At 73.9% G+C, this 115,343-nt stretch carries 100 protein-coding genes and 1 pseudogene (1 of these 101 running past the window's edge); 69 read left to right on the forward strand and 32 right to left on the reverse strand.

What is annotated here, in order from left to right; all coding sequences use genetic code 11:
- Positions 1–477, forward strand: a pseudogene (locus tag ABD332_RS24620) (hypothetical protein); the annotation flags it as partial.
- A 94-nt stretch (positions 478–571) separates the two neighbouring features.
- Here ABD332_RS24620 and ABD332_RS24625 read toward each other — a convergent pair.
- A complete protein-coding gene (locus ABD332_RS24625; protein ID WP_344504448.1) occupies positions 572–1,441 on the reverse strand; it encodes an LLM class F420-dependent oxidoreductase in 870 nt (289 codons plus the stop codon).
- A 204-nt stretch (positions 1,442–1,645) separates the two neighbouring features.
- Between ABD332_RS24625 and ABD332_RS24630 the strand changes: the two genes are divergently transcribed.
- The 16 genes from ABD332_RS24630 to ABD332_RS24705 all read left to right on the forward strand — a co-directional run bounded on the left by ABD332_RS24630 (position 1,646) and on the right by ABD332_RS24705 (position 21,601).
- Complete coding sequence (locus ABD332_RS24630; protein WP_344504449.1) at positions 1,646–4,333, forward strand: PEP/pyruvate-binding domain-containing protein; 2,688 nt, start codon at positions 1,646–1,648, stop codon at positions 4,331–4,333.
- Positions 4,330–5,223 carry a UbiA prenyltransferase family protein gene (locus ABD332_RS24635; RefSeq protein WP_344504450.1) on the forward strand — a complete coding sequence of 298 codons (894 nt, stop codon included), beginning with the start codon at positions 4,330–4,332 and terminating at the stop codon, positions 5,221–5,223. The genes ABD332_RS24630 and ABD332_RS24635 overlap by 4 nt, the downstream gene beginning before the upstream one ends.
- Complete coding sequence (locus tag ABD332_RS24640; RefSeq protein ID WP_344504451.1) at positions 5,223–5,852, forward strand: hypothetical protein; 630 nt, start codon at positions 5,223–5,225, stop codon at positions 5,850–5,852. The genes ABD332_RS24635 and ABD332_RS24640 overlap by 1 nt, the downstream gene beginning before the upstream one ends.
- On the forward strand, positions 5,846–6,490 hold the full coding sequence (locus ABD332_RS24645; RefSeq protein WP_344504452.1) for a DUF6182 family protein: 645 nt from the start codon (positions 5,846–5,848) through the stop codon (positions 6,488–6,490). The genes ABD332_RS24640 and ABD332_RS24645 overlap by 7 nt, the downstream gene beginning before the upstream one ends.
- Complete coding sequence (locus tag ABD332_RS24650) at positions 6,487–7,365, forward strand: hypothetical protein (RefSeq protein ID WP_344504453.1); 879 nt, start codon at positions 6,487–6,489, stop codon at positions 7,363–7,365. The genes ABD332_RS24645 and ABD332_RS24650 overlap by 4 nt, the downstream gene beginning before the upstream one ends.
- Positions 7,362–8,486 carry a hypothetical protein gene (locus ABD332_RS24655; RefSeq protein ID WP_344504454.1) on the forward strand — a complete coding sequence of 375 codons (1,125 nt, stop codon included), beginning with the start codon at positions 7,362–7,364 and terminating at the stop codon, positions 8,484–8,486. The genes ABD332_RS24650 and ABD332_RS24655 overlap by 4 nt, the downstream gene beginning before the upstream one ends.
- Before the next feature lie 14 nt (positions 8,487–8,500).
- The gene (locus ABD332_RS24660; RefSeq protein ID WP_344504455.1) at positions 8,501–9,463 is read left to right on the forward strand and encodes a ScbA/BarX family gamma-butyrolactone biosynthesis protein; all 963 of its coding nucleotides are present in this window, start codon (positions 8,501–8,503) and stop codon (positions 9,461–9,463) included.
- Positions 9,460–10,581 (forward strand): beta-ketoacyl-ACP synthase 3, encoded by a 1,122-nt coding sequence (locus ABD332_RS24665; protein WP_344504456.1) that lies wholly within the window; start codon positions 9,460–9,462, stop codon positions 10,579–10,581. Before ABD332_RS24660 ends, ABD332_RS24665 begins: the two co-directional genes overlap by 4 nt.
- The gene (locus ABD332_RS24670) at positions 10,578–10,820 is read left to right on the forward strand and encodes an acyl carrier protein (protein ID WP_344504457.1); all 243 of its coding nucleotides are present in this window, start codon (positions 10,578–10,580) and stop codon (positions 10,818–10,820) included. Before ABD332_RS24665 ends, ABD332_RS24670 begins: the two co-directional genes overlap by 4 nt.
- Complete coding sequence (locus ABD332_RS24675; RefSeq protein ID WP_344504458.1) at positions 10,820–12,058, forward strand: beta-ketoacyl-[acyl-carrier-protein] synthase family protein; 1,239 nt, start codon at positions 10,820–10,822, stop codon at positions 12,056–12,058. Before ABD332_RS24670 ends, ABD332_RS24675 begins: the two co-directional genes overlap by 1 nt.
- Positions 12,059–12,139: 81 nt before the next feature.
- Positions 12,140–12,847 carry an HAD family hydrolase gene (locus ABD332_RS24680; protein ID WP_344504459.1) on the forward strand — a complete coding sequence of 236 codons (708 nt, stop codon included), beginning with the start codon at positions 12,140–12,142 and terminating at the stop codon, positions 12,845–12,847.
- A 26-nt stretch (positions 12,848–12,873) separates the two neighbouring features.
- Positions 12,874–14,730 (forward strand): PEP-utilizing enzyme, encoded by a 1,857-nt coding sequence (locus ABD332_RS24685; protein WP_344504460.1) that lies wholly within the window; start codon positions 12,874–12,876, stop codon positions 14,728–14,730.
- A complete protein-coding gene (locus ABD332_RS24690; RefSeq protein ID WP_344504461.1) occupies positions 14,727–15,638 on the forward strand; it encodes a PEP/pyruvate-binding domain-containing protein in 912 nt (303 codons plus the stop codon). Before ABD332_RS24685 ends, ABD332_RS24690 begins: the two co-directional genes overlap by 4 nt.
- Positions 15,635–19,456, forward strand: a complete 3,822-nt coding sequence (locus tag ABD332_RS24695; protein ID WP_344504462.1) for a type I polyketide synthase — start codon at positions 15,635–15,637, stop codon at positions 19,454–19,456. Before ABD332_RS24690 ends, ABD332_RS24695 begins: the two co-directional genes overlap by 4 nt.
- A complete protein-coding gene (locus ABD332_RS24700) occupies positions 19,453–20,526 on the forward strand; it encodes a methyltransferase (protein WP_344504463.1) in 1,074 nt (357 codons plus the stop codon). Before ABD332_RS24695 ends, ABD332_RS24700 begins: the two co-directional genes overlap by 4 nt.
- Positions 20,527–20,611: 85 nt before the next feature.
- Entirely contained in the window at positions 20,612–21,601 is a 990-nt protein-coding gene (locus ABD332_RS24705) for an amidohydrolase family protein (protein ID WP_344504464.1), read from the forward strand.
- Positions 21,602–21,686: 85 nt separating this feature from the next.
- Here ABD332_RS24705 and ABD332_RS24710 read toward each other — a convergent pair whose 3' ends face one another.
- Positions 21,687–23,018 (reverse strand): ricin-type beta-trefoil lectin domain protein, encoded by a 1,332-nt coding sequence (locus tag ABD332_RS24710; protein ID WP_344504466.1) that lies wholly within the window; start codon positions 23,016–23,018, stop codon positions 21,687–21,689.
- Between the two features lie 224 nt (positions 23,019–23,242).
- Here ABD332_RS24710 and ABD332_RS24715 point away from each other — a divergent pair, with 224 nt between their 5' ends.
- The gene (locus tag ABD332_RS24715) at positions 23,243–24,337 is read left to right on the forward strand and encodes a hypothetical protein (protein WP_344504467.1); all 1,095 of its coding nucleotides are present in this window, start codon (positions 23,243–23,245) and stop codon (positions 24,335–24,337) included.
- 10 nt (positions 24,338–24,347) lie between these two features.
- Here ABD332_RS24715 and ABD332_RS24720 read toward each other — a convergent pair whose 3' ends face one another.
- Positions 24,348–24,851 (reverse strand): PASTA domain-containing protein, encoded by a 504-nt coding sequence (locus tag ABD332_RS24720; protein WP_344504468.1) that lies wholly within the window; start codon positions 24,849–24,851, stop codon positions 24,348–24,350.
- 26 nt (positions 24,852–24,877) lie between these two features.
- Entirely contained in the window at positions 24,878–27,046 is a 2,169-nt protein-coding gene (locus ABD332_RS24725; protein ID WP_344504469.1) for an Hsp70 family protein, read from the reverse strand.
- A gap of 70 nt (positions 27,047–27,116) precedes the next feature.
- Here ABD332_RS24725 and ABD332_RS24730 point away from each other — a divergent pair, with 70 nt between their 5' ends.
- The 8 genes from ABD332_RS24730 to ABD332_RS24765 all read left to right on the forward strand — a co-directional run bounded on the left by ABD332_RS24730 (position 27,117) and on the right by ABD332_RS24765 (position 31,845).
- Positions 27,117–27,995, forward strand: a complete 879-nt coding sequence (locus tag ABD332_RS24730) for a DUF72 domain-containing protein (RefSeq protein ID WP_344504470.1) — start codon at positions 27,117–27,119, stop codon at positions 27,993–27,995.
- A gap of 17 nt (positions 27,996–28,012) precedes the next feature.
- Positions 28,013–28,699 carry a histidine phosphatase family protein gene (locus ABD332_RS24735; RefSeq protein ID WP_344504471.1) on the forward strand — a complete coding sequence of 229 codons (687 nt, stop codon included), beginning with the start codon at positions 28,013–28,015 and terminating at the stop codon, positions 28,697–28,699.
- Between the two features lie 42 nt (positions 28,700–28,741).
- A complete protein-coding gene (locus ABD332_RS24740; RefSeq protein WP_344504472.1) occupies positions 28,742–29,566 on the forward strand; it encodes a YbaB/EbfC family nucleoid-associated protein in 825 nt (274 codons plus the stop codon).
- 4 nt (positions 29,567–29,570) lie between these two features.
- The gene (locus tag ABD332_RS24745; RefSeq protein WP_344504473.1) at positions 29,571–29,903 is read left to right on the forward strand and encodes a hypothetical protein; all 333 of its coding nucleotides are present in this window, start codon (positions 29,571–29,573) and stop codon (positions 29,901–29,903) included.
- A gap of 2 nt (positions 29,904–29,905) precedes the next feature.
- The gene (locus tag ABD332_RS24750; RefSeq protein WP_344504474.1) at positions 29,906–30,400 is read left to right on the forward strand and encodes a WXG100-like domain-containing protein; all 495 of its coding nucleotides are present in this window, start codon (positions 29,906–29,908) and stop codon (positions 30,398–30,400) included.
- Entirely contained in the window at positions 30,393–30,890 is a 498-nt protein-coding gene (locus ABD332_RS24755) for an EndoU domain-containing protein (RefSeq protein ID WP_344504475.1), read from the forward strand. Before ABD332_RS24750 ends, ABD332_RS24755 begins: the two co-directional genes overlap by 8 nt.
- Positions 30,891–30,908: 18 nt before the next feature.
- Positions 30,909–31,322 carry a hypothetical protein gene (locus tag ABD332_RS24760; protein WP_344504476.1) on the forward strand — a complete coding sequence of 138 codons (414 nt, stop codon included), beginning with the start codon at positions 30,909–30,911 and terminating at the stop codon, positions 31,320–31,322.
- 274 nt (positions 31,323–31,596) lie between these two features.
- Entirely contained in the window at positions 31,597–31,845 is a 249-nt protein-coding gene (locus tag ABD332_RS24765; RefSeq protein ID WP_344504477.1) for a hypothetical protein, read from the forward strand.
- On the opposite strand, the gene ABD332_RS24770 is transcribed toward ABD332_RS24765, so the two are convergent.
- Together ABD332_RS24770 and ABD332_RS24775 are read right to left on the reverse strand one after the other, a co-directional pair.
- Positions 31,834–33,795: an ABC transporter ATP-binding protein gene (locus ABD332_RS24770; protein WP_344504478.1), complete on the reverse strand. Its 1,962-nt coding sequence runs from the start codon at positions 33,793–33,795 to the stop codon at positions 31,834–31,836. The two genes, ABD332_RS24765 and ABD332_RS24770, sit on opposite strands and share 12 nt — an antisense overlap.
- A 326-nt stretch (positions 33,796–34,121) precedes the next feature.
- A complete protein-coding gene (locus ABD332_RS24775; protein ID WP_344504479.1) occupies positions 34,122–34,622 on the reverse strand; it encodes a YcxB family protein in 501 nt (166 codons plus the stop codon).
- A gap of 202 nt (positions 34,623–34,824) precedes the next feature.
- On the opposite strand from ABD332_RS24775, the gene ABD332_RS24780 reads away from it, so the two are divergent.
- The 4 genes from ABD332_RS24780 to ABD332_RS24795 all read left to right on the forward strand — a co-directional run bounded on the left by ABD332_RS24780 (position 34,825) and on the right by ABD332_RS24795 (position 39,904).
- Positions 34,825–35,922 carry a glycoside hydrolase family 26 protein gene (locus tag ABD332_RS24780; protein ID WP_344504480.1) on the forward strand — a complete coding sequence of 366 codons (1,098 nt, stop codon included), beginning with the start codon at positions 34,825–34,827 and terminating at the stop codon, positions 35,920–35,922.
- 80 nt (positions 35,923–36,002) lie between these two features.
- Entirely contained in the window at positions 36,003–37,460 is a 1,458-nt protein-coding gene (locus ABD332_RS24785) for a hypothetical protein (protein WP_344504481.1), read from the forward strand.
- Between the two features lie 109 nt (positions 37,461–37,569).
- Entirely contained in the window at positions 37,570–38,730 is a 1,161-nt protein-coding gene (locus tag ABD332_RS24790; protein ID WP_344504482.1) for a PucR family transcriptional regulator, read from the forward strand.
- 136 nt (positions 38,731–38,866) lie between these two features.
- Positions 38,867–39,904: a TerC family protein gene (locus ABD332_RS24795; RefSeq protein WP_344504483.1), complete on the forward strand. Its 1,038-nt coding sequence runs from the start codon at positions 38,867–38,869 to the stop codon at positions 39,902–39,904.
- On the opposite strand, the gene ABD332_RS24800 is transcribed toward ABD332_RS24795, so the two are convergent.
- Positions 39,787–40,398: a GNAT family N-acetyltransferase gene (locus ABD332_RS24800; protein WP_344504484.1), complete on the reverse strand. Its 612-nt coding sequence runs from the start codon at positions 40,396–40,398 to the stop codon at positions 39,787–39,789. The two genes, ABD332_RS24795 and ABD332_RS24800, sit on opposite strands and share 118 nt — an antisense overlap.
- Before the next feature lie 72 nt (positions 40,399–40,470).
- On the opposite strand from ABD332_RS24800, the gene ABD332_RS24805 reads away from it, so the two are divergent.
- Both ABD332_RS24805 and ABD332_RS24810 read left to right on the forward strand, forming a co-directional pair.
- Entirely contained in the window at positions 40,471–43,905 is a 3,435-nt protein-coding gene (locus tag ABD332_RS24805) for a DUF4132 domain-containing protein (protein WP_344504485.1), read from the forward strand.
- Between the two features lie 114 nt (positions 43,906–44,019).
- The gene (locus tag ABD332_RS24810) at positions 44,020–45,078 is read left to right on the forward strand and encodes a Gfo/Idh/MocA family oxidoreductase (protein ID WP_344504486.1); all 1,059 of its coding nucleotides are present in this window, start codon (positions 44,020–44,022) and stop codon (positions 45,076–45,078) included.
- Between the two features lie 197 nt (positions 45,079–45,275).
- On the opposite strand, the gene ABD332_RS24815 is transcribed toward ABD332_RS24810, so the two are convergent.
- The 3 genes from ABD332_RS24815 to ABD332_RS24825 form a co-directional block, all read right to left on the reverse strand.
- On the reverse strand, positions 45,276–46,040 hold the full coding sequence (locus ABD332_RS24815; RefSeq protein ID WP_344504487.1) for a phosphatase PAP2 family protein: 765 nt from the start codon (positions 46,038–46,040) through the stop codon (positions 45,276–45,278).
- Positions 46,041–46,070: 30 nt separating this feature from the next.
- On the reverse strand, positions 46,071–46,493 hold the full coding sequence (locus tag ABD332_RS24820) for a DUF3592 domain-containing protein (protein ID WP_344504488.1): 423 nt from the start codon (positions 46,491–46,493) through the stop codon (positions 46,071–46,073).
- Positions 46,494–46,570: 77 nt separating this feature from the next.
- The gene (locus ABD332_RS24825; protein ID WP_344504489.1) at positions 46,571–47,236 is read right to left on the reverse strand and encodes a macro domain-containing protein; all 666 of its coding nucleotides are present in this window, start codon (positions 47,234–47,236) and stop codon (positions 46,571–46,573) included.
- Between the two features lie 145 nt (positions 47,237–47,381).
- On the opposite strand from ABD332_RS24825, the gene ABD332_RS24830 reads away from it, so the two are divergent.
- From ABD332_RS24830 to ABD332_RS24840, 3 genes are all read left to right on the forward strand, one after another.
- Positions 47,382–48,938, forward strand: a complete 1,557-nt coding sequence (locus ABD332_RS24830) for an ADP-ribosyltransferase domain-containing protein (protein WP_344504490.1) — start codon at positions 47,382–47,384, stop codon at positions 48,936–48,938.
- Between the two features lie 448 nt (positions 48,939–49,386).
- Positions 49,387–50,223 (forward strand): GIY-YIG nuclease family protein, encoded by an 837-nt coding sequence (locus ABD332_RS24835; RefSeq protein ID WP_344504491.1) that lies wholly within the window; start codon positions 49,387–49,389, stop codon positions 50,221–50,223.
- 111 nt (positions 50,224–50,334) lie between these two features.
- The gene (locus tag ABD332_RS24840) at positions 50,335–51,933 is read left to right on the forward strand and encodes an alkaline phosphatase D family protein (protein WP_344504492.1); all 1,599 of its coding nucleotides are present in this window, start codon (positions 50,335–50,337) and stop codon (positions 51,931–51,933) included.
- Positions 51,934–52,054: 121 nt separating this feature from the next.
- On the opposite strand, the gene ABD332_RS24845 is transcribed toward ABD332_RS24840, so the two are convergent.
- From ABD332_RS24845 to ABD332_RS24860, 4 genes are all read right to left on the reverse strand, one after another.
- Positions 52,055–52,684, reverse strand: a complete 630-nt coding sequence (locus ABD332_RS24845) for a CPBP family glutamic-type intramembrane protease (RefSeq protein WP_344504493.1) — start codon at positions 52,682–52,684, stop codon at positions 52,055–52,057.
- Positions 52,684–53,151: a PaaI family thioesterase gene (locus tag ABD332_RS24850; RefSeq protein WP_344504494.1), complete on the reverse strand. Its 468-nt coding sequence runs from the start codon at positions 53,149–53,151 to the stop codon at positions 52,684–52,686. Before ABD332_RS24850 ends, ABD332_RS24845 begins: the two co-directional genes overlap by 1 nt.
- Positions 53,152–53,213: 62 nt before the next feature.
- The gene (locus ABD332_RS24855; protein WP_344504496.1) at positions 53,214–53,651 is read right to left on the reverse strand and encodes a hypothetical protein; all 438 of its coding nucleotides are present in this window, start codon (positions 53,649–53,651) and stop codon (positions 53,214–53,216) included.
- On the reverse strand, positions 53,636–54,226 hold the full coding sequence (locus tag ABD332_RS24860) for a DUF4232 domain-containing protein (protein WP_344504497.1): 591 nt from the start codon (positions 54,224–54,226) through the stop codon (positions 53,636–53,638). Before ABD332_RS24860 ends, ABD332_RS24855 begins: the two co-directional genes overlap by 16 nt.
- A gap of 113 nt (positions 54,227–54,339) precedes the next feature.
- Between ABD332_RS24860 and ABD332_RS24865 the strand changes: the two genes are divergently transcribed.
- Positions 54,340–54,921: a hypothetical protein gene (locus ABD332_RS24865; RefSeq protein ID WP_344504498.1), complete on the forward strand. Its 582-nt coding sequence runs from the start codon at positions 54,340–54,342 to the stop codon at positions 54,919–54,921.
- On the opposite strand, the gene ABD332_RS24870 is transcribed toward ABD332_RS24865, so the two are convergent.
- A complete protein-coding gene (locus tag ABD332_RS24870; protein WP_344504499.1) occupies positions 54,922–55,665 on the reverse strand; it encodes a LysR family substrate-binding domain-containing protein in 744 nt (247 codons plus the stop codon).
- On the opposite strand from ABD332_RS24870, the gene ABD332_RS24875 reads away from it, so the two are divergent.
- A complete protein-coding gene (locus ABD332_RS24875) occupies positions 55,616–56,005 on the forward strand; it encodes an NmrA family NAD(P)-binding protein (RefSeq protein WP_344504500.1) in 390 nt (129 codons plus the stop codon). The genes ABD332_RS24870 and ABD332_RS24875 overlap by 50 nt on opposite strands.
- A 15-nt stretch (positions 56,006–56,020) precedes the next feature.
- Here ABD332_RS24875 and ABD332_RS24880 read toward each other — a convergent pair whose 3' ends face one another.
- From ABD332_RS24880 to ABD332_RS24895, 4 genes are all read right to left on the reverse strand, one after another.
- The gene (locus ABD332_RS24880) at positions 56,021–56,806 is read right to left on the reverse strand and encodes a hypothetical protein (RefSeq protein WP_344504501.1); all 786 of its coding nucleotides are present in this window, start codon (positions 56,804–56,806) and stop codon (positions 56,021–56,023) included.
- Positions 56,803–59,844 (reverse strand): phosphatidylglycerol lysyltransferase domain-containing protein, encoded by a 3,042-nt coding sequence (locus ABD332_RS24885; protein WP_344504502.1) that lies wholly within the window; start codon positions 59,842–59,844, stop codon positions 56,803–56,805. The genes ABD332_RS24880 and ABD332_RS24885 overlap by 4 nt, the downstream gene beginning before the upstream one ends.
- Entirely contained in the window at positions 59,841–60,500 is a 660-nt protein-coding gene (locus tag ABD332_RS24890) for a superoxide dismutase (RefSeq protein ID WP_344504503.1), read from the reverse strand. The genes ABD332_RS24885 and ABD332_RS24890 overlap by 4 nt, the downstream gene beginning before the upstream one ends.
- A gap of 193 nt (positions 60,501–60,693) precedes the next feature.
- Positions 60,694–61,506, reverse strand: coding sequence for an SAM-dependent methyltransferase (locus tag ABD332_RS24895; protein ID WP_344504504.1), 813 nt, complete (start codon positions 61,504–61,506; stop codon positions 60,694–60,696).
- Between the two features lie 112 nt (positions 61,507–61,618).
- Here ABD332_RS24895 and ABD332_RS24900 point away from each other — a divergent pair, with 112 nt between their 5' ends.
- The 3 genes from ABD332_RS24900 to ABD332_RS24910 all read left to right on the forward strand — a co-directional run bounded on the left by ABD332_RS24900 (position 61,619) and on the right by ABD332_RS24910 (position 63,828).
- Entirely contained in the window at positions 61,619–62,224 is a 606-nt protein-coding gene (locus ABD332_RS24900; RefSeq protein ID WP_344504505.1) for a DUF2975 domain-containing protein, read from the forward strand.
- Positions 62,224–62,460: a helix-turn-helix domain-containing protein gene (locus ABD332_RS24905; RefSeq protein ID WP_344504506.1), complete on the forward strand. Its 237-nt coding sequence runs from the start codon at positions 62,224–62,226 to the stop codon at positions 62,458–62,460. The genes ABD332_RS24900 and ABD332_RS24905 overlap by 1 nt, the downstream gene beginning before the upstream one ends.
- A gap of 102 nt (positions 62,461–62,562) precedes the next feature.
- On the forward strand, positions 62,563–63,828 hold the full coding sequence (locus ABD332_RS24910; protein WP_344504507.1) for a family 16 glycosylhydrolase: 1,266 nt from the start codon (positions 62,563–62,565) through the stop codon (positions 63,826–63,828).
- Between the two features lie 29 nt (positions 63,829–63,857).
- On the opposite strand, the gene ABD332_RS24915 is transcribed toward ABD332_RS24910, so the two are convergent.
- From ABD332_RS24915 to ABD332_RS24925, 3 genes are read right to left on the reverse strand one after another with little or no spacing between them, the layout of a single operon-like run.
- Positions 63,858–64,496 carry a hypothetical protein gene (locus ABD332_RS24915; protein WP_344504508.1) on the reverse strand — a complete coding sequence of 213 codons (639 nt, stop codon included), beginning with the start codon at positions 64,494–64,496 and terminating at the stop codon, positions 63,858–63,860.
- Complete coding sequence (locus ABD332_RS24920; protein ID WP_344504509.1) at positions 64,496–65,224, reverse strand: MerR family transcriptional regulator; 729 nt, start codon at positions 65,222–65,224, stop codon at positions 64,496–64,498. The genes ABD332_RS24915 and ABD332_RS24920 overlap by 1 nt, the downstream gene beginning before the upstream one ends.
- Before the next feature lie 43 nt (positions 65,225–65,267).
- Complete coding sequence (locus tag ABD332_RS24925) at positions 65,268–66,347, reverse strand: PucR family transcriptional regulator (RefSeq protein ID WP_344504510.1); 1,080 nt, start codon at positions 66,345–66,347, stop codon at positions 65,268–65,270.
- 136 nt (positions 66,348–66,483) lie between these two features.
- On the opposite strand from ABD332_RS24925, the gene ABD332_RS24930 reads away from it, so the two are divergent.
- The 9 genes from ABD332_RS24930 (at position 66,484) to ABD332_RS24970 (ending at position 78,127) form a co-directional block, all read left to right on the forward strand.
- Entirely contained in the window at positions 66,484–67,737 is a 1,254-nt protein-coding gene (locus tag ABD332_RS24930; RefSeq protein ID WP_344504511.1) for a YncE family protein, read from the forward strand.
- A 35-nt stretch (positions 67,738–67,772) separates the two neighbouring features.
- Entirely contained in the window at positions 67,773–68,666 is an 894-nt protein-coding gene (locus ABD332_RS24935) for an adenosine kinase (protein WP_344504512.1), read from the forward strand.
- A 126-nt stretch (positions 68,667–68,792) separates the two neighbouring features.
- Complete coding sequence (locus tag ABD332_RS24940; RefSeq protein ID WP_344504513.1) at positions 68,793–70,913, forward strand: Hsp70 family protein; 2,121 nt, start codon at positions 68,793–68,795, stop codon at positions 70,911–70,913.
- A gap of 100 nt (positions 70,914–71,013) precedes the next feature.
- Positions 71,014–71,625, forward strand: a complete 612-nt coding sequence (locus ABD332_RS24945; protein WP_344504514.1) for a polysaccharide deacetylase family protein — start codon at positions 71,014–71,016, stop codon at positions 71,623–71,625.
- Between the two features lie 12 nt (positions 71,626–71,637).
- The gene (locus ABD332_RS24950) at positions 71,638–72,870 is read left to right on the forward strand and encodes an endo-1,4-beta-xylanase (RefSeq protein WP_344504515.1); all 1,233 of its coding nucleotides are present in this window, start codon (positions 71,638–71,640) and stop codon (positions 72,868–72,870) included.
- A gap of 158 nt (positions 72,871–73,028) precedes the next feature.
- Entirely contained in the window at positions 73,029–74,309 is a 1,281-nt protein-coding gene (locus ABD332_RS24955; protein WP_344504516.1) for a glycoside hydrolase family protein, read from the forward strand.
- 547 nt (positions 74,310–74,856) lie between these two features.
- A complete protein-coding gene (locus ABD332_RS24960; protein ID WP_344504805.1) occupies positions 74,857–75,117 on the forward strand; it encodes a helix-turn-helix domain-containing protein in 261 nt (86 codons plus the stop codon).
- Between the two features lie 10 nt (positions 75,118–75,127).
- Positions 75,128–76,363: a glycosyltransferase gene (locus ABD332_RS24965; protein ID WP_344504517.1), complete on the forward strand. Its 1,236-nt coding sequence runs from the start codon at positions 75,128–75,130 to the stop codon at positions 76,361–76,363.
- Between the two features lie 147 nt (positions 76,364–76,510).
- A complete protein-coding gene (locus tag ABD332_RS24970) occupies positions 76,511–78,127 on the forward strand; it encodes an Hsp70 family protein (RefSeq protein ID WP_344504518.1) in 1,617 nt (538 codons plus the stop codon).
- A 36-nt stretch (positions 78,128–78,163) separates the two neighbouring features.
- On the opposite strand, the gene ABD332_RS24975 is transcribed toward ABD332_RS24970, so the two are convergent.
- Together ABD332_RS24975 and ABD332_RS24980 are read right to left on the reverse strand one after the other, a co-directional pair.
- Complete coding sequence (locus ABD332_RS24975) at positions 78,164–80,569, reverse strand: GTPase-associated protein 1-related protein (RefSeq protein WP_344504519.1); 2,406 nt, start codon at positions 80,567–80,569, stop codon at positions 78,164–78,166.
- 79 nt (positions 80,570–80,648) lie between these two features.
- On the reverse strand, positions 80,649–81,650 hold the full coding sequence (locus ABD332_RS24980; RefSeq protein WP_344504520.1) for a hypothetical protein: 1,002 nt from the start codon (positions 81,648–81,650) through the stop codon (positions 80,649–80,651).
- 544 nt (positions 81,651–82,194) lie between these two features.
- Here ABD332_RS24980 and ABD332_RS24985 point away from each other — a divergent pair.
- The 11 genes from ABD332_RS24985 to ABD332_RS25035 all read left to right on the forward strand — a co-directional run bounded on the left by ABD332_RS24985 (position 82,195) and on the right by ABD332_RS25035 (position 94,460).
- Positions 82,195–82,434 carry a hypothetical protein gene (locus tag ABD332_RS24985; RefSeq protein WP_344504521.1) on the forward strand — a complete coding sequence of 80 codons (240 nt, stop codon included), beginning with the start codon at positions 82,195–82,197 and terminating at the stop codon, positions 82,432–82,434.
- Between the two features lie 363 nt (positions 82,435–82,797).
- Positions 82,798–83,373, forward strand: coding sequence for a TerD family protein (locus tag ABD332_RS24990; protein WP_344504522.1), 576 nt, complete (start codon positions 82,798–82,800; stop codon positions 83,371–83,373).
- Between the two features lie 237 nt (positions 83,374–83,610).
- Entirely contained in the window at positions 83,611–84,834 is a 1,224-nt protein-coding gene (locus tag ABD332_RS24995) for an HpcH/HpaI aldolase/citrate lyase family protein (RefSeq protein WP_344504523.1), read from the forward strand.
- Entirely contained in the window at positions 84,831–86,171 is a 1,341-nt protein-coding gene (locus tag ABD332_RS25000; protein WP_344504524.1) for a phosphoribosyltransferase family protein, read from the forward strand. Before ABD332_RS24995 ends, ABD332_RS25000 begins: the two co-directional genes overlap by 4 nt.
- Positions 86,168–87,298: a cysteine protease StiP family protein gene (locus tag ABD332_RS25005; protein ID WP_344504525.1), complete on the forward strand. Its 1,131-nt coding sequence runs from the start codon at positions 86,168–86,170 to the stop codon at positions 87,296–87,298. Before ABD332_RS25000 ends, ABD332_RS25005 begins: the two co-directional genes overlap by 4 nt.
- Positions 87,295–88,113 (forward strand): Cof-type HAD-IIB family hydrolase, encoded by an 819-nt coding sequence (locus ABD332_RS25010; protein WP_344504526.1) that lies wholly within the window; start codon positions 87,295–87,297, stop codon positions 88,111–88,113. The genes ABD332_RS25005 and ABD332_RS25010 overlap by 4 nt, the downstream gene beginning before the upstream one ends.
- A gap of 28 nt (positions 88,114–88,141) precedes the next feature.
- Positions 88,142–89,608 (forward strand): TerD family protein, encoded by a 1,467-nt coding sequence (locus ABD332_RS25015; protein ID WP_344504527.1) that lies wholly within the window; start codon positions 88,142–88,144, stop codon positions 89,606–89,608.
- Between the two features lie 49 nt (positions 89,609–89,657).
- Positions 89,658–91,376, forward strand: coding sequence for a TerD family protein (locus tag ABD332_RS25020; RefSeq protein ID WP_344504528.1), 1,719 nt, complete (start codon positions 89,658–89,660; stop codon positions 91,374–91,376).
- Positions 91,377–91,457: 81 nt separating this feature from the next.
- On the forward strand, positions 91,458–92,993 hold the full coding sequence (locus ABD332_RS25025) for a TerD family protein (RefSeq protein WP_344504529.1): 1,536 nt from the start codon (positions 91,458–91,460) through the stop codon (positions 92,991–92,993).
- A 62-nt stretch (positions 92,994–93,055) separates the two neighbouring features.
- Positions 93,056–93,682: an AIM24 family protein gene (locus ABD332_RS25030; protein ID WP_344504530.1), complete on the forward strand. Its 627-nt coding sequence runs from the start codon at positions 93,056–93,058 to the stop codon at positions 93,680–93,682.
- A gap of 10 nt (positions 93,683–93,692) precedes the next feature.
- A complete protein-coding gene (locus ABD332_RS25035; protein ID WP_344504531.1) occupies positions 93,693–94,460 on the forward strand; it encodes an AIM24 family protein in 768 nt (255 codons plus the stop codon).
- Positions 94,461–94,515: 55 nt separating this feature from the next.
- On the opposite strand, the gene ABD332_RS25040 is transcribed toward ABD332_RS25035, so the two are convergent.
- Positions 94,516–95,547, reverse strand: a complete 1,032-nt coding sequence (locus ABD332_RS25040; RefSeq protein WP_344504532.1) for a LacI family DNA-binding transcriptional regulator — start codon at positions 95,545–95,547, stop codon at positions 94,516–94,518.
- Positions 95,548–95,743: 196 nt separating this feature from the next.
- Between ABD332_RS25040 and ABD332_RS25045 the strand changes: the two genes are divergently transcribed.
- From ABD332_RS25045 to ABD332_RS25060, 4 genes are all read left to right on the forward strand, one after another.
- A complete protein-coding gene (locus tag ABD332_RS25045) occupies positions 95,744–96,808 on the forward strand; it encodes a substrate-binding domain-containing protein (RefSeq protein ID WP_344504533.1) in 1,065 nt (354 codons plus the stop codon).
- 150 nt (positions 96,809–96,958) lie between these two features.
- Positions 96,959–97,981 (forward strand): ABC transporter permease, encoded by a 1,023-nt coding sequence (locus tag ABD332_RS25050; protein WP_344504534.1) that lies wholly within the window; start codon positions 96,959–96,961, stop codon positions 97,979–97,981.
- Positions 97,978–98,781 (forward strand): ATP-binding cassette domain-containing protein, encoded by an 804-nt coding sequence (locus ABD332_RS25055; protein WP_344504535.1) that lies wholly within the window; start codon positions 97,978–97,980, stop codon positions 98,779–98,781. Before ABD332_RS25050 ends, ABD332_RS25055 begins: the two co-directional genes overlap by 4 nt.
- A gap of 233 nt (positions 98,782–99,014) precedes the next feature.
- Positions 99,015–99,155, forward strand: a complete 141-nt coding sequence (locus ABD332_RS25060) for a hypothetical protein (protein WP_344504536.1) — start codon at positions 99,015–99,017, stop codon at positions 99,153–99,155.
- 428 nt (positions 99,156–99,583) lie between these two features.
- On the opposite strand, the gene ABD332_RS25065 is transcribed toward ABD332_RS25060, so the two are convergent.
- Positions 99,584–100,267 (reverse strand): hypothetical protein, encoded by a 684-nt coding sequence (locus ABD332_RS25065; RefSeq protein WP_344504537.1) that lies wholly within the window; start codon positions 100,265–100,267, stop codon positions 99,584–99,586.
- 289 nt (positions 100,268–100,556) lie between these two features.
- On the opposite strand from ABD332_RS25065, the gene ABD332_RS25070 reads away from it, so the two are divergent.
- On the forward strand, positions 100,557–102,557 hold the full coding sequence (locus tag ABD332_RS25070; protein ID WP_344504538.1) for an endo-1,4-beta-xylanase: 2,001 nt from the start codon (positions 100,557–100,559) through the stop codon (positions 102,555–102,557).
- Here the strand turns inward: ABD332_RS25070 and ABD332_RS25075 are convergent.
- Positions 102,549–103,250 carry a polyamine aminopropyltransferase gene (locus ABD332_RS25075; RefSeq protein WP_344504539.1) on the reverse strand — a complete coding sequence of 234 codons (702 nt, stop codon included), beginning with the start codon at positions 103,248–103,250 and terminating at the stop codon, positions 102,549–102,551. The genes ABD332_RS25070 and ABD332_RS25075 overlap by 9 nt on opposite strands.
- 50 nt (positions 103,251–103,300) lie before the next feature.
- Between ABD332_RS25075 and ABD332_RS25080 the strand changes: the two genes are divergently transcribed.
- On the forward strand, positions 103,301–103,531 hold the full coding sequence (locus tag ABD332_RS25080; protein ID WP_344504540.1) for a DivIVA domain-containing protein: 231 nt from the start codon (positions 103,301–103,303) through the stop codon (positions 103,529–103,531).
- Between the two features lie 31 nt (positions 103,532–103,562).
- On the opposite strand, the gene ABD332_RS25085 is transcribed toward ABD332_RS25080, so the two are convergent.
- Positions 103,563–104,708 (reverse strand): fatty acid desaturase family protein, encoded by a 1,146-nt coding sequence (locus ABD332_RS25085; RefSeq protein WP_344504541.1) that lies wholly within the window; start codon positions 104,706–104,708, stop codon positions 103,563–103,565.
- Between the two features lie 129 nt (positions 104,709–104,837).
- Positions 104,838–105,893 carry a ferredoxin reductase gene (locus ABD332_RS25090; RefSeq protein WP_344504542.1) on the reverse strand — a complete coding sequence of 352 codons (1,056 nt, stop codon included), beginning with the start codon at positions 105,891–105,893 and terminating at the stop codon, positions 104,838–104,840.
- Between the two features lie 66 nt (positions 105,894–105,959).
- Between ABD332_RS25090 and ABD332_RS25095 the strand changes: the two genes are divergently transcribed.
- The gene (locus ABD332_RS25095) at positions 105,960–107,159 is read left to right on the forward strand and encodes a PucR family transcriptional regulator (RefSeq protein WP_344504544.1); all 1,200 of its coding nucleotides are present in this window, start codon (positions 105,960–105,962) and stop codon (positions 107,157–107,159) included.
- 772 nt (positions 107,160–107,931) lie between these two features.
- Here the strand turns inward: ABD332_RS25095 and ABD332_RS25100 are convergent.
- Entirely contained in the window at positions 107,932–108,981 is a 1,050-nt protein-coding gene (locus ABD332_RS25100) for a pectinesterase family protein (RefSeq protein WP_344504545.1), read from the reverse strand.
- A 194-nt stretch (positions 108,982–109,175) separates the two neighbouring features.
- Between ABD332_RS25100 and bdeA the strand changes: the two genes are divergently transcribed.
- Positions 109,176–110,045: a bis(hydroxyethyl) terephthalate hydrolase gene (bdeA, locus tag ABD332_RS25105; protein ID WP_344504546.1), complete on the forward strand. Its 870-nt coding sequence runs from the start codon at positions 109,176–109,178 to the stop codon at positions 110,043–110,045.
- Between the two features lie 82 nt (positions 110,046–110,127).
- Here bdeA and ABD332_RS25110 read toward each other — a convergent pair whose 3' ends face one another.
- Together ABD332_RS25110 and ABD332_RS25115 are read right to left on the reverse strand one after the other, a co-directional pair.
- The gene (locus tag ABD332_RS25110; RefSeq protein WP_344504547.1) at positions 110,128–111,549 is read right to left on the reverse strand and encodes a ricin-type beta-trefoil lectin domain protein; all 1,422 of its coding nucleotides are present in this window, start codon (positions 111,547–111,549) and stop codon (positions 110,128–110,130) included.
- Positions 111,550–111,665: 116 nt separating this feature from the next.
- Positions 111,666–113,093, reverse strand: a complete 1,428-nt coding sequence (locus tag ABD332_RS25115; RefSeq protein WP_344504548.1) for a diguanylate cyclase domain-containing protein — start codon at positions 113,091–113,093, stop codon at positions 111,666–111,668.
- 150 nt (positions 113,094–113,243) lie between these two features.
- Between ABD332_RS25115 and ABD332_RS25120 the strand changes: the two genes are divergently transcribed.
- Positions 113,244–115,343, forward strand: the 5' portion of a protein-coding gene (locus tag ABD332_RS25120) for a diguanylate cyclase domain-containing protein (protein WP_344504549.1). It continues 273 nt past the right edge of the window; 2,100 of the gene's 2,373 nt are visible here — the first part of the coding sequence; it begins with the start codon at positions 113,244–113,246; its stop codon lies off the right edge, out of view.

Genomic DNA, 115,343 nt, shown 5'->3' on the forward strand with positions numbered 1-115,343 from the left:
ACCGCCGCCGCGCCGGGTGAGGTGCTGCAGGCCCCCCCCACCCCGGCGGCCCCCACCGCGGCGCCCTCCGGCGCCCCCGCCCGGGCGCGCGGCGCCCGCCCGCCGGCGACCGAGACGCCCACGCCCGCGACCGCGCCCGCCGAGGTCGACGCGCTGCTGGACCGCTGCGGCTGGCAGGTCAAGCCGGACGGGCCCGAGCGTGAACTGCTCGCCCACGCCGTCGCCCTGCTCGACGGCGCCGACCTGGCCGTGCTGGCCGACACCGCCGAGCGGCTGGTCGCCCGGCAGCTCGAGCTGCTGCCGGCCGAGCCGGGCCGGGCGACGCTGATGGCCCGCCTGGTGACCCTCGACGCGGCATTCGACGCCCTGCGCCGCCTCGCCGTCGAGCACCACCTCTCCACCCGCGCCGAGCGGGCCACACCGCGGGAACCGGCGCCGGTGCCAGTGCCCGCCCCGGCACCGGCCGCGGCCGCGTAGCGGCCGGTCTGCCTCCGCGCCCCGGCAGTGCACCCGTTTCGGCGCAGGGCCGCCCCGGCCCGCCAGTCAGCGTTGGGCCGGGGCGGGCATCCGTTCAGTGCAGGGCCGCGGCGGCGGGGACGAGCTCGCGGCCCAGCAGCGCCAGGCGCTCGGTCTGCCACATCCGGGGCAGCCAGCAGTGCGCCTCGGCGAAGCCGAGCGCGGCGAAGCCCTCCAGCTGGGCGCGCAGCGCGTCGATGTGCTCGCCGCGGTCGCCGGGGTCCAGCTGGACCAGGACGGTCTTCTCGATGTCGTCGTAGTCGCGGCCCTCGGCGGCGCAGTGCCCGCGCAGCACGTCGAGCTTGTGCGCCAGGTCGGTGCCGGCGAACAGGTTGCACGCCTGGGCGTGCCGGGCGACCAGGCGCAGGGTGCGGCGCTCACCGCCGCCGCCGATGAGGATCGGCGGGCGGCGCAGCGGCTGCGGCGCGTTCAGCGTGCGCGCGAGCGTGTAGTGGCGGCCCTCGAACGGCGCCTCGGAGCCGCTCCACATCTGCCGGCAGATCCGCAGGGTCTCGTCGAGCCGCTCGAAGCGCTCGCCCAGCGGCGGGAACGGCAGCCCGAGCCCGGCCGCCTCCTCACCGTTCCAGGCGGCGCCGATGCCGAGCCACGCGCGGCCCTTCGACAGCACGTCCAGGGTGCTGACGAGCTTCGCGAGCATGCCCGGGTGCCGGTACGTGACCGCGCTGACCCAGGCGAGAAGCTCCACAGTGGACGTTCGCGCGGCGATGAACCCCAGCGTCGTGTAGGCCTCCAGCATGTCGTGGTGCACGGGCCCGACGGCCGGGATCTGCCACACGTGGTCCATGACGCTGACCCGGGCGAAGCCGGCCTCCTCGGCGGCGACGACGATGCGGGTGAGGTCGTCGGCGAGACCCGCGGGACCGGCCGGATAGGTGAAGTCCGCGATGTGCAGGCCAATCTTCATGCCGCCGAACCTACGGCGCGCCGTCGCGGCGGCGGAAGTGCACGGAGGTCGATTGAGCACTGCACGAGAAGTTGCCGCACGGCCCCTCGTGATTGACTTTCCTCATCGCGTTCACGTCGCGTTCATCCGCAGATTCCCGCCGCAGAACCGCGGCGCACGCGTGATCTGCCGGCACCAGCACACAGCGACTTCGGGGGGATCGCCTTGGACAACCATGACCTGGCCCAGCTCGACTGGCTCGCCGAGGACGCCGCCACGCTCGCGGACCCCGCGCTGTGCGGCAACAAGTTCGCCCGGCAGGCCGAGCTCGCGGCCGCGGGGTTCACCATCCCGCCGCTGCTGTGCGTGCCGGCCCCGGTGTTCGACGCCGTCGTCGGGCCGGTGCTGGCCGCCGCCGGTGAGGCCGCCGGCACCGGCGGCGCGACCGTCGACCGGGCGCGGGAGCTGCGCGAGACCGTCCGCCGCGCCTGCGTCCCGGACACGCTGCGCCGGCTGCTGGACGAGCGCTTCGACGCGATCGCCGGCCCCGGCGGGCTGGTCGCGGTCCGCGCCTGCGTGGTGCCCGCGGCCGGCGGCGTCGGGGAGGACTCGGCCGCCGACCCGTTCGCCGGTCTCAGCGACAGCTTCCTGTACGTACGCCGCGCCGACGTCGCCGACCGGGTCGCGGACTGCTGGGCGTCGGCGTTCAACCCCGAGGCGGTGCTCTACCGGCTGCACAAGGGCATGGACCCGCTCGCCGCCCGGGTGGCGGTCGGCGTGCAGCGCATGGTGCTCGGCGAGCGGTCGTTCGTCGCGTTCACCCGCGACCCGCGCGACGGCGCCGACCGGTGCGTCATCGCCGCCGCGTACGGCATCGGCGAGGGCGTCGTGCAGGAGAAGGCCGACGTCGACCACTTCTTCGTCGACCGCGGCACCCGCGCGGTCGAGGCGCGGGTCGAGACGAAGACCCGCGCCGTCGGGCGCGACCCGCTGCGCCCGGAGGCCGGCGTCGTGGACATCCCCGTCGACCCGGACCGCGCGGCGCTGCCGGTGCTCAGCGACGCCGAGGTGCTCGACCTGGCCGCGCTGGCGCTGCGGGTGGAGGCGCACTTCGGCGGCCCGCAGGACATCGAGGGCACCATCACCGCCGACGGGCGGGTCCACCTCGTCCAGGCCCGGCCGGTGGTGAGCGCCGCGGCGGCGCCGACCCTGCTGTGGGACAACAACAACGCGACCGAGACGTTCCCCGGCGTCAGCTGCGCGCTGACCTACTCGATGGGCCGGGCGCTCATCGAGGCCGGGTTCACCGACCTGTACCGCAGGATGGGCGTGCCCGCCAAGACGCTGCGCGCGCACCGGCCGCTGCTGGGGCAGATGATCGGGTACCTCGACGGGCACATCTACTACGCCATCGACAACTGGTACCGGCTGCACCGCATGATGCGCTGCTTCCGCCCGCTCTTCCCGACGTGGGAGCAGGGCCTCGGGCTGGCCGGGCGGGACCCGGGGCGCCGTCGCGTGGGCCCGGTGACGAAGGCGCTGAGCCTGGCCGAGATCGGCTGGCGGCTGGCCGGCCACCCGCGCCGCATCCGGGAGTTCCTGGGCTGGTGGGACGAGCGGCACGCGAACCTGGACGTGGCCCGGATGAGCCCGTCGGAGGTGGTGGCCGCCTACCGGACACTGTGGACGGAGGTCGGTGAGCGCTGGGGCCTGACCCTGATCAACGGGCTGGCGCTCTTCGCGTCCACGTGGGCGGCGAACGGCGCGCTGCGCCGGTGGGCGCCGGACGCGGACCGCAGCGTCCTCAACGGCATGCTCAGCGGCGGCGCCGTCAACCGCTCCGCGCTCGCCGTGCACTCGCTGGTCGCGATCGCCGAGCACGTGGCGGACGTGCCGCCGCTGCGGGACGCGCTGCTGGCGGCGGGGGACGACACCGAGCGGCTCTGGGCGCGGCTGAGCGGCGGCGCCTACGGCGACACCGTCGCGGTCCTGCTGCGCGAGCACGTCGAACGCTACGGCGACCGCGCCATCCAGGACAACAAGCTCGAGTCTCTGACGCCCCGGCAGGCGCCGTGGACGGTGCTGCCGGCCGTCCGGGCGTACCTGCGCCAGGGTCGGACCGTCGCCGCCAGTGTCGCCACGGGGGAGCGGGTGCGCGCCGAGGCGTGGCAGGAGCTGCGCCGGCACTGCCGCAACCCGGTCAAGCGGGCCGTGCTGCGGTTCCTGTTCGACGCCATGCGCACGTTCCTGCGCAACCGGGAGGACACCAGGTTCTGCCGCAGCCAGCTCATCGGCGACCTGCGGGCGCTGCTGCTGCGCCAGGGCGAGCACCTGGTCGCCGCGGGCCGCCTCGACCGGCCCCGCGACGTGCTCGACCTGACCGTCGAGGAGGTCCTCGGCGCGTTCGACGGCACCGTGGCCGGCGCCGACCTGCGCGGGCTCGCGGCGGTCCGGGCGGCGGAGCGGGAGCGGTGGACGGCCGAGGACCGGCAGCTGCCGGCCCGGCTGGAGACCGTCGCGGACCGGCCGTTGACGCTCGCCCTCACCGACGTCGCGCCGCCGGCGTCCGATGTGGACGACAGCAACGTGCTGACCGGCCTGGCGTCCAGCGCCGGCACCGTCCGCGGCCGGGCCATGGTCGTGCTCGACCCGTCGGTCACCGCGGAGCAGACCGGCGACCGCATCCTCGTCGCCCGCGAGACCGACCCGGGCTGGCTGTTCCTGATGATGTCGGCGAAGGCGCTCGTCGTCGAGCGCGGCACCCTGCTGTCGCACACCGCCGTCACCGGGCGGCTGCTGGGCATCCCGACCGTCGTGGCCGTCGCCGGCGCCACCACCCGCATCCCCGACGGGGCGCTGCTGGAGGTCGACGGCGCCGCCGGCGTCGTGCGGATCCTGGACGGCACGCCGTGATCGGCCGGTGGGGCCGCTACGTCGCGGCCGCCTACCGCCCGTCGGTGCAGCTGCCGTACACGCTGTCGTGGGCGCTCGGCCTGACCGCCCTGTTCGCCTGCCTGAGCGCGCCGGTGAGCGTGTGGCGGCCCGACCGGGAGCTGGCCGTCACCAGCGTGACGCTGGTCGTCACGATGCTGCTGATCCGGGCGCTGGACGACATCCGCGACGCCGACTACGACCGCCGGGTCAACCCGGGTCGCCCGCTGCCCAGCGGCCTCGTCGCGGAGCGGGACCTGGTGCTGCTCGTCGCCGCCGGCAGCGTGGCCCTGCTCGCGCTGAACGCCGGCCGGGGCGCCGCGCTGGCGGTCCTCGCCGGGCAGATGGCCTACACGACGCTCGTCGTGACGCTCGAACGGCGGGCCGGGTGGCCGCGGCGCGGGCAGCTCGTCCTGCAGCTCGCGGTGAACCTGCCGATCCTGTCGATGCTCAGCCTGTACGTGTACGTGGGCTTCCTGCGCGCCGAAGGCGTGCGGGCCGACGGGTCCGGGCCGGTCGTGATCCTGGCGGTGACCGTCGCGGCGCTGTGCATGGAGCTGGGGCGCAAGGCGACCCGGGCGCCCAGCGGCGGCGAACGCAGCTACGTCACCGTTCTCGGCCCCGACGGCACGTCCCTCGCCGCGTTCGGGGCCGCCCTCGCCGCGACCGTCATCGTGCTCGTGGCGCTGCGGCCGTGGCACGGCGACGGGTGGGGCTGGCTGATCCTCGCCCCGCTGCTGCTGCCGGGGCTCGCCGCGGCCCGGTTCGCCGCCGGCGCGCCCCGCTGGCCGCTGCTGCCGACGCTGGCCTACGTGCCGGCGATGTACACCAGTTTCCTGCTCGTCGGCTGGCTCACGAAAGGGCACCTCTGATGACGGACTTCTGGGTGCTGCTCGGCCCCGACTTCGCCGGCAAGTCCTCGGCCCTCGCCCGGGTGCGCGACGAGGTCGGCTGGCAGGTCGTGTCGCACGACGACGCCTTCCTCGACGCGCATCCCCTGGTACGGACGCTGCGCGGCTGCTGGGTCGACGAGGCGCTGCGCCACGCCGGCACCCGGTACTCCGCCGAGCTGGTCCTGACGGTGCTGCACGCCGTGATCCTGCACCAGCGCGACGAGCTGCTGCGCCGCGCCGGGACGGCGGGCCCGGTCGTGATGGACTCGTACTACTACAAGGTGCTCGCCGCGTGCACGCTGCTGGGCGTCACGCACGAGCCGACGTTCGCCGCGTGGCGGGCCATGCCGCAGCCGGCCGGCGTGGTCTACCTCGACGTCCCGCCCGAGGTCACCTGGCAGCGGTCCGGGGAGGGCGCGCGGGCCACGGCGTTCGAGCACTACGGCCCGGCCGCCACCCGCGACGGGTTCGTCCGCATGCAGCGCGACCTGCGCACCGCCATGCTGGCCGAGATCCGCGACCTGCCGGTCACCGTGCTCGACGCGACCGCCGGCCCCGACGCCGTCCTCGCCAAGGTGGCCGCCGCGATCGGGGCGCCGCGATGCTGACCGGCGCCCCGCGCGGGGTCGCCCTACCGGACCCGCAGCCGGAATTACTGGCGGACCTGCTGGCCGCACGGGTCAACTGGGTCACCGGCGGCGCGACGGCGGAGCCCGCCGACACGACCGTGCTGGTGGTGCTGCGCGAGCTCGACCCGGCCGGCCTGGTCGCCGGCGCGGCCCGCTTCGCCGGCGGGCTCGGCACGGCGGAGGCGGACCGGTGGCGGCGCTCCTGGACGCGGGCGGTGTTCCTGTTCGGCGACCCGGTGAACCTGCGCCCCGGCGACGTGCGTCGCAGCGCCGGCGGCGCCGCCTGGCTCGGGCCGTTCACCGGCGCGCACCGGCCGGGGCCGGTCCGGCTGCTCAGGCCCGTCACCGGCCGGCTGCCGAAGCTGGCCGACGGAACCAACGGCCGTCCACTGTGGATCGCCACCGCCGGTCTGTCCCTTGTGGACTATCTGGTGCACCTGCACCACACGGTCGCCGAGGCGGTGCTGCTGGACCGGCTCGACCCGGACGAGCCGCTGCGGCTGCTGCACCGGCCCGACCTGGACCCGGCCGGCCTCGGTGCCGCCGCGTACGCGCGCGTGCTGCCCGGCCCGGGCGGGGCGCTGCGGCCGTACACCTGGCTGAGTGAGACCTCATGACGAGCGGAGGCACCACCGTGGACGTCACCAACTTCACCGACGCCGACCTGGCCCGGCTCGCGCTCTCCACGCGGCTGCGGGACCTCGCCGAGGAGTTCCGCGTCGCCGTCGCCGCGCCGGACCCCGACGTCCCGCAACGGCTGTGGGCGCTGCTCTCCGGTGAGCTGCCGCTGCTGCGCGACGCCATCGTCCACCACGTCCGCGCCGGCGGCGGCTCGTGGGAGGACGTCGCCCGGCTGGAGGGCGTCGACGCCGAGCAGGCCCGCGGGCGCTGGGAGGCGGTGCAGGCGCAGCGGGTCGCGGACCCGGCCGGCGCCGCCGCGGCCCTGGACGACTGGTACATGCGGCACGCGCAGCTGGAGCCGCTCGCCCAGTTCCGCGACCCGTTCAGCCGGCTGCTGAGCCACCACGCGCCGATCCCGCACGAGTGCCTCATCTGCGTCAAGTACAAGGGCGGCACCCTCCCGGCGTACGGCGGCACGACCGCGCCGCCGGGCGGCTACCTCGTCGCCGACGGCATGTTCCGCGTCGGGCACGGCCCCACCGCCTACTGGCCCGCCGGCACGCTGCTCATCGAGTCCTACCGGCACTTCCTGGACTTCGCGGAGATGGACGACGCGGAGGCGGCCGCGATCGGCCCGCTCATCCGCCGGTTCGTCGGGCCGCTGAAGGAGGCGACCGGCGCGCCGCGGGTCCACGTGTTCTCCTGCATGGAGGGCGCCGAGCACTTCCACACGTGGCTGGTGCCGCGGGTCGGTGACGTGCCCAGCGGCCGCGGCTTCATCGCCAGCCCCGGATACTGCACGGTGCCGGAGGCCGAGGCGACGATCGCCCGCCTGCGGGCCGCGCTCGCCGACCGCGGGGATGTCCGGTGACCGGGCGGGTGCTGGTGGCGCCGGTGACCGCCAGCCCGACGAAGCCGCTCACCCCGTCGCACCTGAAGCTGCTGCTCTCCGCGGACGTGCTGCACCGGGCGACGTCGGCGTTCACGGACGTCACGCTGCTCTACCACCCCCTCGCGCACGCCGGCAGCCGGCAGGTCGCCGGTTTCTGGGAGTACCTGGACCGCCGGTACCCGGACGTCGCGTTCGACGCGCTCGGCGAGGCCGGGATCGGTGAGCTGTACGTGCAGTTCCAGCGCTCGCCCCGGGCGCCGGCCGCGGCCATCGCGCCGTACGTGCGCCGCGCCGCCGGCGGCTGGGCGCACCCGGCGAGCCTGCGGGTGCTGGAGATCTGGCGGCGGCACTACCGCGACCTCGGCATGACCGACGCCGGCCTGGCCGACCTCCGGCCGCCCGTGCTGCCGGTCGGCGACCTCGTGCGCCTGCTGACGCGGCATCACGTCTGCGTCGACGGCCGGCCGTTCGGCGCGCCGGTGTTCCTCGACGCGACCGCCGCCGGCCTGCCGCTGCGCACCGCCGTCACCGCCGACGGGCACGCCAACTACCTGATGTCGACGCTCGGCGAGCTGGTGCCGCGGCTGCCCGGCCACGACCACGTGGTCCTGCTGCACGACGTGGAGCTGCGCACCGACTACCGCATCATCGCCCACGTGCTGGGCGTGCTCGGGGCGCGGGTGACCCGCCTGGAGTTCCCGCGCGTCCCGATCGGCGGGATCGCCCGGGCGGCCCGGCACGGCGACTGGCGCGGGTACACCCTCGATGACTACGCCGGGCCGCTGCGGGCCGAGCACGGCGCCGCCGCGGTCGCGCTCGGGCTGCGCTGCTACCTCGTGGCCGGGCTGAGCCGGACCACGCCGGACTCGTTCTCGCGGCGGCACCTGCACCGCTGGGTGCGGCGGGCCGGCCGGCTGCTCGACGAGCTCGGCGGCCCGCCACCGGTCGCGGGCGAGGTCGCCGCCGCGGCCCGGCGGCTGGCCGGCCCGGCGCCGTACGCCGACCCGCACCGGTGCCTCACCACCCTGTTCGCCCGCGATCCGGTGAGCCCGGCCGCCGCTGTGCTCGCGGCCGTGGTCGGCGACCCGGTCCTGGTCTGAGGAGAGGAGCTTCGATGTCGACGCCGCTCCGGTACGCCACGACGGTGGACCGCACGTTGCTGCACCGCCGGCACGCCGGCGAGACGTTCCTCGCCGACCTGGTGCCCACCGGCGACGGCGGGTTCGTCGCCGCGGCGCTGCTCCCGCCGGCGCACCCGCACTACGGCGGGCACACCGGCCCGAGCCGCGACCTGGACCCGATGCTGCTGCTGGAGTGCGCCCGGCAGGCCGAGACGTACGCCGCGCACGTGCTGTTCGGCGTCCCCGCCGGCGACCGGTTCGTGCTGCGGGAGTGGTCCGCGCGGTTCCCCGTCACGGCGCCCGGCGACGACCCGACCGAGCTGGAGCTGACCGCCGGTACCGGCGGCGAGACCCGCATCGGAGGACGGCTCAGCGGCCTGAGCTACGACTTCGGGCTGTGGGCGCGGCACGCGTGGGTCGGGCAGGTCCGGATGGACGTGCGCTACGTGACCGCCGCCGCCTACGCCTCCGTGCGCCGCCGCGCCCGCCCCGGCGGCGACCCGCCGCCGAGCTCCGACGGGCTGCCGCCGACCCCGGGTGTGCCCGTGGACCCGCGGCGGGTCGGCCGGCTGCGGGCCACCGACGCGGTGCTGCTGGACGTCGGCGCGGCGGGCGGGCCGGTCACCGCGCGACTGCGGGTGCCGGTGGAGAACCCGAGCCTGTTCGACCACGCCCAGGACCACGTGCCGGCGATGGTGCTCACCGAGGCGGCCCGCCAGCTCGCCGTCCTCGCCACCCACGCGTGGGGCGGCGCCGGGCCCGACCGCACGAGCCTCGTCGCCCTCGACGCCACCTTCGCCCGGTACGCCGAGCTCGACCTGCCCCTCACGTTGACCGCCGAGCCGGTCGGCGCGGGCCCGGCCGGCTGGACCGTCGACGTGCGCTGCACCCAGTCCGGCGCCGACGTGGCCACCGCCCGGATCACGGTCGCCGCCGCGCACCGGAGCCCACGATGACGCCCGGCGCGCCGGCCGCGGTGGTGGCCGGGATCGGGGCCTGCCTGCCGGCGGTCGTGGTGCCCAACGAGGAGCTCGTCGCGTGGTGGGAGGCGGACGCCGAGTGGATCCGGGCCCGCACCGGCATCGAGCGGCGGCACGTGGTGAGCCCCGGCGAGGCGACCGGCGACCTCGCCGTCGCCGCCGGCCGGCGGGCGCTCGCCAGCGCCGGCCTCGGCGGGGTCGACGCGGTCGTCGTGGCGACCGGCACGCCCGACCAGCTCAGCCCGGCGGTCGCCCCGCAGGTCGCGGTGCGGCTCGGGCTCGGGCCGGTGGCCGCGTTCGACGTCGGGGCGGTGTGCACCGGCTTCCTGTACGCGCTGGGCGCCGCGGCCGGACTCCTCGCCGCCGGCACCGCGCGCAGCGCCCTGGTGATCGGGGCCGACGCCTTCACCACGGTGCTCGACCCCGACGACCTCACCACCCGGGCGGTCTTCGGCGACGGCGCGGGCGCGGTCGTGCTGCGCGCCGGCACCGCGGGCGAACCCGGCGCGCTGGCGGGCGTCCGGCTCGGCAGCGACGGCGCACGGCACCGGCTGATCGAGATCCCCGGCGGCGGGTCCCGCCAGCGGGCCACCGGGCAGCCGGTCAAGGAGAGCGACCTGTACTTCCGCATGCAGGGCCGGGCCGTGTTCAGCCAGGCCGTCACGCGGATGGCGGCCACCGCCCGGGACAGCGCCGCCGACGCGGGCTGGGCGCCCGGCGACGTCGACCGCTGGGTGCTGCACCAGGCCAACGCCCGCATCCTCGCCGCCGTCGCCCGCGAGCTGCGGGTGCCGGCCGAGCGGTTCGTCAGCAACATCGCCACCGTCGGCAACACGGTCGCCGCGTCGGTGCCCCTCGCGCTCGCGGACGGCATGGCCGGTGGGCACCTGCGGCCCGGGCACCGGGTGGTCCTGGCGGCGTTCGGCGGCGGCCTCACCTGGGGCTCCGCCGCGACCGTCTGGCCCGACCTGCCCACACCCCCGCCCCCCGCCGTCCCCGAGACCACCCCGGTGGAGGGGCCGGACCTGACCGAGCCGCCAGCCGCCGTGCGCCGCCGGTCCGGCGGCGGGACCGACCAGCCGAGAGGACGATGATGCAGGCCATCGAGGCACGGATCGCCGAGATCCTGGTGGAGGACTTCAAGGTCGACGCGGGTGCGCTGCGCCCCGACGCGACCTTCGCCGACCTGAACTTCGACTCGCTCGTGCTCGTCGAGCTGATCCTGGTGCTGGGCAACCAGTTCCGGGTGCCGCTCGACGACGGGGCGCTGCACGACACGATGACCGTCACCGACGCCGCCGGGGTGCTCGCCGCCAGGGGAGCGGTGGCCTGATGCCGCCCGCGACCCGGCCCGGCTTCGGCGCGGCGATCACCGGCCTCGGCCTGGTGACGCCGGCCGGGATCGGCGTCGCCGCCAACCGCGAGCGGGTCTGGTCCGGCGTCTCCTGCGCCGCGCCGGACCCCGGCCTCGCCGGCGGCCCGGTCGACTTCAGCTGCCGGGTCCCGGGCTTCGACCCCGGCGCGCTGCTCGGCGGGTTCACCGCACGGCAGCTGGAGCGCTTCGTGCAGTTCGCGATCGTCGCCGCCCGGCAGGCCCTCGCCGGGGCCGGCCGCGACCCGCGCACCTGGGACGGTGCCCGCGTCGGCGTGGTGATCGGCAACTCCCTCGGCGGCATCCCCGCGCTGCTCGCCGCGCAGGCCGCCCTGCTCGACGGCGGGCCGCGGCAGGTCTCGCCGCTGACGGTGCCGATGTACATGGTGAACATGGTCGCCGGGCAGGTCGCGATCGACGTCGGCGCGAAGGGCCCGAGCTGGGTGACCGCGACCGCGTGCGCGTCCGGGGCGACCGCCATCGGCGCGGCCCGCGAGCTGCTGCGCAGCGGCGACTGCGACGTCGTGCTCGCCGGCGGCACCGAGGCGGCGCTGACCCCGCTCGCCGTCGCCGGGCTCGGCCGGATGGGCGCGCTGTCCGGGCGGTCCGCGGACCCGGCCCGGGCGTCGCGGCCGTTCGACGCCGACCGGGACGGGTTCGTGCCCGCCGAGGGCGCCGCCGTGCTGGTCCTGGAGCGGGAGGAGGACGCCCGCGCCCGCACCGCCCCGATCCACGCCGTCGTCCGCGGGTACGGCGCCAGCACCGACGCCCACCACCCGACCGCGCCCGAGCCCGGCGGCGAGGGCATCGAACGGGCGCTGCGGGCCGCGCTGCGCGACGCCGGTGTCGGCGACTGCGACGTCGACCACGTCAACGCGCACGGCCCGTCCACCCCGATCGGTGACCTGGTGGAGGGCCGGACGCTGCGCCGGGTCCTCGGCGACCGCCCGCTGGTGACGTCCACGAAGGGGGTCACCGGCCACCCGCTCGCCGCGGCCGGCGCGATCGAGGCCGCGTACACGGCCCTGGCCCTCGCCGATCGCAGCGTGCCGCCGACCGCGAACCTGACCCGCCTCGCCCCCGAGCTCGACCTCGACGTCGTCCACGGCGCGCCGCGCGCCGCCGCGCTCGACGTCGCGGTCAGCACGTCGATGGGCTTCGGCGGCCACAACGCGGCGCTGGTGCTGACCAGGGCCTGAAGCACGGCCTGAAACACGGCCTGAAACACGGCCTGAGACACGGCCTGACCGCAACGCCTGACCGACACTTCTGGAGGGACGATGACCGCACTGCGCACGATCCGGCTGATCGCGATCGACAGCGACGGGGTCCTGCTCAACGACACGTACAGCCCCGTCATCGAACGGTTCGTCACCAAGCACGGCGGCACGTACACCGCCGAGGTCGAACGCGGCGTGTGGGGCTCGCCGCAGCTCGCCGCCGGGCAGAACATGGCCCTGGCGTGCCGGCTGCCGTGGTCGGCGAAGGACACCATCGCCGCGTTCTTCCGCGAGCGCGAGGAGTACCTGAAGGACCACCCGGTCGAGGTGTCGCCCGGCGCCGAGGAGATGCTGGCCGCGCTGCACGCCACCGGCGCCCGGCTGACCTGCTACGGCGGGCGGCACCGCGAGTACACGTTCGACACCCACCTCGGGCACCTCGCGCGCTACTTCGACGCCGAGATCCCCTACGTCGACGTCAACGACGTCCGCCCCGGCGTCAAGGAGATCGTCCGGGACGTCTTCGGCCTGCAGTACCACCAGGCGCTGTTCATCGACGACATCAACCGGGTCGCCGAGGTGTGCAAGGCGCTCGGCGCCGGGTTCGCCGGGGTGCCGGCCAGCCTGCCGCACAACTTCCAGCGCGCCGAGATGGAGCGCACCGGCGTGCGGCACACCGTGCAGGACATCCGCCGGATCGACCAGAACCTCGTGCAGAAGATCGACGAGGAGCTGGCGTCCGGCACCCATTGGCAGGGTCTGGACTGACCCGCGACAGCGAACGGAGGTCAGTCATGGCCGAGCGACGGTTCCCGTCCTTCCACGAGATCGCGCCACCGCCCGGCGGTGAGGGCTGGGCGGCGATGTACCCGTACTACCTGGTGCCCGACGCCGAGACCCGCCAGGCCGAGGACGGCCGGCTGTGGTTCGCCGACACGATGCACTGGTCCCGCGGCTGCTACCCGCTGGGCAGCGTCGTGGCCGAGGCCGCGTACCTCGGCGCGGGGCAGAACAGCACCCGCATCTTCGCCCTGCCGTCGTCGCTCGGCCTGGACCTGCGGGTGCAGCACGGCTACGTGTACATCGCCCCCGTCCCGGTCACCGACCCCGACGAGATCGCCCGCCGCGCCGAACACTTCCAGGCCCGCGCCGGCTACTACTACCAGCACTGGGACGAGCTGTACGACCGGTGGAAGGCGAAGGTCGGCGCCGTCGTCGACGACATGCGGCAGGTGTCCTTCCCGCCGCTGCCGGAGCTGGAGCCGATGGAGGTCGTCACCGAGGCGCGGGGCCGCTCCACCGGCTGGGACGTCGTCGCCGCGTACCGGCGGCTGATCGACGACCTGTTCCTGGTGTGGCAGCACCACTTCGAGTTCCTCAACCTCGGGTACGGCGGCTACATCGCGTTCTTCCAGTTCTGCAAGCAGGCGTTCCCGGAGATCGGCGAGCAGCGGATCGCCCGGATGGTCGCCGGGATCGACGTGCTGGCCTTCCGCCCCGACGACGAGCTGCGCGACCTCGCCGCGCTCGCCGTGCAGCTCGGCGTCGACGACGCGCTCGTCGCCGACGCGCCGCAGAAGGTGTTCGACGCGCTCGGCGGCACCGAGGCCGGGCGCCGTTGGCTGGCCGCCTACGACGCGGCGAAGGACCCCTGGTTCCACTACTTTGCCGAGTACGGCTTCGGCCACGACCAGGACACCTGGATCGGCAACCCGGCGATCCCCCTGGCCGGCATCGCGGGCTATGCCGAGCGGCTGCGCGCCGGGCAGGACATCCGCCGGCCGGTGGCGAGGCTGCGGGCCGAGCGCGACGCGATCGTCGCGGAGCACCGGGCGCTGCTCACCCCCGACGAGGCGGCCCAGTTCGACGAGCTGCTCGCCCTGGCCCGCCGGGTCTTCCCGTACATCGAGGAACATAACATCCACGTCGAGCACTGGGCGCACGCGGTGCTGTGGCGCAAGCTGTGGGAGCTCGGCGACTTCCTCGTCGCCGCCGGCTTCGCCCGCGAACGCGACGACCTGTTCTTCCTCAACCGCTTCGAGCTCGAGGCCGTCCTGCACGACGTCGTGCAGTCGTGGGCGATCGGGGTGCCGCCGCGCGGCGCCGGGCGGTGGGCGGCGGAGGTCGGGCGCCGCCGCGGCATCGTCGCCGCGCTGCGAGCCGCGCCGCCGCAGCCGGCCTACGGGCTGCCGCCGGACGAGGTCACCGACCCGTTCGCCATCATGAACTACGGCATCACCACCGAACGGGTCGAGGCGTGGCTCGGCGGCACCGGCGGCGACGACGCCGCGGCCGTCAGCGGGATCGGCGGGTCGCCCGGCGTCGCGCAGGGCACCGTGCGGCTGCTGCGCGACGAGCGCGAGCTCGGCGACGTGCGCCCCGGCGAGATCCTCGTCTGCCCGATCACCGCGCCGTCGTGGGGTCCCGCACTGTCCACAGTGGCTGGTGTGATCACCGACATCGGCGGGATGATGAGCCACGCCGCGATCGTCTGCCGCGAGTACGGGCTGCCGGCCGTCGTCGGCACCGGCTTCGCCACGGTCCGGCTGCGCACCGGCGACGAGGTCCGCCTCGACGGCACCACCGGCGAGGTCACGGTGCTCCGCGCCGCGGTGCCCGGGCCCGGCGCCGGCTCGGCACCGGCGGCGTGACCGTGTTCACCCGAGCGCTCGACGACCCGGCCTGCGCCGACCCGGCCGAGGCCGGCGGGAAGGCGGCCGGGCTCGCCGGGCTGGCCAGGGCCGGGCTGCCGGTCTCCGCGGGGTTCGTCGTCACCGTGCCGGCGCACCGGGCGTTCGTCGCCGCCCGCGGCACCGTGCCCGCGGCGGTCGCGGACGCCGTGCGCCAGTCGTACGAGCGACTCGGCGGCGGCAAGGACGTCGCCGTCGCGGTGCGCTCCAGCGGCACCACCGAGGACGGCACCACGGCCAGCCTCGCCGGCAGGTTCGACACCTGGCTGGACGTCACCGGCGCCGAGGCGGTCCTCGACCACGTCCGGCGGTGCTGGACCGGCACCGCGCGCTCCCCGGGCACCGGGATGGGGGTCGTGGTGCAGCGGATGGTCCGGGCCCGCGCCGCCGGCGTCATGTTCACCGTCAGCCCCGTCACCGGCGACCGGTCCCGCATCGTGGTGGAGGCCGGCTGGGGGCTCGGCCTCGCCGTCGTCGGCGGCGAGATCACCCCGGACCGGTGGACGGTCGACAAGGTCGGCCTCACCGTCCTCGAACGGGTCGCCGGCGACAAACGCATCGAATACCGCCGCGGACACCTCGCCGTCGCGGTCACCGGCGCGCGGCGGGAGCGGCTGTGCCTCAGCGACGACGAGGTCCTCGAGCTGGCCGCGCTCGGCAAGCGCGTCGAACGTGAGGAGGGCCGCGCCCAGGACGTCGAGTTCGCGTTCGGCGACGACGGGCTCGTGCTGCTGCAGCGGCGCCCGGAGACGGTCTGGTCCAACCGCGCCCGCCCGCCGCGCTTCGCCGCCGGGCAGGGCGTCACCGCGTGGATCGGCGCGGCGGTCACCGCCGGCCCCACCCAGCAGAGTCCAGGAGGGCTGACATGAACACCAGCGCCGAACCGATCGCCATCATCGGCATGGGCTGCCGGCTGCCCGGCGGCATCGACGCGCCGGAAGCGCTGTGGCGGCTGCTGGACGAGGGCGGCGACGCGATCGGCGCCGTGCCCGACGGGCGGTGGGACGCGTACGCCGCCCGGGGCCCCGCCTACGCGGCCGCCGTAGCCCGGGCCGTGCGCGCCGGCGGCTACCTGAGCGACATCGCCGGCTTCGACGCCGAGTTCTTCGGCATCTCGCCCCGCGAGGCGGAGCTCATGGACCCGCAGCAGCGGGTCACGCTCGAGGTCGCCTGGGAGGCGCTGGAGCACGCGGGCATCGCCCCCGCGAGCCTGGCCGGCACCGACGGCAGCGTCTTCATGGGCGTCTGCTGCGACGACTACGGCCGCCGGCTGCTGGAGGACCTGCCCAACGTCGAGGCCTGGACGGGCATCGGCGCGTCGATGTGCGCCGTCGCCAACCGGGTCTCGTACGCCCTGGACCTGCGCGGCCCGAGCATCACCGTCGACACGGCCTGCTCGGCGTCGCTCGTCGCCGTCCACCAGGCGTGCCAGAGCCTGCGCGCCGGTGAGACGTCCCTGGCCGTCGCCGGCGGGGTCATGCTCGTGGCCAGTCCGAGCTTCGCGCTGATCCTCGAGGCCGCCGGCGCGCTGTCGCCGGACGGCACCTCCAAGGCGTTCGACGCGGCAGCGAACGGCTACGTCCGCAGCGAGGGCTGCGCGGTGCTCGTCCTGAAGCGGCACAGCGACGCGATCCGCGACGGCGACCAGGTCCTCGCGCTCGTGCGGGGCGGCGCCGTCTGCCAGGACGGGCGCACCAACGGCATCATGGCCCCCAGCGAGACCGCCCAGGCGCACCTGATGCGCCAGGCCGCCGGCAACGCCGGCGTGCCGCTGGACTCCATCGGCTACATCGAGGCGCACGGCACCGGCACCGGCGTCGGCGACCCGATCGAGGTCGCCGCGCTCGCCGCGACCGTCGGCGCCGGCCGGGCCGGCGGCGAGCCGTGCCTCATCGGCTCCGTGAAGTCGAACCTCGGCCACCTGGAGGCGGCGTCCGGCGTCGTCGGCGTCATGAAGCTCGTCCTCGCGCTGGGCCACGACATGATCCCCGCGACGCTGTCGCGGGCCGGCCTCAACCCGCGCATCCCGTGGGACGGCTCGGGCCTGCGCGTCACCCGGGACCGCACCCCGTGGCCGCGGACGCCCGGCCGCCCGCGCCGCGCCGGGGTGGGCAACTACGGCTACGGCGGCACCCTGGCGCACCTCATCATCGAGGAGGCGCCCACCGCGACCCGTGCGGTCCCCGCGCCGGCCGGCGTGCGGCTCTTCCCGCTGTCCGCGGCGACCGAGGCCGGGCTGCGCGCCACCGCGGACCGCCTAGCCGGCTGGGTGACGGCCGGCGGCGACCCGCTCGACGCCGTCGGCGCGAGCCTCGGCCGGGTCCGCACCGGGCTGCCGGTCCGCGCGGCCGTCGTCGCCGCCGACCGCGACGAGCTCATCGAGCGCCTGGCCGCCGTGGCCGCCGACCGCCCCGCGGACGGTGTCGTCCAGGGTCGCGCGCCGCGCGGCGGAGACACCCCGGTCGTCTGGGTGTTCTCCGGCCACGGCGCGCAGTGGATCGGCATGGGCCGCGAGCTGCTGGCGACCGAGCCGGAGCTGGCGCGCACGTTCGCCGAGGTCGACGCCGTCTACCGCGACGAGCTCGGGGTGTCGCCCCGCCAGGTGATCGCCGACGGCGACCTGGAGGAGGTGGGCCGGGTGCAGGCGCTCACGTTCCTGATGCAGGTCGGCCTCGCGCGCGTCTGGATGTCGTACGGGCTGCGACCGGCCGCCGTCATCGGCCACTCCGTGGGCGAGATCGCCGCCGCGGTCGTGTCCGGCCGGCTCGACCTGACCGACGCCGCCCGGCTCATCTGCCGCCGCTCCCGGCTGCTGCGCGACGCCGCCGGCAAGGGCGCGATGGCGCTGGTCGGGCTGCCGTTCGCCGAGGCGTCGGCGCGCCTGGCCGGCGCACCGGACGTCGTGGCCGCGATCTCCGCCTCGCCCTCCTCGACGGTACTGAGCGGCGACGCGGCCGCCCTCGACCGTTTCCTCGCCGCTTCGGGGCTCACCGCGCGGCGGGTCAACACCGACGTCGCGTTCCACAGCCCGCACATGGACCCGCTCGTGCCGGGCCTGCTCGCGGTCGAGGTCGCCCCGCGGGCCGGCACGGTCCCCGCCTACGGCACGACGCTGTCCGACCCCCGGGCCGACCCGCCGCGCGACGCCGCCTACTGGGCCGCGAACCTGCGCAACCCGGTGCGCTTCGCCGAGGCCGTGCGGGCCGCGACCGACGACGGGCACCGGGTGTTCCTGGAGGTGTCGACGCACCCGGTCGTCGCGCACTCGATCCTGCAGACCGCGGACGGCGCGACCGTCCTGCCGACCCTGCGCCGCGACCAGCCGGAGCGGCCCACGATGCTGGGGACCCTGGGCGCGCTGTACTGCGCCGGCGTGCCGGTCGACTGGTCGCTCGTCTTCCCCGGCGGCGGCCGCGCGGAGCTGCCGCCGATGGCGTGGCAGCACCGCCGCTTCTGGGCCGAGCCGGAGCCCGCCACCGCCGAGCCCGTGCAGCAGCACGACGTCACCGCCCACACCGTGCTCGGCCGGCGGACCGTCGTGCAGGGCACCGACCCCGTGTGGCTGTGGCAGACGCGGTTGGACGAGGGGAGCCGGCCGTACCCGGGCGGCCACCGGGTCCTCGGCACCGAGGTCCTGCCCGCCGCCGTGGTCCTCACGACCCTGCTCGCGGCCGCCGAGACGCCGGACCTGACCGACGTCACGCTGCGCGTGCCGCTCACCCTGGGCGCCCCGCGCGACGTGCAGGTCGTCCGCCAGGACGGCGCGGTCCGCCTCAGCTCCCGGTTGGCCGGCGGCTCCGACTCCGCCTGGGCCACCCACGCCACCGCCACCGCCGGCGGCGGGGTTGTGGGGATCGGGCGGTTGGAGTTGCCGCCGGCCGGGGCGGTGGTGGTGCCGGCCGAGCGGGTGATGGACCTGCTGCGCGAGATCGGCGTGGTCGGGATCGGGTTCCCGTGGGTGGTGCGTGAGGTCCGGCGGACCGGCGGGCGGGTGGTGGCCCGCATCGCCGCCGACCCCGACGGGCTCATGCCGGTGCGCACGTGGGCGTCGCTGTTCGACGCGGGGCTGTCGGCGGCGCCGGTCACGTTCCCGGCGCCGGCCCGGCTGCGGATGCCGGGGCGGCTGCGGCACGTCGCGGTCGCCGGGCCGCCGCCGGACGAGGCGCTCGTCGGGGTCGACCTCGTCGCCGTCGAGCCGTCCGGCGACACGGTGGTCGACGTCCGCGTCGCGGGGCTCGACGGGGTGGTCCTCGCCGAGCTGCTCGGGGTCCGGTTCGGCGTGGTGTCGCACGCCGAGGTGCCGGCCGGGGACGCCGGCGCGCCGGAGGTGGCCGGCTGGCCCGAGCTGACCGGGGACGACCTCGCCGAGCAGGTGGAGGCCGCGGTACGCGAGGTCGTGGCCCACGAGCTGCGCCTCGACCCCGCCGCGATCGACGCCCACCGCCCGCTGTCGGAGCTCGGCGTCGACTCGCTGCTGTCGGAGTCGATCCGGCAGCGGCTGCACCGGCGGGCGCGGTTCGCGCTGCCCAGCTCGCTGCTGTGGGACCGCCCGAGCGTCGCGGCGATCGCCGCCTACCTCGCCGAGCGGGTCACCACCGACCGGGCCGCCGCCGGCGTCATCACCGACGTCACCGATGTCATCACGGATGACGTCGCCGATCACCGAGTCGCCGGAGGTGTGCGATGACCGTTCTCTCCACGACCGCGCCACCGGCCGCCGCACCCGAGGCGGAAGCCGCGCCTGAGGCGGCGGCGGTGCGGGCGCGGATGATGCGGATGCTGCACGCCTCCCTGGTCACGCAGGCGGTGGCGGTCGCCGCGGAGCTCGGGCTCGCGGACCTGACCGCCGGCGGGCCGCGCCGGGTCGAGGAGCTCGCCGGGCACACCGGCACCGACCCGGACGCCCTGCACCGGCTGCTGCGGGCCCTCGCGTCGCAGGGGGTGTTCACCGAGGTGGCGCCCCGCACGTACGCGGGCACGGCGCTCTCCGACGCGCTCCGCGACGGCGTGGAAGGGTCGCTGCGCAACTGGGCCCGGCTGTGGGGCGACACCCAGCGGCACGCCGCGCTCGGCGGGCTCCTGTACAGCGTCCAGACCGGCGCGCCCGCGTTTCCGCACCTGCACGGCGGCGCGGACTGGTGGAGCCGGCTGGCCGAGGACCCGGCCCGCGCCGCGGTGTTCGCCGGCGCGATGGGCGACCTGTCGCGGGAGCTGCACGCGGCGACCGTCGAGGCGCACGACCTCAGTGGTGTCCGCTCGCTCGTGGACGTCGGCGGCGGACGCGGGCACCTGGCCGCCGCGCTGCTGCGCCGCTACCCGGACCTCGAGGTGACCGTCTTCGACCGGCCGGACGTCGTGGTGCACGCCGCCGAGGTGCTCAGCGCCGCCGGGGTCGCGGACCGGGCCAGGCTCGCCGCCGGCGACTTCTTCAAGGAGGTCCCCGGGCACGGCCAGGTGTACCTGATGTCGATGATCCTGCACGACTGGGACGACGCCCAGTCCGCGACGATCCTGCGCAACATCCGGCGCGCCATGGGCCCGGGCGACGTCCTGCTCGTCGTCGACGCGATCCTGCCGGCCGGCGACACCCCGCACGACGGCAAGCTCCGCGACCTCATCATGCTGACCCTGCACCCGGGGCGGGAGCGCACCGAGGCCGAGTTCGCCGCGCTGTTCGCCGACGCCGGCCTGCGGCTGCGGGAGAGCAGGGCGGTCGCCGCCTCCACCGGCCTGCTCGTGGCGGAGGTGGCGGCATGAGCGGTCCGGAGCGTAGCGGAGGAGCCGCGAATCAGTGTTGCAGGTGGAGTTCAGGCCGGCGCTGGAGCGCAGCGGAGGTGACGGCATGAACGCGAACGCCCCGGAGCATCAGCTCGTCGACGTGCACTCGCACTTCGTCACGCCCGAGTACGTCGAGGCGGCCACCCGCGCGGGCCACGTCCACCCCGAAGGCATGCCCCGCTGGGCCACCTGGAGCGTGCCGGAGCACCTCGCGATGATGGACGAGGCCGGGATCGCCCGCGCGGTGCTGTCGGTCTCCTCGCCCGGCACCCACTTCGGCGTCGACGCGGCCGCCCGAGCCCTCGCCCGGTCCCTGAACCGGTTCTCCGCCGGGGTCGTGGAACGGTTCCCGGACCGCTTCGGCCACTTCGCCGCGCTGCCGATGCCCGACGTGGAGGGTGCGCTCGCCGAGGCGGCGTACGCACTCGACGAGCTCGGCGCCGCCGGCGTTGCCGTGCTGAGCAACGCGCACGGCGTGTACCTCGGCGACCCGCGCTACGCCGAGCTGTACGCGGAGCTCGACCGCCGCGGCGCGATCGTATTCGTGCACCCGGTGTCGCCGCCGAACTGGGAACGGGTCTCGGGCGGCCGCCCCCGGCCGATGCTGGAGTTCATCTTCGACTCGGCCCGGGCGGCCGCCGACCTCGTCCTCAGCGGGACCGTGCACCGGCACCGCAACATCCGCTGGGTCTTCTCGCACAGCGGCGGCGCGCTGCCGGTGCTCGCCGAACGTCTCGAGCTGTTCCGCGGCCTGCTGCCGGAGCAGGTGCCGGGCCCGGCCGTCACCGAGCAGCTCGCCGGCCTCTGGTACGACATCGCGGGCACCCCGTTCCCGCACGCCGCGCCGGCGCTGACCCGCGCGTTCGGCGACGACCGGGTCCTGTACGGCAGCGACTACTGCTGGACCCCGGCCGCCGGCGCCCTCGCCCAGGCCCGCACCGTCGACCCCACCTGGCGCGCCCTCACCACCCGCAACGCCAACCGCCTGCTCGACGAGCGCGCCGGCGTCGCGAAGCCACGCACGCCGGCGATCGCGATGCTGCCCGGCCTGTGACGCCGGGCTAACAGGCCAGGCTGAGAGACGCCGGGGCGGCCGCCGCCCGTACAGCGGCCGCCCCGGCGAAGGCGAGCAGCCGGTGCTACCGGTGCCACTTCTGGTTGCTGGCGCCGTTGCAGGTCCAGATGTGCAGCTTCGAACCGTTGGCGGTGGCCACGTTCTGCACATCGACGCACTTGTTCGACTGCGGGTTCACGAGGTCGCCGGCGGCGGTCAGCGTGAACTTCTGCGCGCCGGTGCCGTTGCAGGTCCACAGTTGCACGACCGTGCCGTCGGCGGTGCCGCCGCCGGAGACGTCCATGCACTTGCCGAGCGCGCGCAGCGAGCCGTCGGCGGCGAAGGTCCACTGCTGGGCGCCGGTGCCGTTGCAGTCCCAGATCTGCAGGCGGTTGCCGTCGGTGGCGTTGGAGCTCGGCACGTCGATACAGCGGTTGCTGCCGTTGCCGATGATCGCCGAGGTACCGGACTGGCCGCCGCACGCCGGGGCGGTGTCGAACGTGTCGGTGAAGGTGCTGCCGGCCGCCCGGTAGGTGTTGACCTGGGCCGTTGCCGCGGCGGGCGACAGCACCTGGTTGCGGGCGAAGAGGAACCAGTCGACCTGTTGCACGTAGGTCGAGGTGCCGCCGGTGTGGGTGGCGAGGTCGATGAACCACAGGTTCCAGTTCACGGTCATCGTCTGCCGCGGGTAGAACTTGCCGGAGTGGTCGCCGACGAGGACGCCGTCGATGTGGTACTTGACGTGCCCGCCGGACACCTGGACCACCAGGTCGTGCCAGCCGTCGATGCTGCGCCGCTGCTCGGAGTGGGTGTTGTCGGCCAGCCACGGCTCGTTGCGGTACGTGTACCAGCTCGTCTGGTAGTTGATCGGCCCGGCCTCGCCCCAGCCGCCGTTCGGCAGGTACTCGGAGAAGTCCAGCTCGCTGTAGGTCGGGTCGAGGTCGCCGTTGAGCGGGCTGATCGCGAAGAACGTCTCGTTGATGTGGTCGCCGTCGTCGCCGCTCGCCGGCGCGTCGGCGAAGCGGATCCGGCTGGCGTAGGTGCCCTCGAAGTACCGCTTCTGGTTCGAGTACACCTCGGCGTGCCGCGTCCCGGCGCCGGTGCCGTTCGTCGACGCGGTCAGCTGCATGACCTTCTGGCCGCCGGACGTCGGGAACGTGACGTTGCCGGGCGCCCACGTGGCGCCCGGGACGCCGGGACCGCCGGCGTTGCCCCGCGGGGTCCACCCGTGGCCGGTGAAGTTCCCGTCGGCGGACGAGCTGTAGTTGAAGTCGTCGAACACGAAGCCGCAGCTGTTCGGGGCCGCGTGGGCCGGGCCGGCGGTGGCCGCGGTGACCGCGACGGCGCCGAGCGCGCTCGCGAGGGCCAGCGCGGCGCCCGCGAGCAGCGGGCGGCGCAGGGCACGTTTCGATGGCATGGCGGTGCCTCCTGAACGTCCGGCCGACGGAAATTCTTCTCATCGACCATTGATGTCGATGAAAACTACGACCGTCCATGCGGTCGGGTCAACATCGGCAATCATCATTGGCTCAGGGTGATCGCCCCGGCACGCAGTGATGTCAGGATGGCGACACTCCGTATCGAACCCGCTACTCGCCACGTCTCCATCGCCGCGAACCCACCGAGCACGAAGGAGCTGCGATGCAACCCGAATACCGGCTGGCCCCGGGCAACCTCGTCGACCTGTACGCCGACGCCACGCACACGGGCAGGCTGAACAAGCGGATCGGCACCGGCGAGGTGCACGTGGTCCTCGACGGCGGCGCGAGGTACAAGGTCCGCGTGCTGACCAGCGCCACCGTCGGGCTCACGCCCGGCCAGTTCACCGAGATCGACGCCGCCCTCGTCCACCAGCAGTCGCTGCGGGTCGAGTCCGGCACCGCCCTGTCCGGCAACGATCCCCGCACGCTGCTCGGCGACCCGCGGGTCACCCAGTACCTGGGGGCGCGCGACCGCGGCGCGCTCGCCCAGACGGACAAGGACGGGGCCGACCGGCACGCGTCGGTCGCGGGGAAGATGGCCGTCACCGGCGACGTGCTGGGCGAGATCGTGGGCAACCTCAAGCGCGCCGAGCCGGCGCTGCGCCCGGACCTGGGCGAGGTCGGCGCCGTCAGCTGGATGATCATCGACGGCAACCCGTACACGGGCGTCGGCGGGGGCGGCGGCGCGGCCAAGGACCAGGCGCTGACCGTCAGGGTGTTCCCCGACGGGCCGCTGTCGTCGCTGCCCGTCATCAGCACGGCCGACCTGGACCTCGAGTTCGAGCGGACCATGCGGGCCCGGCTGGGCCACATCGACGAGATCGCCGACCAGCTCCTGGCCGACGAGAAGAGCGTCGCGAAGGGCGAGGACTACGCGGCCGCCCTCCGCGGCTCACTGGCGGCCTACGCCACCACGCTCCAGTCGCTGCTCGGCGCCCGGCCGTCGCCCGGCACGGCCACGCGCGCCGAGCTCGCGGACGACAACACCGCGATCCGCCGGTCGCTGCGCCAGCACCTCAAGACCACGAAGGCGCAGGACATCACGTACTTCGAGACCTACCTGTTCCACAAGGGGGCGACCGAGAAGCAGATGTGGGCGTCGGTCGGCCGGCTCGTCGAGTCGCTGCCGCAGCAGGCCGCGGTGGTCGACCTGGTCGGAAGCCAGTTCTCGCGGCAGGGCGACGGCAGGTTCCTGCTCGTGGCCACCCGCCGCTACGCACACCTGATCACGCCGAAGGTCACCCAGACCACCTGAAGGGACCGGGTCAGACCCGGCGGGTGCAGGTCAGCACGATCGCGGTCGTCGTCGGCACGCGCGCGCCGGCGGCGGCCGACTGCCGGGTCACCGTCCAGTTCTGCGGCAGCACGACGCTCGTCTCGGCGGCGTCCTGCGAGCCGAACCGCACGTCGCCGAAGCCGAGCCGCTCCAGCTCGATCCGGGCGGCCGCCGCGTTCATGCCGACCAGGTTCGGCATCGCGACCGTCGCCGCCGCCGTCGTGGCCGGTGCACCCGGCGCGCCGGGGCTGCCCGGTGCGGGGGCGGTGGTGGCGGCGCTCGTGCCCGCGGTGGGGGAGCCCGGGTTGGCGTTCGCCGCCGGTGTACCGGCGGTCGCCGCCGGACCTGACGTCGCGGGGCCCGCGGCAGGGCCGCTGCCGCCGTCGCGCCCGGCGATCACCAGCCCCGCGACGACGGCCGCCGCGACGGTGACGGCGGCGGCGCCGACGATGATCCCGCGCTTGCCCCGCGGCGGCGGTACTGGAGAGTCCACGGCCGGATTCTGCCCCCGCGCCCGCGTCACGGCAATGTGAGCGGGAGGTCCTTGCGGTCGGGGTTGCGCAGGTCGGTGTCGAACACGCGCAGCGCGAACCCGCCCGGTCCGGTCACCGGCCAGCCGAACACGAACTCGACCAGCTCGTCGCGCCGCTCCTCGCCGTTGTTCAGGTGGAACGCCGGGTACCGCTGCGGCGCGCGGACCGAGCCGTCCGGCATGACCAGCCGCAGCCCGTCCGGGCCGACGCCGGCGTACCAGCTGCCGCTGAACGACACGTCGAACGCGCAGCCGATCGCCCGGTCCTTCGCGCTGACCTGCTGGTGCGCATCGAGGAAGTCGGTGCGCAGCTCGCAGGTGACGTTCTTGAACGTCAGCCCGTCGGTGGCGGCCGTCGCCGGCGCCAGGATCTGCACGGGGCCGACCACCGGCGGGGCCGAGGCGCCCGCCCGGAACGGGATCTGGGCGGTGAGGCGGTCGTCGCCGCCGACGGTCAGCACCCCGTCGGCGAGGTTCACCGGCCCCTTGACCGGAAAGGCGACCCCCACCTCGACGTCGGAGCGGGCGCCGACCCGGCGCGACCCCGTGTAGCCGCCCTGCGTCGTCCTGTCGCCGAACCGGATCGACATCGGGACGGTGATGCCGAGCAGGTCGGCGTCCTCCCGGCCGCGGTTGCCGACCTTCAACTCGACGCGCACCGGCTGCTCGGCGCCGGGGTCGTAGGTGGCCGTGCCGAAGTCGATGCGGAAGCCCGCGTACCAGGCGGTCCTGCCCACCTGGACGGTCTGCTTCCCGCCGGCGGCACCCGCGGCGGCGGTGCCGGCGCCGGTGGTGCCCGTCGTGTCGCCGGGGCTCCGGTTTCCCTGGCTGCCGCCCCAGTTGTACTGCAGCGCCAGGAACACGGCGAGGACGACCACGACGAGCGCCGCCACGCCACCGGCACGCATCCGCCCGCTCCCCGGGGTCGGCCCGGGCACCGCCGGCGCCGGCAGCGGCGGCCCGCCCGGCGTCGCGTCCCCGGGCTGGGACGACCAGCCGGCCGTCGCGCCGGCGGTCCGCTGAGACGGGTCGTCGGCCGGTGCGGCGGTGGGCTGCTGGGGCGGGTCGCTCGGGTGGACCGCGCCGGCCGGGACCGGCTCCTGCCCGTCCGGCACGTGCACGCTGCCCAGCGCCACCACCAGCTCCGGCTGCTCGACCAGCGTCGGCGCCACCTCGAACCGCCGGTGCAGCAGCGTCGCCACGAGCGGGATCCGGCTCGACCCGCCGACCAGGTACAGCCCGTCGAGCCGGCGCACCCCCGCCCGGTCCGCGAGCGCGGCGAGCACGTCGACCGTCCGCACCAGCCACGGCATGGCGACGGCCTCGAACTCCTCCCGCGACAGGTACGCGTCGATCTCGAACCCGGGCACCCGCACCACCGCCGACGCGGCCCGCGACAGCTGCTCCTTCGCGCCCCGGACGTCGTCGCGGAACGCCTGCAGCACCCGCCGCCCCGCCGGGTCCGCCGGCTCGACCAGCCGCCGCCAGCGGCGCGGCTCGCGGGCGCCGACGGTCCTGCCGAGGTGGTCGACGAGCGCCGCGTCCAGGTCGATGCCGCCGACATCCTCGAGCCCGGTGGTCGCCACGACCTGCCAGCCGCCCGCGCCGGCGCGCAGGAGGGTGACGTCGAAGGTGCCGCCGCCCAGGTCGTACACCGCGACGACCCCACCGGCAGGGACGGGATGATCGCGCCCGAGGGTGTGGTGCACCGCCGCCGCGACCGGCTCCGGCACGAGTGTCACACCGGTGAGCCCGGCCCGCCCCGCCGCCCGTAGCAGCACCTCGCGCCGCCGCGCCGCCCACGACGCCGGGCACGTCAGCACCGTGCGCTCCGCAGGGCCGCCGAGCACCCGCGCGGCCTCCCGCGCGACCCGGCACAGCGGCGCGGCCACGATGTCCTCGACGTCGTGCTCGGCGCCTCCGAGCAGCACCCGCCCGTCGTCGACCCGCAGTTTCGGGTTGGGCTCGAACCGGCTCGGGTCCTGCAGCGCGGCGCGCAGCGCGTCCCGCCCGGTCAGCAGCGTGCCGTCCGCGGCGGCAGCCACCGCCGACACCAGTAGCGGCGACGCGTCGAACAGCAGCGGCGCCCCGGCCGCCACCGCCACCGTGTGCGTGGTGCCGAAGTCGATCCCGAGCGCCATCCCACCTGGGGTCACGGCCCGCGATGTTAATCGATGTCTGCAACGCCGGGTTTACCGCCGGCGCCGGCGGGGACGCTGTGCCGGTATGGGTGAGATCAAGGTCGGCACCGCCTCGTGGACGCACCGGTCGCTGCTCGAGTCGGGCTGGTACCCGCCCGGCGCCAGCACCCCGGAGCGCCGCCTCGCCCACTACGCCACCCGGTTCCCGATCGTGGAGGTCGACGCGACCTACTACGCGCTGCCCGCCGAGCGCACCGCCGCCCTCTGGGCCGGGCGCACGCCCGCCGGGTTCACCTTCAACGTCAAGGCGTTCGGCCTCCTGACCGGCCACCCGACCCGGGTCGCCGCGCTGCCGAAGGACCTGCGCCCCGCCGCCGGCCGGCCGCGCGTGTACCCGGACGACCTGCCGCCCGGCACGTACGAGGAGGTCTGGACCCGGTTCCTCGCCGCGCTCGACCCTCTCGCCCGCGCCGGCAAGCTCGGCGCCGTGCTCTTCCAGTTCCCGCCGTGGTTCACCGCCCGCGCCGCGAGCCGCCGCACGATCCTCGACGTCGCCGCCCGGTGCCGCCCGGTGCGCGTCGCCGTGGAGTTCCGGCACGCGTCCTGGTTCGCCGGCGACGAGCGGGAGGCGACGCTGCGGTTCCTGCGCGAGCACGACCTGCCCTACGTCGTCGTCGACATGCCGCAGGGGCACCGCTCGTCCGTCCCCCCGGTCGTCGAGGCCACCTCGGACCTCGCCGTCGTCCGCTTCCACGGCCACAGCCCCAACTGGACCAGCGGCGACGTCGACGAGAAGTTCGCCCACTTCTACACCGGCGCCGAGCTGTCGGCGTGGGCCACGCACCTGCGCGCCCTCGCCGGCCGTACCGGCGAGACCCACGCCCTGTTCAACAACTGCTGCGCCGACAACGCGCAGCGCAACGCCGCCCGCCTCGTCGAGCTCCTGGACGACTGCGAGCGCTGAGGTGCGACCATCGATCGATGGGGACCTCGCTCGGCGAACTGGCGGTCGTGCGGCACGGGCAGAGCGCGGCGAACGCGGCGTTCGCGGTGGCGGAGGCCGAGGGGCGCCTGGACAGCGGCGTCACCGGGCCGGACGCCGCCGTCGTGCTGACGGGGCCCGGGCGGGCGCAGGCGGCGGCGCTCGGGCGGTGGCTGGCCGCGCAGCCGCCCGACCGGCGGCCGGAGGCGGTCGCGTGCTCGCCGTTCCTGCGCGCCGTACAGACGTGGCGGCTGGCGCGGACCGAAGCCGCCGCGCACGGCGTCGCGCTGCCGGACGCCACCCTCGACGACCGGCTCGTCGACCGGCGGATGGGCGAGCTCGAGCTGCTCACCACCGCCGCGGTCCGCGCCCGGTTCCCGGCGGAGGCGGCCCGCCGCGCGGCGGCCGGCGAGTTCGGCTACCGGCCGCCCGGCGGGGAGTCGTTCCACGACATCGCGGCGCGCGTGCGGGCGGCCCTCGACGACCTGGAGCGCGACCATCCCGGCCGGCGGGTCTGGATCGTCGCGCACGACGCGGTCGTCCTCACCCTGCGCCACCTGCTGGAGCCGCTCACCGTCGAGGAGGTCACCGCCGTCATGGCCGCGGGCCCGGTCCTCAACGCGTCCGTCACCCGGTTCGACGGTGACGGATTGCTCACGTACAACGCCGTCGACCACCTCAGGTAGCTTGTTAGGGGGTCCGGCGGGGGTACGACGGGGAGGTGGACCATGACGGACGACTATGCGCGGCGCATCGACGAGGCGCAGCGGCAGCTCGCCGAGCTGCGGGCCACCGCCGGCAAGGGGCCCGGTCCCCAGCCCGGGGAGGCGGAAGGCGCCGGGCGTGCCGGTGACGGGGCCGTCGAGGCGGTCGCCGACCGCGGCCGGCTGCTGTCGGTCACCCTCGCCCCGCAGGTCATGCGGCTCACCGACGAGGAGCTCGGCGAGCTGCTCACCGACGCGGTCAACCAGGCGCTGCGCCGGTCGAGGGCGCGGCTGCTCGGCGCTGCCGGTGACGACGCCCCGCCGCCGCTGGCCACCCTGGAGACGAGCGTCGAGCAGGTGCGCGACCAGGGCGAGCGCGCGATGTACGAGATCCAGGCCGCGCTCAACCGGGCGATCGGCAGGGTCGGTGACCGGACGGGACTCGGCGGCGACACCGGCGGGCAGGGGCTGGAGCAGCTGCTCGCCTCGCTCACCAGTACATTGCGCGCCGCACAGCACAAGACGCCCGACCAGGACCAGGAGCCGGACCACACCGGCGCGGACGACGAGGGCCACGTGTCCGCGCGGGTCGACGCCGGTGGCACGGTCACCGGGTTCGCGTTCGGGCCGCGGGCGATGCGGCTGCCCTCGATCGACCTCGCCGCGCACGCCGTGACCGCCGTCAACGCCGCGCTCGCCACCGCCGGCACCGCCGCGGCCGAGCGGTCCGCCGCCGACCTGGCCGACCTGCGCCGCCGGGTGGGGGAGCTGCGCGAGGCGAGCGTGACCCAGATGACCCAGCTGACCGCGTCGCTGACCGGGATCATGTCGAGGATCAGGGAGCCGTGAGCCGATGCCGTCCGACCACGTCGAGATCGACCCCGAGGGCATCATGCGCTCCGGCGACGGGATCATGTCCGCCGCCGACGTGATCAACCGGGAGATCACCGCGTTCCAGGGTGAGCTCGCGGCGTACGGCGAGCCGTGGGGCGCCGACGACATCGGTTCGCTCATCGGGATGGTGTACGGCGTGATCTCCGACCTCGCGTTCGAGACCTACGCGGGCAACACGGAGGAGATCCAGCAGATCGGCGCGACCGCCCGCCAGATGGGGCAGAACTACGTCGACAACGAGGCCGGCAACAAGGCCGACCTCAACGCCTACAAGCAGATGCTGGGCGGCTGAGCATGGGCCTGCAACTCCCCGGTGAGCTGATCTCGCTGCTCGGCATGCTCGGGTACTCGTGGCCCGAGGCCGACGAGACGAAGCTGTTCGAGATGGGCGGGGCGTGGATGGCGTTCCCGGACCGGATCACCAGCGGGCTCGCCGACGCCGACGCCTCGGCTTCTCGGATCTGGACCGACAACAAGGACTCGGCCGTCGAGGCGTTCCAGGCGACGTGGCAGCAGGGCGACTCCGCCCGCACCAACCTGGAGGACGGCGCGACCGCCGCCCACCTCATCGGCGCCGGCCTGATGATCTGCGCGGGCATCGTGCTCGCCCTGAAGATCAACGTGATCGTGCAGCTGATCCTGCTCGCGATCGAGATCGCGCAGGCCATCGCCACCGCGATCGCCACGTTCGGCGCGTCGTTGCTGGAGATCCCGATCTTCAAGATGATCACGCAGTTCGTCATCGACCAGCTGATCGACCTCGCGCTGAACGCGGTGCTGGGTGGTTAGACGCAGCCACGGCGGCCGCAGCAGCGGCGTCTTCCAGCCGGTCGAGAAGTGGCTGCGGGCGCGGCTGCGGCACCCCCGCTACCAGCACGTCTTCCGCGGGCATGTGGTGCGCAAGCCGCACGGGCTGCGCGGCTCCGGCTACCACCACCGGCACAACGGCTGGAACCCGCCCGGCGCCCGGGTCCGCCGCGACGCCGACGGCATGGAGATCGTCCTGGAGCGCAACCCGTCCGGCACCTACCGCGCCCGGGTCGACGTCCAGGCGGCCGACGGGACCTGGCACCCGAAGGACGGCTCCAGCACGTTCTTCCCCGACAACTGGCACCCCCAGCGCGTCGAGGACGCGATCAAGGACGCCTTCGCCAACCGCACGCCGCACCCCACCAACCCGCGCCGGTGGCGGGGGCAGTCCGACGGCCTGACGATCGAGGGCAGCTACGATAACTTCCCGACGACCAGCTCATGGAACTCGGCCTGGCCGCTCAATTAGGACGGGGTGTCTTCTGCAATGCGTGACCGGGTCACTTTCAGCATCGGCGAGTACGGGGTCCCGTCGGCGAAGACCGAGACCGGCCACTTCAACCTTCTCGCCGGCCAGCTGATCAGCGACATCATCCGGTACGCGCCCGACCTGCTGATGCTCCTGGACAAGATCGACCGGGTCCGCGCCGGCGAGTCGTCCGCCGAGGAGTACGAGGGCAACTCCTCGCTCTTCCTCGCCACCCCCGACGGCGTGCAGGTCTCCGACCTCGAGGAGGACGGTGACTCGGCCCTCTACACGTTCGACGAGACCCGCGCCGTGATCCTGCAGTACCTGGACTTCCTCGCCCCCTCGCCCGCGCAGAAGCAGGACGCCGTGTCCCGCTGGGAGGCCGAGGCGGGCCGCCCGTTCCCGGCCCGCGGCGAGCTCGGCCTGTCCTGACTCTCCCCGCCCGGCACGTCGGACGGTGACTGCGCCGTCGCTGGGAGTCGGCGTGTAACGCGGCGCGGGCCTCATCCGCATCTTCCGAAGCATTGATCGTTCGCTCCGGAAGGATCTCCCGTGTTCGATTCCACGCCCTTCCGGTGCGCCGTCGCGCCCGCCGACGGTGCCTGACGTTGCTCACCCCCCGGAAACGCCGGGCCGGCAGAGGTGCCACTGCCGGTCCGGCGCCGGAGCACGGCGATCCCGTCCAGGACCGGCGAGGAGAGGTGCGGTGACCGACCCCGACATCCGATGGGTGCTGCTGTACCGGACGGCCGCCGAGTGGCGGTTCTCGGTGGGCGAGTTCCCTGAGAACGTGGCCAGCGGCATCCTGCCGGACACCCCGCTGGACGCCCCGGCCGAGGCCGCCCAGCGCGACGTGCGGGCCCATCTCGCGCACGGCTGGCCGTCCCCGGACACCCTGACCTGGCGGCAGACCAGCGCCGACTCCTGGGCGGCGGTGCCTTTGTCAGGCCCGTGACGGCGATCCGGCGCCGCCGCCGGGTGCGCCGCCGCCGGGTGCGCCGCCGCCGAGTGTGGCGGCGCTGGGTGCGCCGCCGTTCGGTGCGGTGCCGTCCGGTGCGGTGCGGTCGGGTGTGGTGGTGTCGGGTGTGGTCGCGAGGAAGCCGCCGGACTGGCGGGTCCACAGGTCGGCGTAGAGGCCGCCGCTGGCCAGGAGGTCCGCGTGGGTGCCCTGCTCGGCGACGCGGCCCTCGTCGAGGACCACGATCCGGTCCAGGTGGGCGATCGTCGACAACCGGTGGGCGATCGCGATCACGGTGCGGCCGGCCATGACGGCGGCGAGGGTGTCGTGGATGGCGGCCTCGGCCTCGGAGTCCAGGGCGGACGTCGCCTCGTCCAGGACCAGGACCGGGGCGTCCCGGTAGAACGCGCGGGCCAGTGCGATCCGCTGCCGCTGGCCGCCGGACAGCCGCACGCCCCGCTCGCCGACGTGCGCGTCGAGGCCGGTCCGGCCGTCCGCGTCGCGGAGCGCGGCGACGAACGCGGTGGCGGCCGCGCGCTGTACCGCTGCCGCGATCCGCTCCTCGTCGCACGGGCCGGGTCCGGCGATGTTCTCCCGGACGGAGCGGTGCAGCAGCGTCGCCTCCTGGGCCACCATCGCGATCTGGTCCCGCAGGCTCTCCTGGGTGACGGCGGTGATGTCGGTGCCGTCGATCGTGATCGTGCCGGACTCCGCGTCGTGGAAGCGCAGCAGCAGCCCGACGAGCGTGGACTTGCCGGCGCCGGACCGGCCGACGACGCCGACCCGCTCGCCGGCCGCGATGTCGAGGCTGATCCGGTCGAGCCCGCCCGCTCCCCGGCCGTAATGGTGGCTGACGTTGGTGAAGGCGATCGCGCCGCCGCGCACCTCGAGCCGGCCCGCGCCGGGCCGGTCGGCGACGGCCAGGGGCTGCGCCACCGTCCACAGCGCCCGGCGCAGCACGCCGACCGCGCCGAAGAGCGCCGACACGGCGTCCAGCAGCCACTCGCCCATCGCGGTGATCCGGAAGCTGAGCGCCAGCGCCGCCGCGACCAGGCCGATGGGCGCGGCGCCGGTCCGCCACAGCGCGATGCCGTAGCCGGTGAGGCCGACCAGCAGCGCGCCGCCGAGCGCCAGCATGGTGCAGTTCATGGTGACCTCGACCCGCTGCAGGTCCAGGTGCGCCCGGCGGGTCCGCGCGAACACCCGGCGGTCGTGCTCGGTGCGGGCGCCCCGGCCGCCGAGCAGCGCGAGCGTGTCGACGTTGGCGTAGGAGTCGACGAGCAGCCCGGTCAGCTCCGACTCGGCGTCCTGGAGGCGCTCCGACGCGCGCCGGAACCGCGGCACCGCCCAGCGCATGAGCAGCGCGTACGCGACGATCCAGCCGGCCAGCGGCAGCAGCAGCCGGGCGTCGGTGCCGGCCATCAGCCACACCGAGCCCACGACGTACGCGACGACGTGCAGGAGGGTGTGGATCACCGAATACGCGGCGGTGCTCGCCGCGTCGCCGCCGTCGCGGACCCAGGTGGCGATCCGCCCGGCGAGGTCGTCGCGGAACCAGCCGACCGACTGCCGCGACACGTGCCGGTGTGCGCGCCAGCGGGCGAGCGGCCGTGCGTTGGCCCGGAACGCGATGTCGTCCAGGGCCTCGCTGGCGGTGGTGAACAGCGGCCAGACGACGAGCACGAACGCGGCGACGGTGAGCAGCTCCCTGCCGTGCGTGGCCCAGAGCGTGTCCGGGCTGCCGGTGGCGAGCAGGTCGACCAGGTGCCCGGCGTAGCCGATGAGCCACACCTCGATCGCCGCGGACAGCAGCGTGGTGGCGGCGGCCGCGGCCACCACCGGCCGCAGCGGGCGGAACTCCTCGAGGAGAAACCGCCGTACCCCGGCGGCGGGGGCGCGGTCGTCAAGCGGGAACGGGTCCGTGGGGTTCTCGAACAGACGGAACACGAAGCGCCTTTCGGGCGGGGGAGACGGACGGGAGGCCGGGGTGAGCGCCGGATGCCTGCATGACCGTTCTCCTCTTCGTGTGTCTGTGCCTGTGGCCGAACCTATCGGTGCCCGTGCGGCACCGCACCTGATTAATCGTTTCCGAAGGCACGCCGGAATGGTCCGCCGCGATGCATGGCGGACCATTCCTTGCATTTCACGGAATTGCTACGTCATTCCAATGTTCAGATGGAGGTGGAATAGACGTACACGCCGAGCGCGCTGATACCGCCGTGTGCGACCGCGAAGTAGGTGCCGTTGGCTGTTCGGTCAGCGGACGCTGAACATCAGGGCCCGGCCGGTGGCAGGCTGCCGCGCGCCACCAGGAATTCGCGCAGCGACTGCTGCTGTTCGGCGGTCATGAACTGCTGGGGGATCACCGTGTAGGGGAGCCGGCCGGTGAACAGCACCCAGAAGCCGCGGTCCTCGGTGACCTTGGTGACGTCGTCCCAGTCGAGGCTGCCGCGCTCGGTGCCGCTGCGCATCGTCACCGTGTCGTCGTTGATGTCGTAGCCGCCGTCGACCGCGAGGCCGTCGAGGCGCCGGCGGGCGGAGCGGCGCGCCCAGAACGGGAACAGCATCGACAGCACGCCGACGATCAGGATGACGGTGAAGAACGGGCTCGCGTCGAAGTCCCGGCCGCCGATCGGCACCCACAGGCCGACCAGCCCGAAGGCGATCAGCCCGAAGCCGATGTAGCGGTACTTGCGCAGGTAGACGTCGCTGAGCATGGTGGCGACCCGGGCCGCGTACGCGGGGTCTGCCGGGACGTCGAATCGGATGTGCACCCGCGGAACGATACCGCGCTGCAACGTGCGTGCCGGCTTCGGTGTTCACGGGTGTCCACCGGTGTCCACCGGTGGCGCGGACATCGAGCGTGGGGCGGACACCTCAACGGCAACCGGTGGCGAACCGGGGGCGCTCCGTCCGCCCCGGAATCTTGTTCTGGTCAGGCCGCAGGGGCCCGGCGCGAGTACCTGGGGAGATCTTTTGACGTTCGCCACGCTGAACTCCGACCGTGTCCGTCGCGTCGTCCGCCGCCTGCTGCCGATCGGAGTGCTCGCCGCGGGTGTCCTCGCCGGCGCCGGCGCCGGCACCGGCACGGCCGCGTTCGCCGCAGACGCCACGGCCGCGGGCCCGCAGTGCACGGTGGACGCCAAGCTCGTCCCGACCTGCGGCGTGCTGTGGGGCGCGGCCGCCGGCGGCTTCTCCGACGTGCCCCGCGACCAGGCGCTGAAGACCTTCGAGCAGAAGACCGGCCGGACCGCCGCGATCTACCACACCTACCACAAGGGCAACGAGCTCTTCCCGACCAAGGACGAGGTCGCGATGACCGCCGACCCGGCGCGGCCGCGCACCCTCATGCTCAACTGGAAGGTCGCGTACGGCTCGACGTGGGCGAAGGTAGCCGCCGGCGCGCAGGACGCCCGGATCGACCGCGAGGCCGCCTACCTGAAGGCCAACTTCACCAAGCCGTTCTTCCTGGTGCTGCACCACGAGCCGGAGAACGACGTCAACCCGAAGGCAGGCTCGGGCATGACCGCGAAGGACTTCGCCGCCATGTACCGGCACACGATCCTGCGGCTGCGCGCCGCCGGCGTCACCAACGCCGTCTCGACGATCGCCTACATGAACTACGAGAAGTGGAACAACTCCCCGTGGTGGGGCGACCTGTACCCGGGCGACGACGTGATCGACTGGATCGGCGTCGACTCCTACCTCAACGCGCAGCCGAACGGCTTCCACAGCGGCGACTTCACCTCGCTGATGAACCGCACCACCGGCAACCAGAAGTCGAAGTACCCCGGCTTCTACACCTGGGCCACCACGAAGCACCCCGGCAAGCCCGTCATGGTCGCCGAGTGGGGCGTGTACGACTCGTCCGCGAAGGTCAACGGCGCCAACAAGGCCAAGACGTTCGACACCGTGCTGAAGAACCTCGCGGCGATGCCGGCGATCAAGGGCCTCGTGTACTTCGAGACCGCCCGTGACCAGTCCGGCCACGACATCCGCGTCGACGACACCCCGCAGGCGCTGACCGCGTTCAAGCGCGTCGCCGCCGACCCGCGCTTCGACGTCAAGCTCTAGGTTTTCCACAACCGCCACGTTTTCCACAGCCGCCCCGGGCCTTCGGTCCGGGGCGGCCGGCGTTTTGGCAGACTGCCCCCATGAGCGACATGCCCAGCGGGATCGTCATCCCCACCGTCGACGGTGCGCCCAGCACGTCCGCACTCGGGCGGGGCGTCGTCGCCGACGCGCTGCGGTCGGTGGCGCCCGACTGGGCCCGCGAGGCGGAGACGACGAAGAACTGGCGCGGTGAGTATCTGCGCCACTTCCACCGGCTCGTCGAGGCCGGGCTGCCGTCCCGCGAGGCCGCGCTGGCCATCGCCGGCGACGGGCTCTCGTCGTTGCGGTCGCGGATGCGGTTCCGGCCTGCGCCGGACGCCGACGAGCAGCCCCTGGACAGCGTGTTCGACTCGCCGGCCGGCGCGCCCCTGCGGACCGCCACCGTCGCCGGGTCGGGCGAGGCACGGCGCTCGCTCGTCGTGCCGTATCGCGGCGAGCGGCTCGAAGGCGACCGCCTGCTCCGGCAGCTCGACGCGTGGGTCGCCGGCGGCGTCATCGAGCCGTCGTGCGCGGAGGCGGTGCGGACCGTCGCCGCCAACCCGGCGTGGCTCACCCTCGAAGGGCGACCCGTCGTGGTGCTGGGCGCCGGGGCGGAGATGGGGCCGCTGACGGCGCTGCTGCGCTGGGGCGCCGACGTCGTCGCCGTCGACCTGCCCCGCCCCGCCATCTGGCAGCGGCTCCTGGAGACCGCGCACCGCTCCGGCGGGCGCCTGCACGTGCCCGTCGCCCAGGAAGGCGCCGACCTCGCCCAGCACGCGGGCGCGGACCTGCTGCACGACCTGCGGCGGGTCGCGGACTGGCTCGGCGAGGTCGACGGCGCGCCCGTGCTCGGCAACTACGTCTACGCCGACGGCCCGCTGAATGTCCGGGTCGCGGTCGCCGTGGACGCGCTGACCGTGCGCCTGCGGCAGGCGCGGCCCGACCTCGCGCTCGCGTTCCTCGCCACGCCGACGGACGTGTTCGCCGTGCCGGACGACGCGGTCGACGAGTCCGGCCGGCGGTATGCGACCGCGAAGGGCATCGGGCGGCTCCGCGGGCCGCTGCGAGTCCTCAGCGGCGGGCGGCTGCTCGCGCCCAACTACCCGGGCACCCTCCCGGGCATCAACGACAGCCTGGTGCCGCAGCAGGGCCCCAACTACGCCCTGGCGAAGCGGCTCCAGCGGTGGCGGGCCGCGCACGCCCGGGCGGACGGCGCCACCGTGTCGCTGACCGTCGCGCCGGCGACCCGGACCCGCAGCGTCCTGAAGAACCGCCTGCTCGCCGCCGCCTACGCGGGCGCGCACCGCTTCGGCATCGAGATCTTCGAACCGGCGACGAGCAACACCCTCATGGCGGCGCTGCTCGTCCACGACCTGCACGTCCCGCCGTCGCCGGGGACGCATCCGTGGCAGGACGAGGCGTTCGCGGCGGCGCACGGCGGGCTGTGGCGGCAGCCGTACGCGCCGCGCAGCGCCCTCGGCATCGCCGTCCTCTTCGGCTTCGGCACCGCCCGCGGCTGAGACCGGCGCGCGGCGGCCTGCCTGGTATCTGCCTTGTATCTGCGCGGTATGACGCCGCGGCGGTTGTAGCCTGGTTGTCCGGGCTTTCGTACGTTTGGGTGGTGGCAGGGTGTCCGACCTCGAGCGGATCGCCGCCGCCGCGGCGGGCGACGCGGGTGGGCTGGACCCGTCGCTGCTCGGCGGGTTCCTGACCGCGGTCGTCGCGGCGACCGCCGACGGCCGGCGGCTGCGCCGCCGTGAGCTGGAGGCGTGCGCGGCGTCCGGGCGCCGCGCGGCCGTGCAGGGCGTGGCGCTGCGCGCGCTGGTGGACCTGTACCTGTCGGCGGCGTGGCGGCTGTGGCGCGACGCGCCCGACGTGGCCGGCGGGGACGCCGCACGGGTCCGGGGCTCCGCCCTCGCCGTGCTGCGGGCCGCCGACGACGGCGTGGCCGCGCTGGTCGAGGGGTTCCAGCTCGCCCGGGCCGACGTCATCCGGCTCCAGGAGGCCGTCAAGCACGACGTCATGGAGGCGCTCCTCGCCGGCGGCCAGCAGGCGATCGAGGCGACCGGCCCCGCCGCCGACATCGGGCTCACGCTGTCCGGGCCGGTCGCGGTGCTGGTGGTCCGCCGGCCCTCGGGCTTCGGCGGGCCGGACACCGCCGCCATCCCCGGCCGCCTCGAGCGGGCGCTGCAGGGCCGCCACGGCGACGCGCAGCCGCTCGTGCTGATCCGCTCCGGCGAGGTGGTGTGCGTGTTCGCCGCACCCGACGCCGCGGCGGTCGCCACGGTCCGTGACGTCGTCACCCGCGAGCTGGACCGGGCGGTCCGGGGCCCGGGGCGTGCCTGGCGGGGCGCGGTCAGCAGCCCCCGGATCGGGGCCTCGGCGGTGCGGACCAGCCACGACGAGGCGCGGTATGCCCTGGACCTCGCCGACCGGCTCCGCCTGGAGCAGCCCCTCGTCGACGCGCGGGACCTCACCATCTACCGGGTGCTGCTGCAGGACCTGCCGGCCGTCCACGACCTGGTCCGCAGCACCCTCACCCCGCTCACCCGGGCCCGCGGCGGTGCCGGCCACCTGGTCGAGACCCTCGACGCGTACTACTCGACCGGCTGCGTCGCGACCGAGACGGCGGCCCGGCTGAACCTGTCGGTGCGGGCCGTCACGTACCGGCTGGCGCGCGTGGCGGAGTTGATCGGGAGGGACCCGGCCGATCCTGCCGAGCGGCTCACCCTCCACGCGGCGGTCACGGCCGCGAGACTGCTCGACTGGCCGTCGACACCCCTCGACTAGCGGTCCTCAAGCCGCTCTTTCTTGCCGGTCGTCGGCAACGTTCACCCGGCCGAATGTCCTGCGGCCGACGCAGCGGGAGGCCCGGGTCGCGGGTGACGCTTGAACCCAGACAGCTTGCTATCTGGAGGGATGGTTCATGCTCGACGTACCGATCTGGCTGTGGGCGACGTTCGGCATCGGTGTCGTCGTCATGCTCGCGGTCGACCTGCTCGCCCACCGCAAGGAACACGTGATCGGCTTCCGCGAGGCCGCCAAGTGGAGCGCGGTGTGGGTGGCGCTGTCGCTGGCCTTCGCCGGCCTCGTCTGGGCCACCCTCGGCGCGGAGGCGGGCGTGGAGTTCACGACCGCGTGGCTGCTGGAGAAGAGCCTGTCGGTCGACAACCTCTTCGTGTTCGCGCTGATCTTCGGCTACTTCGCGGTGCCCAAGCAGTACCAGCACCGCATCCTCTTCTACGGCGTCATCGGCGCCCTCATCTTCCGGGCGATCTTCATCGCGGCCGGCGTCGCGATCATCAGCAAGTTCACGGTCGTGCTGTTCGTCTTCGCGGCGATCCTGCTGTGGAGCGCGTACAAGCTGCTGAAGGACGACGAGGACGACTACGACCCGAGCACCAACATCGCCGTGCGCCTGGTGCGCAAGGTGCTGCCGGTCCAGGACGAGTACTCCGGTGCGAAGTTCTTCGTCAAGCAGGGCGTGAAGTGGGTCGCCACCCCGATGCTCGTCGTCGTGGTCGCGATCGAGGCCGCCGACCTGGTCTTCGCCGTCGACAGCGTGCCGGCGGTGCTCGCGGTCAGCGACGACACGTTCATCGTCTACTCCTCCAACGCCTTCGCGATCCTGGGCCTGCGGGCGCTGTACTTCCTGCTCGCCGGGATGCTGGACCGCTTCCGGTACCTGTCGAAGGGGCTGGCGATTATCCTCGCCTTCATCGGCGTGAAGCTGGTCCTGCAGGCCGCGCACAAGACGATCAGCACCTCCGTGCCGGAGATCCCGTCACTGGTGAGCCTGGCGGTGGTCGTGACCGTGCTGGCGGGGTCGGTGCTGCTGAGCCTGCGTCACGCGCCGGAGCCGTCTTCGGAGCCGTCTGCGGAGCCTTCGTTGGAGGGCGGTCCGGAGGGGCCGTCGCTGGAGAAGCCGTCGGACGCCAGGAGCGACCAGATCTCGAGGTCGTGACGGATCCCCTTGTACGGGTGAACCTCCCGCAGCACGCCGTCCCGGCGCATACCGAGGCGGCGTGCTACGGCGCTGCTGGCCGTGTTGTCCGTCCGGCAGCGCCACTCGACGCGGTGGATGCCGCGGGTGTTCACCGCCCAGTCGATGAGCACCCGCACCGCCATCGTGATGAGCCCCCGCTTCTGCCCGGCCGGCTCCAGCCAGCAGCCGATCTCGCAGGTGCCGGCCTGCGCGTCGAACGCGACGAACATCGTCCCGCCGACGAGCGTCCCGTCGAGCCAGATGCCGAACAGCCGGCCGGCGTCACGTGCGGCGAGGTCCGCGTACCGCTGCAGCGTCGCCCGCGCCGTCTCCAGGTCCGTGCTGACCCCGGCCCACGGGATCCACGGGTCGACGGTCTGCCTGGCGCGGTCCATGTGGGCGAGGAACTCCCCGGCCTGCCACGGCTCCAGCGGCCGTAGCTGCGCTGCTTCGGTGAGGGCGACGCTGAACATGATCCCTACGCTATCGTCCCCGGATTTTTTGTCGGGGGGTGGCGTTATGGTGACGGCATCGGGGGGTGCTTGATGTCTGTTCGCCAGTTGCTCGATGAAGCGTTGCCCGCGGTGCTCGGGCATGTCGAGACGCCTCCGGAGATCGCCGCCGCTCCCGCGTCCTCGCCGCTCGGGCTCGCGGTCGCCGTCGCCGTGCTCGCGCGGCGGCTCGACCGGTTTCCCGAGTCCGAGTTCGACGCGCTCGTCGACACCTGGGTGGCGACCCACGGGGCCCGGCACGTGGCACGGGCGGTGGCCGAGCTCGCCGGCCTCTACGCCGGCGCCGGCCGCACGGGCGCGACGGCGCTCGTCACCTGGTCCACGCCCGCCGGCCCGCGCCAGGCGTTCCTCCGCGACGCCTGGTCACGGTTCGCCCTGCGACTGCGGCCACACCTTCCCGCGCCACTCACGACCGCCCCCGCGACGGTGGTGCCGCCCACGGCCGTCTCCGCAGCGGTGGTGCCGGGCATGGATGAGGCTGCGGCGGTCGCTCCGGGCGCGGCCGGGGCTGCGGGGATGGCACCGGGCGCGGCCTTGTCCGAGGCGGCGCCGCGGGCGGCCGGGTCGGGCGTGGCAGCGTCTGCGGTGTCGGGCGCGACCGGGTCGGGTGTGGCTGGGGCTTCGGCGGTCGGGCCGGGCGCGGGCGTGGCCGAGGCGGCGGTGTCGGGCACGGCCGAGGCTGCGGCGATGGCGGAGGATCTCGCCGCGCTGCGGTCCGACCCGCGGCCGCTGCGGCGGTTGACGGCCTCACTGCTCGCACCGGCCGTGACGGCCTGGGTCGACGAGGACTGCGCGACCTTCGCCGCGGCCGGCGACGAGACGATGTGCCGGCTGCTGCTGCCGTCGGTCCGCAGCCTCGACCAGCTCGACGTGCTCCTGCGGGTCGTCGCGCCGCAGTGGCTGTTCTGGGACGAGCCGACGATCTCCGGCCTGGCCGCGGCGATCGGCCCCGCCATCGAGCCGCACCTCACGCACTGGCTGCGCACCGAGCCGCTGACCGCCGACGCCGTCGCGTGGACGGCGGGGGTTCTCGCCACGTTCCCGACGGACTCCGCGTTCGACACTCTGGTCTCGCGCTCCGGCGAGCGCCGGGTGCGTCCGGCCCTCGCCAAGGCGATCCAGCGCTTCCCCGACCTGGCCCTGCGCCGCCTCGCCGAGGCCCCCGCCACACCGACGATCGACGTGCTGCTCGCCGCGCACGTCCGCGCCGACCCCGCCCGCGCCGCCCGCCTGCTGCCGGCCCTCAGCCCACCCGCCGCCGCCCGCGTCGGGGCGATGCTGCGCGTGGAGTCCGCACCGCCGGCCGCTGTCCCGCCGATCCTGGCCACCCCGCCCTGGACCACCACCGCGCCGGCCACCCCCGTCGTCCCCGGCCTGGCCTGCCCCGACCCGCCGGCCGTCCCCGGCGGCGGCCCCTGGGCCGCGGCGAGCGCCGACGCGCTGCTGGACCGGGTCGGCCCCGACGTCGCGGCATGGATGGCCGGCTGGTTCGCCCGCTCGACGCAGACCCGGCCCGTCGCCGAGCAGTGGCTGCGCCGCCACCCGGCCGAGGCCGCGTCCGCGCTGATCCCACCGGCGCTGGCCCGCCCCGTCACGGCCCGCCGCGACGCCTCCGCGGCCCTGCGGTTCCTCGTCCGAAGTGGACACACCGCCACCGTCCTCGCCGCAGCCGACCGCTACGGCCCGGCCGCCCTCGCCGGCGTCCAGGCCCTGCTCGCCACCGACCCGCTGCACCTGCTCCCCGCCCGCATCCCCACCACGCCCACCTGGGCCGACGCACTGCTCCTGCCCGCCCTCCGGGTCCGCTCCACCCAGCCCGCCGACCCGGTCCGCCCCGCTGACGCGGTTCCGCCCGTCGACGCGGTTCTGCCTGCTGACGCGACCCGGCATTTCGTGACGATGCTGGCCATGTCGACCCTCGACGACCCGTACGCGGGGGTTGCCGTCGTCCGGCAGGTCTGCGACCCGGGGAGCCTGGCGGAGTTCGGCTGGTCGCTCTACCAGGGCTGGCGCGCCGCGGGCAGCCCCGCATCGCAGCGGTGGGCGTTCACGGCGCTCGGACTCATCGGCGACGACTCGACAGCGGCGCGGCTGGCCCCGCTCGCGCTCGCCTGGCCCGCCGCGGGCGAGCTGACCAACGCCCGGGTCGCCGTCGACATCCTCACCACCCTGAGCACCGCTCCCGTCGCTCCCTCAACCCCCGACCTCAACTCTCCGACGCCTGGCCTGCCGGCGGCTGACCCGCCGAGCCTTGCCGGTCCGCCGTCGGGTGTCGGGTCGCTCGGCGCGCTGCGGCAGCTGGTTCGCATCGCGGGGAGCGCTCGCGGCAAGCTGAAGGAGCACGCCGGCCGCCGGGCCGCCGAGGCCGCGGCCACCGTCGGGCTCGGTGCGGAAGAGCTCGCGGACCGTCTCGTGCCGGACCTCGACCTCCCCGCCGACGGGGCCCTGACCCTCGACTACGGCCCCCGGCGCTTCACCGTCCGTCTCGACGAACAACTCCGCCCGTACGTCCTCGAAGACCCCGCCCACCACCGCAGCGACCCTGGCCGCGGGGAGTCGCGTCGTGGGGAACTGCTCCGCCGGGAGCTGCCGAAGCCCGGGGTGCAGGACGACTCGGTGCTGGCGCCGGCGGCGTATGCCCGGTTCGCCGAGTTGCGCAGGGAAGCCCGCACCATCGCCGCCGAGCAGACCCGCCGCCTCGAAGTCGCCATGGTCGATCAGCGGCGCTGGTCTGCCGCCGGCTTCCGCGACAGCATCGTCGCCCACCCGGTGCTGCGTGAGCTCGCCCGCCGCCTTGTCTGGGCGACGTTCTCCGCCGCTGGTGACGGCCCGGGCGGGGCGTTCCTTGCCGCGTTCCGTGTCGCGGAGGACCTCACGTTCAGCGACGTCGACGACGAGCCCTTCGTCCTTGCCGCTGACGCCGTGGTGGGGATCGTGCATCCGGTCACCCTGGGGGAAGGTCTCGGTGCCTGGGTGCGGTTGTTCGCCGACTACGAGATCGTTCAGCCGTTCGTTCAGCTGGGCCGTGCCGTACACCAGCCAGCCGCCGCAACAAGCGCCGGCAGCGCGGTCCGTCCCGGGGAGGACCTTGCCGCGCGGCTCGGTGTGGACGGGCGGACGACCGATGCGCGGCGGCTGTACGTCCTCGACCGGCGCGGCTGGGTCCGCGCACAGGCAGGCGACGGCGGGCGCATCCGGTCGGTGACGCGGCGGGTGCCAGGCGGCTGGCTGGTGGTGGTCGACCTGGAACCTGGCGTGTTCGTCGGCCGGTCCGACGGCAGTGGCGAGCAGACCGTGACGGTCCGTGTCTTGCATGACCATCCCGGAGGGCGGCGGCCGCAGGACGGGGGCGTCGCGCCCGCCAGGACCGCTGCCGGCGTGGCCTGCGCCGCGTGTGTGGCGCCGGTCGGGCTCGACGCCGTCACGTACTCGGAGATCGCCCGCGACCTGCAGGACCTCGTGACATGACCGCAAGCCCGCGACCGCCGCGGTCGGGTGTCGTGCCGGTGGGCCGCACTCCGCTGACGGGCTCGGGCAGGGATCTCCGCATGGGCCGCGGCGGGGTAGGGGAGACTTCAGGGCATGAGCGACACCACCTTGCGCGTCGGGCTGGTCGGGTACGGCACAGCCGGCGCGGCGTTCCACGCACCACTGATCAGCACGACGCCCGGGCTGGCCCTGAGCGCGATCGTCACCGCCAACCCGGAGCGCCGCCGCGCCGCGGCCGAGGCGTACCCCGGAGCGACGCTGCTGGCGGCGGCCGAGGAGCTGTGGGCGGCGGCCGGCGAGCTCGACGTGGTGGTGGTCGCCTCGCCGAACCGGACCCACGCGCCGCTGGCCCGGGCGGCGCTGGAGGCGGGGCTGCCCGTGGTGGTCGACAAGCCGCTGACCGCGACCGCCGCGGAGGGCGAGGCGCTGGTGCGGCTGGCGGCCGAGCGGGGGCTGCTGCTCAGCGTGTACCAGAACCGGCGCTGGGACGGGGACTTCCTCACGGCCCGGCGGCTGGTGGAGTCCGGGGCGCTCGGCAGGGTGCTGCGGTTCGAGTCGAGGTTCGAGCGGTGGCGGCCGGTGCCGAAGGGCGGCTGGCGGGAGAGCGCCGACCCCGCCGAGGCCGGTGGGCTGCTGTACGACCTCGGCAGCCACCTCGTCGACCAGGCCCTGCAGCTGCTGGGTCCGGCGACCGAGGTGTACGCGGAGGTCCACACCCGCCGCGCCGGCATCGAGGTCGACGACGACGTGTTCGTGGCGCTGCGGCACGAGGGCGACGCCCGGTCGCACCTGTGGATGAGCGCGCTCGCCGCTTCGCCGGGGCCGCGGCTGCGGGTGCTGGGTGACCGCGCGGCGTACACGAAACACGGCATGGACGTGCAGGAGGACGCGCTGCGGGCGGGCCGCCTGCCGACGGAGCCCGGCTGGGGCGAGGACGACCCCGCCCGCCACGGCGTGCTCACCGTCGACGGGCAGGACCAGCCGGTGGCGACCGAGGCGGGCGCGTATCAGCGCTTCTACGAGGGCCTCGTCCTCGCCCTCCGCGACGGCGCGCCGCCGCCGGTCGACCCCGCCGGTTCGATCGCGACGCTCGCCGTGCTGGAGGCCGCCCGCCGCTCGGCCGACGACCGCCAGGTGGTGAAGCTGGCCTGACCCGCCCCGTGCCGCTTCGCCGTGGCGACCCGGACGCAGGCCGGCACCCGGCCTGCGGTCCGCGGACGCCATGGAGTGCCGGGTGGGTTGCAGGGGGTGCGGTCCGCGGGCGGTGGGTTGCAGAGTGCCGTCCGTGGGCGGCCACGAAGGGCTGGGTCGGTTGAATAGGGTGCGGTCTGCGGCGGCGCCGGTGGGCGTCAGGTCGCGGCGGGGCCCGCCGGTCCCGGTCGGAGGGGTCGCGGGGGTGCCGCCGTCGTGAGCGGGCCGGTGGTGGACTCGCGCCGGCGGGGCACGGCGGAGCGGCCGCCCGGGTTCCAGGGCACGGTCTTGTCGAGGATGCCGCGGGCCATGATGTACAGGCAGGCCGCCCCGTTGACGAACGACGCGACGACGTCACTCGGGTGGTGCATCCCGCGGTACATCCGCGTCAACGCCACACCGAGCGGGATGGCGACCAGCGCCCACGCGGTGGCCCGGGTGAAGGGGCGGGTGGCGGCGCGGGCCAGCAGGAACGCCAGTCCACAGTAGAGCGCGACGGCGGCGGATGTGTGCCCCGACGGGAAGCTCGACGTGGGCAGCGAGCCGTCCATGCGCTCCACCGCCGGCCGCTGCCGGTGGATCGCGAGGGTCGTGAACAGGAACACCGCCGCCTGGGCGCTCACGGCCGCGCACAGGAACAGCGGCTCGCGCCAGCGGCGCAGGAGAAGGACGAGGACGGTCGCGGCGACCGCTGTGACGGCGATGATGGCCGGTGTACTGGCGATGGTGCTGAACACGAGCGAGACGTCCGTGCGCGGGCCGGTGCGCTCCGCCGCCAGGGCACGGTTGACGCTGTCCTCGACGGTCAGCGGCCACACGCCGGGTAGCGCTCTCGTCACGAGGAGTCCGAGTCCGACGAGCAGTCCGTACAGGAGCAGCACCGGCAACAGGAGACGGACGGCGACGAGTGACGCGAGGCGCATGCCGGTGCTGGTACCCGTCGATGCCGGCCGCTACTCGCTGAGCATGACGACCAGGCCGATCAGGCCGGCGATGGCGGCGGCGGTACCGCCGATGGCGCTGAGCATGTTCAGGCCCTTGCCAGTGCCGAGGTTCGCCTCGAGCTTCGCGACGTGCGGGGCCTTGGGGTCGTAGAGGACGGCGACCGGCGTGCCGGGCCGGAAGCGGGGCGGGTTCGCCCCGACGGGGTCCGTCGCGCGCATCGGGCGGCCTTCGCGGGTGTGGTACTGGAAGATGGGCATCCCTAGCTGGACCCCGGAGGCGGTGGGGACGAAATCCCAGCTGACGTCGACGACGACGCCGGGCACGCGGACCGCGCGGGCCAGGAACCGCCGGTCGCTGCCCGAGGAGCGGACCCCCTTGACGAGGTGGACCACCCCGATGAGCAGCATCACCACGAACCCCACCATCAACATGTGCGACCATCCTCGACCCGGGCCACGCTCGACGATGGCAGCGTGACCCGGGGCGCGTGCAGTTCTCGTGCAAGCGCCTATCGGCGCTGCGGCGGGGTGATCCGGACCCGCTCCTGCTCCGGGCGGCGCTCGATGTCGTCCAGCTGGGCGCTGACCGTGGCGCGCAGCTCGTCGTAGTCGTCGAACGAGTAGTCGCCGAACAGCGTGTAGCCGGCCCACATCAGGTTGGCGCACACCTGCGGCGGCACCTTGCCCGTGGCCGCGCCCATGCCGACGAGCGCGACCGACGTGATGCTGCCGGGCTCGGCCGCGTTCTGCATGTGGATCGCCTGGAACGCCGCCGCGCACGCGAGGGCCACGTTGAGCGTCTCGCGGACGTTCTGCACCGACTGCGTCATCGTCGGGGTGGAGATGAGGAACCTGGGGGTGGCGGCGCCGGACGGGACACACACCGCGCTGCCGATCGGCAACGTGCCGGCGAACCCATCGCGGATGGCCCGCTGCACCCGCAGCTGGATGCCGGCGCCGAGGTGCCGCTTGACGACGGCGTCGACGCCGCCGTCCATCAGGCCCTGCGAGTTGGTCGGGCTGACCCAGGCGTCGACCCGCTGGTTGAGGATCGAGCCCTTGACGATCTCGACCTCGGGATTGTCCTGGAACGCCGACCGCCAGGCCTGCACGACCTTGGCGTTGACGTCGCTGAGGACCACCTTGAGCTGCGTGTTGGTGACGCTTTCGGGCATGGCTCGCTCCGATCGGACTTCGGCTGTGGCTTCGGTTTCCGCCGGACCGTACCGGGTGCGCTTCGGCGGAAAAAATGTCAGAGGTCGGTGTTAGTCTCCGGGCGTTTTCGGGGCCTGGCCCCATCGACGGCGACCTGGGGGCATCATGAGCGACGACGAGTTGGGCCTTGCCGAGCTGTTCAGCGGTGGCGGCGAGCCGTGGCTGCCGCTGCTGAAGCCCGTCATCGAGGCGCAGCCGGCCGCGGCCTCGTTCATCGGCCCGGGCCGCAGCCCGAAGGTCGTGCCCGTGCGGGAGCTGACGTTCCAGGCGCTGAAGCCCAACCCTCCGCACAAGTGGAAGGTCGTCGTCTTCGGGCAGAATCCTTACCCACGGCCGGAGAGCGCCACCGGCATCGCCATGTTCGACAACACGTTCCACGACTGGGACGACAGCCAGTTCGGCAAGGTCATCTCCATCCGCTGCATCATCAAGGCCGCGGCGATGTGGAAGCACGGCATCCCGAAGAAGACGCCGATCGCCGACATCCGCAAGCTGCTGCGCGAGCACGACACCGTGCAGCCGCCCGAGTGGTTCCAGGCGATGCTCACCCAGGGCGTGCTGCTGCTCAACGCGTCGCTGACCGCGAGCAGCGACGGCGCGATGGCCACCGACCAGCACACCGCGTTCTGGCGCCCCGTCGTCGAGCGGCTGGTCGAGGAGATCCTCAAGGCCAAACAGGACGCCGACGAGCCCGACCGCAGCGTCGTCTTCGCCTGGTGGGGCGCGCACGCCCGCAGCCTGAAGAGCGTCGTGCAGCGCCTCGAGAAGCGCTATCCCGGCGTGCGGGTCCGCCACATCGACCACGCCAACCCGGCCGCCCAGGGCGACATCTTCTGCGACGGCGAGCACTTCGGCACCGTCAACGCGGCGCTCGACGCCCTCGGCGCCGACGAGGTCGACTGGCTGCCGAGCAAGGGGTGGAATGCGTCGGCCGCCGCCGCCGACCGCATGGGCGCCTTCATCGCGTCCACAATGGAGCTGCACCAGCTCTACCTGGAGCGGCTCGCCAGCGTCAAGGACGAGGGCCTCGCCCTCCCCGCCATCACCGGCGTCTTCGACACGCCGCTTATGGACTTCCGCGAGGCGATCGCCCCCGCCGCGAAGGTCCTCGCCGGCCTCGACTGGCACGTCGAGCAGTCGCACCAGTTCGGCACGTCCCGGGCCGACACCGACGGCCTGTCCGCCGCCGAGGTCGCCGCCCTCTACCTCTACACCTGCGAGTCCGCCTTCTACCGGCAGATCAACGCGAGCCTGCGCAGCCCCGACCGCTCCCGTGTCGTGCCCTACCTGCCGTATCTGCGCCTGCTGTTCTCCGCCGTCTCCCGCCTGCCCGCCCGCACCGAGCCCCTGTGGCGCGGCGTGTCGATGGACCTGCGCGCGCAGTACCCGGCCGGCCAGACCGTCACCTGGTGGGGCGTCTCCTCATGTACGTCGAAGCTCAGCATCGCCGAGGCGTTCCTGGGCCGCCGCGGCAAGCGCACCCTCTTCGAGGTCCACCCCACCCGCGCCGTCGGCATCCGCCGGTTCTCCGCCTTCACCGGCGAGGAGGAGTTCATCCTGACCCCGGGCACGCAACTCCAGGTGACCGACGTGCACGCGGACCGCGGCGGCCTGTGCACCATCCGCCTGACCGAGCTCCCAGACCAGCACCAGGTCAGCTGACCCCGGGGCACTCCCGGCCCACGCGGCCTGCGCGCCGCGGCCTGTGTGGTGTGCAGCCTGGGCCCCCGCGGCCTGGGCCGCGCGGCTTTGAGCGGTGCGGCGCGGCTTCGGTGGCGTGGTCTCGGCGGCGCGGTCCTGAGCGGTGCGGCTTGGGCCGTGTGGCTTGGGGCAGCGCGTCTTAGTGGCGCGGTCCTGAGAGGTGTCGTCTGTGCGGCGTGGCTTGAGCAGTGCGGCCTGAGCGGTGTCGCCTGGGCGGTGCGGCTTGGTGGCGTGGCTTGAGCGGTGCGGCCTGGGCGGTGGGGGCAGGAACGGCGGGCGCATGGCTCGTGTCGAGTGCTGCCTCTGGCGCCGCGCTGGGCGTGAGCCTTGCACACGACATCGAACCGGCCTGGTGCCCGGGGAGGCGCCGAACTCCCGCGGGATCGGTCATGGATGGAAGGATGCCGGCGTGGACGAAGTATTCGGAGTGCCTGAGCCGGCCGTGGTCGTGCCGCAGACCGACCCAGAGGCAGTGGTCGGCCCGGTGCGGCCCACGGATGCCGTGCGGGAGGAGATCACCGGACTGCTCGAGCAGGACGACTCCCGGCTCGGTGCGGTGTATCGCGCAAGGCGGCGAGGGCTCACGCCGGACGAGGTAGCCGCCGAGCTGCAGGTGGCCACGTCGGGCTTTGTCTGGAACGTCAGTCGCACCATCAAGGCGCTGGTTGAGGGGGATCTGCCGACCGCGCCGACGGTGGCGCTCGCCGTCTCGCGGAAGTTCCGGTCGATACTGCGGTCCTCGCGGCTGTCGTCGGCGACACGGATGTATCTCGAGGTCAACCTCACCGAACTTGAGCGGCGGTCCAACGACGAGGGCGCCCGGGTCGTCGAGGCGCGGCAGGCGCAGGAGCAGACCGAGCAGGCGGAGTCGCAGAACCTGGTCGGCATCTACGTGTATGCGCTGCCGCACTATCTGCGATACCCGTTCGATCCGGAAAGCGGGCGCACACTGATGAAGGTGGGCCGCAGCGACAGTGACGTCATCGTTCGATTCCGCAACCAGACCCGCATCACGGCATTGCCCGAGGAGCCACTCCTGCTGCGGATCTACCGCACGGACAGCGGTGATGCGCCGTCGGTGGAGTCGGACTATCACAGGCTGCTGGAGGCGGCCGATCACTATCGCAGCGTGGCTCGGACCGCCGGGCGTGAATGGTTCGTCACCAGCCTCCGCTTCCTGGATGAGGTCGCGCGGGTAATGCGGCTGCCCATCGTCGTGGTGAACGAGGCCGCCGACGAAGGCTGAGGCGACGAGGCGGCTGGGAACGTGCGGCTGGCGTTCGTCCGGTGTTTCGGAAGGCGTTGGCGGGGTGGCGCAGAGTGGGGCGACGGGCGGATCCAACTCTGGGGAGGGTTCATGGTCACTCGGCGTCAGATGCTCACCACGACGGCGGTCTCGGCCGGGGCGGTGGTGTTGCCGTTGACGGCGGCGGACCCGGCCGTGGCGCACGGCGGGTCGTTGCCGGGGCACGCGGGGGTGTTCGCGCTGGGGGTGGCGAGCGGAGATCCGCTGCCCGACGGGGTGATCCTGTGGACCCGGCTGCTGCGGGCGGCGGGGCCGCTGGCGGCGCGGCCGGTCAGGGTCGACTGGCAGGTGGCGTCGGACGAGCGGTTCCGTGATGTGGTGCGGTCGGGGCACGCGGTCGCCGTGCCGCAGCTGGGGCATTCGGTGCACGTGGACGCCCGGGGGTTGCGGCCGGGGCGTGAGTACTTCTACCGGTTCCGGGCGCTGGGGGAGCTGAGCCCGGTCGGGCGGACGAAGACCGCGCCGGCGCCGTCGGCGGACCGGGGTGGGCTGCGGTTCGGGATCGTCAACTGCCAGGACTTCCAGAACGGCTACTGGCCGGCCTACGCGGGGCTGGCCGCCGAGGACCTCGACGTGGTGCTGCACCTCGGGGACTACATCTACGAGTACGACCCGCACAGCGCATACGCGGACCGGCAGCACACGACGCCGGCCACGCCCGGGCTCGACCAGCTGCGGACGCTCGACGACTACCGGGCCCGGCACGCGCAGTACAAGAGCGACCCGCTGCTGCAGGCGGCGCATGCCGCGTTCCCGTGGATCGTGACGTGGGACGACCACGAGACGGAGAACAACTACGCGTCGCTGACGGACGAGATCGACGACACGGGCGGGCAGCACCAGTCGCCGGAGGTGTTCGCGCGGCAGCGGGCGGCGGCGTACCAGGCGTACTACGAGCACATGCCGATCCGGGCGAACCTGAAGCCCGGCAGCGCCGACCTGCGGATCTTCCGGCGGTTCGACTTCGGGCGGCTGGCGCGGATCAACGTGCTCGACACGCGGCAGTACCGCACGGACCAGCCGGGCGGGTTCCCGGGCGACTTCGGGCTGCCTGGGGCGGGGACTGCGAACACGGGCGGGACGCTGACGGGTGAGGACCAGGAGCGGTGGCTGGCCAGGGGGCTGGACCACTCGCCGGCGCGGTGGAACGTCATCGCCCAGCAGGTCATGATGAGCCGCGTCAAGTTCCCGAACCCGACCGGCGGGGTGCCGCCGATCGTGGCGAACCTCGACCAGTGGGACGGGTACGTCCCGCAGCGCGACCGGCTGCTGCGGCACCTCGTCGACGCGAAGGTCGCCAACCCGGTCGTGCTCGCCGGTGACATCCACTCGACCTGGCTCAGCGAGCTCAAGCTGGACTTCGACCGGCCCGAGCAGCCGTCGGTGGCGGTCGAGCTGACCGCGACGTCGATCAGCTCGGACTTCCCGATCGCGTTCGACGGGCCGCTCAAGGCGGTCAACCCGACGCTCAACCCGCACGTGCGCTACTTCGACGGTTCGAAGCGTGGCTACCTGCGGTGTGAGCTCGACCGGTACGGCTGGCGCACCGACGCCCGCACGGTGGACACGATCGCGAGCCGGACGGCGCCGGTGAGCACCAGCGCGTCGTACGTCATCGAGGCCGGCACCTCGACCCTGCAGAAAGCCTGACCCGAAGGCCTGTCATGGAGGCCTGACCCGAAGGCCTGTCATGGAGGCCTGACCCGAAGGCCTGTCATGGAGGCCTGACGCAAACGGACCACAGGGCATGGCGCGTGACCGGGAGGACCGGTCACGCGCCGTGGTAGAAGAAGCCGCCCAGGCCGACGGTGAAGATGAGCAGGCCGTAGGCGGCGTGCTCGACGGAGACCACGAACAGGGAGCGGGTCTGCTGGTAGCGGCGGGCGAACAGCCAGCCGCCCGCCAGGGTCAGCACGACCGCGAGGACGTTGCCGAAGATGATGTGCGCGAAGCCGAACGCGAGCGCGCCGGCGAGCGCTGCGGCGGCCGGTGAGGGGAACAGCGGCGCGTACCGGTGCAGCAGGAACGCCCGGTAGAGCAGCTCCTGCGGGTAGACGGAGGCGAGCGGGTAGAACACGACGATCGCGGCCCACAGCAGCGGCCGCTCGCGGGGCAGGTCGAACAGCCGGTCCGGGGCGAGCCACGCGACCAGGCCGGTCATCGCCACGGCGGTGGCGCACCAGAGCGCCAGCATCGGCCGCCAGACGTCGCGGGCCGGCAGCGCGCCTGGGCGCCACAAGTCGCGGCGGTCGAAGCCGGGCTGCCGCCGCAGGTAGAGCACGGCGACGACGGCGAGCAGCAGCAGGACGGGGATCGGGCCGCCGGGCGGTGCCGCCACGGCGTACACCGCGATGAGCACGAAGAACACGAGCCCGAACTCGGCGGCGAGCCGGACCCGCATCAGGCGGCGCCGGGCGCGCGGCGGACGCTCCAGTCGAAGGTGCCCTGGCACACCACGACGCCGGTCTCGTCGGTGATGTCGGCGGTGGTGGCGATCCGGACCCGGTTGGCGACGCCGATGAACACCTCGGCGAGGGTCTCGCGGGCGTCGGGGTCGAGCCGGCAGGTGGCGGTCAGGTGCCCGCGGGCCGGCGCGAGGAAGCGCATGGTCGCGGCGGCGCCGAGCGGGACGACGCCCTGGACCGCGTCGGGGGTCGGGCACGCGGAGATGATCGCGGCGAGCCCGGCCGCGTCGGCGAGGGTGACGAGGCCGCTGGAGTGCAGCGAGCCGATGACGTTGGCGAGGGCCGGCGGCGCCGTCACCGTGACCACGCCGACGCCGTTGACGGCGCGCACGACCTCGAGTCCCACGGTGCGGTGCGCCGGGATGGGGTCCAGCAGCGACCTGGCCAGCGCGGTGGCGTCCATTCCGCGACGGTGCGACGTCAAGATGACGGCCGTGTCACGCCCGCACCACGGCCGGGTGACGGTCAGCAGGCCGTGTCGCGCGGGAACGGCCAGAACCGGATCGCGGCCTCGATCAAGGTGGCGCTGGTGGGGTGCAGCTCGAACGTGACCAACCGGCCGGACACCGGTCGCGTGGCGCAGAGCGGTTCGGCGGTGGCGACGGTCCAGCCGTTCGCGGCCAGCAGGTCGGCGTGCCGGGCGCGGACGTCGGCCCAGCCGGTGCCGGCGGCGAGGGTGCGCTCGACCGTCACCGACCCGCGCGTCTCCTCGCCGGGGTCGCACGGGTTGCTCCGGTGCCGGGCGGTGATCTCGGTGCCCGGCACGTCGGCGGTCAGGACCGGGTCGCCGGCTAGCAGGTCGAGCAGCTCCGGCGGCGCCGTCCGGCAGCCGGCCCCGGGCGTGCCGATGGGGACCGCGCAGGCGGCACACAGGACGGCCAGCACGATCAGCCGGCGACCCAAGGGCTGACCCCCATCTTGCCCGTGTTGCCGGGGTCGGTCGACAGCGTCAGCGTGTGCCGCGCCTGCCCCGGGGCGGCCGCCACGGAGATGTACTCGCCCTTGGCGACGGTCGCCGCGTCGGTGGTGAGGTTGCGCCACACCAGGACCGCGACGGCGGTCCCGCCGGGCGGCACGTCGAGGCGCTTCGGGCGGACGCCGTCGTAGCGCTCGATCGTCGCGACGTTGGCGGTGCCGTCGAGCACGGCGACGTCGAGCGGCCGCTGCTCGGCGTCGAGGACGGCGATGTCGGGGTAGCCGTTCAGGGTGTACACGGTCGTGCCGCAGTTGCGCAGCGTCACCCCGACCGCGCGCAGCCCCATCGCCGCGTCGACCTCCCCGACGGACAGCGCCACCCCGGCGGCGTCGCACGTCGGCGCGGGTGCCGGCACCCGCGTCGGCGTCAGGGAGGGCGACGCCGACCCGATCGCCGGGATCGACACGTCGGGGCGGGCCGCGGGCGGGTGGGCCGGCGTCGTGCCGCACCCGGCCAGCGCCGCCACCGTCACCGCCACCGTCGTCAGCCGTCGTGCGCTCATCCCGCCGATCATGCCGTACCGCCGCGACCACCGCCGACCCGCGCCGGTCCCTGCACAAGGCCCTCACAAGGCCCTCACAAAGGCCCTTGCGCCGGCATGGAACGATCCGGCCCGTGACCGACGACGACCTCTTCAGCCGCCACGACGCGGCGTCCGCCCTGGTCCCTGCGGTGTTCGGCGACGGCGACGCGGCGAAGGCCCGCGCCCGCGTCCGGGCGCTCGTGGAGGCGCTCGGCGCCGAGATCAAGGGCGACCCGCCGCAGGTCGGCGACGGCCCGCCGTACCTCCTCGTCGTGCACACCAGCGACTACAACTACGAGAGCACGATCTACGCGGTGCCGGACGACGCGGTCCCGCCGGCCGTGCGCGAGGCGCTGCGGGTGGTGCCGGAGTGCTTCGCCGCCCCTGACGACGCGTACCTGGCGTGCTGGGGCGGCATCCTGCGGCTCCTGGCGGTGTGGGGGCTCGACGGCCTCACCGCGGCCGCGTTCCACGACGTGATGGTCGAGGACTTCGGCGCCGCGCACGGGCACCGCGACCTGCCGGACCTGGCGGAGATCACCGCGCTCGGCGGCGCCTGGCGGGCGCACGAGGTGGCCCGCCTCGACCAGGGCGGCACGACCGTCGTCGACGCGTCGGCGCCATGGCTCGGGCACCGCTACCGGGAGCTGTACCTGTTCCGCCAGAGCATGTGATCAAGGAAGCGGGACGGGCTCCGCGTCGGTGCGGGCGGCGGCCACGCTCATCGCCGACCGGACGAACGCCGCCACGGCCGGTGAACGGGAGTCCCGCGGCCACGCCACCACCAGGGTGTTGGGCTTGAGGTCGTCGACGGTCCGGTACGCGATCTCGGGCCGGGGATGCCGGCGGGCCACCGACGCCGGCGGGAACCACACCATGCCGCCCAGCGCGACCAGGTTGAAGATCTGCGCCAGATCCAGCCTGGGCCCGGCCGGCGCGCCCTGCCCGGCGGGCGCGCCGGGTGCGCAGCGGGCCGGCTGGTCGCCGCCGAGGTCGGCCGGCGCGCCGTCGGGCAGGACCCGGCCGGCCAGATCCGCCAGGCACAGCCGCGACCGGGCCGCCAGGGGGTCGTCGGCCGGCAGCGCGACGAGCCGGGGCTCGGTCAGCAGCGGCTCGCGGTCCAGACCCCGGTCGTCGAACGGCAGCGGCAGCAGCGCCACGTCCGCGCTGCCCTCCCGGAGCGCCGGCGCCTGCTCGCCCTTGCCGCCCATCAGCAGCTCGACGGGCGGCGCCACCGCCCCGTCCCGGAACGACGCCTGGAACGCGGCGAGGATCCCCGGCAGCAGCCCGGCGTCGTAGTCGGCCTTCAGCGCGACCCGCAGCCCCGGCACCGGCTGCCCCGCGTGCCGGGCCCGCCGCTGCGCCGCCGTGACCGCGTCGAGGGCCGTCCGCGCCCCGACCTGCGCGGCCCGCGACATCGCCGCCGTCGCCGCCCGCCTGCTGCTCGACCGCGCCTGGACCGGCACCGGCAGCGTCGCCGTCCTGGGGCCCGAGGACCTGTCGTACACCGACATGGCCCGCATCCTGTCCGACGTCCTCGGCCGCCCCGTCCGCTTCGAGCGCACCCCGCCGGACGCCTTCAAGGCCGGCCTCCTCGGCCACGGCGTGTCGGAGCCGATGGCCCAGGCGATGGTCGACATGTTCCTCGCCAAGGACGCCGGCCTCGACAACGCCGAACCCCGCACCCTGGCCACCACCACCCCGACCACCTTCCGCCAATGGTGCGAGGAGGTCCTGAAGCCTGCCCTGGAGAGCTGAGCGGTCCCAGGGCGGTCACTGGGCGGCGGCGGTGGCCGGGGCGTGCGCGAGGACGGCGGCCGCCGCGACGGTGGCGGTGACGGCGGTGACGGCGACCGGCGCCCAGCCGGTGCGGACGTCGTCGCCGAAGAGCAGGACGCCGGCGGCGGAGGGGACGATGACCTCGACGATCCAGAGCAGGGCGGTGACGGGCCCGACCTGGCCGTGCTCGAGGGCGTGGGCGTACAGGAGCATGCCCGTCACCCCGAAGACGGCCAGGGCCCACACGAGCGGCTCCAGCAGGAACGCGCCGGAGAAGCCGACGGCCCGGGCGCAGAGGGCGGCGCCGCCGAAGGCGAGCCCGGCGACGGCGCCGGCGACGTTCGGGGCGCCGTGCCGGGCGGCGGCCCAGCCGGCGAGGGCGACGGGGACCGTGGCCAGGGCCAGGGCGAGCCGGATGGCGGTGGGCGGCGCCGCCGGGGCCTGCGGGCCGGCCGCGGCCGCGAGGGCGGCGAGGGCCACGACGGTGACCGCGACCGCTGCCACGTCCCGCCCGCGGAGGCGGGCCTTGAGCATGACCCGGGCCGCGACGACCGTGACGGCGAGCGAACCGGCGAGGACCGCCTGCACCTGGTACACCGGCAGCACCCGCAACGCGGCGAGGGACAGCAGCCAGGAGACGAGGTCCAGGCAGATGCCGGTCAGGTAGGCCGGGGCGCGCAGGGTCTGCAGCATGCCCGGGGAGCGCCGGGCGCCGGAGGCCTGCAGCACCGACGCGACGCCGTAGCCGAAGGCCGCGGCGAGCGCCAGGAGCAGGCTCATGAGCGGTTGAGCAGACGGCCGATCACGGGCAGCTCGGAGACGCCTTCCGCGCCGGCGACCGCGACGCCCTGCGCGGCCAGCTCGGTGCCGCTGAGCAGCAGGTACCGGGGGCGCCACAGCGGCTGGTACTTGTCGTTGAAGTGCCACAGCGACTCGATCTGCATGCTGCCGGAGAAGCGGTGCAGCAGCCGGCGCTGCAGGTCGTTGAGGTGCCCCTCGCCGCGCTCGCCGGCCAGCACCTGGCGCATGACGGCGAAGTTGAGGCCGAGGCCCCACGAGCCCAGCGAGCGGAGCCGCTCGATGGTCTCGACGATGATGAAGTCGGTGAGGCCGTTGGGCAGGTCGGGGTCGGTGCCACGGCGCATCACGTCCAGGGACCAGCCGGCGATGTCGGCGGCCGGGATCCAGTGGCAGAAGCCGGCCGCGCGGCCGTCGGGGCCGTAGGCGACGGCGAGGAGCAGCCCGGTGTCCCGGGGGTCGAACAGCCGCGACAGCGTCATCGAGAAGCCGCGCTCGACGTCGCCGCGGCGGCTCTGCGTCATCAGCGCCCGCAGCTCCTCTCGCAGGCCGTCGGGGAGCGCGGCGGGGTCGTGGAAGCGGACGGTGAAGCCGGCCCGGCGGACCCGGTTGCAGGCGCTGCGCAGCCCCTTCATCGCCCGCCCGTCGAGGGTGAACGCGCCGCAGTCGACGATCGCCTCGTCGCCCAGGTAGACGGGGCGCAGGCCGGCGCAGCGGTAGACCGGCAGCCAGCCCTCGGCGGCGCCGACGACGCTCACCGGCCAGCCGTGCCCGTCGGCGAACGCCGTGAACTCCGCCCACGCCGCCGTCCACTGCTCGGGCGGCCCGATCGGGTCGGGGGAGACGAGGCACACGCCGTCGCGGACCGCGTAGGCGACGACGCAGTCGCCGGTGAAGAACCACGACTTGTCGTCGCGCAGCGCGAAGTAGGCGAGCGTGTCGCCGCCGTGCTCGGCCACGATCCGGCGGGCCCGCTCCAGGTCCGCCCGGTGCTCCGCGACGCTCGGCGGCCGGTGCAGCCGGGGTTGCACGAGCAGCCACCCCACCAGCAGGAGCAGGCTGAGCCCGGCCGCGTACAGGGCGGGCGCCAGCAACGGCACGGCCGCCGGCAGCGGCACGACCCGGTCGCCGACGAGCCGGTCGGCGACGGCGCGGGCGGTCAGCCCGGCGTCGTGCCCGGACCCGGCGCGGCCCCGCTCACCGGCGGCGAGGACCAGCGCGGCCGACACCGCCCCGACGAGCAGCCCGCCGGCGAGCAGCGCCACCGTGGCCCGCCGGACCTGCTGGCTCCCGGGCCGGGACGGGAACGCCCCCCGGTGCCACACCAGCCACCCGGCGACCACCGCGGCGAGGGCCGCCTCCTCGACGTCGATGCCCTTCACCACGTGCAGGACCGCGGTCGCCGCGAGCAGCAGCACGGTGGCCGTCCAGGCGAGCCGCCGCCCGCGCCGCAGGCCCCAGGCGAGCAGCAGCAGCGCGGTGCCGGAGAAGACGACCGTTGCCGCCGCCGCCTGCGGTACCTCCACCGGCAGCCGCTCCAGGAGCGCCGCGAGCCGCCCCCGCAGGGGTGTCGTCAGCGCCGACACCAGGCTCAGCGCCGCGACGGCGGCGACCGCCCACGCGGCCACGCGCCGGGTCCGCTCGTCCCTGACCCGGCGGTCGAGCCCGGTGTGGTGCAGCGGCCAGCCCGCCGCGCCCGGCAGGCTCGCCACCACCCTCGGCGTGCCCGGCGGCACGCCGGTGGCGGGCCGGCGGCGGGCGGCGAGCCGCTCGAGGCGGGCCTGCCCGCCGCCGTCGGACTCGCCGACGACCAGGTCGACCTGGATGTCGCGCCCGGCGGTCACCTCGACCCAGGAGCGGCGCAGGACCGGGGCGAAGACCGGCGGCAGGAACCACCGGGCCGGCCGGGCCTCGACGCACCGCACGCCGCAGCCGCTGTTGGCGTAGAACCCGCCGGGGACCGCGGCCAGCTCCGGCTGGTGGGTGTGGCCGGTGACGAGCCCGGCGAGCCCGTCGGCGCACAGCGACGCCGCGACCGCCCGCGGCGTGCCGTTGAGGTGCATGCCGCGGGGACCGAGCCGGCTGCCGGCCATGGCCGTGTAGAGGACCCGGGACGTCAGGACGGCGAGCAGCACCAGCAGCGCCGCCTGCGCGATCAGTCCCGCGCCGGCCAGCGCCGTCCATCTGGGCAGCCGACCCAGCACGCTGGAGCGCGTCAGCAGCTCCGGCACGCGCAGCAGCACCGCCGCGAGCAGCGGCAGCAGCAGCCACCAGGCACGCGGGCCGAGCCTGCGGTACACGAGCCGCGACGCGACGTACTGCCCGATGGCGTTGGGGTCGGCGATCGCGGTGAGGTCCGCGAGCAGCGGGGTGTGCCGGACCTCGGGCAGCACCTCCTGCACGATGTGCTGCCCGAGGGGCGAGTCGAGCGGGTTGCGCGGGTCGCGCAGCGCGTTGGCGGGGTCGTAGGCGTGGCCGTGCTCGACCCGCACGACCCTGCGCCCGGCGGGCGTCTCGACGTCCAGCTCCACGGCCAGGGCGCAGCGGGCGCCGGCCTGCCGGGCGAACGTCTTCGCGGACACGCCGTCCCAGGCGATCGCCGCGTCGTGGTTGCCGACGACCACGACCACGTGCCGGCCGGGCGCCGCCGCGAACGCCCGCAGGGCCCCGGTCAGCCGCGGGTGCGCGTCCAGGGCGGCCTCGACGGTGCCGCCGGGCTCGCCCCACAGCTCGATCACGTCGCCGTTGAGCACGACCGCGCCCGGGCCGTCACCCCATCCGTCGAGACGGTCCGCGAGGTCGCGTTCGATCTGGGCGGACGCGTCGGTCGGGTGCGGCGCGAGGTGCAGGTCGCCGCAGACGAGCGCCTTCGCCCCCGGCGGCAGCGGCACCGTGATCAGGTCTGGCACCGTATCCTCGGCCGCCTCGACGAACCCCGCGCCGGCCGGCTCGTCGCCGGATCCCTGATCAAGCGGCTCGTCGTCCGCGTGAGAGTCGGCGTCGGGCTCGGCGGGGGTCACGCCGGCAGGGTCAGACAGGCGACCCGGGGCCCGGCGTCGCCGGCCTGCCCGTCAGCGGTCTTCGTCGCCGTCGCGTGGATGACCAGGGACCTCGGCGCCGGGTCGAACGTCCACGGGTGGGTGGCGACCGCCGACCCCCGGCCGTCGGCACGGGTCGTCACGTCGAGCCACACCTCGTTCTGCGGGTTCGCGTACGAGGGGTCGGCCTTCATCGGGGCGGCCGGGGTCTCCGGCGGCGTCACCGCCGGCGACGCCGTCTGCGGCGGCGACACGGGCCCGGGCGGGGACGGCGCGTTGGGCTGCGTGGCCGGCGGGTGCCGGTGCTGGAAGTGCGGCCCGGCGGCGTCGGGTGTCGCGCCGCACGGGTTCGTGTGCAGGTGGACGCCGTAGGTGCGGTTCGGCAGCAGCCCGGCGACGGTGAACCAGACCCGGCTGTCCGACGACGTCTCGGTGATGCTGAGGGTGGCGACCGCCCCGTCCGGGACGAGCGCCGGGTCGTACGTGATGGCGGTCGCGCCCGGTGTGTAGGGGGCGAACGTGCCGGTCGCCGACGACACCCGCGGCGACGGGGCCGGCGCGGCGCCGCCGGCGGAGCTGGTGCACCCGCCCGCGAGGGCGACGCACACGAACGGCAGGATCTTGGTGACGCTGTGCATGGCCCCAGCGTCGTCCGGGCCGGGGTGTCGGATATGCCAACTGCGCCCGTTTCACCCCATCAGTCAGTATTGGCCGGGAGGCGTACCTCCACGGGCGGACCGCCACCTCGCCGGTCGGTGGCGGTCACGATGCCCGGGTGCGCCCGCCCGATCGAGCGGACGACGGCGAGCCGCCCGGGGGACTGGCCGGGGACTACTTGACGGCCATCGCGCCGTACATGGAGACCTCGGCGGGCGTCGGGTGCCCGGCGGCGTCGGGGCGCCACTCACTGATCGGCACGATGCCCGGCTCGACCATCCGCAGCCCGTCGAAGAACCGCGCGAACGTGTCCCGGTCCCGCGGCCAGGCATCCACCAGACCCCGCGCGAGGAGCTGGTCGTACATGGCGGCGACGGGCGGCTCGACGAAGTCCTTCGTGGAGTTCGTCGCGACGAGGTAGCTGCCCGCCGGGACGGCCGCGAGCAGCTCCGTCACGACCTTCCGCGCGTGCTCGTCGTCGCGGATGAAGTGCAGCACCGCGTACAGCAGGATCCCCACCGGCTCGCCGAGGTCGAGCGTCGCGGCCACCTCGGGCGCGCCGAGGATCGCGGCCGGTTCGTTGAGATCTGCGTCGACGTAGTTGGTGACGCCCTCCTCGGAGCCGATCAGCAGGGCGCGGGCGTGGGCGAGCACCATCGGGTCGTTGTCGACGTAGACGACCCGGGTCTCCGGCGCGATCGCCTGCGCGACCTCGTGCGTGTTGTGCGGCGCGGGCAGGCCGGTGCCGATGTCCAGGAACTGCCGGATCCCGGCCTCGCGGGCGAGGAAGCGGATCGTGCGGTTGTGGAACGCGCGGCCCTCCTGCGCGGCGGTGCGGATCGCGGGGTACGCGCCGGCGATCCGGTCGCCGGACTCCCGGTCGACCTGGAAGTGGTCCTTGCCGCCGAGCCAGTAGTTCCACCGGCGAGCGGGCGACACGGCGCCGACGTCGAGGCGTGGGTCGGGGTGCGGCTGGTCGGGGTGCACGGCGGGAGCCTCCAGACGGCAGTCAATAAGGCGGCATCGTAGCGGGCTTGACACAGTTCGCGCTCTTATCGATTATCGGTATATCGAAAAACGATAAGCGGGAGGTGTACCGATGAAGCGGTTGCTGGCGCGGCTCCGCCGTCCGGACTATCTCGGGGAGCTGCAGACGCTGCTGTTCGTGGCGCTCGGGGCGGCCGCCGTGGTGGCGGTGGTCAACGTGTGGGCGATGGTGGCCCGCGACCCGATCAGCGTCGTCGCCGGCGCCGGGGTGGCGGTCCCGCCGGACGCGGTGACCGGCCTGCGGCCCGGGGTACGGCTCGACCCGGACACCGAGCTCCACGTCCTGGTCGACCACCCGAGCGTGGCGCAGGTGGGGTGGCACGCCGCGCAGTCCCTGCCGTGGTTCGCGATCGTCGTGTTCGCCCTCGTGATGCTGCTGCTCGTGGTCCGCGCCGCCCGGCGCGGCGATCCGTTCGCCGCCGCGAACGTCCGGCGGCTCAGGGCGGTCGGCTGGGTCGTGCTGCTGGGCAGCCTTGCGGCGTTCGAGATCGAGCTGCTCGCCGGGTTCCAGCTGTCGGCGACGGTGGTGGCCGAGCCGCCCAGCACCGGCGCCGACGTGCCGCTCGTATGGTGCCTGTGCGGCGCCGGGTTCCTCGCGCTCGCCGAGATCATCCAGCGGGGCCGGGCGCTGCAGGCCGAGCTGGCGGAGGTCATCTGATGCCACCGGCCGACGACCACCGGGTCGAGGTGCACATCGACCGGCTGCTCGCCGAGCGGGGCATGACGCTGACCGACCTCGCGACGAAGGTGGGCATCACGCTCGCGAACCTGTCGGTGCTGAAGAACGGGCACGCGAAGGCGATCCGCTTCACCACGCTGACCGCACTCTGTGAGGTCCTGTCGTGCCAGCCGGGTGATCTGTTCACCGTGCAGATCAGTGAGCAAAGCGAATGATAAGGAAACCGAACGGTGCCCTTGAGGTGCGGAGATTGACCCTGAGAGCGCTCTCTCCATAGCGTGGTAGGTGATCAATCCCCAGACCTTTCGGGAGCATCTGTGCGCACCTCCACCCGGCGCCGGCTGACGGTGATCGCGACCGCCCTCGCGCTCGCCGTCGCCGGTCTGGTCGCCACCACCCTGCACGACACACCCGAGGCGTCCGCCGGCATCGGCAACCTCACGTGGTCAGACGAGTTCAACGGCCCGTCGGGCGCCGCGCCGGACGCGTCGAAATGGAAGCACGACGTCGGCGGCGGCGGCTTCGGCAACAACGAGCTGCAGTACTACACCGACGGCGCGGCCAACTCGGCGCTCGACGGCGCCGGCAACCTCGTCATCACCGCCCGCAAGGAGAACCCCGGCAACTACAACTGCTGGTACGGGCGCTGCACGTACACCTCCTCCCGGCTGCTGACCGCGGGCAAGTTCACGCAGAAGTACGGCCGCTTCGAGGCGCGCATCAAGATCCCGCGCGGCCAGGGCCTGTGGCCGGCGTTCTGGATGCTGGGCGACGACATCGGCACCAACCCGTGGCCCAACAGCGGCGAGATCGACATCATGGAGAACGTCGGCAAGGAGCCCGGCACCGTCCACGGCACGCTGCACGGCCCCGGCTACTCCGGCGGCAACCCGCTCACCGGATCCACCGTGCTGTCCGGCGGCCGCGCGCTCGCCGACGACTTCCACACCTTCTCCGTCGACTGGGCGCCCGACTCGGTCACCTGGTACCTCGACGGGGCCCAGTACTTCCGCCAGACCCCGGCCGACACCCGCGGCAACAAGTGGGTCTACGACCACCCGTTCTTCATGCTGCTCAACGTCGCCGTCGGCGGCAACTGGCCCGGCTCGCCCGACGGCGGCACCACCTTCCCGCAGACGATGACGGTCGACTACGTGCGGGTCTACGCGTACACCACCGGCGGCGGCACCACGACCCCGCCGCCCGCCGCCGGCAACCGCATCACGGGAATCGGCGGCAAGTGCGTCGACGTCAACGCGGCCAACACCGCCAACGGCACGCAGGTCCAGCTCTGGGACTGCAACGGCACCGGCGCGCAGAAGTGGTCCCGCCCCGGTGACGGCACGATCCGTGCCCTCGGCAAGTGCCTGGACGTCAACGCGGCCAGCTCCGCCAACGGCACCAAGGTCCAGCTGTGGGACTGCAACGGCACCGCCGCGCAGAAGTGGACCGCGAACGCCGACGGCACGGTCCGCGCCCTCGGCAAGTGCCTCGACGCCAAGGACGTCTCCTCGGCCAACGGCACCCCGCTGCAGATCTGGGACTGCGCCGCCAGTGCCAACCAGCGGTGGACCTTCGCCTGATGCTTCATGATCCGGAAGGCCTTGTGCAGTCAGGGGTGCACAAGGTCTTCCGGATCATGGGAGCAGGCGGCCAGAAAGACCGCCGGGTCGTCGGCGAACAGGCGGACGGTCCGCACCTCGCACCGCGCGCCCAGGGGGCGCACGGCGGTCACCGGGCCGGTCAGCTCCAGCTGGAGGTTGGCCTGGGACGACACCGCCACGGTGAGGATGGCGCCGTCGACGCGGACGCTGCCTTTCTCGTTGTACGCGCGGATCCGGCGCACCGAAGCGATCTGCTCGCGGGGGACGCTCAGGTCGAAGAACGCGCCGGAGCGGATGCGGACCTCGGTCGCGGAGACGACGTGCGGCCGGGTCACGTAGGCGGCGATGACCGCCAGCGCCAGCATGATCGAGTACCCGTCGAGCGCGAGCAGGGCCGCGCGGACGGCGAAGGGCGCGCCGAGGGAGCGCAGGACGACCTCGACGACGAAGAGCTCGACCACCATCGCGCCGAGGAAGACCAGCAGCGCGGGGGCCTGGGCGCCGAAGTACGGCACGGGCACGGCGCCGGCGGGCACGCCGTGCCGGCGGCCGGTCAGCCACAGCACCAGGCTCACCGCACCCTTGGCGTCGAAGCCGATGATCCGCCGCAGCCGCAGCGGCACGAGGCGTTCGTACGCGGCGCGCATCAGCCACGCTCCCGCAGCAGGTCCAGCAGCCGGCGGAACACCTCGGCCTGCGCGGCGGACATCTCCGCGGTGATGGTGTCCATCCAGTGGCCGGGCCCGGCGCCGGTCATCGCGGCCGCCATCCGCGGCGGCAGGTAGTCCGCGAGCTCCTCGGCGAGCGCGCCGACCCGCGGGTCCGCGCCGTCGGCGGCCGCGAGCTCGTCCATCCTCGCGTAGAGGGACGCGCCCCGGGCCTGCGCCTCCGGTGAGGTCAGGGGGCGCAGGAGGTCGGCGAGGTCCGAGCCGGCGTTCGTGTCGATCATCGCCAGCAGCTCGCGGTCGAGGGCGCCGAACGCCGACGCGCCGGCCGGCAGGTCCCGCAGCACCGCGGCCATCTCCGGCGACACGGTCGAGTCGGGGCCGAGGTCGGGGGAGGCCAGCAGGGCCGCGAGGCGCTCCCGGCGGGCGGCGAGGGCGGCCTGCTGCCGGGCCAGGTCGTCGTCCAGCTCCCGCAGCACCTCCCGCAGCTCGCGGCCCTGGTCGTCGGCGAGCACGTCGCGGATCTCGTCGAGGGACAGGCCGAGCTCGGCGAGGCGCCGCACGCGGGCGAGGGCGACGGCGTCGCGCAGCCGGTACTCGCGGTAGCCGTTGACGAGCCGCTCGGGCTCGGGCATCAGGCCCAGGTGGTGGTAGTGCCGCACGGTGCGGGTGGACACCCCGACCAGCGCGGCGAGCTCGCCGATCCGCATGCCTCAAGTAGAAACGTTGACGCTGCGGCAAGGTCAAGCCCGGTCAGGCGCCGTCCAGCCAGGTGCGCAGGGCCCACCAGACGCGCACGGTGTCGAGGACCCCCTCCACGGGCGGCAGTCCGGTGACCTCCTGGAGCCTGCGCAGTCGGTACCGCACGGTGTTGGGGTGCACGTGCAGCGCCGACGCCGCCTGGTCCAGCCGCTGGCCGTGATCGAGGTACGCCAGGGCGGTGCAGGCCAGCTCCCGGTGGAACTCGTCGTCCTGCCGCAGCCCGCCGAGCAGGGTGTCGCTGAGCATCGCCGCCAGCCGGGGCTGCATGGCCAGCGCGGTCCCGGCGGCGAGCCCGGTGACGTCGTGCACCCCGCGCCGCCCGTCCCGGACGGCGGTGGGCAGCGCGTCGAGACACAGCGCGTACGCGGCGGCGGCCTCGGCGAGCGGCACGGCGGGGGACACCACGACCAGTGTCCGCGGACCGACCTCGGCGTCGGCGGGCCGCCGCGGCGTCAGCCCGGAGGGCCGCCCGTCGACGGACCCGAAGAGCCCGCCGCGCTGGTCGATCGCGCAGGACGCCACGAGGCAGTGGTAGCGGCCGGCCGGGTGCAGGCGGAAGCGGGCGAGGTCCGCGCTGTCGGCGGGCTCGCCGGCCAGGAGCCGGCGCAGCAGCGCGGCGCGCTCGTCGTGCCCGTCGCGGCGCAGCTCGAGCTCGGCGGTGCGGTAGCCGGCGATGACATGGCGTTCGAGGGCGCCGGCGTACCGGTCGAACTCCAGCGCCGCGGTGAGGAGGACCTCGTCGCGGATGCCGGCGGCCCGGCCGCGCACCACCGCGATCTCGAACGCCCGGGTGCGGCCGGCCTGCACGGCGCTGAGCAGCGCGCTGAGCGGCACGCCCTGCGCGGCCCGGTCCGCGCCGAGCCGGGTCGCCTCCGCGAAGTCGTCGGCGCTGGGATCGGTGAGCCGCTCGAACGCGGCGAGCCCGGCCATGAACAGCACCGCGATGTGCCGCCGGTTCTCCTCCTCGGGGAGCCGCGCCACCTCCGCCGAGCACGCCCGGGCCGCGGCGACGAGCTCGTCGACGATGCCGGGGTCCCCGGCCATGTCCCGCAGCAGCGGCCCCAGCGACATCGTCCCGCCCCCCGCCGTTGTGGCCCGCGCACAATCCACCCGCCGGGCGTTGCACTCTGACGACTATCGATGCGTTTGTACCGCGGCTTTTCTGTTACCGCAAGGTAACAACGCCCCCCGCCGTCAGGAGAGCCCCGTGACACTCCAGCGAGCCCGCCGCGCGCTCGTCGCCGGTCTCGTCGCCGCCGCCACCCTCGTGCCGATCGCCGCCTCCGTTACCGCCGCAGTACCCACCGCCGCTGCCGCCGCCCTGCAGCAGGTGATGTTCGTCGGCAACAACTGGGACGGCACGGTCGACGTGATCCGGCCCAGCGGCGCGTACACCAGACTCGGCCGGATCAACGTCGTGCCGGACAAGACCCAGCGCCTGTGGGAGATCTACCTCAACCCCGTCAAGCTCGCCTTCTACCTCGGCGTCCAGCAGGGTCCGGGCGAGGGCCACGACCAGCTCGTCGACGACATGTACACCACGCCCGACGGCTCCGCGCTCGTCGTGTCCCGGCCGAGCTTCGCCGACGTGGTCTCGATCGACCTGCGCACCGGCGCGCTGCGATGGCGCTTCCCCGTGTCGGGGTTCCGCTCCGACCACATGGCCGTCTCGCCCGACGGCACCCGGGTCGCCGTGTCGGCCTCCACCTCCAACACCGTGCACGTGCTGGACATCGTGACCGGGCGGCAGGTCGGGTCCTTCGGTACCGGCGACAAACCCCACGAGAACGTCTACACCGCCGGCGGCAGGTTCCTGTGGAACATGTCGATCGGTGAGGTCAACACCGCGCTGGACGACCCGTGGCTGGACTGGACGAAGGGCGACCGGCACATCACGGTCGTGGACACCGCGACCTTCCAGACCGCGAAGGTGATCGACATGCGGCAGCGGCTCGACGCGTACGGCCGCACGGACCTGTCCGACGCGGTGCGCCCGGCCGTGTTCACGCCGGACGAGTCGACCCTGTACTTCCAGGTGTCGTTCTTCAACGGGTTCGTCGAGTACGACGTCGCCGCCGACCGCATCACCCGGATCGCGACGCTGCCGAAGAACCCCGCCACCAGCGAGGACCGCACCACGTGGGTGAACGACTCCCGCCACCACGGCCTCTCGATGAGCCCCGACGGCAGCAGGGTCTGCGTCGCCGGCACGATGGACGACTACGCCACCGTCGTGGACCGCTCGACGCTCACGCCGGGCCCGCTCGTGACGGCGAGCAAGCCGTACTGGGCGACCGTCAGCGCCGACGGCCGCGACTGTGTCATCTCCGAGTCCGGCGCCGACCAGGTCACCGCGATCAGCTTCGCCACGGGCCAGAAGGTCGCCTCGGTCGCCGTCGGTGACCACCCGCAGCGGGTCCGGCTGGGCCGCGTCGCCACCGACTGGACCGCCCCGCGCTAATGGTCGCTCGTGCCCCCGGCGTTAGGGTCGGGGGCATGATCCTTGTTCTGGGCGGGGCGGGGGTGGACACGGTGGTGTCCGTGCCGAGCCTGCCGCTGCCGTTCGCCGACAGCTACCTGGTGCCGGCGATCCAGACCCGCGCCGGGCAGACCGGCGACGGCGTCGCCCTCGGACTGCACGCGCTGGGGCTGCCCACCACCCACCTCGACGTGCTCGGCGACGACCCCGAGGGCCGGCTGGTGCGGGACCTGCACGAGCGGCGCGGCGTGCGGTTCGTGGCGGTGCCGACGCCCGCCGGCACGAAGCGCGCCGTGAACCTCGTCGACCCGCTCGGCCGGCGCCTGTCGCTCTACGACGGCAGCCGCCAGGACGACGCCGCCCTCTTCCCCGCCGAGCTGCTGCTGTCGCTCGCCGGATCCGCCCGGCACGTGCACGTGTCGATCACCCACCCGTGCCAGCACGCCGTCGAGGTGCTCGCCGGGCTGCCCGTGACCGTCTCCACCGACCTGCACGACTGGGACGGGGTCAACGCGTATCACGAGCAGTTCGCCCGCGGCGCGGACATCGTCTTCATGTCGGCGGCGGCGCTGCCGGACGTGCCGGGCACGCTGCGGCGGGTCCTCGCGATGGGCCGCCCGCGGATCGCGGTCGCGACGGCCGGCGCGGACGGGGCGTACCTGCTCGAGCGGGGCGCACCGGACGTGGTCCACGTGCCCGTCGCCGAGCTGCCCGCGCCCGCGGTGGACTCCAACGGCGCCGGCGACGCGTTCGTGTCCGGGTTCCTGTACGGCCACCTCGCCGGCGCCCCGGCCGCGACCTGCGCGCGGTACGGCGCGGTCGCCGGCGCGCACGCGTGCACCGTCCCCAGCACCCGGGTCGACCCGATCACCACCGCCGACCTGATCCGGCGCGTGTCCGGTCCCGCCTGACCGCTCCGGCGCGCCCGGTCCCGGCCGACCGCTCCGGCGGGGTCCTGCGCCCGCCCGGTGGCTTGACACCCGCCGGGGTCCGCGACTTCGATGGTCGGACGGCACAGGGGAGGAGCGGGGTCAGCGGTGGAGCTCGGCGTCGACCTCGGCACGTCCAGCACCGTGGCCTTCCTGCGCCGCGACGGCGGGCCACCCGAGCCGGTCCTCTTCGACGGCGCGCCGCTGCTGCCGTCCGCGGTCCTCGCCGGCGACGCCGGGGACTTCCTCGTCGGCCGGGACGCCGTGTACGCGGCCCGCGCCCGGCCCGAACGCTTCGAAGGCAACCCGAAGCGCCGCATCGACGACGGCGTCGTGCTGCTCGGCGCCGAGGTGACGGTCGAGGCGTTGCTCGGCGCGCTGCTGCACCGCGTCGTCACCGAGGCGCGGCGCATCGGCGGCACGGGCGTCACCGGCGCCACCATCTGCCACCCCGCCGCGTGGGGCCCCGGCCGCCGCGCCACGCTCCTGCGGGCCGCCGCCACCGCCGGCCTCGACCCCGCCCGCGTCAGGCTCGTCCCGGAGCCGGTCGCCGCGGCCGCGTTCCACCTGCGGCGGCACGGACCCGCGCCCGCCGATCTCCTCGTGTACGACCTCGGCGCCGGCACCTTCGACGTCGCCGTCGTCCGCCACGGCCCGGTGAGCGGCGGCCCGGGCACCGGCGGGATGGAGGTGCTGTGCAGCGCGGGCCTCGACGAGACCGGCGGCCAGGACGTCGACGCCGCGATCGTCGACCTGCTGCGCCGCCGGTCCGGGGCGCCCGAGCTGTGGGCCCGCCTGGACAACCCGGCGACCGTCGCCGACCGCGCCGCCCGCCGGCAGCTGTGGGACGACGTCCGCAACGCCAAGGAGATGCTTTCCCGGACCAGCTCGGCGCTGCTCTACCTCCCGCTGCTGGACACCGACCAGATCCTCACCCGCGAGGAGCTGGACGGCCTCGCCGCGCCGCTGATCCAGCGGACGGTCGCCGCGGTCACCGCCACCCTCGCCGAGTGCCCGGTGCCGCTGCGCCCGCTCGGCGCGGTCATCCTCGTCGGCGGCGCGAGCCGGATGCCGCTCGTCGCCACGATGCTGCACCGCGCGCTGGGCATCGCGCCGACCATCATCGACCAGCCTGAGCTGGTGGTCGCCGCCGGCAGCATCGACCCGATGGTGACCGGCCTGCCGCCCGCCGGCCCACCGGCGGGTCAGCGCCCGATCGGCTGGACGGGTCCCGTCCCGATCTCCGGCGGCGACACCTCGGGCGCGGTGCCCCTGTCCCCGCAGGCGCCGGCGGCGTGGCAGCACCCGGCGCCGACGTCCGGCCCGCCGCAGCCGCTGCCCACGTCCGGTCCGCCGCAGCCGATGCCGGGCCAGGTCCAGCCGGGGCCCGTGCCGCCCGGACAGCCGCAGCCGCCCGGATGGCAGCAGCACACGGGATGGTCGCACCACCAGGCCCCACCGCAGCAACTCCCACCGCAGCAGCCGCCCGTCCCGCCCCAGCAGGCGCCCGTCCCGTCGCAGCGGCAGTGGGTGCCGCCGCAGCACCAGTGGCCGGCGCCGCCCGTACACCTGCCGCAGCCGCCACAAGGGCAGCCTCCGGCGTGGCAGGGGGAGCAGTCATGGCAGGTCCCGCGGCCGGACGGGCCGGTCTGGACGGCGCCGCCGGGGTCCGCCGGCACCGTGCTCGTCAACGTCGAGCTGATCGAGCTCGTCACCCCGAGCCTGCAGGGCGTCACGCTGCGCGGGCAGCTGCACGGCGGTGACGCGTTCGAGCACGTGTTCGCCGCGGACCCCGACGGCCGGCTGCTGCTCTTCCCCGACACGGCCGCGCTCGCCAGGCACGCCGCCGCCGACCCGTCCGACCGGCTCATCGCGACGCCACCGTGGCAGGTGCGCACCGACGGCGGCGACGAGCTGCACTTCGACCTCGAGCTGCTCGTCGAGCACCTCGGCGGCCCGCCGCAGCGCTGGCTGCCGTCCTTCGTCTGCCGCTGCCGCGACCTGTGCGCCCAGCTCGTCGTGTACCTGGACCTCGACGACGCGGAGGACCTGCTCGGCGAGCACTCCACCATCGACCAGGTCGACGACATCCTGCGCCGGCACCTCGCCGACGCCACCGCCGGCCGCGGCGCGCAGCGCCGCCTCGCCCGCATCGACCAGGCGCAGCTGCTCGAGGACTGGACCGACCTCATCGCACTGATCGAGCAGAGCACGGTCAGCGCACCGTAGCTGTCAAGGGCTTTCGAAAGCTTCCGAAATTCATTCCCGGGCCGGGAATCGGCGGATATCAACGAAGCACCCCGCCGCCAACCCGCCACCCGGAGGGCACGTGACCCATGTGGACAGCCGCGCCGCCGACGGCTACGTCGCCCTGACGTTCGACGACGGGCCGAACCCGGCGACGACGGGCGCGCTGCTGGACGCCCTGCGGTCGGCCGGGGTGCGGGCCACGTGCTTCAACGTCGGCCGGCACGTGCAGGCCGAGCCGGCGCTCGCCCGGGCGCAGCGGGCGGCCGGCATGTGGGTCGCCAACCACAGCTGGACGCACGCACACCTGACCCGGCTCGACACCGTGCGGATGACCTCGGAGCTGGCGCGGACCCAGCGGGCCGTCCGCCGGGCGACCGGCACCACGCCGAGGCTGTTCCGGCCACCGTACGGCGAGACGAACGCCGCCCTGCAGGCAGTCGCATCCGGGCTCGGGCTGACCGAGGTCCTGTGGAGCGTCGACTCGCAGGACTGGAACGGCGCGGGCACGGACCGGATCGTGCGGGCCGCCTCGACGCTCCAGCCGGGCGGCGTGCTGCTCATGCATGACGGCCACCAGGCCGCGATCGACGCCGTGCCGCAGATCGTCGCGGACCTCACCGCCCGCGGCCTGCGCGCCGGCATGATCTCCACCGCCACCGGCCGGGCGGTCGCGCCCGACGGTTCACCCTGAAACGGAGCATGCATGCGATTGCGAAGACTGGTGCACGCGGGCGTCCTCGCCGTCGTGGCGGTCGGCTCGCTGGGCACCGTCGCGGCGTCGGCGCACGACGCCACGCCGGCGAAGCCGCAGGAGCAGACGCTGCGCTCGCTCGCCGCGCGGCACGGGCTGTACTTCGGCACCGCCGTCGACCCCGCCGCGTACGCGGCCGACGCCACCTACAAGACGATGGTCGACACCCAGTTCTCGACCGTCACCGCCGAGAACGCGATGAAGTGGGAGAGCCTGGAGCCGACCCGCGGCACGTACAACTGGGGCCCCGCCGACGCGCTGATCGACAACGCCGTGCGCAACCGGCAGCTGGTGCGCGGGCACGTGCTGGTCTGGCACAGCCAGGTGCCGGGCTGGCTGAGCGCCGGCATCAACGACGGCTCGATCGACGGCCCGCAGCTTCGCGCGCTGCTGAAGCAGCACATCACCGCCGTGGTCAGCCACTTCAAGGGCCGGATCTGGCAGTGGGACGTCGTCAACGAGGCCGTCAGCGACCCGTGGGAGACGCCCAGCGCCATCCACCTGGGCGGCAACGCCGGGTCGTTCAAGCAGAAGTGGGCCGACCTGCTCGGCCCGGACTACCTGGCCGAGGCGTTCCGGGCGGCGCGGGCCGCCGACCCGAAGGCGCTGCTGTTCTACAACGACTACAACATCGAGGCGTTCGGCGACGGCGGGGCCGGTGACAAGACCCAGTTCGTCTACGACCTGGTCAAGCGCCTGCGCGCAGGCGGCGTCCCGATCGACGGTGTCGGCAGCCAGGGCCACCTCGCCACGCAGTACGGCAACTACGACGTCTTCCAGGTGGCCGACGCGCTGCGGCGCTTCACCGACCTGGGGCTCGCGGTCGCGCTCACCGAGGTCGACGCGCGCAGCCTCACCCAGAACGCCGCCGACCCCACGCTGCCGGTGCCCGGGGCCGACGTCAGCGCCCGGGACCAGGCGGCCGCGTACAACTACCACGTGCTGCTGCAGGCGTGCCTGATGAACCGGCACTGCCTGTCGTTCACGGTGTGGGGCTTCACCGACAGGTACTCGTGGATCCCGGGCTGGTTCAAGAACCCGCCGGAGGGTCTCGGGTGCCTGTGGGACGCCTCGTACAACCCGAAGAAGTCGCTGCGGACGGTGCAGGGTGACCTGGTGGCGGCCGGGCCGCCGCTCGTCCAGCCGCGCATCCCGCAGGCGCCGCGGCAGCTGCCGCGGCGCTGATCCCGGGACCGCTGTCCGGCGTTGCGGCGGCGACGCCGGACAGTGCGGATCCCCGGTCCCCACGGGTGGGAGAGCGCTCTCTCAAGTTTGTCTTAGACTTTGATGAAGTCGGGTCTCCCGGCTTGACGTGCATTTTCGCATCGGCGAGCTTGAGTGGCATGAAGCTCCACCGGACCGTCCGCCGACGGACCCTAGCGCTCATCGTCTCGACCGCCGCCGTCGCCGCGCTCGGCGTGGTCGGGCTCGGTTTCGGGCTCACCAACGCCGCTGCCGCCACCGCCGGGCCGATCACCGGGATCGGCGGCAAGTGCGTCGACGTCGCCGGCGCCAACTCCGCCAACGGGACCGCGGTCCAGCTGTACACCTGCAACGGCACCGGCGCGCAGCAGTGGACCGTCGAGTCTGACGGCAGCGTCCGCGCGCTCGGCAAGTGCCTCGACGTGGCCGCGTCCGGCACCGCGGACGGCACCAAGGTCCAGTTGTGGGCGTGCAACGGCACCGGAGCGCAGCGGTGGACGGCGAGCAGCGGCCGCCTCGTCAACCCGAACTCCGGCAAGTGCCTGGACGCGTCGGGCAACAGCTCCGCCGACGGCACCCGCCTGCAGATCTGGGCCTGCACCGGCGGCGCCAACCAGGCCTGGAAGCTGCCCGGCGGCACCACCACCCCGACCACCCCGACGACCCCGCCCGGCTCGTCCCAGCCGCCGGTGACGGCGAAGAAGAAGGGCGTCAGCACCTGGGAGTTCCCGGGGCTGTCGCAGGCCGTCACGAACGTCGGCGCCGGCTGGTACTACAACTGGTCGCCGAGCAACGACAGCATGCCCGCCGCCGCGGAGTTCGTGCCGATGATCTGGGGCGCCGCCAACGTCACCGACGCGACCCTGGCGAAGGCGAAGAGCGAGGGCAAGGTGCTGCTCGGCTTCAACGAGCCGGACCTGGCCGGGCAGGCCAACATGACCGTCGAGCAGGCCCTCTCGCTGTGGCCGCGGCTCGAGTCGACCGGCATGCGGCTGGGCAGCCCCGCCGTCGCGTACGGCGGCAACACCCCGGGCGGGTGGCTGGACCGCTTCATGACCGGTGCGCGGCAGCAGAACCGGCGGGTCGACTTCATCACCCTGCACTGGTACGGCTCCGACTTCAGCGACGCCGCCGCCGGGCAGTTCGCCGGCTACCTGCAGGCCGTGTACGACCGGTACCGCCTGCCGATCTGGGTCACCGAGTACGGCCTGATGAACTTCTCCGGCACGCCCAAGTTCCCGAACACCGCGCAGATCACCGCGTTCATCACCGCGACGACCGCCCGCATGCAGGCGACGTCCTACATCGAGCGCTACGCCTGGTTCTCCCTGCCGGCGGTCGGCGACTCGCTGCCCTACGGCCTGTACAAGGACGGCACCACAGCGACCCCTGCCGGGCAGGCCTACCGCGTGGCCGGCTGACGGCCACCTCGCCGCGGTGGGGCTGTACCACTGCCCGGCGGCTCGTGTCAGCGGTTCGCCGTCAGTGAACCCCCATGAGTGAAGTCAGAAAACCTGGTACGTCGACGCTAGATTTTCGTGGTGGGCGGGGGTAGCGTTACTGGGGTCAAGAGAGTCGGAAAACGACGCTGACGATGCCACCCCTCCGAGGGTGAAGGGACAGAGCCGCGACTGGCTGCGACTCGTCCGGCACGATTGGAAGGGAACGACGAGAGAAAGGGGAGGGTTCACACCGTTGGATCGCCCGCTGTGGACCGTGCACACGGTCCGGCGAGCACCGCAGTATCCATCGAACGAGAGGTGGTCTCCGGTCTGGCAGATGCGATCCCCGCACCGTTGCCGCACATCGCGGCAGGTGTGGACATGACAATCCGGCATTCGTGTCGGTAGATGGTGTAACGACCCAATACCCTGGGCCCCGGCGCGAAAGCGCCGGGGCCCTCGACGCGGAGGTGACGTGTCCCCCTCGGACCATCCTTTAGACGACGACGACTTCCCCGCCTACACCATGGGCCGCGCAGCGGCGATCATCGGCGTCTCGCACGACTTCCTCCGCCGTCTCGGCGAGCTGAAGCTCATCAGCCCGCTGCGCTCCGACGGCGGGCACCGCAGGTATTCCCGGCACCAGCTGCGGCTCGCCGCCCGCGCCCGCGAGCTGTGCGACCGCGGCACCCCGCTCGAGGCGGCGTGCCGCATCATCGACCTTGAGGACCAGCTCGAAGCGGCCCAACGCACCATCCGGGACCTGCGATCCGAGGAGATCGATTAGAGTCCACCTCATGCGTGTGCTGTTCGTGTCCGCGCCGCTGCTTGGCCACATGCTGCCGCTCGTGCCGCTCGCGGAGGCGCTCCGCCGGGCCGGGCACGACGTGCTGATCGCCACCGCCGCCGACGCGCTCACCGCCGGACGGACCGCGAAGCTGCCGGTCGTCGATGTCGCGCCGGGCTTCTCCTTCGCCCGGATCGCCCGGCGGACGATGCTGCGGCACCCGTTCATCGCGCGCGCCGAGCTGGCCGGCACCGGCGGGACCCGCGGCGTCGGGCTGCTGTTCGGCACCGTCAACGAGCAGCTCGTCGACGGTGCCGCGGCGACCGCCGACCGGTTCCGCCCCGACCTGGTGGTGCACGAGCCCCTCGCGGTGGCCGGGGCGGTCGTGGCCGCGCGGCGCGGGGTGCCCGCCGTCCGGCACGAGAACAACCTCTTCGACGGCGCCGTCCTCACCGCCGTGACCGCCGGGCCGGCGCTGCGCCGGCACCACGTCGACGGCCTGCCCGACCCGGCGGCCGTGGTGCAGATCGCGCCGGCCGAGCTCGTGGGGGAGCGGCCCGGCCTGCCGATGCGGCGCCTGCCGGTCGGGGCGTCCCCGAACCGGACCGGCTCGTTCGCCCACCCGCGCGGCCCGTTCGCTGACCTGCGCGGTTCCGCCGTTGACCTGGGCGGCCTGTCCGCCGGCGTGGGCGGCGCTGTGCGTCCGGGCGGCTCGGCGGGCCCCGGCGGCGAGCCGGTCACGCCGCTGCCGCCCGCCGGGGGGCGCCCGCGGATCGCGGTCACCCGCAGCACCGTGGACGGGCCGGGCAGCGGCGGCATCATGCGCGCGATCGTCGCCGTCGCGGCCGGCGTCGACGCCGACATCCTCCTCGTCCGGCCCGAGCGCGGGCTGCCCGATCCGCTGCCCGGCAACGTGTACACCACCGGATGGGTGCAGCTCGACGCGCTCATGCCGACCCTCGACGCCGTCGTGCACCACGGCGGCGCCGGCACCGTCCTCGGCGCGCTCGCCGCCGGCGTCCCGCAGCTGGTCGTCCCCGGCCCCGGCGACCGCCGGCACAACGCGGGCGTGGTGGAGCGCTCCGGCGCCGGCTGGGCGATGTCGGCGTCCGCGATCACCGCCGACCAGCTGCACCGCCTCCTGTCCGACTACGGGCTGCGGGTGACCGCCGGCAGGTTCAAGGCCAGCATCGCCGCCCGCCCGCACCCCGACGAGGTCGCCACCCAGCTGGCCGCCATCGTGTAGCGCCGCCCGCGCCGGACTCCCGGCGGCGGCCGAGGGCTGGCGGGTGCCCCGCGTCGGTCGGGTGCGCGGCGGCGCCGATGGCCGGTGGGTGTCCCGCGGTCGTTGCGTGCGCGGCGGTCGATGGGCGGCGGGCGTACGCTGCTGGTCGTGGACCGGCTCGCCATCGACCTCGGCACCTCCAGCACGGTCGCGGTGGTGTGCGGCGCCGACGGCCGGGTGCGGCCGGTCCTGTTCGACGGCCGGGAGCAGCTGCCGTCCGGGGTCCACGCCGGTGCGGACGGTGCCCTGGTCGCGGGCCTCGACGCGGAGCGCCTGGCCCGCGCCGACCCCGCCGCCTTCGAACCCAACCCGAAGCGCCGCATCGACGACGGCACCGTCCTGCTCGGCCCACACGCCGTCGCCGTCCCCGACGCCCTCGCCGCGGTCCTCCGCGTGGTCGCCGCCCGCGCGCCGGGCGGTCACGTGGTGCTGACCGTGCCCGCGGGGTGGGGCGCGCCGCGGCGGGAGGTCCTCGCCGAGGCGGCCGCCCGCGCCGGGCTCGGCGCGGTGGACCTGGTCAGCGAGCCGCTCGCCGCCGCCGCGTACCTGACTGCGGCGGGTTCCCCGGTGCCGCCGGGCGCCGCGCTGCTCGTCGTCGACCTCGGCGCCGGCACCGCCGACCTCGCCGTGGTCCGCGACGGTCAGGTGGTGGCGCAGGGCGGCCTGGACGTCGGCGGCCTCGACGTCGACGCCGCGCTGGTCGGCGTCCTGGGTGCCGTGGTGTCCGCGGCCGCGCCCGCCGCCTGGCAGCGGCTGGAGTCGCCGGTGACCGCCGCCGACCGCCGCGACCGGCTGCTGCTGTGGCAGGAGGTGCGGGCGGCGAAGGAGAGCCTGTCCCGGCTCAGCGTCGCCCCCGTCCACGTCCCCGGCTACCCGTCGGACCCGCACCTGACCCGCGAGGAGCTGGAGTCGGTCGCCACCCCGCTCCTCGCCCCGGTCGCCGAGCTGGCCGCCGACCTCGTCGCCGCGTCCGGCGCCGGGGGCGGGGAGCCGGCGGAGGTGCTGCTCGTCGGCGGGGGCAGCCGGCTGCCGTCGCTGGCGCGGTTGCTGCACGCGCGGCTCGGCGTCGCGCCCACCACGGTCGAACGGCCCGAGACCGTCGTCGCCGAGGGCGCCCTCCACGCGACCGCGCCGCCGGCCGCGGCCGCCCCCGCCGCGTCCCCGCCGCCGGTGGCGGGACCGGCGGCCACTCCGCTGCGGCGCAGGTGGCTGAGCCCGGCGACGGTGCTGCTGATCCTGCTGTGCTTCGCGCTGCCGTTCGCGACCGTCTCCTGTGGACTCCCCGACGGCTACGGCCGCGCGAAGCCCGGCGGCACGACCAGTTACACCGGCTTCGACCTCGCGTCGGGCGGGACCCCCGACGTCGCGTCCGACCAGCTCCGCCCGGACGGCGAGCGGCGGCCGGACCGGCTCGCGCCGCAGCCGTCGTACATCGCCGGACTCCTGCTGCTCGGTGCCGTCCTCGCCGTCACGGTCGGGCTCGCGCAGGACCGGCGCCGCCGGGTGGCCGCCGCCGTCCTCGCCGGGCTCGCCGCCCTCGCCCTCGTCGCGGGTCAGCTGCTCGTCACCGACCGGCTCGCCGCCGCCGTCGCCGGGCAGAGCCGCCTGCCGGAGGGCAGGACACCCGGCGACATGGTCGGCACCGGCCCCGGCTTCTGGCTCGCGGTCACGCTGCTGACCCTCCTCGCCGCCGGCAACCTGGCCGCCCTCCGCACCCGCCGGTGACGCCCCCAGGCCGGGCGGGGTCAGGCCGGGGCGGGGTCAGTGGTTGCCGAACGGGTGGATGAGGCGGCAGATGCGGCGCTGCGAGCGGACGTGCTCCAGGTAGGCCGCCCAGGACGCGGACCAGGCGGGGCCGAAGCCGGCGATGAGCTCGCCGCCGCGGCGCAGCTGGCGGCTCGAGGCACGGGTCGCCCAGCGCAGGACGGGGGCGGTCAGGACGGGGCGGAGGCCGCGGCTGTCGTTGTTGTGCATGAGGTGGTAGGCGATGACCGCGTGCCGCTCGTCGCCCGGCTTGCGGAGCAGGTCGCTGAGCAGGGTGACGTAGTGCTCGACGACGCCGGGGTGGCGGCGCAGGACCGCGAGCAGTTCGCGGGGCGGGGCGCTGCGGGCGAGGGCGGCGGCCACGCCCGGGGAGTGCAGCATGACCAGGCGGGCCGGCAGCTCCTCCAGCTCGTGCAGCAGCGCGACGACCGGCCCGTCACCGAGCGGCCGGCCGGCCGGACCGGCGGGGGCCGTGGTCAGGCGGCGCACCACGGCGCGCAGGACGCGGTCGTCGGCGAGCAGCTGGAAGAGCCGGCGGTGGCGGGGGACCAGACCGGCGTCGACGAGCCGGTGGGCGACGTCCACGTCCTCGTGCGCCAGCGGCGCGTCGCCGACCAGCCGGCCGATGAGCCCTTCCAGGGTCTTCGCCGGCAGCACCACACCGGCCGGCGCCAGGCGCTTGAGCAGCCGCAGCTCGTCCACGGACGGGTCGGTCAGGCTCCACAGGGCGGCGGCCGTCGACAGGAACCGGTCGGGGTCGTGGGCCGCCGCGGTCAGGTGGTGCTCGACGAGCGCGGCGCGTTCGGCGCCGTCCACGTCGTCGCGGACCGCGCCGGCGAGGACGGCCTCGGCGAGCGGCGGCTCCAGGGTGGCGATGCGCGGCAGGAGCCACCGCCACCAGCCGGCGGCGATGTCGTGGCGGCGCACCGGGACGGCCTTGACCCGCCGGGTCAGCTCGTCGACGAGCGCCGCCGTGAGCCGGTCGCCGCATGGCCACAGCCCGGGGTCGAAGCCGGCCCGCGGGTGCCCGGCCCAGAATTCGACGAGGTCCCGCCCGCGGTCGGCGAGGTCGGACGGCTGGACGTCGATGCCGAAGCGGCCCGCGACCCGCAGCAGCGCCTCCGACCCGAGCGGCGCGGGCCCGGCGTTGAGGGCGGCGAGGACGAGCCGGCGGGCCGTGGTGTTGTCCGCGGTAGTCCACTCGCCGGCGGGCAGCGCGGGCGGCACGCGGGTGGCGACCTCGGCGCGCAGCGCGGCGGCGTCGGTCTCGCCGCGCAGCAGCGCCAGCCGGACGGCGGCGGCCCTCCCCGGCAGGATCCCGTCGGCGGCGGCGTCGTCCAGCGCCTCGAGGACCGGTCGCGGCCATGGCGTGACGGAGCTGGTGAACATGTCGGTGATGCCGCCGGTGTACGCGCGGCGAAGCGCCTGCGGGCCGTCGCGCAGCCAGCCGGCGATCGCCGGGGCGTGCGGCAGAGCCGGCTCGCGGCGCAGCACGGCGGCGAGGCCGAGCGCGGCGGCGGCGTCCGGTTCGAGGCCGCAGGCGGCGGCCAGGTCGAGCGCCTCGACGACGGCCCGCGGGTCGTCCTGCAGGAACCCGCCGACCCACCGCAGCGCGTGCGCCGTCGGCGTCGTGGCCGGGAACGCGCCGGCCGCCAGGTCGAAGACGGCGTAGCCGCGGCCGGTGAGCCCGGCGGCCGTGGCGGGGTCGACGCCGACCACGGGGACGCCCGCGGTGGCGGGGTCGCCGGCGTTGACCTCGAAGCCGAGGGCGAGGGCCCGCGCCGGCGGCAGCAGCAGCGTGCCGGCGGCGATCCACTCGACGATCCGGGTGGCCTCCGAGCCGACGAGCACGACCACCGGCGCGTCCGGCTCGCCGGCCCGGTCCAGGGCGGACACCAGCGCCAGGAGCATCGCGGCACCGCCCGGCTGGGCCGCGACGCGCTCCCGGACCAGTGCCGGCGTCAGCGTCGTCGCCGGCCCGCCGCCCGCGAGCGCCCCGCCCGGGATGCGCGGCCCCGGTGGCGGTGACATGGGGGAGTCCGGCGGGACGGCCGCGACCGGCGGGACGGCCGCGACCGGCGGGGCGGATGCGAGGGGCGGAGCGGCCGCGGGGGGCGGGGACCACAGCGGGGCGCCGAAGAGCTGCGCCGGCCGCAGCGTGCCGTAGTCGGCGGGGTCGTCGGTGACGATGCCGTGGCTGACCTGGCCGGCGTCGCCCAGGTGCCGGCGGAGCGTCGTGGCGAACGAGCCGCCGGCCGCGACGTGGCGGAACGACGGCTGCGGCGGGTCCCCGGCACCGGGCTCGTCCCGCCCCGCCGGCTCGTACAGCAGCACCGTGCGCACGGCGCGCGTCCCCCCGAGGAAGGTGGCCGCGGACCGCTCCCGCCGCGTCTCGTCGTCCATGCCGTCGCTCCCATCCTCGCCGCCCACGGTTCGGCGCTCTCTGACGGACCGGTCCGTCGCAGAGAAGGGAGCGGTGTGTCTACAGGTCCTCGACGACGGCGAGCACCGCGGCCACGATGTCCCGGATGCGGCCCCGGTCTCGCAGGATGCGGCCGACGTGGTCGCCCGCGGTGTCGCTCAGGCGGGGCCCGCCGTCCAGGGTGGGCACGGCGCCGTCACCGAAGGCGACGGCGATGACCTCGGCGACGACGGTGGCCGGGTCCTCGCCGGCCCGCAGCCGGGTGCGCATCGCGGTCATCGCCAGGTGGGCGAGCTCCCGCATGTACAGGTCGTCGCGCTCGCCGACGTCGATGAGGCTGAGGGCGGGGGTGTCCTGGTCGCCGGCGGGGCACTCCGGCGCGTACCGGGGCACCGGCACGTGCTTGTGCCCGAGGGGGCCCTCGACGTAGCGCTCGTACCACTCCCGCTTCGCCCGCATGACCCGCAGCACCGCCTCGATGTCGTGGCGCACGTCGACGGAGCCGTCCCAGTCGCCGGTGAACCGGCAGCGCAGCGCCGTCCAGCTGTCGACGGGCCACACGTTGGTCCCCGCGGTGACCGGGTTGCCGACCCAGTTGAGCATCTGCACGGCGAGGTGGACCAGCCAGCGGTCGCCGCCGAGCCCGTCGACCAGCCATTTCGGGGCGCGGGGGCGCTGCAGGGCGCCGATCTCGCCGCGCCGGCGGCGATGCCCGTTGACGGTCGCGGAGTTGATGAGGCCGCATATCCACGCGTCGAGGTTGTCGATGGGGGCGGTCGCGCGCCGGACGACGTCGTGGACGACCGCCTCGACGTCGTCATGGAAGCGGTCCAGGCAGTCGTCGGCCAGGTGTCGGACCGACACCGCGCACGCCGGGTGACCGCGCCTGCGCTCCATGCCCTGGGTGAGCCCCGTGTAGACGACCGGGTAGACCACCGAGTAGGCGCCGCCGGTCAGCCGGAGGCGCTCCGGCTCGTCCGCTCCTGCGACAGTCGTCGCGAGCGTCCCGAGCCTGGCCAGGCTGCGGACCTCATCGGCCGCCGTCGCCAGAAGTCGAGGCATGACGATTCCCCTTCGACAATTTCCAGGCTCGCGTGATGCGGGCAGGCAGTGAGGTGATGCTGCGCCGAATCGTCGTGTTGCACGCACATGCCAGTCTGGCATTGCATATTTGCAAGGGAACGGCACGAACCGGCGAATCGGAGATCGATCAGACCGGTGCGGCTCGGCCTTTCGGCCACCGGTTCCGTCGATCGGCACCGCGGCGTCAACGGATCGCCTTCCGCCGTTCATGAACGAACGACCCTGCCCGGGCGGCGGGGCCGCCACTGCGGTGGATCGGGACCGACGGTGCCGGCCAATGCGTACGGTTCGCCCGCTTGAGGTCATGTGATCGTCGATGGTCAATGTGATTTCGCGTGCCGTCCGTCAAAGAACATCCGGGCCGTGAGGGCGCGCCCGAGGACCGAGTGTGGAGGGGGCGTCATGCGCGGTTGCACCTGGCCGGCATTTCTGGTCGCCGGTGGGAGGGCCGCCGGACCGGCGTCCGCGTGGCGGTCCCCGGCTGCGGCTGACCCTTCGGGCGCCGGTCTGGGAGCATAGGGGCATGGCCACCCCGCCCACGGACCCGCCGGCTGACCGGATCACCGAGCTGCTGCACCGGGAGCTGCGCACCGCGCGGTCGGCGGCGATGGAGGAAGGGGCCAGCCCCGACGAGATCACCGCGGACCTGACCGAGCGGGTCGCCCGGCTGCGCCGCCTCAACGAGGCCGGCTGGCGCCCGGGCCGCGGCGGCGACCCGTCGCAGGCCACGCCGGACGCTCCCGACCCCGCCGACACCCCCTGACCGGGTGTCCGCCCGGGTTCCCAGCGAATTCGCAGCAACGCCCGCGGGCCTGCGCCAAGCGCCGCCGCCGTTGCCTTCCCGATCGGTAAGCTCGGCCGTGACCTGCGACGACGTGGACCGTGCCGGCCCCCGGCGGGGCCGGGTCCGTGCGGGAGGTTGATCAGGGGCTTGGGGGCAGCCACTACACTCGCACATGAATTTCCGGTGCAATCGATAGCTCCTGTCGTCGGCGGCTCCACTGATCTGCGACTCTTTTCGCGGCAGTCGGCACGTTCATGGCGGCCTTTCGAAATGGTCCGGACGGTTCGGACCGCATTTGCAACAGCGGGGGATGCCCCGCATACCGAGTAGTTGGAGGAGTTCGTGGGAGTCAGCCTCAGCAAGGGCGGCAACGTCAGCCTCACCAAGCAGGCGCCCGGCCTGACGGCCGTGTCCGTCGGTCTGGGCTGGGATGTCCGGACCACGACCGGCGCCGAGTTCGACCTGGACGCCAGCGCGATCATCTGCGGCGAGTCCGGCAAGTCCCTCTCGGACAAGCACTTCGTGTTCTTCAACAACCTCGCGTCGCCGGACGGCACGGTCCAGCACCAGGGTGACAACCTCACCGGTGAGGGCGAGGGCGACGACGAGCAGATCAACGTCAACCTGGCCGGCATGGCCGCCGAGGTGAGCAAGATCGCCTTCCTCGTGTCGATCTACGACGCGGACGGCCGCTCGCAGTCCTTCGGCCAGGTGTCCAACGCCTACATCCGGGTCGTCGACCAGAACACCGGCGCCGAGCTCACCCGCTACGACCTGTCGGAGGACGCGTCGACCGAGACCGCGATGGTGTTCGGCGAGCTCTACCGCAACGGCGGCGAGTGGAAGTTCCGCGCCGTCGGTCAGGGCTACGCGTCCGGCCTCGCCGGCATCGCCCGGGACTTCGGCATCAACGTCTGACCCTGACGGGTCCCAGCACCACCGCCGCGGGTCGCCCATCCACACGGACGGACGGCCCGCGGTTCCGTACCCACCGGTCCGTTACGGGCAGCGACCGCAGACTCACGCAGTCCGATATCCGCCACGGGGGTTTTCAGGTCTATGCCGCTCGAATTCACAAACCTGACCTAAGGTCCAGGTCGCGCGGCGGCACCGCAGCACGCAGTCCCGCCCGGGTCAGAGAAGAAAGGACACCGAGTGCGCTACTTCTCCCACCTGGACGGGTTGTCCGCCGGGGCGCTGTTCCACCGGCTGCCTGCCACGTTCTTCCAGGACAGTCCCCCTGAAGTGCTCGCCATGGCGCTCGGCGCCACCCTGTACTCCCCGGCGGTGCGTCCGCGCCTGGCCGAGGACATCCTGCGCTGCCACGCCGAGGGCGTGATGAGCATGGTCGGCTGCCTCGAGGACTCGATCCGCGACAGCGAGGTCGACGAGGCCGAGCTGAACCTCGCGCACCAGCTGCGCCTGCTCGCGCGCATGGAGGCGGGCGGGCCGCTGGTCTTCGTGCGGGTCCGCCACGCCGACCAAATCTACCGGCTCGCCGACCGGCTCGGTGACGATCTGCGGATCCTCAGCGGGTTCGTGCTGCCGAAGTTCCGCCCCGACGAGTCCGGCCAGGCGGGGCTGAAGGCGGTCCGGGAGATCGCCGACGGCAGCGGCTTGCCCCTGTATGCGATGCCGGTCCTCGAGACCCCGGAGATCGCCTACGCGGAGACCCGGATGCCGACCCTGCTCGCCGTCCGTGACATGCTCGATGGCAACCGCGACCGGGTCCTGGCCGTCAGGGTCGGCGCGACCGATCTGAGCAGCATCTACGCCCTGCGCCGGACGGCGGAGCTGACCGCGTGGGACGTCAACGTCGTGGCCGGCATCCTGACCGACATCGTCAACGTGCTGGCCCGCCGGGGCGGCTGGGGCGGCCGAGGCGGCCCGGGGTCGCCCACCGCGGGAGCAGGGTACGAGGTGACGGGTCCGGTGTGGGAGTACTTCTCCGGCGGCGAGCGGGTGCTCAAGCCGCAGCTGCGGGTCACGCCGTTCGAGGACCACGACCCGATGCTCCGCACGAAGCTGGTGCGCCAGTCCCTGGACGGCCTGATCCGCGAGATCGTGCTCGACAAGGCCAACGGCATGGTCGGCAAGACCGTCATCCACCCCAGCCACGCGGCGGCCGTGCACGCGCTGAGCGTCGTCAGCCACGAGGAGTACTGCGACGCGAAGGCGATCTGCGAGGACTACGCCGGCGACGGCGGCGGCGGGGTGCTGCGCAGCGTCTACATGAACAAGATGAACGAGGTCCGGCCGCACCTGTCGTGGGCGGAGCGGACCCTGGTGCGCGCCGACATCTTCGGCGTGGCCGCCGAGGGCCTCGACTTCGTCGACTTCCTCGAGGCGTCGGTCAGCAGCAGGGAGCCGGTGGCGTGAGCGAGGTGTGGTCCGGCACGTGGGTGACGGAACGGCTGGACGTCCGGCTCGTCGACGCCGATGGCGGCAGCCCGCGGGTCGCGGACCTGGCGGGGCTCGCCGTGCGGCGCAACCCGCGGCGCGCCCACCTGGTGGTGTCGCAGGTCCTCGGCAAGCACGTGCCCGCCGACCCGCACACGATCTACGCCGCCGGGCGCCTGCTCGGCCTGCGGGCGGCGGCCGTCCTGGGCGCCGAGACCGACCCGGCCGCCGGCTGGGACACGCGCGACTTCGACGAGGTCAAGGTCCCCGACGGCCCGCCGCTGGTGGTCGGGTACGCCGAGACGGCCACCTCCCTCGGGCACGTCGTCGCCGACACGTTCGCCGACGCCGACTACCTGCACTCCACCCGCCGGTCCGTGCCCGGCGTGGCGCTGCTGGGCAGGTTCGACGAGGCGCACAGCCACGCGACCGAGCACCTGCTGCTGCCCGCCGACGCCGACTGGCTCGACCGTGACGGCCCGCTCGTCCTCGTCGACGACGAGCTGACCACGGGCCGCACCGCCCAGGCGACGATCCGCGAGCTGCACGCCGTGCGCCCCCGCGACCGGTACGTCGTCGCCGCCCTGCTCGACCTGCGGACCGCCGCGGACCGGACCGGCTTCGCCGCGCTCGGCGAGGAGCTCGGCACCCGCATCGACGTGGTGTCCCTCGCCGCCGGTGAGGCCCTCCTGCCCGGCGACGCCCTCGAGCGCGGGCGGGACCTGGTGGCGGCGCTGGACGTACCGCAGCCGCCGCAGCGACCCGGCGAAGCCCCCGTGACCAGGATCGACGCCGAGTGGCCGGCCGGCCTGCCCGAGGGCGGCCGGCACGGGTTCGCCGCCGTGCACCGCCCCACGCTGCTGGACACCGCCGACCGGCTCGCGTCGCTGGTGTCCGCGGGGCTGCCCACCGGCAACTCCGACGCGCCGGTGCTGGTCCTGGGCAGCGAGGAGCTGATGTACGCGCCGCTGCTGCTGGCCCGCGCGCTCGCCCGGCACCGGCCGGTCCGCTTCTCCTCCACGACCCGCTCGCCGGTCCTGCCGGTCGACACGCCCGGGTACGCGATCCGCACCAGGCTCACGTTCGCCGCGCACGACGGCACCGACACCGACAAGCCCCGCTTCGCGTACAACGTGCGCGGCTTCGACCGGATCGTGCTCGTCGTCGACCGGACCGGCGATTCTCCCGCACTGTGGGAGGACGGGGGGCTGGTGGCGGCGCTGCGCGGAGTCTGCCAAGGTGTCACGGTCGTGGTCATCCCGGACCTCCGGCCGGCAGTCACCCGAGCAACGGATCCGCAGGAAGGTACCCGGTGAACGTCCAACCCCCACCGCCGCTGCACGGCCCGGACTTCTCGTCCTACGCCGCGTCCGAGGTGAGCTGGCTGCTGACCGACCTTTCGCACGTGAGTCTGGAGGCGCCGGCGGAGGAGCGCGAGGCGATGATGCAGGCGAAGGCCGGCCACTACGCCGAGTCGCTGCCGATCGAGTACCAGCCGACGGGGGAGTACCTCGAGCTGTTCCACGAGGCCCTGGCCGCGTCGGCGGCGCGGGTCGCGCACGCGGTCGGCGTCGTCACCGAGCTGGTCATCAAGGCGCGCTCGTCGGACGCGGTGCTCGTGTCCCTCGCCCGGGCCGGCACGCCGGTCGGGATCCTCATGCGCCGCTGGGCGCAGTTCGCGCACGGCGTGGAGCTGCCGCACTACGCGGTGTCGATCGTGCGCGGCCGCGGCATCGACGGTGAGGCGATGCGGCACCTCGCCCGGCACCACGACCCGGCCCAGGTCATGTTCGTCGACGGGTGGACCGGCAAGGGTGCGATCTGCCGCGAGCTGCGCGAGGCCGTCGCGGGGCTGCCCTTCGACCCGACGCTCGCGGTGCTGGCCGACCCCGGCGGCTGCACGGAGATCTTCGGCACCCGCGACGACTTCCTCATCCCGTCCGCCTGCCTCAACTCGACCGTGTCGGGCCTCGTGTCGCGGACGGTGCTCAACGACCGGTACATCGGGCCCGGCCAGTTCCACGGCGCGAAGTTCTACCGGGAGCTCGCCCCCGGCGACGTGTCGAACCTGTTCCTCGACGCCGTCGAGGCGCACTTCCCGGCGGTCGCCGCCAGCGTCGCCGCCGACTGGCCCGTGCTCGCCGCCACCGACCGCACCCCCGACTGGAGCGGCTGGAACATCGCGGTGCGGCTCGCCGCCGAGTACGGCCTCGACGACATCAACCTGCTCAAGCCCGGCGTCGGCGAGACCACCCGGGTGCTGCTGCGCCGCTCCCCGTGGCGGATCCTGATCCGCCCGGACGCGCACGCCGAGCTCGGCCACATCCTGCTCCTCGCCAAGGACACCGGCGTCCCGGTCGACGAGGTCGCCGACCTGCCCTACGCGTGCGTCGGCCTGATCCGCCCCAAGGGGCCCAGAGGGTTCGAGGGGGCCACGCAATGACGACCGTGGTCGCCACGGACCTCGACGGGACCGTGATCTTCTCCGAGAAGGCGATGTCGCACGGGCCGGTCCGCCCCGCGGACGAGGACCTCGTGCCCATCGACGTCGACGGTGACCGGATCTACGCGTACATGACCACCAGGGTCGTGCGGCAGTGGACCGGGCTCGCCGACGCCGGCGTGGTCGTGCCCGCCACGACCCGCTCCGTCGAGCAGTACCAGCGGCTGCGTCTGCCCGGGCGGCGCCCCGCGGCGGCGGTCGTGTGCAACGGCGCCCGCCTGCTGGTCGACGGCGAGTCCGACCCGGCCTGGGAGCGGCAGGTGCGCGGCCGCCTCGGCGCGGGCGGCGCGTCGTTCGACGACGTGTGGCGGGAGGCGCAGCGCTGGCGCGACCAGCGCGGCTTCGACGCGGTCCGCGCGGTCGAGGACTTCTTCATCTACCTCACCGTCAAGGTCCGCGAGCCGTGGCTGACGGACTTCGCCGAGGAGACCGCCGGCTGGGGGCGGATCAACGGCTGGAGGGTCTCACTGCAGGGCCGGAAGCTGTATCTTCTGCCCACCGGGCTGGACAAGGCCGCGGCGGTGGCGCATGCCGCCGAGCGGCTGGGCGCGGACCGGGTCGTCGCCGGCGGGGACTCCCTGCTGGACGCCGACATGCTCCGGACGGCGCACGCGGCGATCCGGCCGGCGCACGGAGAGCTGCACCTCACGGGCTTCACCTCGCCGCACTGTCTGACCACGGCCTCCGCGGGGGCGGCGGCCGGCGACGAGATTCTGGACTGGTACGTGGCGCAGACCGGTGACGGTCGGCCTTGAGGGACATCTGACAAGAGGAGAACAGAGCATGGCCACCGTGCTGGTGAAGGGCCAGAACACCGCGCTGACCGCCAACGACGTGCGCGTCGTGGTGGAGGTCGGCGTCGCCACCGACCTGTCCGCGCTGCTGGTGACGGCGGCCGGCAAGGTACGCACCGACACCGACTTCGTCTTCTACAACCAGCCGCAGGGGCCCGGTGTCTCCGTCAGTGACATTGGCGGCGGCAAGTGGCAGGCGTCGGTCACCACCGGCGCGATCCCGGCCGACGTCGACAAGGTCCGCGTCGTGGTCAGCGTCGACGGCACCGGCCAGCGGTTCGGGCAGTTCGCCCCGCCGGTCGCCAAGGTGTACGACCAGGCCGGCGGCGAGCTCGTCCAGTACGTGATCACCGGGCTGGACACCGAGAGCATGGTCATCGCGCTGGAGATCTACCGCCGCGGTGCCGAGTGGAAGGTCCGGGCCGTCGGCCAGGGCTACGCCGGCGGCCTCGCCGACCTGGTCCGCGACCACGGCGTGTCGGTCGACGACGCGCCGGCGCCGGCCGCGACCCCGGCCACCGCCCCGCCCGCCCCGCAGTCCGCCCCGCCCGCCCCGCAGTCCGCGCCGCCGGTGGCCCAGCCGCCCGCCACGCCGCCGCCGCCCGCCGCGCCGGTGTACACGATGCCCGCGCAGACGGCGCCCGCGCACGTCGCTCCGCCGCAGGAGACGCCGGCGTACGGGCAGCAGACCCCGCAGCACAACCCGCCGCCGTACGGCCAGCAGCCCCCGGCCGCCCCGGCCTACGGTCAGCAGCCTCCCGCCGCCCCGTACGGCCAGCAGCCTCCCGCCGCCCCGTACGGGCAGCCGACCCAGCAGATGCCGCCGGTCGCGCCGCCGCAGCCCGCCGCCCCGCCGCAGGACGCCCCGGTCGGCGGCCCCGGCGGCCCCGTCAACCTCAGCAAGGGCCAGCGGGTGTCGCTGCGTAAGCAGGACGGCACGTCGCTCAGCCTGGTCCGGATGGGTCTGGGCTGGGACCCGCTGAAGAAGCGCGGCCTGTTCGGCAACCGCGAGGTCGAGATCGACCTGGACGCCTCGGCGATCCTGTTCGCCGACAAGCAGCCGGTGGACATCGCGTTCTTCAACCAGCTGCGCAGCAAGGACGGCTCCGTCCAGCACACCGGTGACAACCGCACCGGCGCGGGCGACGGCGACGACGAGTCGATCGTCGTGGACCTCAACCGCGTCCCCGCCCACGTCACCTCGATCATCTTCGTGGTCACGTCGTACGAGGGGCACACCTTCGCGCAGGTCGAGCAGGCCTTCTGTCGGCTGGTGGACGAGACGACCCGCGCGGAGCTCACCCGCTATACGCTCTCCGGCGGCACGCCGAGCACCGGCATGGTCATGGCCAAGCTGCACCGCGACGGCAACGCCTGGAAGATGACGGCGATCGGCGAGCCCCAGAACGCCAAGCAGCCGCTGGAGATGATCCCGCAGCTCGGTCGCTTCCTGTAGGGCCCCGGCAGTCAGGAGTCAGGATCCGTCGGCATCAGGAGGGGGAACAATGACGGTGGTCTTCGTCAAGGGGCAGAACGCGCCCCTGGCGGCGCAGCAGGTCAGGATCATGGTCGACGCGAGCGTCGCGGTCGACCTGTCGGCGTTGCTGCTCGCGGAGACGGGACGCGTCCGGACCGACGGTGACTTCGTCTTCTACAACCAGCCGGCGGCGCCGGGGCTGACGTGGCTGACCGGCGGCGCCGGCGGGGCGCAACGGGTCGAGATCGACCTGGCGAAGATCCCCGCCGACGTCGACCGGGTCATCGCCGTCATCAGCCCCGACGACCACACCACGACGTTCGGGTCCGGCCCGGCGCCGGTCGCCCGGCTCGTCGAGGCGACCGGCACGGAGCTGGGGACGTTCGCCATGCAGGGCCTCAGCGAGGAACGGGCCGTCATCGCCTGGGAGCTGTACCGCCGGGCCGGCGCCTGGAAGGTCCGCGCCATCGGCCAGGGCTACTCCGGCGGCCTGGCCCAGCTGATCGCGGCGCACGGGGTGGACGTCGAGCAGGAGGAGCCGCCGCCGGCGCCGGTGACGTCGTCCCCGCACTTCCCGGGCACGTCGGGGCCGGTGACGTCGTCGCCGCACTTCCCCGGCACCGGCGCGGCCCCGGCCGCCGCCTCGCAGCAGCCGCTGCCGGAGGTCGGCGGCCCCCTGGAGGAGCGCCTCTACCAGCAGGTGTGGTCGATCTTCCAGGACGCGGCCCGGTCCACGTCGGCGCTGCGCTCCGCCGTCGGCTACGCGGAGCAGCGCCGCGACAACGAGGTCGGCGAGCTGCTCAACGACCCGCGGCTGCGCAACTCACCGCAGACGGCCGCGGCCCGCGCCGAGGCCGACCGCCGCCACGACGAGCTTGTCCGCCGCGCCGAGACGGACCGCCGCCGCGACGTCGAACAGCTCGTCACCGAGCTCAGGAGCCTCGCGGGCACGCTTCCGGCGCCGATGGCCGCCTGGGACAGCCCGCGCTGGCGGGACTGGCGCCTGCCGGAGACGATGACCGCCGGCATCCGCGTCGGTGACGTGCACGTGCCGGAGTCGCCGGAGCTGCGGATCCCGCTGCTGTTCCGGCTGCCGCTGATGCGGGCGCTGTGGATCGACTCGACCGGCGCCGACCGGGCCGCGGCCCAGGCGATGGCCCGCTCCGTCGTCGTGCGGCTCCTCGCCGCGCACCCGCCGGGCCAGCTCAGCGTGCAGGTGGCCGACCTCGCCGGCGGCGGCGCCGCGGGCCGCGCCTTCGACGGCGCCCACCTCGGCGGCGCGCCCGGCGGGGCGGCGTCGGTGCCGGTCGCCGCGACCCCGCAGGCGCTCAGCGACATGCTGGAGCACCTCGTCGAGCGGGTCGACCTGGTGCAGATGGCGATGCGCGCCGGCGCGATGGGCTCGCCCTACGAGAACATCGACGGCGGGCGGCGGCTGCTCGTGCTGCACGACTTCCCGTACGGTTTCGACGAGGCCACCTTCGCCCGCCTGCAGTACCTGCTCAACGAGGGGCCCGAGGCCGGCGTGCACGTGCTGATGGTCGCCGACCCGGCGGACTCCTCGACGCTCGGCCCCATGGTCGGGGCGGTGTGGCGCTCGATGGCCCGGCTGCCGGTCGTGTCCGGCGACCACATGGGCGACCCGTGGGTGGGGCTGACCTGGACGTTCACGCCGGACGTGACCACGGGCAGCGCCGCCGTCGACGAGATCCTGGCCCGCCTCGCCCGTCAGGCGAACGGGCAATGAACCGGCCGTGTCCCGCGGGGGTTGTCCGGTGCCGCTATAAGTTGATCGCAGACGCGCTGTCGTTGTAGCCGAGGAGATCACGTGTCTCAGTCATTCACTCGGGGGCAGAAGAGCCCGATTTCGAACTTCACCACGGGAGATGATCTGTATGTAGGCATCCAGTTGAACGCTCCCGGGATCACGTGGGACATCTCGTGCTTCGGGCTGGATGCCGACGACAAGCTCGTGGACGACAACTACTTCATCTTCTTCAACCAGCCGAAGTCGCCCGAGGGGTCGATCCAGAAGCTGGGCCCGCAGTCCGGTGACACCGACTCGTTCCGGGCGACGCTCAACGCCGTGCCGGAGAAGGTCGCGAAGCTGTCGTTCTGCGCGGCGATCGAGACGTCCGGCACCGCCAGCCAGCTCCAGTCCGGCTACCTGCGCATCGTCGCGGGCGGGCAGGAAGTCATGCGGTACAGCTTCACCGGCGCCGACTTCGGCACCGAGCGGGCGATCATCATCGGCGACCTCTACCGCAAGGGTGTCTGGCGCGCCGCCGCTGTCGGGCAGGGTTTCGCCGGCGGTCTCGCCGACCTGATCCGCTCGTACGGTGGCAACGTCGACGACGAGCCCGCGCCGGCGCCTTCGGGTCCCGCGCCCGGCTTCGCGCCGCCGCCCGGTGGCCCTCCGCCGCAGCAGGGTTTCGCCCCGCCGCCCCCGCCGCCGACCCAGCAGTTCGCGCCGCCGCCTCCGCCGCCCCAGCAGCAGTTCGCGCCGGCGCCGCAGCAGCAGGGCTTCCCGCCGCAGCAGCCCGGGTACCCGCCGCAGCAGCCCGGCTATCCGCCGCAGGGCCAGCCCGGTTACCCGCCCCAGCAGCAGGGCTTCCCGCCGCAGGGCCAGCCGGGGTACCCGCCCCAGGGCCAGCCCGGTTACCCGCCGCAGCAGGGCGACCTGCTGCCGTCGCAGGCCCAGCGGGTCCAGCCCGGCGTCATGCACAGCATCCAGAAGTACAAGGAAGCGCCGACCACCGGCCGCTGGACGAAGCAGAACGGCAAGCTCGTCAAGGTCACCCTCGGTCCGGACGCCCACGCGCGGCGCGGGTCGATGGTCGCCTACCAGGGCAACGTCGAGTTCGAGTACAAGGGCTCCGGCGGCCTGAAGGCGATGTTCGAGGGCGCGATGACCGGCCAGGGCCTGAAGCTCATGACCCTGAAGGGCCAGGGCGAGGTGTTCCTCGCCGAGAACGCCAGCGACCTGCACATCGTCGAGCTGCAGGGCCAGGCGCTGTGCATCAACGCCAACAACGTGCTCGCCTTCGACTCGACCCTCCAGACCGAGGTCAAGCGGATCGAGAGCCCCGGCATCCCGGGTGGCGGCATGTTCCACCTGGAGGTCAGGGGCCAGGGCACCGTCGTGGTCATGACCAAGGGCACCCCGGTCACGCTGCAGTGCCAGGGCCCGACGTTCGGTGACATGAACGCCGTCGTCGCCTGGACCGCCGGCATGCGGGTCGCGGTGTCGACGCAGGTCCGGGTGTCCCGGCAGATCTACGCCGGCGCCAGCGGCGAGTCCGTCGCGCTCCAGTTCATGGGAATGCAGGGCCACTTCGTCGTGGTCCAGCCCTACGAGGTCTGAAAGGGGACGCTGTGCAGAGTCCGCTGCTCCAACACTATGGCCAGACGCAGGTCCGGGACCGGATGAGTCTTCACGGCAGCAAGATCGCCAAGATCATCATGGGGCCGGGTCAGGATCTCATGGCCCGCACCGGCTCGATGATCGCCTACGAGGGGCTCATCGACTTCAACCCCAACCCGCCGCAGCTCGGCCAGATGGCCCGCTCCTGGGCGACCGGCGAAGGCGTGCCGCTGATGACCGCCACCGGCCAGGGCGAGCTGTACCTCGCCGACTACGGCAAGGAGGTCGTCGTCGTGCAGCTCGCCGGCGAGGGCCTGTCCGTCAACGGCAAGAACATCCTCGCCTTCGACGCGACCCTCCAGTGGAGCATCGAGCGGGTCAAGGGCGTCAGCATGCTGTCCGGCATGGGCATGTTCAACGTGGTCATCCGCGGCAACGGCTGGGTCGCGCTGACCAGCAAGGGCACGCCCGTCGTCCTCGACACCCGCGAGGCACCGACCTATGTGGACACCGACGCGCTCGTCGGCTTCACCGACGGGCTGAGCATCAGCCCCAAGCGCACCGCCCGCTTCGGCAGCCTCATCGGCCGTGGCTCCGGTGAGTCGTTCCAGCTCGGCTTCTCCGGGCAGGGTTTCGTGATGGTCCAGCCGAGCGAGGACGCGCGCCCCGCGGTCTCGGTCCGGGGCTGAGGAGACAGACATGTATCAGAGTTCCCTGCTGGCCAACCAGGAAGTCCAGAGCAACGAGCGCTTCGCGCTGCAGAACGGCAAGATGCTCAAGGCCACCCTCGGCCAGGCCAGCGGCATGCGGGAGTTCTACGCCCGCAAGGGCGCGATGGTCGCCTACCAGGGCGGCGTGAACTTCGACGCGCAGTACCAGGGCTGGGGCTCGCACGTGGCCCGGCACTTCACCGGTGAGGGCCTGAACCTGATGAAGGTCTCCGGCAGCGGCACGGTGTTCCTGGCCAACCAGGCCCAGGACATCCACATCCTCGACCTCACCGGCGACGGCCTCACCGTCGACGGCAACAACGTCCTCGCCTTCGAGACCCAGCTGCGCTGGGACATCGTCCGCATCGACTCGCAGGTGGAGATCGCCGGCGCCGGCGGCTACAACATCGACCTCGGCGGCAACGGCAAGGTGGCGGTCACCACGACCGGCGCGCCGCTGGTCATGCGGGTCACCCCGAACAACTACTACTTCGCCGACGCCGACGCGGTCATCGCCTGGAGCTCGAGCCTGCAGGTCAGCATGCAGGCGGCGGTCACGTCCTCGTCGGTGTGGCGCCCCCGCGGCAACACGGGCGAGAGCTGGCAGATGCAGTTCACCGGCGAAGGCTTCGTCGTGGTCCAGCCGGCCGAGCTCATGCCGCCCTACGACGCCCTCGCCGGCACCAACCTCGCCGGCCGCTTCGGCCTCGGCCAGCAGGGCGGCATGCAGGGCAACAACTTCTTCGGCGGCCGCTAGCTCCCCCGTGATCCGGAAGACCTTGTGCAGTCATAGGTGCACAAGGTCTTCCGGATCACGGCGTTTCCGGCCTGAGCTCGCCGGAGCCGCGGACGATCAGGCGGGTCTCGACCAGATGCGTGGTGGGCTCCCAGTCCTCGCCGTCGAGGCGGCGGAACAGGATGTCGGCGGCGACCCGGCCCATCCGGTACGGGTCCTGCGACACCACCGTCACCGCCGGCTCCAGCAGGTCCGCCAGGGGGAAGTCGTCGAAGCCGACGACCGCGACCCGATGCTGCAGCCCCCGGGCGCGCAGGGCGCGGATCGCGCCGATCGTGATGAGGTTCTGCGCGCTGAAGCACGCCGTCGGCGGGGTGGCGGAGTCCAGGAGCCGGCCGAACGCGGCCTCGGCCGCCTCGGTGGTGTGCAGGTCGTGCGCGATGTGCGCGGGGTCGGGCCGGATGCCGTGGTCGCTGAGGGCCTCCTTGTAGCCCTGGAAGCGGCGCCGGGCGGTCGCGATCGTGTGCAGGTCGCCGAGGAAGGCGATGTCGCGGTGCCCGTGGGCGGCGAGGTGGCGGACCGCGTCGGCGGCGCCTGACTCGTTGTCGACGAGGACGGCGTCGGCGTGCAGGCCGACGGGCGGGCGGTCGACGAAGACGAGCGGCGTGCCGGTGGTGACCTCGCGGGTCAGGTACGCCTGGTTGTCGCTGGCCGGCACGATCAGCATCGCGTCGGCCTGGCGCATCGCGAACGCCCGGACCAGCGCGCGCTCGCGGGCAGGGTCCTCCTCGACGCTGCCGGCGAAGACCATCACGTCGCGGGCGTGCGCGACGTCCTCGAGCGCCCGGTACAGCGCCGAGGAGAACGGGTTGGAGACGTCCTCGAGGACGGCGGCGACGGCGGCGGTGCGGCCGCCCGCGCGGCGCAGGCTGCTCGCGGTGATGTTGGGCCGGTACTCCAGCTGCCTGATCGCCCGCTCGACGGCGCCCGCCTTCGACGGGCTGACGCCCGGCTCGCCGTTGACGACCCGCGACACCGTCTTCGGGCTGACCCCCGCCAGCTGCGCCACGTCGCGCAGCGTCGGGCGGGCACGGGCGGCGCTGTCCACGGCACTCCCTCGCGGCAAGATCGGCTGCACCATTATCGCCGGGCCCGCCAAGTGTCCCCGACGCAGGTCGCTTTGACAACGATGTCAAGTCGCTGTCGTACAGCGCCAAGAGCATCAGCGCCGTCATATTGACAATCATGATGAGGTGGGTCGACACTCCTTGACATCGTTGTCAAAGCTGCCTTGAGGAGTTGACATGATGCAACGCAACCGTCCGGCGGCAGGGCTGCTCGCCGTCGCGCTGGTCGCCGCCGGGCTCACCGGCGCGTGCGGCGACGACAGCGGCGACGGCCAGGTGTCGGTCTCGCTGATCACGAAGAACTCGACCAACCCGTTCTTCGTCACCATGCAGGACGGCGCGAAGCAGGCCGCCGCCGCCGAAGGCGTCAAGCTGACCGTCGCCGCGGGCAAGGCCGACGGCGACGAGGCCGGCCAGGTGCAGGCCATCGAGGACGCCATCGCCCGCGGCGACAAGGGCATCCTCATCACGCCGAACGGCCCGGGCGTCAACCCGGCGATCAAGAAGGCCCGCGACGCAGGCCTGTACGTCATCGCCCTCGACACCCCGCCGGACCCGGCGGACACCGTCGACATCACGTTCGCCACCGACAACTTCAAGGCCGGCGAGCTCATCGGCAAGTGGACCGCCGCGCAGCTCGGCGGCAAACCCGCCACGATCGCCATGCTCGACCTGTTCAACGACAAGATCGTCTCGGTGGACTACAACCGGGACCAGGGCTTCCTGACCGGCATGGGGATCGACGTCAAGGACAAGAAGCGCAACGGCGACGAGGCGAAGACCGGCAGCTACTCCGGCGGCACGTACAGCATCGTGTGCAACGAGCCGACGGGCGGGGCGGAGGACGGTGGCCGTACCGCCATGGAACGCTGCCTGACGAAGAACCCCTCGGTCAACGTCGTCTACACCATCAACGAGCCGGCCGCCGTCGGCGCGCAGAAGGCGCTCAAGGCCGCGGGCACGCAGAACGTCCTCGTCGTCTCCATCGACGGCGGCTGCGACGGCGTCAAGCAGGTCAAGGACGGGCTCATCAACGCGACGTCGCAGCAGTACCCGACGAAGATGGCCGAGCTCGGCGTGAAGGCGATCAAGCAGATCGCCACCGGCGGCGAGAAGCCGAAGGTCACCGGCGGCCTCGACTTCTTCGACACCGGCGTCACCCTCGTCACGGACAAGCCGGCCACCGGCGTGGAGAGCATCGACAGCACCGCCGCCACCAGCCGCTGCTGGGGCAAGTCGTGACCGCGCTCGCTCGTGAGTTCTGCCGTCGCCGGTCGCTGCTGGGGTACGTCGTGACCGCGCTCGTGAGTCCTTCCGCCGCCGGTCGCTGCGGGGGTACGTCGTGACCGCGCTCGTGAGTCCTGCTGCCGCCGGTCGCTGCGGGGGTACGTCGTGACCGCGCTCGCGAGCACCGCCGCCGAGCAGTTCGCGCTCCGCCGCCGCTCGCCGATCCAGCGGGTCCAGCACGTGCTGCACTCGTACCCCGCGATCAGCCCGTTCCTGGTGCTCGTCCTCTCCTTCGCCGTGTTCTCGCTCATCAACCCGCGCTTCGCCCAGCCCAACGCGCTGTCGCTGGTGCTGCAGCAGGTCGCCGTCATCGGCGCCCTCGCCGTCGGGCAGACCCTGGTCATCCTCACCGCCGGCATCGACCTCTCCGTCGGCGCCGTCACGATCCTCGCCATGATGCTGTCCGCGAAGCTCGCCTCGGACGGCGGCATCCCCGGCGTCCTCGCCGTGCTCGTCGGCATCGCCGTCGGCGTCGCCGCCGGCACCCTCAACGGCGCGCTCGTCACCCGCATCGGGCTGCCACCGTTCATCGTCACGCTCGGCACCCTCAGCGTCTTCACCGCGATCGGGCTGCTGTACTCGAAGGGCCAGAGCGTCCAGTCCGCCGACCTGCCGGCACTGCTCAACTGGACCGGGGAGACGTTCGCGATCGGCCGCTTCCGCATCACCGCCGGCGTGGTCCTCGTCGCCGTCCTGTACGTCGTGGTCGGCTTCGCCCTCGCCAACACCGCGTGGGGCCGGCACGTGTACGCGGTCGGCGACGACAAGGAGGCCGCCCGGCTCGCCGGCATCCGCGTCGACCGGGTGCTGCTCAGCGTCTACGTCACCGCCGGCGCCATCTACGGCCTCACCGCCTGGATCCTCATCGGCCGCGCCGGCGCCGCCAGCCCCAACGCGATCACCGACGCCAACCTGGAGAGCATCACCGCCGTCGTCATCGGCGGCACCAGCCTCTTCGGCGGCCGCGGCGCCGTCCTCGGTACGCTGCTCGGCGCCCTCATCGTCGGCTTCTTCCGCAGCGGCCTGTCCCTCGCCGGCGTCGACGACCAGTACCGCGTCCTCGCCGTCGGCCTGCTCGTCCTGCTCGCCGTCGCCGTCGACCAGTGGATCAGGAGGGTCCGCGCATGACCGATCCCGTGCTCTCCGCGCGTGGCCTGGTGAAGACCTTCGGCCGGGTCGTCGGCCTCGACGGCGTCGACATCGACCTGTACCCGGGGGAGGTCCTCGCCGTCATCGGCGACAACGGCGCCGGCAAGTCCACGCTCATCAAGTGCCTCACCGGCGCCCTCGTCCCCGACGCCGGCACGCTGTCGCTGGACGGCCGGCCGGTGCACTTCAAGCGGCCGCAGGACGCCCGCGAGGCCGGCATCGAGACCGTCTACCAGACCCTCGCGGTCGCGCCGGCCCTCGACATCGCCAGCAACCTGTACCTCGGCCGGGAACGCCTACGCCCCGGCCCGCTCGGCACCGTCCTGCGGATGCTCGACAAGAAGGGCATGCGCCGCGACGCCGGCCAGGCCCTCGCCGACCTGGGCATCGGCACCCTGCAGAACATGGCCCAGCCCGTCGAGACCCTCTCCGGCGGCCAGCGCCAGGCCGTCGCCGTCGCCCGCGCCGCCGCCTTCGGCAGCAAGGTCATCGTCCTGGACGAGCCGACCGCCGCCCTCGGCGTCCGCGAGTCCAACCAGGTCCTGAAGATGATCGGCGAGGTCCGCTCCCGCGGCCTGCCCGTCATCCTCATCAGCCACAACATGCCCCACGTCTTCGAGGTCGCCGACCGCATCCACATCCAGCGCCTCGGCCGCCGCGCCGGCCTCATCACCCCCCGCTCCCACACCATGTCGGAGGCGGTCGCCGTCATGACCGGCGCCACCACCCTGACCGAACCCCCGGGCCGCCCTGACGACGGCAAGGCCGGTGCTGCGTGATCACCGTCGCCGTCACGACTGGCGCCACGACGCCGCCCGAGACCCCGGGCCGCTCTGACGGCCGCAAGGACGGTGCTGCGTGATCACGGCTGGCGCCACGACGCCGGCCGAGACCCTGGGTCGCTCTGATGGCGGCAAGGATGGTGACGCGTGATCACCGTCGCCGTCATGACCGGCGCCACGACGCCGCCCGAGACCCCGGGCCGCTCTGACGGCCGCAAGGACAGTGCTGCGTGATCACCGTCCTCGGCGAGGCGCTGGTGGACCTGATCGAGGGTCCACCGGCCGCCCCCGAGGCGTACCCCGGCGGCAGCCCCGCCAACGTCGCCGTCCGCCCTGGCCCGCCTCGGCACCGACGTCGCGCTGCTGCCTGAAGGACACCGAACGCCGCGCTGCTGACCGAGGGACACCGAACGCCGCGCTGCTGACCCAGGTCGGTGCCGACTGGCGGCGACGATGCGACGGGCCTGCTGCGTCGGTGGCCGCGTGAGCTCCTCCGCCGAGGTTGTCGCTCGGTGGCCGGGCGGGCGGGTCCGCCTCCTCGGCGAGCATGCTGCCCGGTGACCGCGCGGGCGTGGGCGGGCGGGTGTGCGTGGGGTGCGAGTGCGGGTGGTGCGGGTGGTGGTGCCAGAGGTCACGGACCCGGCGTGGCCCGCCGTACGTCGGGAAGACGTGGCGGGTGCCGGTATCGGTACCGCTCTAAATACCGTAGCAACGTCTTGCAAATCGGCGGCTGGGCGGGTTACGCACCGTCACTGTCGTCGGCGTGGTGGTGCGACACGGCGGGTGGGGTTGCGGCGGGTTACGGGGCGGTGACGGGGTCGAGCTCGTCGTAGCCGCTCTCGACGTCATTGAAGCCCAGGTACAGCTCGTCGGCGTGGTGCAGGTAGCTGTCGGCGGTAGGGGCGGTGGCGTCGGTCCACGTGAAGGTGGTCGGCTGGCCCGGCTGCAGCAGCGGCTCGCGCAGCGGCGGCAGCTGGGACTCGATCGCCGCCCAGTCGAGGGTGAGCCGGCACGGCGGGCCGGGGACGGGCGGCACGTCCCCGTCGAGGACCGCCTCGTCGAGGGCCTCCAGCGCGGTCGCGGCGGCCGGGTCCGTCGCCGCGCGGGCCTGCAGGTCCAGGAAATGTGTGACGATGCGGACCGCGTCCAGGGACTCGATGTCGCCGGGGTCGGTGATCCGGTCGAACAGGTCCCACGGCTCGCCGTCGCGCTGGGACTCCAGGAGCGCGGCGACCGTCGTGTCGTGCCGGGGGTCGCCGGTACGCAGGAACGGGTGCAGGTCGAACCCACCGGCGAGGGTGCCGTCCTGCACGACCCAGAGGTGCAGCACCGCCCCGTACCAGAGCGTCATGTACGCGAGGTGGTCGTCGTCGTACCGGCGGTCGAACGCGGCCCGGAGCGCGGCGAGGTCGCGGCCGGCGTGGATGTCGCCCTGGCGGGCGCCGCCCGGGCCGACGGAGAACTCCAGCAGATAGCAGCTCACCCGTGCATCTTTCACCCGTCGCGCCCGCGCCGACCTGCGGGGGCGGGGTGGCCCCGTTGTCCCGGGACATCGACCCGTGCTGTCGTGAGCGGCCAGCGAAGCGGCTCGGGCCGCTCACCGGTGTTGCAGGTGTGGCTCAGGCCGGCGCCGGAGCGTAGCGGAGGTGACGGCATGAGCGGCCAGCGGAGCGGCTCGGGCCGCTCACCGGTGTTGCAGGTGTGGCTCAGGCAGGCGCCGGAGCGTAGCGGAGGCGACGGCGTGAGCGCCGCCGATGAAGGAGGCGACAGGCATGAGGCAACGACGGGTGCGCGCCGCGGGGATCGCGGCCGCCGTGGTGGCACTGGTGGCCGGTGGGGTGAGCGTGCTGCCCGCGCTCGCCGCGGCCGGGCCGACCCTGGCCCAGGTGGCCACGGCGCGCGGGTTCTCGATCGGGACGGCCGCCGGGGTCAAGACCCTCGCGTCCAGCCAGTGGCGGTACGTCGCCGACACGCAGTTCAACTCGGTGACGATGGGCAACGAGGGCAAGTGGGACGCGACCGAGCCGGCGCAGGGCCAGTTCGACTTCGCGGCCGCCGACTTCATCGCCGACTACGCGCGCACGACCGGGAAGCGGCTGCGGGGGCACACGCTCGTCTGGCACAGCCAGCTGCCGGCGTGGGTGAGCACGGACCGTACCGCCGCGGAACAGCGCCAGGTGCTCCTCGACCACGTGACCGGGGTGGCCGGGCACTTCAAGAACAAGGTCGCCCAATGGGACGTCGTCAACGAGCCGTTCAACGAGGACGGCACGTTCCGCTCGTCCGTCTGGTACCAGCGGCTCGGTGAGGACTACATCGCCGACGCGCTCACCGCGGCGCGGGCGGCGGACCCGGCGGCGAAGCTGTACATCAACGACTACAACGTCGAGGGCGTCAACGCGAAGAGCACCGGCCTGTACAACCTCGTGCAGCGCCTCCAGGCCCGCGGTGTCCCGATCGACGGTGTCGGCCTGCAGGCGCACCTGATCGTCGGGCAGGTCCCGTCGACGCTGCGGCAGAACATCGAGCGGTTCACCGCGCTCGGCCTGAAGGTCGAGATCACGGAGCTCGACGTGCGGATCCCGTTGCCCGCCGACGCGTCGGAGCTCACCCAGCAGGCCGCGGACTACCGGGCGGTCGTCGGGGCGTGCGCCGCCGTCGCCGGGTGCACCGGGGTGACGACGTGGGGCGTCGGCGAGGCCGACTCGTGGGTGCCGGCGTTCTTCCCCGGGTACGGCGCCGCCCTTCTCTTCGACGAGCAGTGGCGGGCCCGGCCCGCGTACTCGGCGGTCGTCGAGGCGCTCGGCGGCACCCCGAGCGTGCCGGAGCCGCCGGCGACGCCGAGCCTGGTGACGGTCGCGTCGTGGCCGTTCGAGACGGGCCTGGCCGGCTGGGGTTCGCGCGGCAGTGAGGTGACGACGGCCAGCACCGCGGCCGCGCACGGCGGCACCGGCAGTGTCCTGTCGTCGGGGCGGACCGCGACGTGGCAGGGCCCGACCCGCCCGGTCCTGGACCTGCTCACCCCCGGCAAGCTGTACACGGTCTCCGCGTGGGCGCGCACCGCGTCCGGGTCCGGCACCGCCAGGCTCAGCATGCAGCGGCAGAACGGCACCGCCACCCGCTACGAGAACGTCAGCGCCAACACGGCGATCAGCACCACGTGGACCCGGCTCTCCGGCGACTACCTGTTCCTGCCGGGCGCGACGGCGCTGTCGGTGTACCTGGAGACGACGGACACGACCGGCGACCTGTACCTCGACGACGTCACCATCCAGACCGAGGGCACCCCGACGTCGGCGTCCGCGTCGGCCTCGCCGTCGGTCTCGGCCTCGGTGTCGCCGTCCGCGTCGAGGTCCCCGTCCGCTTCGGTCTCCCCGTCCGCGTCGAGGTCGCCGTCGAGGTCGCCGTCCGGGTCGCCGTCGGTGTCGCCCTCGTCGTCGGCGTCTTCCGGCGGTACCGGCTGCGCCGTGCACTACGCGAAGAACGACTGGGGCGGCGGGTTCGCCGGCGACGTCACGGTCACCAACACCGGCTCGACGGCCGTGACCGGGTGGACGCTGCGCTGGACGTTCGCCGGGAACCAGCAGGTGAGCCAGGCCTGGAGCACGGTCCTGACCCAGTCCGGCGCCGCGGTCACCGCCGTCAACGCCGCCTGGAACGGCACCATCCCCGCCGGGGCGTCGGCGAACTTCGGCTTCCTCGCCTCGTACACCGGCGGCAACACCGACCCGTCGGCGTTCACGCTCAACGGCACGGCGTGCACCCTACGGTGATCTGACCGCGGTGTAGACGGTGTTCGCCGACGTGCGGCGCAGCAGCGGGTTGTCGAACGTGACGACCGATGCCCGTACGTCGGCGAACACCGCGGACAGGGTGGCCGTGAACGCCTCGTCCGGCGGGTCGTCGGACCAGAGCCCGAAGACGCCGCCGGGCCGCAGGTGCCCGGCGAGGCGGCGCAGCCCGGCGACGGTGTAGAAGCCGCCGTTGCCGGGGTGCAGCAGGTGCCGCGGGGAGTGGTCGATGTCGACGAGGACGGCGTCCGCCGGGCCGTAGCCCGCGTCGCCGTCGGTCAGGGCGAAGAAGTCGCCGTGGACGAACCGGCAGCGCGGGTCCTCGGTCAGCGCCTTCGACAGGGGCAGCAGCCCCCGCCGGTGCCAGCCGATGACGGCGTCGAGGTAGTCGACGACCACCAGGGACCGGACCCGCTGGTCCTGGAGCACGGCGTGGGCGGTGTACCCGAGACCGAGCCCACCGACGACCACATCAAGGGGGCCGTCGGGCAGCGCCGCGAGGCCCAGCCGGGCCAGCTCGACCTCCGCGACCGTGAACAGGCTCGACATGAGGTACTCGTCGCCGAGCTTCACCTCGTGCACCTCGACGCCGAGCGACGGTTCCCGCCGCCGGCGCAGGCTGACCTCGCCGATGGGGGTCTGCTGCCAGTCGAGTTCCTCGAACCGCCGTGTCATCGACGCACCCTAGCGTGGCGCCGGCGGGTCCCGCGGCGCAGACTGGGAACATGAGCGAATTTCCGGTCATCTTCCGCGGCTACGACCGGGCCCGTGTCGACGCGTTCGTGGCGTCCACGACAGCGGCGCTGGAGTCCGGCGACCCGACCCGGCGGGCCGAGGCGGCGGCCGCGGCGAATGCCGTCAGCTTCCCGTCCGCCTCGTGGCGCGGCTACGACAAGGCCGCCGTCGACCACTACCTGCGCCGCATCGGCAAGGGCCGCCCGGACGACCGCGCGTAACGCCGCTCCGAGACGCTGTCAGGAGACGCTGTTAGGAGACGCTCACGGGCTCGCGGCGCCGCGTGGGCGCCGGCGGCTTCGGCGCGGTCCGCCGGTTCGGCAGTGCGAGCCGGAACACCTTCGCCCACGCGGAGGCGACCTGCTTCGGCAGCGGACCGCTGGTGTACGACAGGCCGTACCGCTGGAACAGGTCCTGGATCTTCGGGGCGATCTCCTGGTAGCGGTTGCTGGGCAGGTCCGGGAACAGGTGGTGCTCGATCTGGAACGACAGGTTGCCGGTCATGAGGTGCATCAGCCGCCCGCCGGAGATGTTCGCCGAGCCGAGCATCTGGCGCAGGTACCACTCGCCGCGGGTCTCGCCCTCGATCGACGACTTCTCGAACGTCTCGACGCCCTTCGGGAAGTGCCCGCACATGATGACGGAGTGCGTCCACAGGTTGCGGATCAGGTTCGCGACCGCGTTCGCCGCGATCGTGTGCAGGAACGACGGCCCCGACAGCAGCGGGTGCAGCACGTAGTCCTTCGCCACCTGGCGCCCGATCTTGCGCAGCACCTGCCGGACGCCGGCCCTGAACTGCGGGCTGCGACGGCGTTCCTTCGTCGACAGGTTCCGGCCGAGCTCCAGGTCGTACGCGGCGATGCCGTACTCGAAGAAGCACGCGTTGACGAAGTTCCACAGCGGCTGGCCCAGGTGGACCGGGTGCCACCGCTGGTCCTCGTCGACGCGCATGATCCCGTAGCCGAGGTCGTTGTCGCGGCCGATGACGTTCGTGTACGTGTGGTGCAGCTCGTTGTGGGAGTGTTTCCACTGCTCCGACGGTGACGCGTTGTCCCACTCCCACGTCGTCGAGTGGATCTTCGGGTCGCGCATCCAGTCCCACTGGCCGTGCATGACGTTGTGGCCGATCTCCATGTTCTCGAGGATCTTCGCCACCGACAGGCCGGCCGTGCCGACCAGCCACGCCGGCGGCAGGATCGAGAACAGCAGCACGCCGCGGCTGCCGAGCTCCAGCCAGCGCTGGACCTTGATGACCCGCCGGATGTACGCCGCGTCGCGCTGGCCCCGGCTGCTGATGACCTCGTCGCGGATCGCGTCGAGCTCGCGGCCGATCGCCTCGATGTCCTGCGGCGTCAGGTGGCCGACGGGGTTGACGGGCTTACGCTGCAACGTGGTCACGTTCGGCGGGGTCCTCTCAGCGGTGGGCCGGGGTGGAGTTCGTGATTCGGCCGGCGGGGTCGGCGGCGGTCTCGTGCTTCGGGGCCGGTGGTTCTTCTTGCTTCGGGCCGGTCGGGGTCGGCGCCGGTATCAGGCTTCGAGCCGGCAGGGGCCGGCGGCGGCGGAGATGCACGTCTGGACGAGGACGTTGTCGCCCTCGGTGGCGGTGGTGACCCGGCCGTCGCGCAGGTCCCTGACGGCGCCTTCGCGCAGCGGCAGCACGCAGCCGAAGCAGATGCCCATCCGGCAGCCGGACGGCATCAGGACCCCGGCGGCCTCGCCGGCCTCCAGCAGCGGCGTGCCGGGGCCGGCCTCGACGACCTTGCCGGACCGCTGGAACGTCACCGTGCCGCCGTCGCCGTCCGCGGCGACGATCGCGGGCCGGAACCGCTCGACGCGGAGCTCCCGCCGGCCCGTCCAGTGCCGGGTCAGCTCGTCGAGCATGTCGCTGGGGCCACAGGCCCACGTGTCGCGCTCCGCGAGGTCCGGGACGAGCGCCTCGAGGTCGGCGGGGGAGAGGCGGCCGTCGACGCGGGTGTGCCGCTCGACCAGCCTGACCCTGCCGTCGCGGGCGAGCCCCCGCAGCTCGTCGCCGAAGAGGACGTCGTGTCGTGTCGGCGCGGAGTGTACGAGTACCGCATCCGCCAGCCGGGTGGAGCGCAACATGCCCATCACCGGGGTGAGACCGCTGCCGGCCGTGACGAACAGGACCTTCGCCGCCGTGTCCGCGCCGGTGAACTCGCCGGTGGGGCGCTCCAGGCCGAGCAGCATGCCGGGGTGGGCACGGTCGATCAGGTGGCGGCTGACCGCACCGCCGGCGACCGCGGTCACCGTGACCGTCACCAGCCCGTCGGGCCGGTCGGGCGCGCTGGTCAGCGAGTACGCCCGCCACAGCCGCACCCCGTCGACGTCCACGCCGAGCCGCAGGTACTGCCCGGGCTCGTGCCGCCGCCAGCCGCGCCCCGGGCGCAGCGTGAGGGTGACCGCCCGCTCCGTCTCCCGGTGGACCGCGACGACCTTCGCCCGCAGCACGTCGGCGTTGCGCAGCGGCGCGATCACGTCGAGGTAGTCGGCCGGCACCAGCGGCGTCGTCAGGAGCTCGACGACCCGCCAGGCACCGGCGCGCAGGGCTTGAGCAGCGGCCATGGCTCCAGCATGAGGGGATGTTCAGGATAAAATCATGACCGGTCCGCGTGAATCGAGGCGTGATTCTTGTTCCCTGAAGACAAAACCAGCGCGCTCGGCGCCTTCCGGTTGCAGGCCGGCGTCACCGAGTCACTCCGCCACGCCCTGCCGGAGGTCGCCGGTCACGCCGTGGCCGCCATCGTCCAGGAGGTTCCCGCGTACGCGGGAGCCCTCACCGGCGAGATGGGCACGAAGATCGAGCTGGCGGTCCGCGCCGCGCTCGGCGGCTTCCTGAACCTCGCCTCCCGCAAGACCGGCCCCTCACCCATGGCCGCGTCCCTCGAGGGCGCGTACGCGCTCGGCCGGGGCGAGGCCCGCTCCGGCCGCAGCCTCGACGCGCTCCTCGCCGCCTACCGGGTCGGCGCCAGGGTCGCATGGCGGGAGCTCGCCGCCGTCACCGTCGGCGCCGGCATGGCGGCACCGGCCCTCGCACGCTTCGCCGAGCTGACCTTCGCCTACATCGACGAGCTGTCCGCGGCGAGCGTCACCGGCCACTCCGACGAGCTCGCGACCTCCGGCCGCGCCCGTCGCCGCGCCCTGGACCGCCTCGCGCAGAGCCTCCTGGTGGGCGAGCCCGCCCAGGCCGTCGCCGCGGCCGCGACCGCCGCCGAGGCCGCCGACTGGACCGCGCCGCAGACCCTGACCGCGGTCCTGCTCCCGGACAGCGGCATCCGCGCCGCCCGGCCCGTCGTCGACCTGCTCGACCCGCGGACCCTGCAGACCACCGTCGAGCACCTCCGCGACACGTCGGTCCTGCTCGTCCCCGACGCGCACGGCGCCGCCCGCGGCCACCTGCTGCGCCTCGTGGCCCCGCACGGCGCCGTCACCGGCCCGCCCGTGCCGTGGTCCCTGGCCCGCCACTCGTTCGAGCGCGCCGTCCGCGTGTCCCGGCTCTTCCCGGGCACCGCTCCCGTCGACACCGAGGAGCACCTGGTCGACCTCGTCGTCACCGCCGACCCCCGCGCTTTGGCCGACCTGCGCGAACAGGCCCTGGCCCCGCTCGCCGGCGAGCGCGAGTCCACCGTCACGAAGCTCGTCGAGACCCTGCGCAGCTGGCTGCTGCACCAGGGCCGCCGCGACGACGTGGCCGCCGACCTCTTCGTCCACCCGCAGACCGTCCGCTACCGCGTGGCCAAGCTCCGCGAGCTGTACGGCGACCGCCTCCGCGACCCCGAGTGGCTCCTCCTGCTGACCGTCGCCCTCGGCACCCCCACCGTCACCCCCTGAAACCCAGCCCCAGCACGCTTTTGCGCCACACTCACCAGCACGCACTACACTCGGTGGCCGGGCGGTGGACAGACTCGCTGTCCGATTTTTTTGCGTGCGTTACGGTGTGTTGAAAGCCGTGCGCCACCGCCGCCGCCCTTCGTTCCGTCCGTCGCAACCGCCCACGCCAGCCATCCCTCCCTGCCGGCGATTCGCAGCAACCCGGGTCGCGCGCGCCGTCACCGCGACGCTGCCACGCCCGCCCCGTCGAGTCCGCCAGCGCGGCAACTCTCGCTCGGGTGGCCGGGCCGCCCGCCCGACGTGCTCGCCAGAACGCCTCGACCGGATCTGACCTCGCGCGTGGCGTCGCGGAGGGGTCAGGTCGCCGACCGGTTTGAACTCGCCGTCGGAGCCGCCCCCGCGGGTGCTCGCCGCTTCTGGGGATCTCCACCTTGGTGTCCGGCATGCCGAACTCGGGCATGTGCTGGAACGCCAGCAGGGGGTCGTTGTCTTCTCGCCGCTGCTGGCCGCCTTGCGCTGCGGGTGTCGCCGCCCCGCGCTTGTCGTGCAGGCGGTGGAACGACGCGGCGTCGGGGCTGCCTTCCGGTTGGGTTGCCTTCCGTTCCGGACGCAGACGCTGGTCAATGCCCCTGTATGGGGCCTTTGTTCCATAGAAGGTGCGCGATCCACCTACGAGATGATCTTCAAAGTGCAGGTGGATCGCGCGACGTCTATGCGGGGCGGGGTGTTGACCAACGTCTGGGTCGGCAGGCAGGTGGGAGGGTGAGTCGGGTCAGTGTTGCGGGTGCCAGTCGCCGAGGTAGGTGTCGATGGTGGTGGCGGCGGCCTGGTCCGGGGTCAGCTGGGGGCGGTCGGCGGTGATCGCGGCGCCGGGGCCGCGGTTGTGGAACTCGGCGTAGCGGGCGTCGCGCCAGGACCAGGTGCCGAAGTCGGTCCACGGCGCGGCGGCGATGTGCGCGCCGAGGGTCGAGTCGCGGATGACGGTCTGGGCGACCGCGGCCGGGTCGTTGCTCGGGTGCCACGGGCGGCCCAGGAAGACCGTGCCGGCGGGGGCGTCGCTGGTCAGCTTGCTGTTGACGATCAGGAAGCCGAACGGGTTGGCGATCGACGTGCTCGCGGCGGTCACGTAGCCGTTGTTGGTGGTCGAGCCGCGGTTCAGGGAGCGGATCTCGCAGCGGTCGAAGACGGTGGTGGCGCGGCCGAAGATGAAGTCGACGTCGCCCTCGATGTAGCACTTGCGCAGGTAGACGCGGCTGATGGTGGCGGCGTCGGGGGTGTTGACGTACAGGGTGTCCTGGTTGCCGAGGAAGCGGACGTTGTCGAAGGCGACACGGTCGGCGCGGGTGAGGACGGCGACGGCCTGCTTCGATGTGATCTCGGGGTGGGCGGCCTCGTCGAAGTCGTTGGCGAAGGTCAGGTTGCGGGCGGAGAAGCCGGCGCCGGAGATGGTGACCGAGGCGCTGCCCGAGGTGCCCCACGTGCCGCCGTCCGGGCGGGGGGTGCCGTTGGCACGGTCGTCGACGATCACCACCTGGGTGGGGTCGGCGCCCTGGCCGCGCAGCACGATGTCGGGCTTGTCGGCAGGGATGATCACCTGGCCGCGGTAGACGCCGGGCCTGACCTTGATGGTGAACGGCCCGGGGTTCCCGGACGGCACGGCGTCCACGGCGGCCTGGATGCTGGTGTGGTCGCCCGAGCCGTCGGCGGCGACCGTCAGGTGCGGGCCCGGCCGCGCGCCGGCGGGTGACGCGGCGAGACCGGCGGTGGTGCTGCCGGCGACCGCGCCGAGCGCGGCGGTGAGCAGGGTTCGGCGGGAGGTCATCCATCGAGCTTTGCAAACGTTTGCTGCCCCTGGCAAGACCCGAAGCATTCAGGAATGCGCTTTCATAACGGGTTTTCATGAAGGGCGGGCGCCGTCATAGCGCCGGAGGATGGTCCGTCGCGGGATTACCCGCCGGTAGCGGAGTGGCTCCAGACTGGCCTGGCATTTATTGATGCCAATATGAGGAGCCCGCCATGCACCACCTCAGACGGCTCGCCCTGGTCGTCGTCGCGGCGCTCGCCGTGACGTTCGGCGGCGGCCAGGTCACGCCCGCGCTCGCGGCCAACCCGTACGAGCGCGGCCCCGCACCCACCGTCGCCTCCATCGAGGCCACCCGCGGGTCGTTCGCCATCGGCCAGACCACGGTGGCGCGCGGCAGCGTCACCGGGTTCGGCGGCGGCACCATCTACTACCCGACCAGCACGACCGCCGGCACCTTCGGCGCCGTCGCGATCTCACCCGGCTACACCGCGTCGCAGTCCAGCGTCGCCTGGCTCGGCCCGCGCCTCGCCTCGCAGGGCTTCGTCATCATCACCATCGACACCCTGTCCACCCTGGACCAGCCGGCCAGTCGCGGCCGCCAGCTGCTCGCCGCGCTGGACTACCTGACCGGCAGCAGCTCCGTGCGCACGCGCATCGACGCGAGCCGGCTCGGCGTCATGGGCCACTCCATGGGTGGCGGCGGCAGCCTCGCCGCGGCCACGACCCGGCCCGCGCTGCAGGCCGCCATCCCGCTCACACCCTGGAACACCACGAAGACCTGGTCGTCGGTGCAGGTCCCGACGCTCATCATCGGCGCCGAGAACGACAGCGTCGCGCCGGTCGCCTCGCACGCCGAGCCGTTCTACACGAGCCTGCCGGCGAGCCTCGACAAGGCGTACCTGGAGCTCAACAACGCCTCGCACTCGGCGCCCACGTCCAGCAACGTGACGGTCGCGAAGTACAGCATCTCCTGGCTCAAGCGGTTCGTCGACAACGACACCCGCTACGAGCAGTTCCTGTGCCCCAAGCCGTCCGGGTCGGCGATCGAGGAGTACCGCGACACCTGCCCGCACTCGGGCTGACGAATTCCGTCCGTCAGTACACAAGCAGGACCCGCCGGGAGGGGGGAAACATTCCCGGCGGGTCCGTCCTGTCACAGCACTTCTACGGCAGCGTCACCCGCTGCGCGTTGGTCCCGTTGCAGTCCCAGATCTGCATCTGGGTTCCGTCGGTGGTACTGCCCGACGGGTCGTCCAGGCAGCGCCCCGACTGCGGGTTGCGCAGCGCCTGGCTGGCGGACACGTACGTCCACTGCTGCGCCCCGGTGCCGTTGCAGTCCCACAGCTGGACCTTGGTGCCGTTGGCGGTGCCGCTGGCGCTGACGTCGAGGCACTTGCCCAGCGCGCGGACGGACCCGTCGCCGGGCAGGGTCCACTTCTGGGCGGCGGTGCCGTTGCACGTCCAGATCTGGACCTTGGTGCCGTTGGCGGTGGCGCCGGCGTTGACGTCCACGCACTTGCCCACGCCGGTGAGGGTGAGCGGCCCACCCGTACCGCCGCCGCCTCCGCCACTGGAGATCAGGAAGCGGTTGTTGGCGGTGTTCCAGTGCGTCGCCAGGTAGGACCCGGCGGGCGGGTTGGTGTTGAAGTAGTCGTTCTTGTTGCAGTCCAGACGGTTGTCCTGGGCCTGGTCGGTGCAGACGATCCGCATGACCGTGCCGGGGCCGTCGTTGTAGCACATGATGTCGTAGTCGTCGGTGCAGTGGCCGTACGCGGTGTGGTTCGGCGACGAGCTCATCACCGCGCCCATCGCGTGGGTCAGCTCGTGCGCGGCCGGACCCGCCGACCAGCAGCCCGAGTCGACCCGGCTGAACGAGGCGCCGGAGTTGTTGGCGTTGTCCTGCCCCGGCCGGTCGTCGAGCGTCACGTACGCGACGCCGCACAGCGCGGTGGCGTCCACGTACATCAGGTACTTGCGGTCGGTGCGGTTGAAGCCGAGGGCCTTGATCGCGTTGACCGAGTTGCCGAAGTCGCTGAGCGCGCTGTTGGCGATCGCGACGTTCGTGACCGTGATGTTGCAGCTGCTGTCGGTGACGAACCGGACGTGCCGGGTGCCGCCGGTCTGCGCGGCGGAGGCGCTGTAGATGTCGTCGACCTGGGAGGACCAGGTGCGGATCGACGCGAGGTACTGGTTGTAGCGGTCGGCGTTGCCGGAGCCGCGCACGTACAGGACCTGCACGCGGTTGCCGGACACGCCGTCGCCGTCGCAGACGACGCTGAGCGGGTTGACCGCGAGCCCCGTCAGCGGCGGCACCGACTTGGACACGTCGAGGCCCTGGAACGGCGCGTCGGGGCCGTGCGTGCAGGCGCCCGGCACGGCCTTGACCTCGAGCAGGCCGGCGCAGCGGCCGGTGCCGGCCTTGAACCCGCCGTAGACGAGACCCCGGGCGGGGTCGTCGGCGGGCATCTTGAACGTCGCGGTTTCGCCGGCGTCGGCGACCGCGGTGTGGGCTCCGAGCCCCGCCGCGACCAGCACGAGTGCGGCGGCGGCGAGCAGGAGGCGGTGCGGATGGATGGAACGTCTCATGACTACTCCCGGTGGCGGCCGGTTCGTGACATCGTGACATCGATGTCACAGGTTTGTAGCCAGTGTCGTCCTCACTATCACTTAGGTCAATATGTGCGGATCTCCAGACCGGGATCTCAGGAGGTCAGGGCCGCCGCGAGCCGCACCGTGCCGGTCTCGTCGCGGTGCGCGACGCGGCCCTTGCCGGCGGTCTTCGCCGCGTACATCGCGACGTCCGCGTCGTGCAGCAGCTCGTCGATCCCGGCGTGCCCGCGCCAGCCCGCGACCCCGATGCTCGCCTGCGGCAGCAGCGCCGCCCCGGCGGTGCCGGTCGCTCCCAGCACCGCGTTCGGGACCGGCTCCTGGATCGCCGCGAGGAGCCGGCCCGCGACGTGAACGGCGTCGCCGGCGGCGTCCATGCCGTCCAGCACCACCGCGAACTCGTCGCCGCCGAGCCGGGCGGCCGTGTCGGCGCCGCGGATGCCGTCGCGGAGCCGCTGCGCGACCGCGACCAGGAGCTGGTCGCCGGCCGCGTGCCCGTAGGTGTCGTTGACCTGCTTGAACCCGTCCAGGTCGATGAGCAGCACCGCGACCGGGCTGCCACGGCCGGCCCGGGCGAGGGCGTGGCCGAGGTGCTCGCGCAGCAGCGACCGGTTCGCCAGCCCCGTGAGGTTGTCGTGGAACGCCTGATAGTGCAGGTCGGCGGCGTGCTCGGCGTTGACCAGGCCGAGGGACGTCTGCGCGGCGAGGGCCGCGAGCGACGGGCGCACCTCGGCGGACCCGTTGCCGACCAGGAGGTCACCGAAGTGCTGCTTGTCGGAGCGCAGCGGGATCCGGACGCCGCCACCCTCCGCCGCCGGCGGCACCGGGCCGGTCAGGAGCTCCACCGGTACAGGACCGGCGGCGGTCACCACGAGGTCGTCGACGACGGTGACGGCCCACCCGCCGGGGATGCCGTCGAGCAGCTCGACCGCCGCCTCCGCGCTCAGTCGCAGGATCGTCTCCCGGTCCTGCGTGGTCGCGAGCGTCGAGCCGAGCCGGGCGAACACCCGCTCCCGCGCCGCGGCCCGCTCCTGGCGCCGGGTCGACTCCGCGACCGCCGCCGTGAACAGCGCGAGCGGCGGCACCCCGGGCGCCTGCTGGAGGAACTGCGCGACGTGCGACGGCTCCGTCAACGCCACCCCGGCGACCGCGGCGGCGAAGACGAGCACCGTGAACGCGAGCACGTGCCGCCACGTGCCGTACAGGCCGCGGAACGACACGAACACGAACAGCAGCCCCAGCGTCGCCACCCAGTCCCGCATGCCGAGACCGATCGCGAGCAGGGCGAGGGCCTCGAACGGGATCATCCACGCGGGGAACGTGCCCAGCCGGTACCGGCGCAACCACCACCCGGCGAGCGCGACCGCGGCCACGGCGGCGGCGACCCGCGCCGTGACCGGCCCGGTGCCGTGGCCCAGCACCCGGGGCAGCACGGTGACGAGGTTGAAGACTCCGAAGATCACGAAGAGCCAGCGGATCCGCCCGCCCAGCTGCTTCGGCGGCGCGAGCCGTCGGAGATTCATACCCCCGTCATCGGCAGATCCTCGGTCGACGTGAGCGGTGACGGACCGCTACCCTGTCCGCACGCGATACCGCTCAGCTCGGCACCACTCCGGCCGAACAAGACGTCGGCCGGGAAACACCGGCACAGGACGAGGCGGTGAGGTCAGGCGTTGGACGAGCCGGAGCGGCGCGCTGACACGCTGGCCGACGGTGTCCGTCGGCTGCTGCTGCTCTACGCCCCGCTCTTCGCCGTCGCCCTCGGCTGGGCCGTCGCCCGCGGGCTCGGGTTCGACGGCATGACGATCCTCGGATGGCTGCCCGGGGCCCTGTCCCTCGCGGTCGCCTCCTGGTTCCTGTTCCAGGCGTCCCGCCTTGACCGGCTCGCCCCCGCCGGCCGGCGCTTCTGGCGGCTCATGGGCATCGCCGCGCTGCTCATCGCGCCCGCCACGAAACCCCTGACCGAGGCGAGCCTCGGCGGCCGCAAGTCCGGGCCCGTCCTCGCCGGCGCCGTGCTGCTGCTCAGCATCGCGCTGCTGCTGGTGCTGTGGGGGCTGCTCCGGCTGCCGACCCGCAGCCGAAGTCGCGGCGACTGGCTGCGCCTCGGCCTCGACGCCGCGACCGTCCTGGTGTGCTCGGCGACGTTCCTGTGGCAGTTCGTGCTCGAACCGATCTCCGACGCCCGCGCCGACCTGCCGCGCGCACTGGGGCTGCTGGTGCTGAGCCTGCTGTGCCTGCTCGCCGTCCTCGCCGTCGTGAAGCTCATCCTCGTCGGCACCGACGCCGTCGACATGCTCGCGCTGCAGTCCCTCGCCGGCGTCGTCGTGCTCGGCGCGGTCGGGTCCGCGCTCGTGCCCGTGCTGCAGAACGACCGGCTCGCCGGCGTCTCCGACATCATCACCACCGCCGAGGGCACGATGGTCGGCCTCGCCGGGGTCGTGCAGCTGCGCCGCGTCCGGCCGGCGACCGTGGTCCGCCGGCGGCGCCGCCCGTACAGCATCCTGCCCTACTTCGCGGTCGTCGGCGTCTACCTGCTGCTCGTCGCGAACAGCGGCGACGGCCCCGTCCTCGCCGGCGCGGTCGCCGCGACCGCCACCGTCGTGCTGCGGCAACTGCTCGCGTTCCGGGACAACGACGCGCTGCTCGGCACGGTCCGCGAGCACCAGCGGCTCCTGCACGAGCAGGCGACCCACGACGCGCTCACCGGCCTGCCGAACCGGTCCCTGTTCAACGACACCCTCGACGCGGCCTTCCACGGCGCCGCGATCCTGGTCGACCTCGACGACTTCAAGACCGTCAACGACACCCTCGGCCACCACGTCGGCGACGGCCTGCTCGTCGAGGTCGGCCGCCGGCTGAGCGCCGCCGTGCGCCCCGGCGACCTCGTGGCCCGCCTCGGCGGCGACGAGTTCGCGGTCCTGCTGCCACTCGCCGACGAGGCCGCCGCCGGTGAGGTCGCCGAACGGATCCTGGCCGAGCTCGCCAACCCCGTCACAACACACGGCCACCTGCTGACCGTGAACGCCAGCGTCGGCGTCGCGCAGCGCCCCGCTTCCGACGACCCCCAGCTGCTGCTCCGCCACGCGGACATCGCCATGTACGCCGCGAAACAGGCCGGCAAGGGACGGTTCGCCCGGTACAGCCCGTCGCTGGCGGGCCTGCTCGCCACCCCGGCCCAGCGCGCCGACGAACTCCGCGCCGCGATCAACGCGGGCCGCGTCGAGCTCACCCACGAGCCGATCGCCCGCCTCACCGACGGCGCCGAGGTCGAACGCCGCCTCAGCGCCCGCTGGCCCTCCGTCGACGTCGCCGACCTGACCGTGCCCCTCGTCCGCTGGCTGCTCACCGAGGCGTGCCGCGTGACACCCCCGGGCCGCCCGTTCACCGTCGACGTGAGCCGCTCGGCGCTGCTCGCCCCCGGTTTCCCGCACGACGTCGCCGGCATCCTGGCCGCCGCGGCCGTCGCCCCCGCCAGCCTCACCCTGGCCGTGCCGGCCGCTCTCGCGGGCGAGGACGCCGGCGAGGGTACGGGGGTCCGCGGCGCGCTGCAGGAGCTCCGCGCGATCGGCGTCGGCCTGGCCCTGGACCACACCGGCACCGCACACGCCCGCCTCGACCTGCTGGTCTCGTTGCCGTTCACACGCCTGGTGCTGGACGCCGCCCTGTTCCCGACTGCTGGCCCAGTCCCCGCGACCGCTCCTTTCTCCCCGGACGGCCGCTTCGCTGCGAATGCCCCTTTCCCCGCGGACGGCCGCTTCGCTGCGAATGCCCCC

Source organism: Dactylosporangium maewongense, assembly GCF_039531485.1.
GTDB lineage: Bacteria > Actinomycetota > Actinomycetes > Mycobacteriales > Micromonosporaceae > Dactylosporangium > Dactylosporangium maewongense.

Coding starts and splice junctions, on each gene's coding strand:
- ABD332_RS24640 (WP_344504451.1), top strand. CDS start 5,223: ATGACGGACTTCTGGGTGCTGCTCGGCCCCGACTTCGCCGGCAAGTCC.
- ABD332_RS24810 (WP_344504486.1), top strand. CDS start 44,020: ATGAGCGACACCACCTTGCGCGTCGGGCTGGTCGGGTACGGCACAGCC.
- ABD332_RS24870 (WP_344504499.1), bottom strand. CDS start 55,665: ATGTCGCGGGCCGCGCAGGTCGGGGCGCGGACGGCCCTCGACGCGGTC.
- ABD332_RS25110 (WP_344504547.1), bottom strand. CDS start 111,549: ATGAGACGTTCCATCCATCCGCACCGCCTCCTGCTCGCCGCCGCCGCA.
- ABD332_RS24800 (WP_344504484.1), bottom strand. CDS start 40,398: ATGTTCAGCGTCGCCCTCACCGAAGCAGCGCAGCTACGGCCGCTGGAG.
- ABD332_RS24825 (WP_344504489.1), bottom strand. CDS start 47,236: ATGCCCGAAAGCGTCACCAACACGCAGCTCAAGGTGGTCCTCAGCGAC.
- ABD332_RS25100 (WP_344504545.1), bottom strand. CDS start 108,981: ATGACCTCCCGCCGAACCCTGCTCACCGCCGCGCTCGGCGCGGTCGCC.
- ABD332_RS25045 (WP_344504533.1), top strand. CDS start 95,744: ATGATGCAACGCAACCGTCCGGCGGCAGGGCTGCTCGCCGTCGCGCTG.
- ABD332_RS24660 (WP_344504455.1), top strand. CDS start 8,501: ATGTCGACGCCGCTCCGGTACGCCACGACGGTGGACCGCACGTTGCTG.
- ABD332_RS24980 (WP_344504520.1), bottom strand. CDS start 81,650: ATGCCTCGACTTCTGGCGACGGCGGCCGATGAGGTCCGCAGCCTGGCC.
- ABD332_RS24735 (WP_344504471.1), top strand. CDS start 28,013: ATGGGGACCTCGCTCGGCGAACTGGCGGTCGTGCGGCACGGGCAGAGC.
- ABD332_RS24670 (WP_344504457.1), top strand. CDS start 10,578: ATGATGCAGGCCATCGAGGCACGGATCGCCGAGATCCTGGTGGAGGAC.
- ABD332_RS24625 (WP_344504448.1), bottom strand. CDS start 1,441: ATGAAGATTGGCCTGCACATCGCGGACTTCACCTATCCGGCCGGTCCC.
- ABD332_RS24975 (WP_344504519.1), bottom strand. CDS start 80,569: ATGGACGACGAGACGCGGCGGGAGCGGTCCGCGGCCACCTTCCTCGGG.
- ABD332_RS24880 (WP_344504501.1), bottom strand. CDS start 56,806: ATGAGCCTGCTCCTGGCGCTCGCCGCGGCCTTCGGCTACGGCGTCGCG.
- ABD332_RS24675 (WP_344504458.1), top strand. CDS start 10,820: ATGCCGCCCGCGACCCGGCCCGGCTTCGGCGCGGCGATCACCGGCCTC.
- ABD332_RS24950 (WP_344504515.1), top strand. CDS start 71,638: ATGCGATTGCGAAGACTGGTGCACGCGGGCGTCCTCGCCGTCGTGGCG.
- ABD332_RS24920 (WP_344504509.1), bottom strand. CDS start 65,224: ATGCGGATCGGCGAGCTCGCCGCGCTGGTCGGGGTGTCCACCCGCACC.
- ABD332_RS24715 (WP_344504467.1), top strand. CDS start 23,243: ATGCAACCCGAATACCGGCTGGCCCCGGGCAACCTCGTCGACCTGTAC.
- ABD332_RS24905 (WP_344504506.1), top strand. CDS start 62,224: ATGCCACCGGCCGACGACCACCGGGTCGAGGTGCACATCGACCGGCTG.
- ABD332_RS25075 (WP_344504539.1), bottom strand. CDS start 103,250: ATGACACGGCGGTTCGAGGAACTCGACTGGCAGCAGACCCCCATCGGC.
- ABD332_RS24730 (WP_344504470.1), top strand. CDS start 27,117: ATGGGTGAGATCAAGGTCGGCACCGCCTCGTGGACGCACCGGTCGCTG.
- ABD332_RS24740 (WP_344504472.1), top strand. CDS start 28,742: ATGACGGACGACTATGCGCGGCGCATCGACGAGGCGCAGCGGCAGCTC.
- ABD332_RS25015 (WP_344504527.1), top strand. CDS start 88,142: ATGGCCACCGTGCTGGTGAAGGGCCAGAACACCGCGCTGACCGCCAAC.
- ABD332_RS24815 (WP_344504487.1), bottom strand. CDS start 46,040: ATGCGCCTCGCGTCACTCGTCGCCGTCCGTCTCCTGTTGCCGGTGCTG.
- ABD332_RS25115 (WP_344504548.1), bottom strand. CDS start 113,093: ATGAATCTCCGACGGCTCGCGCCGCCGAAGCAGCTGGGCGGGCGGATC.
- ABD332_RS24805 (WP_344504485.1), top strand. CDS start 40,471: ATGTCTGTTCGCCAGTTGCTCGATGAAGCGTTGCCCGCGGTGCTCGGG.
- ABD332_RS24750 (WP_344504474.1), top strand. CDS start 29,906: ATGGGCCTGCAACTCCCCGGTGAGCTGATCTCGCTGCTCGGCATGCTC.
- ABD332_RS24665 (WP_344504456.1), top strand. CDS start 9,460: ATGACGCCCGGCGCGCCGGCCGCGGTGGTGGCCGGGATCGGGGCCTGC.
- ABD332_RS24820 (WP_344504488.1), bottom strand. CDS start 46,493: ATGTTGATGGTGGGGTTCGTGGTGATGCTGCTCATCGGGGTGGTCCAC.
- ABD332_RS24985 (WP_344504521.1), top strand. CDS start 82,195: ATGGCCACCCCGCCCACGGACCCGCCGGCTGACCGGATCACCGAGCTG.
- ABD332_RS24700 (WP_344504463.1), top strand. CDS start 19,453: ATGACCGTTCTCTCCACGACCGCGCCACCGGCCGCCGCACCCGAGGCG.
- ABD332_RS24935 (WP_344504512.1), top strand. CDS start 67,773: ATGATCCTTGTTCTGGGCGGGGCGGGGGTGGACACGGTGGTGTCCGTG.
- ABD332_RS24710 (WP_344504466.1), bottom strand. CDS start 23,018: ATGCCATCGAAACGTGCCCTGCGCCGCCCGCTGCTCGCGGGCGCCGCG.
- ABD332_RS24915 (WP_344504508.1), bottom strand. CDS start 64,496: ATGCGCGCCGCGTACGAACGCCTCGTGCCGCTGCGGCTGCGGCGGATC.
- ABD332_RS24685 (WP_344504460.1), top strand. CDS start 12,874: ATGGCCGAGCGACGGTTCCCGTCCTTCCACGAGATCGCGCCACCGCCC.
- ABD332_RS24760 (WP_344504476.1), top strand. CDS start 30,909: ATGCGTGACCGGGTCACTTTCAGCATCGGCGAGTACGGGGTCCCGTCG.
- ABD332_RS24705 (WP_344504464.1), top strand. CDS start 20,612: ATGAACGCGAACGCCCCGGAGCATCAGCTCGTCGACGTGCACTCGCAC.
- ABD332_RS24650 (WP_344504453.1), top strand. CDS start 6,487: ATGACGAGCGGAGGCACCACCGTGGACGTCACCAACTTCACCGACGCC.
- ABD332_RS24860 (WP_344504497.1), bottom strand. CDS start 54,226: ATGAGCGCACGACGGCTGACGACGGTGGCGGTGACGGTGGCGGCGCTG.
- ABD332_RS24645 (WP_344504452.1), top strand. CDS start 5,846: ATGCTGACCGGCGCCCCGCGCGGGGTCGCCCTACCGGACCCGCAGCCG.
- ABD332_RS24830 (WP_344504490.1), top strand. CDS start 47,382: ATGAGCGACGACGAGTTGGGCCTTGCCGAGCTGTTCAGCGGTGGCGGC.
- ABD332_RS25055 (WP_344504535.1), top strand. CDS start 97,978: ATGACCGATCCCGTGCTCTCCGCGCGTGGCCTGGTGAAGACCTTCGGC.
- ABD332_RS25020 (WP_344504528.1), top strand. CDS start 89,658: ATGACGGTGGTCTTCGTCAAGGGGCAGAACGCGCCCCTGGCGGCGCAG.
- ABD332_RS25070 (WP_344504538.1), top strand. CDS start 100,557: ATGAGGCAACGACGGGTGCGCGCCGCGGGGATCGCGGCCGCCGTGGTG.
- ABD332_RS25080 (WP_344504540.1), top strand. CDS start 103,301: ATGAGCGAATTTCCGGTCATCTTCCGCGGCTACGACCGGGCCCGTGTC.
- ABD332_RS24785 (WP_344504481.1), top strand. CDS start 36,003: ATGAGCGACATGCCCAGCGGGATCGTCATCCCCACCGTCGACGGTGCG.
- ABD332_RS24695 (WP_344504462.1), top strand. CDS start 15,635: ATGAACACCAGCGCCGAACCGATCGCCATCATCGGCATGGGCTGCCGG.
- ABD332_RS24925 (WP_344504510.1), bottom strand. CDS start 66,347: ATGTCGCTGGGGCCGCTGCTGCGGGACATGGCCGGGGACCCCGGCATC.
- ABD332_RS24680 (WP_344504459.1), top strand. CDS start 12,140: ATGACCGCACTGCGCACGATCCGGCTGATCGCGATCGACAGCGACGGG.
- ABD332_RS24890 (WP_344504503.1), bottom strand. CDS start 60,500: ATGCACAGCGTCACCAAGATCCTGCCGTTCGTGTGCGTCGCCCTCGCG.
- ABD332_RS24845 (WP_344504493.1), bottom strand. CDS start 52,684: ATGCGGGTCCGGCTCGCCGCCGAGTTCGGGCTCGTGTTCTTCGTGCTC.
- ABD332_RS25010 (WP_344504526.1), top strand. CDS start 87,295: ATGACGACCGTGGTCGCCACGGACCTCGACGGGACCGTGATCTTCTCC.
- ABD332_RS25030 (WP_344504530.1), top strand. CDS start 93,056: ATGAGTCTTCACGGCAGCAAGATCGCCAAGATCATCATGGGGCCGGGT.
- ABD332_RS25090 (WP_344504542.1), bottom strand. CDS start 105,893: ATGGCCGCTGCTCAAGCCCTGCGCGCCGGTGCCTGGCGGGTCGTCGAG.
- bdeA (WP_344504546.1), top strand. CDS start 109,176: ATGCACCACCTCAGACGGCTCGCCCTGGTCGTCGTCGCGGCGCTCGCC.
- ABD332_RS24965 (WP_344504517.1), top strand. CDS start 75,128: ATGCGTGTGCTGTTCGTGTCCGCGCCGCTGCTTGGCCACATGCTGCCG.
- ABD332_RS24850 (WP_344504494.1), bottom strand. CDS start 53,151: ATGGACGCCACCGCGCTGGCCAGGTCGCTGCTGGACCCCATCCCGGCG.
- ABD332_RS24900 (WP_344504505.1), top strand. CDS start 61,619: ATGAAGCGGTTGCTGGCGCGGCTCCGCCGTCCGGACTATCTCGGGGAG.
- ABD332_RS25035 (WP_344504531.1), top strand. CDS start 93,693: ATGTATCAGAGTTCCCTGCTGGCCAACCAGGAAGTCCAGAGCAACGAG.
- ABD332_RS24960 (WP_344504805.1), top strand. CDS start 74,857: ATGGGCCGCGCAGCGGCGATCATCGGCGTCTCGCACGACTTCCTCCGC.
- ABD332_RS24840 (WP_344504492.1), top strand. CDS start 50,335: ATGGTCACTCGGCGTCAGATGCTCACCACGACGGCGGTCTCGGCCGGG.
- ABD332_RS24795 (WP_344504483.1), top strand. CDS start 38,867: ATGCTCGACGTACCGATCTGGCTGTGGGCGACGTTCGGCATCGGTGTC.
- ABD332_RS24745 (WP_344504473.1), top strand. CDS start 29,571: ATGCCGTCCGACCACGTCGAGATCGACCCCGAGGGCATCATGCGCTCC.
- ABD332_RS24955 (WP_344504516.1), top strand. CDS start 73,029: ATGAAGCTCCACCGGACCGTCCGCCGACGGACCCTAGCGCTCATCGTC.